This is a genomic window from Ectopseudomonas oleovorans, from assembly GCF_029845265.1.
Taxonomy (GTDB): Bacteria; Pseudomonadota; Gammaproteobacteria; order Pseudomonadales; family Pseudomonadaceae; genus Aquipseudomonas; species Aquipseudomonas oleovorans.
Window position 1 is genome coordinate 1 of the sequence record NZ_JAOCLK010000018.1, and the last position, 87580, is coordinate 87580.

General features: G+C 63.6%; 84 protein-coding genes and 2 pseudogenes. 54 read left to right on the forward strand and 32 right to left on the reverse strand.

The window, feature by feature from the left end:
- Nucleotides 1-59 precede the first annotated feature (59 nt).
- Entirely contained in the window at nt 60-1526 is a 1467-nt protein-coding gene (gene pdxR / locus N5J71_RS11265; protein ID WP_125873559.1) for a MocR-like pyridoxine biosynthesis transcription factor PdxR, read from the reverse strand.
- 98 nt (nt 1527-1624) lie between these two features.
- Here pdxR and N5J71_RS11270 point away from each other — a divergent pair, with 98 nt between their 5' ends.
- Both N5J71_RS11270 and N5J71_RS11275 read left to right on the forward strand, forming a co-directional pair.
- Nucleotides 1625-2257 carry an FMN-binding negative transcriptional regulator gene (locus tag N5J71_RS11270; protein WP_125873558.1) on the forward strand — a complete coding sequence of 211 codons (633 nt, stop codon included), beginning with the start codon at nt 1625-1627 and terminating at the stop codon, nt 2255-2257.
- A gap of 19 nt (nt 2258-2276) precedes the next feature.
- Nucleotides 2277-2716, forward strand: a pseudogene (locus N5J71_RS11275) (N-acetyltransferase family protein).
- Between the two features lie 8 nt (nt 2717-2724).
- Here N5J71_RS11275 and N5J71_RS11280 read toward each other — a convergent pair.
- On the reverse strand, nt 2725-3552 hold the full coding sequence (locus N5J71_RS11280) for a helix-turn-helix domain-containing protein (RefSeq protein WP_125873557.1): 828 nt from the start codon (nt 3550-3552) through the stop codon (nt 2725-2727).
- A 160-nt stretch (nt 3553-3712) separates the two neighbouring features.
- Here N5J71_RS11280 and N5J71_RS11285 point away from each other — a divergent pair, with 160 nt between their 5' ends.
- From N5J71_RS11285 to N5J71_RS11295, 3 genes are all read left to right on the forward strand, one after another.
- Nucleotides 3713-5152 carry an alanine/glycine:cation symporter family protein gene (locus tag N5J71_RS11285; RefSeq protein WP_125873556.1) on the forward strand — a complete coding sequence of 480 codons (1440 nt, stop codon included), beginning with the start codon at nt 3713-3715 and terminating at the stop codon, nt 5150-5152.
- Between the two features lie 233 nt (nt 5153-5385).
- Nucleotides 5386-6375 carry an asparaginase gene (locus N5J71_RS11290; protein ID WP_279916858.1) on the forward strand — a complete coding sequence of 330 codons (990 nt, stop codon included), beginning with the start codon at nt 5386-5388 and terminating at the stop codon, nt 6373-6375.
- 27 nt (nt 6376-6402) lie between these two features.
- Nucleotides 6403-6846 (forward strand): GNAT family N-acetyltransferase, encoded by a 444-nt coding sequence (locus tag N5J71_RS11295; protein ID WP_004422977.1) that lies wholly within the window; start codon nt 6403-6405, stop codon nt 6844-6846.
- 83 nt (nt 6847-6929) lie between these two features.
- Here N5J71_RS11295 and glsB read toward each other — a convergent pair whose 3' ends face one another.
- Nucleotides 6930-7838: a glutaminase B gene (gene glsB, locus N5J71_RS11300; RefSeq protein WP_039964220.1), complete on the reverse strand. Its 909-nt coding sequence runs from the start codon at nt 7836-7838 to the stop codon at nt 6930-6932.
- A gap of 140 nt (nt 7839-7978) precedes the next feature.
- On the opposite strand from glsB, the gene N5J71_RS11305 reads away from it, so the two are divergent.
- Nucleotides 7979-8908 (forward strand): AEC family transporter, encoded by a 930-nt coding sequence (locus N5J71_RS11305; protein WP_279916859.1) that lies wholly within the window; start codon nt 7979-7981, stop codon nt 8906-8908.
- Here N5J71_RS11305 and N5J71_RS11310 read toward each other — a convergent pair.
- Nucleotides 8898-9539, reverse strand: a complete 642-nt coding sequence (locus N5J71_RS11310) for a hypothetical protein (protein WP_075744743.1) — start codon at nt 9537-9539, stop codon at nt 8898-8900. The two genes, N5J71_RS11305 and N5J71_RS11310, sit on opposite strands and share 11 nt — an antisense overlap.
- A gap of 404 nt (nt 9540-9943) precedes the next feature.
- On the opposite strand from N5J71_RS11310, the gene coxB reads away from it, so the two are divergent.
- From coxB to N5J71_RS11330, 4 genes are read left to right on the forward strand one after another with little or no spacing between them, the layout of a single operon-like run.
- Entirely contained in the window at nt 9944-11068 is a 1125-nt protein-coding gene (gene coxB / locus N5J71_RS11315) for a cytochrome c oxidase subunit II (protein WP_257598280.1), read from the forward strand.
- A 4-nt stretch (nt 11069-11072) separates the two neighbouring features.
- Nucleotides 11073-12656 carry a cytochrome c oxidase subunit I gene (ctaD, locus tag N5J71_RS11320; protein WP_257598279.1) on the forward strand — a complete coding sequence of 528 codons (1584 nt, stop codon included), beginning with the start codon at nt 11073-11075 and terminating at the stop codon, nt 12654-12656.
- Between the two features lie 10 nt (nt 12657-12666).
- A complete protein-coding gene (locus tag N5J71_RS11325) occupies nt 12667-13215 on the forward strand; it encodes a cytochrome c oxidase assembly protein (RefSeq protein WP_084341729.1) in 549 nt (182 codons plus the stop codon).
- 11 nt (nt 13216-13226) lie between these two features.
- Nucleotides 13227-14123, forward strand: coding sequence for a cytochrome c oxidase subunit 3 (locus N5J71_RS11330; protein WP_257598278.1), 897 nt, complete (start codon nt 13227-13229; stop codon nt 14121-14123).
- A gap of 6 nt (nt 14124-14129) precedes the next feature.
- On the opposite strand, the gene N5J71_RS11335 is transcribed toward N5J71_RS11330, so the two are convergent.
- Nucleotides 14130-14333, reverse strand: a complete 204-nt coding sequence (locus N5J71_RS11335; protein WP_257598277.1) for a twin transmembrane helix small protein — start codon at nt 14331-14333, stop codon at nt 14130-14132.
- Between the two features lie 71 nt (nt 14334-14404).
- On the opposite strand from N5J71_RS11335, the gene N5J71_RS11340 reads away from it, so the two are divergent.
- The 5 genes from N5J71_RS11340 to N5J71_RS11360 are packed head-to-tail and all read left to right on the forward strand — an operon-like array spanning nt 14405 to nt 18362.
- A complete protein-coding gene (locus N5J71_RS11340; protein WP_257598276.1) occupies nt 14405-15136 on the forward strand; it encodes an SURF1 family protein in 732 nt (243 codons plus the stop codon).
- Nucleotides 15111-15689 carry a PA_0111/PP_0108 family redox-active disulfide protein gene (locus N5J71_RS11345; protein ID WP_279916860.1) on the forward strand — a complete coding sequence of 193 codons (579 nt, stop codon included), beginning with the start codon at nt 15111-15113 and terminating at the stop codon, nt 15687-15689. The genes N5J71_RS11340 and N5J71_RS11345 overlap by 26 nt, the downstream gene beginning before the upstream one ends.
- A 54-nt stretch (nt 15690-15743) precedes the next feature.
- Complete coding sequence (locus N5J71_RS11350) at nt 15744-16802, forward strand: COX15/CtaA family protein (RefSeq protein WP_257598274.1); 1059 nt, start codon at nt 15744-15746, stop codon at nt 16800-16802.
- Nucleotides 16803-16821: 19 nt separating this feature from the next.
- Nucleotides 16822-17721: a heme o synthase gene (cyoE, locus tag N5J71_RS11355; RefSeq protein ID WP_257598273.1), complete on the forward strand. Its 900-nt coding sequence runs from the start codon at nt 16822-16824 to the stop codon at nt 17719-17721.
- 8 nt (nt 17722-17729) lie between these two features.
- Nucleotides 17730-18362: an SCO family protein gene (locus N5J71_RS11360; protein WP_116617613.1), complete on the forward strand. Its 633-nt coding sequence runs from the start codon at nt 17730-17732 to the stop codon at nt 18360-18362.
- 269 nt (nt 18363-18631) lie between these two features.
- Here the strand turns inward: N5J71_RS11360 and N5J71_RS11365 are convergent, their stop codons facing one another.
- On the reverse strand, nt 18632-19582 hold the full coding sequence (locus N5J71_RS11365) for a homoserine kinase (protein ID WP_004423025.1): 951 nt from the start codon (nt 19580-19582) through the stop codon (nt 18632-18634).
- Between the two features lie 16 nt (nt 19583-19598).
- Nucleotides 19599-19883, reverse strand: a complete 285-nt coding sequence (locus tag N5J71_RS11370) for a DUF2782 domain-containing protein (protein WP_045733646.1) — start codon at nt 19881-19883, stop codon at nt 19599-19601.
- A gap of 75 nt (nt 19884-19958) precedes the next feature.
- On the opposite strand from N5J71_RS11370, the gene polA reads away from it, so the two are divergent.
- Nucleotides 19959-22754 carry a DNA polymerase I gene (gene polA, locus N5J71_RS11375; RefSeq protein ID WP_279916861.1) on the forward strand — a complete coding sequence of 932 codons (2796 nt, stop codon included), beginning with the start codon at nt 19959-19961 and terminating at the stop codon, nt 22752-22754.
- Between the two features lie 446 nt (nt 22755-23200).
- Here the strand turns inward: polA and yihA are convergent, their stop codons facing one another.
- Entirely contained in the window at nt 23201-23842 is a 642-nt protein-coding gene (gene yihA, locus N5J71_RS11380) for a ribosome biogenesis GTP-binding protein YihA/YsxC (protein WP_074857132.1), read from the reverse strand.
- Between the two features lie 243 nt (nt 23843-24085).
- On the opposite strand from yihA, the gene N5J71_RS11385 reads away from it, so the two are divergent.
- From N5J71_RS11385 to N5J71_RS11415, 7 genes are all read left to right on the forward strand, one after another.
- The gene (locus tag N5J71_RS11385; protein WP_279916862.1) at nt 24086-24376 is read left to right on the forward strand and encodes a c-type cytochrome; all 291 of its coding nucleotides are present in this window, start codon (nt 24086-24088) and stop codon (nt 24374-24376) included.
- A 50-nt stretch (nt 24377-24426) separates the two neighbouring features.
- A complete protein-coding gene (locus N5J71_RS11390) occupies nt 24427-25032 on the forward strand; it encodes a c-type cytochrome (protein WP_074857130.1) in 606 nt (201 codons plus the stop codon).
- 520 nt (nt 25033-25552) lie between these two features.
- Nucleotides 25553-26179, forward strand: a complete 627-nt coding sequence (locus N5J71_RS11395; RefSeq protein WP_279916863.1) for a thiol:disulfide interchange protein DsbA/DsbL — start codon at nt 25553-25555, stop codon at nt 26177-26179.
- 19 nt (nt 26180-26198) lie between these two features.
- Complete coding sequence (locus N5J71_RS11400; protein WP_108233496.1) at nt 26199-27071, forward strand: endonuclease/exonuclease/phosphatase family protein; 873 nt, start codon at nt 26199-26201, stop codon at nt 27069-27071.
- A 5-nt stretch (nt 27072-27076) separates the two neighbouring features.
- A complete protein-coding gene (locus N5J71_RS11405; RefSeq protein ID WP_279916864.1) occupies nt 27077-28906 on the forward strand; it encodes a GGDEF domain-containing protein in 1830 nt (609 codons plus the stop codon).
- A gap of 180 nt (nt 28907-29086) precedes the next feature.
- Complete coding sequence (locus tag N5J71_RS11410; protein ID WP_279916865.1) at nt 29087-29677, forward strand: MarC family protein; 591 nt, start codon at nt 29087-29089, stop codon at nt 29675-29677.
- Entirely contained in the window at nt 29674-30456 is a 783-nt protein-coding gene (locus N5J71_RS11415; RefSeq protein ID WP_279916866.1) for an N-acetylmuramoyl-L-alanine amidase, read from the forward strand. The genes N5J71_RS11410 and N5J71_RS11415 overlap by 4 nt, the downstream gene beginning before the upstream one ends.
- Before the next feature lie 3 nt (nt 30457-30459).
- On the opposite strand, the gene N5J71_RS11420 is transcribed toward N5J71_RS11415, so the two are convergent.
- Nucleotides 30460-30864, reverse strand: a complete 405-nt coding sequence (locus tag N5J71_RS11420) for a DUF1330 domain-containing protein (RefSeq protein ID WP_279871093.1) — start codon at nt 30862-30864, stop codon at nt 30460-30462.
- Between the two features lie 200 nt (nt 30865-31064).
- Here N5J71_RS11420 and N5J71_RS11425 point away from each other — a divergent pair.
- The 8 genes and pseudogenes from N5J71_RS11425 to N5J71_RS11460 form a co-directional block, all read left to right on the forward strand.
- A pseudogene (locus N5J71_RS11425) lies at nt 31065-31241 on the forward strand (transposase); the annotation flags it as partial.
- A gap of 215 nt (nt 31242-31456) precedes the next feature.
- Nucleotides 31457-32425, forward strand: coding sequence for a PstS family phosphate ABC transporter substrate-binding protein (locus N5J71_RS11430; protein WP_279916867.1), 969 nt, complete (start codon nt 31457-31459; stop codon nt 32423-32425).
- 183 nt (nt 32426-32608) lie between these two features.
- Nucleotides 32609-34894 (forward strand): ABC transporter permease subunit, encoded by a 2286-nt coding sequence (locus N5J71_RS11435; protein WP_279916868.1) that lies wholly within the window; start codon nt 32609-32611, stop codon nt 34892-34894.
- Nucleotides 34895-35110: 216 nt separating this feature from the next.
- On the forward strand, nt 35111-36781 hold the full coding sequence (gene pstA / locus N5J71_RS11440; protein WP_424960565.1) for a phosphate ABC transporter permease PstA: 1671 nt from the start codon (nt 35111-35113) through the stop codon (nt 36779-36781).
- A gap of 66 nt (nt 36782-36847) precedes the next feature.
- Complete coding sequence (gene pstB / locus N5J71_RS11445; protein WP_147811445.1) at nt 36848-37681, forward strand: phosphate ABC transporter ATP-binding protein PstB; 834 nt, start codon at nt 36848-36850, stop codon at nt 37679-37681.
- A 90-nt stretch (nt 37682-37771) separates the two neighbouring features.
- The gene (gene phoU, locus N5J71_RS11450) at nt 37772-38500 is read left to right on the forward strand and encodes a phosphate signaling complex protein PhoU (protein WP_279531759.1); all 729 of its coding nucleotides are present in this window, start codon (nt 37772-37774) and stop codon (nt 38498-38500) included.
- A 135-nt stretch (nt 38501-38635) separates the two neighbouring features.
- Nucleotides 38636-39532, forward strand: a complete 897-nt coding sequence (locus tag N5J71_RS11455; protein ID WP_279916869.1) for a response regulator — start codon at nt 38636-38638, stop codon at nt 39530-39532.
- Nucleotides 39533-39674: 142 nt separating this feature from the next.
- The gene (locus N5J71_RS11460; protein WP_279916870.1) at nt 39675-40571 is read left to right on the forward strand and encodes a peptidoglycan DD-metalloendopeptidase family protein; all 897 of its coding nucleotides are present in this window, start codon (nt 39675-39677) and stop codon (nt 40569-40571) included.
- A gap of 235 nt (nt 40572-40806) precedes the next feature.
- Here the strand turns inward: N5J71_RS11460 and N5J71_RS11465 are convergent, their stop codons facing one another.
- From N5J71_RS11465 to glcD, 7 genes are all read right to left on the reverse strand, one after another.
- Nucleotides 40807-40974 (reverse strand): rubredoxin, encoded by a 168-nt coding sequence (locus N5J71_RS11465; RefSeq protein ID WP_003242223.1) that lies wholly within the window; start codon nt 40972-40974, stop codon nt 40807-40809.
- A gap of 139 nt (nt 40975-41113) precedes the next feature.
- Nucleotides 41114-42814, reverse strand: a complete 1701-nt coding sequence (locus N5J71_RS11470) for an L-lactate permease (protein WP_279916871.1) — start codon at nt 42812-42814, stop codon at nt 41114-41116.
- Between the two features lie 302 nt (nt 42815-43116).
- Entirely contained in the window at nt 43117-45294 is a 2178-nt protein-coding gene (locus N5J71_RS11475; protein WP_279916872.1) for a malate synthase G, read from the reverse strand.
- 298 nt (nt 45295-45592) lie between these two features.
- Nucleotides 45593-45991, reverse strand: a complete 399-nt coding sequence (locus N5J71_RS11480; RefSeq protein WP_279531763.1) for a heme-binding protein — start codon at nt 45989-45991, stop codon at nt 45593-45595.
- Nucleotides 45992-46066: 75 nt separating this feature from the next.
- A complete protein-coding gene (glcF, locus tag N5J71_RS11485; RefSeq protein WP_279916873.1) occupies nt 46067-47284 on the reverse strand; it encodes a glycolate oxidase subunit GlcF in 1218 nt (405 codons plus the stop codon).
- 3 nt (nt 47285-47287) lie between these two features.
- The gene (gene glcE / locus N5J71_RS11490) at nt 47288-48343 is read right to left on the reverse strand and encodes a glycolate oxidase subunit GlcE (protein WP_279916874.1); all 1056 of its coding nucleotides are present in this window, start codon (nt 48341-48343) and stop codon (nt 47288-47290) included.
- Nucleotides 48343-49842 (reverse strand): glycolate oxidase subunit GlcD, encoded by a 1500-nt coding sequence (gene glcD / locus N5J71_RS11495; RefSeq protein ID WP_279916875.1) that lies wholly within the window; start codon nt 49840-49842, stop codon nt 48343-48345. The genes glcE and glcD overlap by 1 nt, the downstream gene beginning before the upstream one ends.
- 238 nt (nt 49843-50080) lie before the next feature.
- Between glcD and glcC the strand changes: the two genes are divergently transcribed.
- From glcC to N5J71_RS11560, 13 genes are all read left to right on the forward strand, one after another.
- Nucleotides 50081-50854: a transcriptional regulator GlcC gene (gene glcC / locus N5J71_RS11500; RefSeq protein ID WP_279916876.1), complete on the forward strand. Its 774-nt coding sequence runs from the start codon at nt 50081-50083 to the stop codon at nt 50852-50854.
- A gap of 234 nt (nt 50855-51088) precedes the next feature.
- Complete coding sequence (locus tag N5J71_RS11505) at nt 51089-51487, forward strand: type IV pili methyl-accepting chemotaxis transducer N-terminal domain-containing protein (RefSeq protein WP_279916877.1); 399 nt, start codon at nt 51089-51091, stop codon at nt 51485-51487.
- The gene (locus tag N5J71_RS11510; RefSeq protein ID WP_187272827.1) at nt 51484-51720 is read left to right on the forward strand and encodes a hypothetical protein; all 237 of its coding nucleotides are present in this window, start codon (nt 51484-51486) and stop codon (nt 51718-51720) included. The genes N5J71_RS11505 and N5J71_RS11510 overlap by 4 nt, the downstream gene beginning before the upstream one ends.
- Nucleotides 51721-51798: 78 nt before the next feature.
- The gene (locus N5J71_RS11515) at nt 51799-52770 is read left to right on the forward strand and encodes a GGDEF domain-containing protein (protein WP_279916878.1); all 972 of its coding nucleotides are present in this window, start codon (nt 51799-51801) and stop codon (nt 52768-52770) included.
- Between the two features lie 216 nt (nt 52771-52986).
- Nucleotides 52987-53538, forward strand: coding sequence for a chorismate--pyruvate lyase family protein (locus tag N5J71_RS11520; RefSeq protein WP_279916879.1), 552 nt, complete (start codon nt 52987-52989; stop codon nt 53536-53538).
- Between the two features lie 380 nt (nt 53539-53918).
- A complete protein-coding gene (gene ubiA, locus N5J71_RS11525) occupies nt 53919-54809 on the forward strand; it encodes a 4-hydroxybenzoate octaprenyltransferase (RefSeq protein WP_279916880.1) in 891 nt (296 codons plus the stop codon).
- An 85-nt stretch (nt 54810-54894) separates the two neighbouring features.
- Nucleotides 54895-55584, forward strand: a complete 690-nt coding sequence (gene phoB, locus N5J71_RS11530) for a phosphate regulon transcriptional regulator PhoB (RefSeq protein ID WP_147811432.1) — start codon at nt 54895-54897, stop codon at nt 55582-55584.
- A 42-nt stretch (nt 55585-55626) separates the two neighbouring features.
- Entirely contained in the window at nt 55627-56946 is a 1320-nt protein-coding gene (phoR, locus tag N5J71_RS11535) for a phosphate regulon sensor histidine kinase PhoR (RefSeq protein ID WP_279916881.1), read from the forward strand.
- Nucleotides 56947-57008: 62 nt separating this feature from the next.
- Complete coding sequence (locus N5J71_RS11540; protein ID WP_279531773.1) at nt 57009-58349, forward strand: hemolysin family protein; 1341 nt, start codon at nt 57009-57011, stop codon at nt 58347-58349.
- A gap of 182 nt (nt 58350-58531) precedes the next feature.
- The gene (locus N5J71_RS11545) at nt 58532-59680 is read left to right on the forward strand and encodes an FAD-dependent oxidoreductase (protein ID WP_279916882.1); all 1149 of its coding nucleotides are present in this window, start codon (nt 58532-58534) and stop codon (nt 59678-59680) included.
- Nucleotides 59681-59868: 188 nt separating this feature from the next.
- A complete protein-coding gene (locus tag N5J71_RS11550) occupies nt 59869-60141 on the forward strand; it encodes an HU family DNA-binding protein (protein WP_003242571.1) in 273 nt (90 codons plus the stop codon).
- Between the two features lie 150 nt (nt 60142-60291).
- Nucleotides 60292-60687 carry a helicase gene (locus tag N5J71_RS11555; RefSeq protein ID WP_074860503.1) on the forward strand — a complete coding sequence of 132 codons (396 nt, stop codon included), beginning with the start codon at nt 60292-60294 and terminating at the stop codon, nt 60685-60687.
- A 225-nt stretch (nt 60688-60912) separates the two neighbouring features.
- Nucleotides 60913-61665: a hypothetical protein gene (locus N5J71_RS11560; RefSeq protein ID WP_177431921.1), complete on the forward strand. Its 753-nt coding sequence runs from the start codon at nt 60913-60915 to the stop codon at nt 61663-61665.
- Between the two features lie 65 nt (nt 61666-61730).
- Here N5J71_RS11560 and N5J71_RS11565 read toward each other — a convergent pair whose 3' ends face one another.
- The 3 genes from N5J71_RS11565 to N5J71_RS11575 form a co-directional block, all read right to left on the reverse strand.
- On the reverse strand, nt 61731-63137 hold the full coding sequence (locus N5J71_RS11565; RefSeq protein WP_084341710.1) for an aminoacyl-tRNA deacylase and HDOD domain-containing protein: 1407 nt from the start codon (nt 63135-63137) through the stop codon (nt 61731-61733).
- 91 nt (nt 63138-63228) lie between these two features.
- Complete coding sequence (recG, locus tag N5J71_RS11570) at nt 63229-65304, reverse strand: ATP-dependent DNA helicase RecG (RefSeq protein ID WP_279871237.1); 2076 nt, start codon at nt 65302-65304, stop codon at nt 63229-63231.
- An 8-nt stretch (nt 65305-65312) separates the two neighbouring features.
- On the reverse strand, nt 65313-66242 hold the full coding sequence (locus N5J71_RS11575; protein WP_084341711.1) for a hydrogen peroxide-inducible genes activator: 930 nt from the start codon (nt 66240-66242) through the stop codon (nt 65313-65315).
- A 190-nt stretch (nt 66243-66432) separates the two neighbouring features.
- Between N5J71_RS11575 and N5J71_RS11580 the strand changes: the two genes are divergently transcribed.
- From N5J71_RS11580 to N5J71_RS11590, 3 genes are all read left to right on the forward strand, one after another.
- On the forward strand, nt 66433-67290 hold the full coding sequence (locus N5J71_RS11580) for an NAD-dependent epimerase/dehydratase family protein (RefSeq protein WP_279916883.1): 858 nt from the start codon (nt 66433-66435) through the stop codon (nt 67288-67290).
- Between the two features lie 12 nt (nt 67291-67302).
- A complete protein-coding gene (locus N5J71_RS11585) occupies nt 67303-68103 on the forward strand; it encodes a helix-turn-helix transcriptional regulator (protein WP_084341713.1) in 801 nt (266 codons plus the stop codon).
- A 137-nt stretch (nt 68104-68240) separates the two neighbouring features.
- Nucleotides 68241-68858, forward strand: coding sequence for a LysE family translocator (locus N5J71_RS11590; RefSeq protein WP_003464612.1), 618 nt, complete (start codon nt 68241-68243; stop codon nt 68856-68858).
- Nucleotides 68859-68895: 37 nt separating this feature from the next.
- Here the strand turns inward: N5J71_RS11590 and N5J71_RS11595 are convergent, their stop codons facing one another.
- From N5J71_RS11595 to N5J71_RS11620, 6 genes are all read right to left on the reverse strand, one after another.
- A complete protein-coding gene (locus tag N5J71_RS11595; RefSeq protein ID WP_279916884.1) occupies nt 68896-69621 on the reverse strand; it encodes a hypothetical protein in 726 nt (241 codons plus the stop codon).
- A 214-nt stretch (nt 69622-69835) separates the two neighbouring features.
- Nucleotides 69836-70216 carry a RidA family protein gene (locus N5J71_RS11600; RefSeq protein WP_003464610.1) on the reverse strand — a complete coding sequence of 127 codons (381 nt, stop codon included), beginning with the start codon at nt 70214-70216 and terminating at the stop codon, nt 69836-69838.
- Nucleotides 70217-70284: 68 nt separating this feature from the next.
- Complete coding sequence (gene spoT, locus N5J71_RS11605; protein WP_003464609.1) at nt 70285-72396, reverse strand: bifunctional GTP diphosphokinase/guanosine-3',5'-bis pyrophosphate 3'-pyrophosphohydrolase; 2112 nt, start codon at nt 72394-72396, stop codon at nt 70285-70287.
- A 63-nt stretch (nt 72397-72459) separates the two neighbouring features.
- Nucleotides 72460-72723 carry a DNA-directed RNA polymerase subunit omega gene (gene rpoZ / locus N5J71_RS11610; protein WP_003464606.1) on the reverse strand — a complete coding sequence of 88 codons (264 nt, stop codon included), beginning with the start codon at nt 72721-72723 and terminating at the stop codon, nt 72460-72462.
- 149 nt (nt 72724-72872) lie between these two features.
- Nucleotides 72873-73493 (reverse strand): guanylate kinase, encoded by a 621-nt coding sequence (gene gmk / locus N5J71_RS11615; protein WP_003464604.1) that lies wholly within the window; start codon nt 73491-73493, stop codon nt 72873-72875.
- Nucleotides 73494-73546: 53 nt separating this feature from the next.
- Nucleotides 73547-74410 carry a YicC/YloC family endoribonuclease gene (locus tag N5J71_RS11620; protein ID WP_169968782.1) on the reverse strand — a complete coding sequence of 288 codons (864 nt, stop codon included), beginning with the start codon at nt 74408-74410 and terminating at the stop codon, nt 73547-73549.
- Between the two features lie 174 nt (nt 74411-74584).
- Between N5J71_RS11620 and rph the strand changes: the two genes are divergently transcribed.
- Nucleotides 74585-75304 (forward strand): ribonuclease PH, encoded by a 720-nt coding sequence (gene rph, locus N5J71_RS11625; protein ID WP_045735823.1) that lies wholly within the window; start codon nt 74585-74587, stop codon nt 75302-75304.
- Nucleotides 75305-75332: 28 nt separating this feature from the next.
- A complete protein-coding gene (locus tag N5J71_RS11630; protein WP_279534010.1) occupies nt 75333-75704 on the forward strand; it encodes a DUF4870 domain-containing protein in 372 nt (123 codons plus the stop codon).
- Between the two features lie 203 nt (nt 75705-75907).
- On the opposite strand, the gene N5J71_RS11635 is transcribed toward N5J71_RS11630, so the two are convergent.
- A complete protein-coding gene (locus N5J71_RS11635; RefSeq protein WP_039965397.1) occupies nt 75908-76687 on the reverse strand; it encodes a catabolite repression control protein Crc in 780 nt (259 codons plus the stop codon).
- Between the two features lie 80 nt (nt 76688-76767).
- On the opposite strand from N5J71_RS11635, the gene pyrE reads away from it, so the two are divergent.
- Nucleotides 76768-77409 (forward strand): orotate phosphoribosyltransferase, encoded by a 642-nt coding sequence (pyrE, locus tag N5J71_RS11640; RefSeq protein ID WP_003464595.1) that lies wholly within the window; start codon nt 76768-76770, stop codon nt 77407-77409.
- Between the two features lie 20 nt (nt 77410-77429).
- Nucleotides 77430-78032 carry a DUF4124 domain-containing protein gene (locus tag N5J71_RS11645; protein WP_279916886.1) on the forward strand — a complete coding sequence of 201 codons (603 nt, stop codon included), beginning with the start codon at nt 77430-77432 and terminating at the stop codon, nt 78030-78032.
- A gap of 11 nt (nt 78033-78043) precedes the next feature.
- Here the strand turns inward: N5J71_RS11645 and N5J71_RS11650 are convergent, their stop codons facing one another.
- The 5 genes from N5J71_RS11650 to coaBC all read right to left on the reverse strand — a co-directional run bounded on the left by N5J71_RS11650 (nt 78044) and on the right by coaBC (nt 84002).
- On the reverse strand, nt 78044-78490 hold the full coding sequence (locus N5J71_RS11650) for an acyl-CoA thioesterase (protein WP_075750724.1): 447 nt from the start codon (nt 78488-78490) through the stop codon (nt 78044-78046).
- A gap of 285 nt (nt 78491-78775) precedes the next feature.
- On the reverse strand, nt 78776-79681 hold the full coding sequence (gene argB / locus N5J71_RS11655) for an acetylglutamate kinase (protein WP_075750722.1): 906 nt from the start codon (nt 79679-79681) through the stop codon (nt 78776-78778).
- Between the two features lie 24 nt (nt 79682-79705).
- Nucleotides 79706-81100 (reverse strand): phosphomannomutase/phosphoglucomutase, encoded by a 1395-nt coding sequence (gene algC / locus N5J71_RS11660; RefSeq protein ID WP_208614024.1) that lies wholly within the window; start codon nt 81098-81100, stop codon nt 79706-79708.
- A gap of 1235 nt (nt 81101-82335) precedes the next feature.
- A complete protein-coding gene (gene dut, locus N5J71_RS11665) occupies nt 82336-82791 on the reverse strand; it encodes a dUTP diphosphatase (RefSeq protein ID WP_003464588.1) in 456 nt (151 codons plus the stop codon).
- 2 nt (nt 82792-82793) lie between these two features.
- Nucleotides 82794-84002, reverse strand: a complete 1209-nt coding sequence (gene coaBC, locus N5J71_RS11670; protein WP_206407559.1) for a bifunctional phosphopantothenoylcysteine decarboxylase/phosphopantothenate--cysteine ligase CoaBC — start codon at nt 84000-84002, stop codon at nt 82794-82796.
- A 395-nt stretch (nt 84003-84397) separates the two neighbouring features.
- Here coaBC and radC point away from each other — a divergent pair, with 395 nt between their 5' ends.
- Nucleotides 84398-85072, forward strand: a complete 675-nt coding sequence (gene radC, locus N5J71_RS11675) for a RadC family protein (RefSeq protein ID WP_003464579.1) — start codon at nt 84398-84400, stop codon at nt 85070-85072.
- Between the two features lie 133 nt (nt 85073-85205).
- Here radC and N5J71_RS11680 read toward each other — a convergent pair whose 3' ends face one another.
- A complete protein-coding gene (locus N5J71_RS11680; protein ID WP_279916887.1) occupies nt 85206-86783 on the reverse strand; it encodes an ABC transporter substrate-binding protein in 1578 nt (525 codons plus the stop codon).
- Nucleotides 86784-87128: 345 nt separating this feature from the next.
- Between N5J71_RS11680 and rpmB the strand changes: the two genes are divergently transcribed.
- On the forward strand, nt 87129-87365 hold the full coding sequence (gene rpmB, locus N5J71_RS11685; protein ID WP_003242523.1) for a 50S ribosomal protein L28: 237 nt from the start codon (nt 87129-87131) through the stop codon (nt 87363-87365).
- Between the two features lie 10 nt (nt 87366-87375).
- Complete coding sequence (gene rpmG, locus N5J71_RS11690) at nt 87376-87531, forward strand: 50S ribosomal protein L33 (RefSeq protein ID WP_003464575.1); 156 nt, start codon at nt 87376-87378, stop codon at nt 87529-87531.
- The last annotated feature ends 49 nt before the right edge of the window (nt 87532-87580 follow it).

Sequence of the window (87580 nt, forward strand, 5' to 3'; positions counted from 1 at the left end):
CCTGCCATTCAAGGATGACTGCCGTAGGGTGCGTCGCGCGCGCCGCCGGTTGGTCTGCGTTACAGCTTCCACGCCCGGCGTAGCGTCTGCACCGCCTCGATGATTTGCGCCTCGGGCACCGCGGCAAAGCCCAGCACCAGTCCAGCGCGGGCCTCCTCGGCCGTTTCGCTGTCGGGCAGCCAGTAGTCGCTCAAGGGGGTCATCTCGATACCGGCTGCGCGGGCGGCGCCGATCAGCTCGCGTTCACGGGCCAGGCTCTCGACCCTGATGCTTAGATGCAGGCCGGCTTCCACGGCCGGCAACGGTGAGCATCCGGGAATCGCCTGCGGCCAGGCCTCGATCAGAGCGTCGCGGCGGCTGCGCGCCGCCTGGCGCATGCGCCGCACATGACGCTGGAAGTGTCCGGCAGCGACAAATTCGGCCATCACCGCCTGGGTGCCGACCTCCGAGTGGCGTATCTCCAGCGCCTGGCGCCTGGCGAAGGGCTCGGCCAGCGCGGGCGGCAGCACCAGATAGCCCAGGCGCAGCGCCGGGAAGGCGAGCTTGCCGAAGGTGCCGATGTAGATCACCCGCTGCTGCCCATCCAGCGCTGCCAGTGGCGCGAGCGGGGTGCCGCTGTAGCGGTACTCGCCGTCGTAGTCGTCCTCGATGATCCAGCCGTTGACGCGCTTGGCCCACGCCAGCAAGGCCAGGCGCCTGGGCAGCGACAGGGTGACGCCGGTGGGGTACTGGTGCGCGGGTGTGACATAGGCCAGCCGGCAGTCGTGCAGACGCTGCAGGGCGTCGACGTCCAGGCCGTCATGGTCCACCGCCACGCCGCACAGCTGCGCGCCGGCCACGGCGAAGGCATGGCCCGCCGCGCGGTAGCCGGGGTTTTCGATGGCCACGCGCTCGCCCGGTTGAATCAGCAACTGCGCGCAGAGGCTGATGGCCTGCTGCGAGCCGCAGGTGATCAATATCTGCTGCGTCTCGCAGGTCAGGCCGCGGCTGCTGCGCAGATAGGCGGCGATCAGCTCGCGTAGCTGCAGGTCACCGGCCGGGTCGACATAGCCCAGCCGTGCCAGCGCGGGTTTGCGCCAGAAGCGCGCCTGCAGGCGTGCCCAGGTCTCGAAGGGGAACAGATCGAAAGCCGGTACACCGATGCGAAAGGCGCGCGGCGCGCCGCTCGGCGGCAGCGGCAGGTGGTGCGTGTGCAGGCGCTGCAGTGCCGGGCTGGATGCCGCTGGCGTAACGGCTGGAGAGGGCGTGGGGCGACTGCGCGCCAGTTCGGCGACATAGGTGCCATCGCCGACCCGCCCGGCCACGTAGCCCTCGGCATACAGCTGGTCCAGCGCGCGGGTCACGGTGTTGCGCGAGATGCCCAGTAGCGCGGCCAGCTCACGGCTGGCCGGCAGGCGCGTGCCACTGGCCAGGCGGCCATCGAGGATGCGCACGCGCAAGGCCTGGTACAGCTGACGTGCCAAGCCCTGGCCGGGTTGCAGGCGAATACCGGAAAGGTCGAACGGCAATGAGGGCGAGCGGCTCATGAGGATTGCGATTGGCTCTATGAAAGTCATCCAAAATGGATCTTACATCAGGCCAATAGCCTGCCTAGCATGGCTTCATCACATCAGGAGATGCCGCCATGTACTGCCCCGCCGCCTTTCGTCAGGACGACCTGCCCAGCCTGCACGCGCAGATACAGTCCAGTGGACTGGCCATCGTGACCAGCACTGGCGCACAGGGCCTTCAAGCCAGCCATCTGCCGCTGTTGCTTGAACCTGGCGAAGGCGAGTTCGGCACCCTGTACGGCCACTTCGCCAGCGCCAATGGGCACTGGCGCGATCTGGCCGCTGGCGCCGAGGCACTGGTGGTATTCAGCGGTGCGGACGCCTACGTGCATCCCGGCTGGTACCCGGCCAAGGCCGAGCACGGCAAGGTGGTGCCGACCTGGAATTACATCGCCGTGCATGCCTGGGGCCAGGCCGAAGTGTTCGACGAGCCCGAGCGCCTGCTCGAGCTGGTCAGCCGCCTCAGCGACCGCCACGAACAAGGCCGCGCGCAGCCCTGGGCGGTCAGCGATGCGCCGCGCGAGTACATCGACGCCATGCTGCGCGCCATCGTCGGTTTCGCCCTGCCGATCCGCCGACTCGAAGGCAAATGGAAGCTCAGCCAGAACCGCTCGGCCAACGACCAGACCGGTGTGCGTGTCGGCCTGGCAACGTCCAACAACCCGCGTGACCACGAACTGGCGGCGCGAATGAACCCCACCGAATGATCACCACAGGAAGGCCATCATGCTCGACATCCGCCCCATCACCGCCTCCGATCACGCCGCCTGGCTGCCGCTCTGGCAGACATACCAGCGTTTCTACCAGGCCGAGATCCCGGCAGAAACCAGCGCCCTCACCTGGCAGCGCTTTATCGACTCGGCTGAGCCGATGCACGCCGCCCTGGCCTGGCAGGACGGCGAGGCGGTCGGTCTGGTGCACTTCACTATCACCGCAGTTGCTGGACGAGTGGTGACTACTGCTACCTGCAGGATCTGCTCGTCGCCGAGCACATTCGCGGTGGCGGCATCGGCCGCGCGCTGATCGAGCACGTTTACGCCGCAGCCCGCGCTGCTGGCGCCAGCCGTGTGCATTGGCTGACCCAGGAAAGCAACTACCAGGGGCGTATGCTCTACGAGCGCATCGGTGACCGCTCCGGTTTCATCCAGTACAGAGAACTGCTCTGAGGCAGGCCTCACTCCATCTCGAACAACCCACCCCGCAGCTGCGCGCTGCCCAGGCGCTGGCGGATGTCGTCGTCGATGCGTGCGTCGTCCGGTGCGTAGAGCATCAGCTGGCGATAGGCGTTGACCCGGTTGATCTCGTTACCCAGGTACTGCCAGACCACGCGGGTACAGGCCGGCGTGCGCCGGTCACCGCTGGAGACGCCGGTCTTGATGCCATTGAGGCGGATGATGCGGCTCTTGAAGCTGGGGATGAGGATGGTCTGGCTCATCTCGTTGCCGGTGAGCGACTCGTAGTCGACCAGAAACAGGCGGTCCTGCAGGAAGAACGCCGTGCCCAGGTAGCGACAGCGCACCCAGTCCTCACTGCCGCCGCGTGTAGGTTCCTGGCGCTCCTGGCGTTCCTGGCGTTCCTGGCGCTCGAACAGGTAGTTGCCGCGCTCTTCGCGCAGGTGCACCAGTGACAGCAACACATGCCCCGGTACCGACATGCAGTTGGAGTACTCGAAGTAGTAGCCGCAGTAGCGCTCCATCGGGCTGGCCTGACGGCGCAACGGGGCGAACAGCTCCAGCAACGGGTCGCTGCCGCCGTGCGGTTGCGCGGCGCCGCTGCGTGCACCGATCAGGCGGGTGAACTGCTCGGCCGGCATGGCCAGCTCGAAGGGCTCGACGCCGAAGAAATCGCAGATGCGCTTGAGGTTGTGCGTGGTCGGCCGACTCTGCCCGGCCAGGTAGCGATTGAACTGCGCGCGGTTGATCGACAGCTTGCGACACACCTCGGCGATCGAACGGTAATGGCTGCAGAGCAGTTTCAGATTGCTGCCGAGGGAATCGGACATATGACCGCTCCAGATGATGCGAATGACGCGATTCTAGCATCAACTCGCATCAGCTTGCCGCGACCTGCGAAATTGCCCGGCGAGGCCTCTATCACGAACTATTCCGCAATCCGCCCACAGCGGCGTATTCCCATTCAGAACAACAAGAGAGAAAGCCTCCATGCTCGATCTTCTCAATGACCTCATCTGGAGCAAGCTGCTGATCGTGATGCTGATCGGCCTTGGTCTGTACTTCACCGTCGCCTCGCGTTTCGTCCAGTTTCGCTACTTCAGCAGCATGTTCCGCATCTTCGGTGAGGCGTTCAAACGCCAGCCGGGTCAGCTCAGCTCGTTCCAGGCACTGATGCTGTCGGTGGCAGGCCGCGTCGGCGCCGGCAACATCGCCGGTGTATCCGTGGCAATCATGCTCGGTGGCCCGGGCGCCATCTTCTGGATGTGGGTCGTGGCGCTGGTCGGCATGGCCACCAGCTACTTCGAGTGCTCCCTGGCGCAGCTGTACAAGCGTCGTGAACCGGATGGCACCTACCGTGGTGGTCCGGCGTTCTACATCCAGCACGGCCTCGGCCAGCGCTGGCTGGGTGTCGTCGTGTCGATCCTGCTGCTGGTGACCTTCGGCTTCGGCTTCAACGCCGTGCAGTCCTTCACCGTGGCCAGCTCGCTGCATGACACCTTCGGCCTGCCGACCATCGTCAGCGGCCTGATCCTGACCGGGGTGATCGGCGTGATCATCTTCGGCGGCATCAAGCGCATCGCCAGCATGGCCGACGTGCTGGTACCGATCATGGCGTTCTCCTACATCGGCATGGCGCTGGTGGTGATCGGCATGAACCTCAGTGAGGTGCCGGCTACCTTCGCCATGATCTTCAAAGCGGCCTTCGGCCTGGAGCCGGCCTTCGCTGGCGGTATCGGCGCGGCCATCATGATGGGCGTCAAGCGCGGCCTGTTCTCCAACGAAGCAGGCCTGGGCAGCGCGCCTAACGTGGCGGCGGTGGCCGAGGTCAAGCACCCGGCGGCGCAGGGCATCGTGCAGTCGCTGAGCGTGTTCATCGACACCCTGCTGGTGTGCACCAGCACCGCGCTGATCATCCTGCTCTCCGGCGTTTACCAGCCGGGCAGTGAAATGGCCGGTGTCGTCCTGACCCAGACTGCCCTGGCGGCCGAAGTCGGTGAGTGGGGCCGGGTGTTCGTCAGCATCGCCCTGCTGCTGTTCGTCTTCACCACCCTGATCTACAACTACTACCTGGGTGAAAACGCCCTGGGCTTCTTCAGCCAGAAGCGTGGCCCGGTGATGATCTACCGCGTGCTGGTGGTGGCCCTGGTGCTGTGGGGCTCGGTGCAGGATCTGGGCACCGTGTTCGCCTTCGCCGATGTGACCATGGGCCTGCTGGCGATCTGCAACCTGATTGCCCTGGCACTGCTGTTCAAGGTGGGCCTGCGCCTGATGCGCGACTACGATGCTCAGATCAAGGCCGGGGTCGAGTCGCCGGTGTTCGATCCGCAGAAGTTCGCCGACCTGGATCTCGATCCCAAGGTCTGGCAGGCTCCGGCAGATGCTCCGGTAACCCACGCCGAACTGGGTGATCGCGTTTACCAGCGCTGATAGCCCCTGCTCGAAGAAGGGGGCGCTGCCTAATGCTGATCAGATAAGTTCGTCACCACCCCTCCTACTTGCAGTAGAGGGGGCGCTTTTCGTAGGAGCCAGCTTGCTGGCGATGCTTTTTATGGCGGATCGCCGGCAAGCCGGCTCCTACAAAGATCGAGTGCAACGGCTTAACTGACTGACATTAGGGCGCTGCCCCCTTTTTTATCGCCCGCATTTCCCGAGGAGAGCCCATGGCGACCCCAGAAAAACTCCTGGTGCTGTACACCGGCGGCACCATCGGCATGCAGATGAGTGCAGACGGCCTGGCGCCGGCTTCGGGTTTCGAGGCGCGCATGCGCACCCAACAAGCCAGCGAGAACGCCAGCGAACTGCCGCAATGGACCTTCCGCGAGCTGCTGCCGCTGATCGACAGCGCCAACATGAACACCGGCCACTGGCTGGCGCTGCGTGACGAGATCGTCACCGCCGTGCAGACCGATGGCCACGACGCCGTGCTGGTACTGCATGGCACCGATACCCTGGCCTACAGCGCCGCCGCGCTGAGTTTTTTGCTCCTCGGTCTCGACGTGCCGGTGGTGCTGACCGGCGCCATGCAGCCAGCCGGTGTCGATGGCGGCGATGCTTGGCCCAATCTGTTCGGCGCCATGCGTGCGCTGTACCGCGGCGTGAAGCCGGGCGTGCACCTGTACTTCAACGGGCAGCTACTGCATGGCGCACGTTGCTCGAAGTTGCGCAGCGATGCCTTCGACGCCTTCCAGGTGCTGCCGCGTCAGCGTCAGGCCGAGCGGGCAGAGGTCTCTGCACGGATCGACTATCGCCAGGCACGCAAGGCCGTGAACCTTGCCGTGTTGCCGCTGCATCCGGCCATGCAGGCCGGGCATCTGCACGCCCTGCTGGCCAGCGGCGTGCAGGGGCTGTTGCTGGAGTGCTACGGCAGCGGCACCGGCCCGGCCGGCGACGCGCAATTGATGAGCGTGCTGCGTGAAGCGCATCAGCGCGGCGTGGTATTGGCGGCGATCAGTCAGTGCCCGCAAGGCCATGTGCAGTTCGGCGTGTACGCGGCCGGCAGTCGTCTGGCCGAGGTCGGCCTGGTGTCCTGTGGCGGCATGACCCGCGAAGCCGCACTGGGCAAGCTGTTCGCCCTGCTCGGCGCCGGTTTGCCGCAAACGGAGGTCGAGTACTGGCTGGCGCGCGATCTCTGTGGTGAGATGAGCGACTGATCCACCTGCCCAAACAGAGGAAGGACGATGAGCATCGAAATTCGCCCTGTAGTCGCTGCCGATCACCAAGCCTGGTTGCCCTTGTGGCAGGGCTACCAGCGCTTCTACATGACCGAGATTCCAGCCGAGACCAGCGCCGCTACCTGGCAGCGCTTTCTCGACCCCGCCGAGCCCATGGGCGCCGCCCTGGCCTGGCAGGGTGACCAGGCCATTGGCCTGGTGCACTGGGTCATCCACCGCTCGACCTGGACCACCGGCGACTATTGCTACCTGCAGGACCTGTTCGTCGCCAAGGGCCAGCGCAGTGGCGGCGTTGGTCGTCAGCTGATCCAGCATGTCTATGAGCAGGCGCGTGCTGCCGGCTGCTCGCGGGTGCACTGGCTGACTCACGAGAGCAACAGCCAGGCCAAGCTGCTGTACGAGCGCATCGGTGAGCGCTCGGGATTCGTGCAGTATCGCAAGCTGTTGTAAGGCCCCGCATCACGTGCGGGCGGCGATTGGCCGCGCTGGCCGCCCGACAGGACGCGCCATGCGCAGCAGCACTTATGCGCGGCTCAAAACACCGACCAGCCGATGCGCTCGCTGAGCAGCTCCAGCGCCTTGATCCCGGCCAGGGAGTTACCCGCAGCGTTCAACTCCGGTGACCACACGCACACACTGAACTGCCCGGGGACGACCGCGACGATGCCGCCGCCCACACCGCTCTTGCCCGGCAGGCCAACGCGGTAGGCGAAGTTGCCCGCTTCGTCATACAGGCCGCTGGTGGCCATGATGGCGTTGATCTGCTTGGTCTGGCGGGGCGACAGCACCTGCTCGCCGCTGTGCTGGCAGAAGCCTTCATTGGCCAGGAAGCCAAAGGCGCGCGCCAGGTCGACGCAGCTCATGCGCAGCGCGCAGCAGCTGAAGTAGCTGCGCAGCACGGCCTCGACTTCGTTATGAAAATTACCGAACGACTGCATCAGGTAGGCTGCTGCGGCGTTGCGCGCGCGGTGCTGGTACTCGGACTCGGCGACATGATTGTCCACCGTGACCTCGGGGTTGCCCGACAGGCGCCGGACGAAGTCGCGCATCGACAGCGCCGGTGCGGCGTAGCGCGACTGGTTGATGTCGCAGATCACCAGGGCGCCGGCATTGATGAACGGATTGCGCGGCTTGCCACGCTCGAACTCCAGCTGCACCAGCGAGTTGAACGGCTGCCCGGACGGCTCGTGGCCGAGGCGCTGCCAGATGCTTTCGCCGCTGTGGCCGATGGCCTGGACCAGGCTGAACACCTTGGAAATGCTCTGGATCGAGAAGGGCGTACGGGCATCGCCGGCGACATGCACCTGGCCGTCGTTGCCATACACGGCGATGCCCAGTTGAGCGGGCACCACGCTGGCCAGTGCGGGAATGTAATTAGCCACCTTGCCCTGGCCGATCAGTGGGCGAACTTCATCGAGAATTTCGTTCAACAGCGCTTGCATGCTCAGGCTCGCGAGGGCGCCGGGCTTGCCCGGCAGGTCTGAGCTAGACGCCCATTGACGGACACGAATCACAGCGCGCGGCTTGCTCTGCACGGTTCTGCGCCCTAGTCTCGGCCTCTTCCTGTCGACGGCGTAGCCTGATGTCCACCGTTCTCAACGTCCTGCTGCCGATCTTCGGCCTGATCCTGGTCGGATTCATCTGTCGGCGAACCAATCGCCTGGGGCCGACTGCGGCATCGGAGATGAATCGCTTCGTGGTCTGGCTCGGCCTGCCGGCCCTGCTCTTCAGCCTCACGGCCAAGGCCGACTGGGCGCAGATCTGGCAGCCGGGGTTCCTGCTCGCCTTCACCGGCGGCATGCTCGCGGTGTTTCTGGTCACGCTGGTGTATCGCTGGAAAACCACCGGCAGCCTGGTCGACGCCAGTATCGACGGGCTTAGCGCCGGTTACGCCAACACCGGCTATATCGGCATTCCGCTGTGCGTGCTGGTACTGGGTGAGGACGGCATGGCGCCCGCGCTGATCGCCTCGCTGCTGGTGGTCTGCGTGCTGTTCGGCCTGGCGGTGGTGTGCATCGAGGTGGGTCTGCAGAGCAAGAAGGGGCTGGGCGGCGCCATCGTTCAGGTGGTCACCGCGCTGTTGAAGAACCCGCTGGTGATCGCACCACTGCTCGGTGCTGCCTGGGCCTTTGGTGGCGTGCAGATGCCCGCAGCACTGGACGAGTTTCTCCGCTTGCTCGGCGCGGCCACCGTACCCTGTGCGCTGGTGTCGCTGGGCTTGTTCCTGGCGCAGCGGCAGAGCGGGCCGAGCGAAGGCGCCTGGCCGCTGGTGGCGCTGAAGCTGGTGCTGCAACCGCTGGTGACCTGGTTCATCGCTTTCGTGCTGCTCGACCTGCCAGCCTTCTGGGCGCATGCCGCGTTGCTGCTCAGCGCACTGCCAACGGGCACCGGGCCGTTCATGCTCGCCGAGTACTACCAGCGCCAGGCGGCGCTGGTGTCGCGGGCGATCCTGTTTTCCACCCTCGGTTCGCTGCTGACCCTGTCGCTGATCCTGCTGGCGATCAGCCCTTGAGCTGCAGCTCCACACCCAGTTGCTGTGACAGGCAGGGCCAGCGCTGCCAGGCCGATGCGGTATCCGGTGCCGCCAGGCGCTCGCGGTAGGCCTGCACCGAGGGTTGGTCGAAGCTGGCGTCGTCGAGCATGCCGGTCAGGGCATGATGCACGGCTTCGTCGAGCTGGTTGGCGAAGGGTTCGCCAATCAGCTGGTGGGCGATCAGGTTGGCGCGTGTGGTATCCAGCGGGATCAGCGGCTGGCCGAGGTGAGCGATATAGCGATCGTTGACCTCTTCCACCAGGCGATGGGCCAGATAGGCCTCGTCGAGCAGGCCTTCGAGTCCTTCGTGCCCTTCCATCAGCGCCGGTGGCTGCAGGAAGAAATGCTCGGCGATCTTCAGCACCGGTTTCACAGCGGCCTCGATTCCCGCTTCGCGCGCGACCTCGGCAGCGGCATCGAGCACATCCGGCACCTCCTCGATATAAGCGATGACGAATGCGCTCAGTGCCCCTGGCGCATCCTCCTCCGGCAGGCGGATGGACGGGTGCAGGCGCTCCAGCTGAGTCTGCAGGAAGCGCGAGAGAGCCTGGCTGCCGCTTTCCTGCTGGCGAGCCTGAGCGATCAATTGACGAAGGGCAGCGGTGTTCATGACGGCTCCTACATTTCAGGACATGGGCGTGAACATTAGCCGGCCGTTGTGGCGGGCTAAGACGCGATTGTCATAATTTTTTCATACTTATGAGAGTTCGCTATATCCAACTGTTTCAGAATAGCTACACCCCGCATCAGACGAGGGGTTTAGGACAAAGCTTGCGCGTCTTCAGCCATTTTTGTCTGAACGTTGCGAGGTGAACCTCGCTGTCTATACTCGATTTCGAAAGGCAGTACCTGATGGAACCGGACGGGCTTTGGCACGGAGAGGTTTCGGCAGTAGTCGCCAGCAGTTGAGCGCTGTGCGCGGACAGTGAGTCCGCCTTGTCGCTCCATGGCAGTCGATCCCTTAGCCGCAGGCTCAGCCGGCGGGATAACAAGAACAATCAAGGGGAACCCGCAATGATGCGACATCCACGAGTCTGGATGGGCCTCCTGCTGTGGCTGGCATTAGGCTCGGCGCACGCGCAGTGGACGGTCAATATGGCGCCCGGTGTAACCGACGTCAGCCGCTCCGTGTTCGATCTGCACATGACCATTTTCTGGATCTGCGTTGTGATCGGTGTGATCGTCTTCGGCGCCATGTTCTGGTCGATGATCATGCACCGCCGCTCCACCGGCCAGAAACCCGCGCATTTTCACGAAAGCACCACCGTCGAGATTCTCTGGACCGTGGTGCCGCTGGCCATTCTGGTGATGATGGCGATCCCGGCGACTAAGACGCTGATCGAGATCTACGACACTTCGGAGTCCGAGCTGGATATCCAGGTCACTGGCTACCAATGGAAGTGGCACTACAAATACCTGGGTCAGGACGTCGAGTTCTTCAGCAACCTGACCACGCCGCGCTCGCAGATCAACAACCGCGAAGCCAAGGGCGAGCACTACCTGCTGGAAGTCGATGAGCCACTGGTGGTGCCGGTGGGCACCAAGGTGCGCTTCCTGATCACCGCCGCCGACGTCATTCACTCCTGGTGGGTACCGGCACTGGCGGTGAAGAAGGACGCCATCCCCGGCTTCATCAACGAATCCTGGACACGCATCGAGGAGCCCGGCATCTACCGTGGCCAGTGCACCGAGCTGTGCGGCAAGGATCACGGCTTTATGCCGGTGGTGGTCGAGGCCAAGTCCAAGGAAGACTTCGCCGTCTGGCTGGCCGAACGCAAGGAGGCCGCTGCCGCCGAGCGCGAGCTGACCAGCAAGGAGTGGACCATGGACGAGCTGATGGCACGTGGCGAGAAGGCCTACACCACCGCCTGCGCGGCCTGCCACCAGCCCAATGGTGAAGGCTTGCCGCCGATGTTCCCGGCGCTCAAGGGCTCGGCCATCGCCAAGGGGCCTGCCGAGGGCCATATCGACATCGTCTACAACGGCAAGCCGGGCACTTCCATGGCCGCTTTCGGCAAGCAGCTGTCGCCGGTCGACATGGCCGCCATCATCACCTACGAGCGCAACGCCTGGGGCAACAATGTCGGTGACATGGTCACGCCCAAGGACATCCTCGATTTCTCCAAGGCGCAGGAGTAAGGACATGAGTGCAGTGATCGACCACGGTCATACTGACCACCACCATGGCCCGGCCAAGGGTCTGATGCGCTGGGTGCTGACCACCAACCACAAGGACATCGGCACGATGTACCTGTGGTTCAGCTTCGCCATGTTCCTGCTCGGCGGCTCGATGGCGATGGTGATTCGTGCCGAGCTGTTCCAACCGGGCCTGCAGATCGTGCAGCCGGAATTCTTCAACCAGATGACCACCATGCACGGCCTGATCATGGTCTTCGGCGCGGTGATGCCGGCCTTCGTTGGCCTGGCCAACTGGATGATCCCGCTGATGATCGGCGCGCCGGACATGGCCCTGCCACGGATGAACAACTTCAGCTTCTGGCTGCTGCCAGCGGCCTTTGGCTTGTTGATCAGCACGCTGTTCATGGAGGGCGGAGGGCCGAACTTCGGCTGGACGTTTTATGCGCCGCTGTCGACGACCTACGGGCCGGAGAGCACGACCTTCTTCATTTTTGCCGTGCACCTGATGGGCATCAGTTCGATCATGGGGGCGATCAACGTGGTCGCCACCATCCTCAACCTGCGCGCCCCCGGCATGACCCTGATGAAGATGCCGCTGTTCGTCTGGACCTGGCTGATCACCGCCTTCCTGCTGATTGCGGTGATGCCGGTACTGGCGGGCTGCGTGACCATGATGCTGATGGACATCCACTTCGGTACCAGCTTCTTCAACGCTGCCGGCGGTGGTGATCCGGTGCTGTTCCAGCACGTGTTCTGGTTCTTCGGCCACCCCGAGGTGTACATCATGATCCTGCCCGCCTTCGGTGCGGTCAGCTTGATCATCCCGGCCTTCGCGCGCAAGCCGCTGTTCGGCTACACCTCGATGGTCTATGCAACCGGCGCCATCGCCTTCCTCTCGTTCATCGTCTGGGCGCACCACATGTTCACCGTCGGCATCCCGCTGACCGGCGAACTGTTTTTCATGTACGCCACCATGCTGATCGCCGTGCCCACCGGGGTGAAGGTGTTCAACTGGGCCAGCACCATGTGGCAGGGCTCGATGACCTTCGAGGCGCCGATGCTGTTCTCGGTGGCCTTCGTCATCCTCTTCACCATCGGCGGTTTCTCCGGGCTGATGCTGGCCATCGCCCCGGCTGACTTCCAGTACCACGACACCTATTTCGTGGTGGCGCACTTCCACTACGTGCTGGTACCCGGTGCGATCTTCGGCATCTTCGCCTCGACCTATTACTGGCTGCCCAAGTGGACCGGCCACATGTATGACGAAACCCTGGCCAAGCTGCATTTCTGGATGAGTTTCATCGGCATGAACCTGGCGTTCTTCCCGATGCACTTCGTCGGCCTGGCCGGCATGCCACGGCGCATCCCCGACTACAACATGATGTTCGCCAACTTCAACATGGTCTCCAGCATCGGCGCCTTCATGTTCGGCGCCACCCAGTTGCTGTTCCTGTTCATCGTCATCAAGTGCATCCGTGGTGGCAAGCCGGCCCCGGCCAAACCCTGGGACGGTGCCGAAGGCCTGGAGTGGACGGTGCCGTCACCGGCGCCCTACCACACCTTCAGTACACCGCCGGAAGTGAAGTAGGAGGTCTGCCGTGAGCGAGGTCATTGCGACTCGTCGTCTGGTTAGCCGTCTGCTGGTCGTGGTGGTGGTGATGTTCTGCTTCGGCATCTTCGTCCTGCCGCCTTTCTACGACGCCATGTGCCGGGTGTTCGGCATCAACGGCAAGACGGCAGGGGCCTACCAGGGTGAGCAGATGATCGACGTGGCTCGAGAGGTGCGCGTGCAGTTTCTCGCCACCAATTCGGCCGGGATGATCTGGGAGTTCGGCCCGCAAGCGGACGAAATAGTGGTTCACCCGGGCGAAGTACGCGACATGTTGTTCGTCGCCTACAACCCCAGCGACCAGCCGATGATGGCGCAGGCCGTCCCCAGCGTATCGCCATCGCGGGCGGCGGCCTTCTTTCACAAGACCGAGTGCTTCTGTTTCACCCAGCAGGTGCTGCAGCCGGGCGAACGCATCGAAATGCCAGTGCGCTTCATCGTCGACCGTGACCTGCCACAGGACGTGAAGCACCTGACGCTGGGCTACACGCTGTTCGATATCACGGCGAGCAAACCGCCAGTGGCACAGGCTCCATAAGGAGAACAACAATGTCGAGTCATGAAAGTCACGAGAATTATTACGTACCGGCGCAGAGCAAATGGCCCATCGTTGCCAGCATCGGTCTGTTGGTCAGCTTCTACGGTGTCGGCACCTGGTTCAACGATCTCTCGGCAGAGCGCGAAGGCTCCAACGGCCCACTGATCTTCTTCGTCGGCGGGCTGATTCTGGCCTGGATGCTGTTCGGCTGGTTCGGCAACGTCATCAAGGAAAGCCGCGCCGGCCTCTACAGTGCGCAGATGGATCGCTCGTTCCGCTGGGGCATGAGCTGGTTCATCTTCTCCGAGGTGATGTTCTTCGCCGCCTTCTTCGGCGCCCTGTTCTACATCCGCACCTTTGCCGGCCCCTGGCTCGGCGGCGAAGGTGACAAGGGCGTCACCAACATGCTCTGGGAAGGTTTCGAATACAGCTGGCCGCTGCTGCAAAACCCTGATTCCAAGCTGTTTCCGCCACCCAGTGGGGTGATCGATCCGTGGCACCTGCCACTGCTCAATACCATCCTGCTGGTGTCATCGAGCGTCACCATCACCTTCGCCCACCATGCCCTGAAGAAGAACCACCGTGGCCCGCTCAAGGCCTGGCTGGCCGCGACCATCGTGCTGGCCCTGGCGTTCCTGTTCTTTCAGGTCGAGGAATACATCGAGGCCTACACCGAGCTTGGGCTGACCCTGGGCTCGGGCATCTACGGTGCGACCTTCTTCATGCTCACCGGCTTCCACGGTGCGCATGTGACCTTGGGCACCATCATCCTGATCGTGATGCTGATACGCATCATGCGCGGGCATTTCGCCCCTGATCAGCACTTCGGTTTCGAAGCCGCCGCCTGGTACTGGCACTTCGTCGACGTGGTCTGGCTGGGGCTGTTCATCTTCGTCTACGTCCTGTAGCGGGGGCTACCAGGTAACGTGGGACACCAGTAGCTCTGAGTAGAAGCCCCAGGCGATCAGGACAACGGTGATGGCGGTCAGGCCGACACGGACAGTCAGGGCGCCGACCACGCGGGAACCATGGCCTTCATCCCTGACCAGGAAGAACAGGCCGCTGAACAGGCTGACGAGAGTGGCCAACAGCATGAGGACGATCGCGGCCTTGAGCATGCGAGACTCCGGGGGATTGACGTGATGCACTGCAGTATAGCCAGCAATCCCAACCACAACGGCAGGCAGCCATGAACGCCTTCCGCCCCGGTTGGCTGCCCAGCCTGCTGGTCGCCCTGTTGCTGCCGGGCCTGCTCTGGCTGGGTTTCTGGCAATTGCAGCGCGGCGAGGAGAAGCGCCAACTACTGGCCAGCTTCGAGGCTCGGCGGCAGGCCGAGCCGATCAGCCTCGAGCAGCTCGAACCCCTGCGTGACCCCGCCTATCGCCGCGTCCAGCTGCGTGGTTTCTTCGACAGCGAGCACAGCCTGCTGCTCGATAGCCGTATCCGTGATGGCCATGCCGGTGTCGAGTTGCTGCAGCCTTTCTACGATCAGTCCAGCGGTCTCTGGGTGTTGCTCAATCGCGGCTGGCTGCCTTGGCCGGATCGGCGCACAGCGCCGCCTTTCGATAGTCCTGACGGCGTGCTGCAACTCACTGCCTGGGTCTATGTCGCGCCTTCTGGCGGTTTGAATCTACGCTCCGGTGCGGCGACCGAAGGCTGGCCGCGACTGATCACGCAGGTCGAGGCCGCCAGTCTCTGGCGCCAGCTGGGTCGTGGTGGTCTGCCTTTCGAGGTGCGTCTGGAGCCCGGGCCTGCCAGTTATCGCGTCGATTGGCCAATCGTGGCGATGAGCCCCAGCAAACATCTTGGCTATGCGGTGCAATGGTTCTCTCTGGCTGCGGCACTGCTTGGTCTGTTCATTTATCTCGGAATTCACAATGCACGGGAGCGTCGTCATGAACCCAGCCATCGCCATGCCTGAAACGCCGCGCAAGGGGCGCGGTCGCCTGCAGCTTCTGCTGATTCTGGCCATTGCCATCGGCCCGATGTTCCTGGCCAGCGCCATGTACCAGTGGCGCTTCTGGGTGCCGGAGACGCGCAGCTACCACGGTGTGCTGATCGGCGATGGGCGCACCCTTGCCGACCTGGGCGTGCAGGGGGTGGTCGAGCCGCGCTGGCAGATCCTGGTGACGGCGCCGGGGACGTGCGGGGCCGACTGCCAGCAACTGGTTTACCTGGCCCGGCAGATCCAGATCGGTCTAAACCGCGAGACCTCGCGCGCCGGTCATGGCCTGGCGCTGGCCGAGCCGCTGCCAGCCGACTATGACGCCACACTCAAGCGCGAGTACCCGCAACTCGGTCGTTATCAGCTGGATCTGCAAGCCTATGCCAGGGCCGCCGAGGCCGCGCCGGGCGCACAACTGTGGCTGGTCGACCCGCACGGCAACCTGGTGCTGCGCTACCCGGCCGGCAGCAGGGGCAAGGCCATTCTCGATGATCTGCGCTACCTGCTGAAAATTTCCCTGATCGGTTGACGGCGCACGCTGCCCCGAGAGGCAGAGCACCGGCCCAGAGCCCAAGGAGTCGACATGCACAAGCCCGGTTACCGTCTAGCGTTGTTCGCCACCCTCCTGACCGTGGTGGTGGTGCTGCTAGGTGCCTACACCCGCCTGACCCATGCCGGCCTGGGCTGCCCGGACTGGCCCGGCTGTTATGGCTTTCTCGGCGTGCCGATGAGCGAGCACAAGCAGGCCATCGCCGAGGCACGCTTCCCCGATGCCCCGGTGGAAGTCGCCAAGGGCTGGTACGAGATGATCCATCGCTACTTCGCCGGCGCCCTGGGCCTGGTGATTCTCGTCATCGCGGCCCAGGCCGTGCGCCGCCGCGCCGAGCCAGCCCAGCCGCTCAAGCTGCCGCTGGCGATTCTGGCGCTGGTGATCCTGCAGGGCGCATTCGGCATGTGGACCGTCACCCTGCAACTGTGGCCGCAGGTGGTCACCGCGCACCTGCTCGGCGGTTTCGCCACGCTCAGCCTGCTGACCTTGCTCACGCTGCGCCTGTCCGGACGCTTCGCCCCGCTGCAGTTGCCGGCACGCCTGCGCACATTGGCGGCAGCGTGTCTGCTATTGGTTATCGGGCAGATCGCCCTCGGCGGCTGGGTCAGCTCCAACTATGCGGCCGTGGCCTGCGTCGACCTGCCCACCTGTCACGGTGAGTGGTGGCCGGCGATGGATTTTGGCAAGGGCTTTCACCTGACCCAGCACATCGGCCCCAACTACCTGGGCGGGCAGCTCGACAGTGACGCGCGCACCGCCATTCACATGAGCCACCGCATCGGCGCGCTGCTGGTCACGCTGGCGCTGCTGGTGCTGGCCTGGCGGCTGCATGTGGCCGGGCTGTCGCGCCTGGCTGGCCTGCTGCTGCTGGCGCTGGCCGTGCAGGTGGGCCTGGGTATCAGCAACGTGATCTTCCACCTGCCGCTGCTGGTGGCGGTGGCGCACAACGCCGGCGGCGCGGCCCTGCTGCTGAGCATGGTGCTGATCAACTATCGCCTGCGCACGGCAGGTGAGCGCAGGCATGCCGTGCACACGCTCACCGATGCCCACGCGGCTCTGTCTTCCAACGGCCTGCTGCAGGCCGGTAAATAACGAATCAGGGAGAAATGCCATGGCGACCATCCTGCAAGCCCATGCCGAACCTGCCACCTGGCGCGATTATCTGGAGCTGACCAAACCTCGGGTGGTGCTGCTGATGCTGATCACCTCGCTGGTCGGCATGTTTCTCGCTACCCGTGCCGGGGTGCCCTGGACGGTGCTGCTGTTCGGCAACCTCGGCATCGGTCTGTGCGCCGGCGCGGCGGCGGCGGTCAACCATGTGGTGGATCGACGGATCGACTCGATCATGGCGCGCACGCACAAACGTCCGGTCACCGCCGGGCGTGTCTCGCCGGTGGCGGCGTTGACCTTCGCGCTGCTGCTGGCCATCGCCGGCATGAGCCTGCTGCTGCTGTTCACCAATGAGTTGGCTGCCTGGCTGACCCTGGCCTCATTGCTCGGCTATGCGGTGATCTACACCGGCTTTCTCAAGCGTGCCACGCCGCAGAACATCGTTATCGGTGGCCTGGCTGGCGCCGCGCCGCCGCTGCTGGGCTGGGTCGCCGTCACCGGACACCTGAGTGCCGAGCCGCTGCTGCTGGTGCTGATCATCTTCGCCTGGACGCCGCCGCACTTCTGGGCCCTGGCCATCCACCGCAAGGCCGAATACGCCAAGGCCGACATCCCCATGCTGCCGGTGACCCACGGCGAGCACTACACCAAGGTGCACATCCTGCTCTACACCCTGGTGATGTTCGCGGTAACCCTGCTGCCCTACGCCATCCACATGAGCGGGCCGCTGTACCTGGCCTGCGCCGTGCTGCTGGGCGGGCGCTTCCTGCATTGGGCCTGGGTGCTGTACCGTGACAGCAAACCGCACGCGGCGATCAACACCTTCAAGTACAGTATCTGGTATCTGTTCCTGCTGTTTATCGCGCTGCTGGCGGACCATTACCTGCTGCTGAATATCTAAGGTTTTTCATGACGCGTACCCATACCACCGTTTTCGTTCTTGTCGCCATCGTCGCCCTGGTGCTGGGGCTGACCGTCAACAAGGTACTGAGCAGCAAGGGCCAGGGCGACCCGGCCGCGCTGCTCGACGCCGGCATCGTCCTGCTGCCGCAGAACCGCAGCCTGCCAGCTCTGAAGTTGGTCGATCAGGATGGCAAGGAAGTCGCGGTTGATCAGCTCAAGGGCGACTGGAAGCTGTTGTTCTTCGGCTACACCTTCTGCCCGGATATCTGCCCGGCCACCCTCGCCCAACTGCGCCAGTTGCAGACCCAACTGCCGGAAGAAACCCGCGCGCGACTCGAGGTGGTGATGGTCAGCGTCGATCCGCATCGCGATACGCCGGAGCAGCTGAGCAAGTACCTGGGCTTCTTCAATGCCGGCTTCAAGGGGCTGACCGGCGAAGAGGAAACCCTGCAGAAGTTCGCCAACTCGGTGAGCATTCCCTACATTCCGGCGGATACCAGCAAGGAAAACTACACCGTCGACCACAGCGGCAACCTGGTGATCATCGGCCCGGATGGTACCCAGCGCGGTTTCATCCGCGCGCCGATCAACAACACCAAGCTGGCTGAGCAACTTCCCGGACTGGTTTCGGGTAGCTGATCCGCTGGGGGGCGCCTACGCACCACCATCACCCAGGTTGCATGGCACAGCATTTCCCGGATTTCATCCTGGCTACGGACGCCGGCGCGTAGGGTGGGTTAGCGGCGCAATGCCTCGGACGCGTATACGCAGCTGTACTTGGCGCGCCGCGTAACCCACCAGGCGATGGATGGCGTTGCGCCGACGGTGGGTGACGCCGCTGCAGGCACAGCGGGCGTCTCAAACGGCGTGACAGGTGGTCAACCCGCCCACGAAACGCGTCGATCCCGCTACAGCGCGAACGGCAGTGGCAGGTTGATCTGCTGACGTTGTGCCAGGCGCCGCTGGAATTCGCCCGGATCATGAATCAGCACTTCCTGCCCGGCGAACGACTCGGCGGCGATCAGGCGCGACAGCCAGAAACGCACGCAAGCCACGCGCAGCATGGTCGGCCACAGCTGGGCCTCGGCAGCGCTGAAGGGCCGCAGCGCCGCATAAGCGCCGAGCAGCGCGCGGGCACGAGCGCCATCGAGGCTGCCGTCTTCGTGCGAGCACCAGTCATTGAGGGTGATGGCCAGGTCGTAGAGCATCGGCCCGGAGCAGGCGTTGTAGAAGTCGATCACCCCGGCCAGGTGGTTGCCGTCGAACAGCACGTTGTCGCGGAACAGGTCGGCATGCAGGTTGGCACGCGGCAGGGCGAGGATGCGCGGTTTCAGCTCGGCGATCTCGGCCAGCGCATCACGCAGTAGCGGTAACGCCTGTTCATCAAGCTTCAGCGCCTGACTCGGGCCTTCGGCGAGCATCCAGTCCAGGCCGCGGTCGCTGCGACGCTCCACCGGCTGTTCGCGAGTCGCCAGGTGGATGCGGGCCAGCAGGCTACCCACTTCCTGACAGTGATGCGCGTTGGCCTCGCGCACATGCTTGCCGGACAGCCGGGGCTGCAGCAGCGCCGGTTTCTCCGCCAGGCGGCGCAGCGCCTCGCCATCCTGCGTGCGCAGGGCATAGGGCACCGGCAGGCCGGCATCGTGCAGTACGTCGAGCAGCTCGATGAAGAACGGCAGGTCGGCCACCGGCCCGCGTTCGACCAGGGTCAGAACGTACTCACCCTGCTCCAGGCTGACGAAGAAGTTGCTGTTTTCGCTGCCCGCAGCAATGCCCTGGAAATCGCGCAACCGACCAAGCCCATAGGGCGCCAGGAAGACTTCGAGCTCATGACGCTCCAGGGGGGTGAATACCGACATATCAGACCTTAATGACTTACCAGCTAAAGATTTCCCAGGACGGGATCAGCATGTCCGGATCGTCCGAACGTACGAAGTTGCCGTCGCTGCCATCGGCGCGAACGAGAAAGTAGGGTTTACCGTTCTTCGGGATCACCTTGATGGCGTAGAGGAAGCCATTGACCCGGTATTCCTGAATGGTGCGGTCGCCATCCTGGCGAATGGTCACGTCGGGATCGGCGGAAACCGGATCCTCGGCTTGAGCGGCAAGCGGAAGACAGGCCATAAGGCCGACCAGCAACAGGCGATTAAGCGTACCCATGATAATCTTGCTCCTTTGTTTTTCACCGATGCAGCCATTCTACCGCTGCGCCCGCCGAAAAGGTTGATCCCGCGCATGAGCCAAGCCCCCCTCGTTCTGGTCGACGGTTCCTCGTACCTGTACCGCGCCTTCCACGCCCTGCCGCCGCTGACCACTTCCAAGGGCATGCCCACCGGAGCGGTAAAAGGCGTGCTGAACATGCTCAGGAGCCTGCGCAAACAGTACCCGAACAGCCCCTTCGCCGTGGTCTTCGACGCCAAGGGCGGCACCTTTCGCGACGAGCTGTTCGCCGAGTACAAGGCCAATCGCCCGTCCATGCCGGACGAGTTGCGCGTCCAGGTTGAGCCGCTGCATGCCAGCGTGCGCGCCCTGGGGTTGCCGCTGCTGTGCGTCGAAGGCGTTGAAGCTGACGACGTGATCGGCACCCTGGCGCGCCAGGCGGCGGGGGAAAAGCGCGACGTGGTGATCTCCACCGGCGACAAGGACATGGCGCAGCTGGTCTGCCCGCACGTTACGCTGGTCAACACCATGACCGGAAGCGTCTATGACGAAGGTGGCGTGAAAGAGAAATTCGGTGTCGGCCCTGAGCTGATCATCGACTATCTGGCCCTGATGGGCGACAAGGTCGACAACATCCCCGGCGTGCCCGGCGTCGGCGAGAAGACCGCCCTCGGTCTGCTGGTCGGCATTGGCGGCGGTCTCGATATGCTCTACGCCAACCTCGACAAGGTCCCTGAGCTGCCGATCCGCGGCGCTAAGAACCTGCCGGCCAAGCTCGAAGAACACCGCGAGATGGCCTACCTGTCGTATCAACTGGCGACCATCAAGACCGACGTGCCGCTGAATATCGAGATCGAGTCGCTACATCCCGGCGAACCGGATCAGGCCGCGCTGGTGGAGCTTTACGGCGAACTGGAATTCAAGAACTGGCTGGACGACCTGCTGCGGCAGAACAAGTCACTGGCGGCCAAGACTGCTGCGCCGGCTGAAGATCTGTTCGCCGAACCGACTGACGCAGCCGCCGAAGATGCCGCTGAACCCGCACCGGCAAGCACCGGTGATTACCAGCTTGTGCTGGAACAGGCGCAGTTCGATGCCTGGCTGAAGAAACTGGAGCAGGCAGAGCTGATCGCCTTCGACAGTGAGACCACCAGCATCGACGCCCAGCAGGCGCAACTGGTCGGCCTGTCCTTCGCGGTCAAGGCCGGTGAAGCGGCCTATATCCCGCTGGCGCACTCCTACATGGGCGTGCCGCAGCAGCTCGACCGCGATGCGGTGCTCAAGGCGCTTAAGCCGATTCTCGAGGATCCGGCCAAGGCCAAGGTCGGCCAGCACGCCAAGTACGACATCAACGTCCTGGCCAATGCCAGCACACCGATCATGGTGCAGGGTGTGGCCTTTGACACCATGCTCGAATCCTATGTGCTGGACTCCACCGCCACCCGCCACGACATGGACAGCCTGGCGCTGAAGTACCTGAACCACAGCACCATTCGTTTCGAGGACATCGCCGGCAAGGGCGCCAAGCAACTGACCTTCGACCAGATCGCTCTGGAGCAGGCCGGCCCCTACGCCGCCGAAGATGCCGACGTGACCTTGCGTCTGCATCAGGAGCTTTGGGGACGCCTCGAAGCCGTGCCCTCCTTGGCCAAGGTGCTGCGCGAAATCGAGATCCCGCTGGTGCCGGTGCTGGCGCGTATCGAGCGCAACGGCGCACTGGTCGACGCCAAGCTGCTTGGCGAGCAAAGTGTCGAGCTGGGCGAAAAACTGGTGGAGCTGGAGCGCAAGGCGTTCGAGATCGCCGGTGAGGAATTCAATCTGGCCTCACCCAAGCAACTCGGCGTGATCCTCTACGAAAAACTCGGCTACCCGGTGATCAGCAAGACTGCCAAGGGCCAGCCCTCCACCGCCGAAGCGGTACTGGCGGAACTGGCCGAGCAAGATTTCGAGCTGCCCAAGGTGCTGATGCAGTACCGCAGCTTGAGCAAGCTCAAGAGCACCTACACCGACAAGTTGCCGGAGCAGATCAACCCGCGCACGGGGCGTATCCATACCAGCTATCACCAGGCGGTCGCCGCTACTGGCCGCCTGTCGTCGAGCGACCCGAACCTGCAGAACATCCCGATCCGCACCGCCGAAGGCCGGCGCATCCGCCAGGCTTTCGTGGCGCCCAAGGGCTACAAGCTGATGGCGGCGGACTACTCGCAGATCGAGCTGCGCATCATGGCTCATCTGGCCAAGGACAAAGGTCTGCTCGATGCCTTCCACCATGACCTGGACGTGCACAGGGCCACTGCTGCCGAGGTGTTTGGTGTGGCACTGGAAGAGGTGACCAGCGACCAGCGGCGCAAGGCCAAGGCCATCAACTTCGGCCTGATCTACGGCATGAGCGCCTTCGGCCTGGCCAAGCAGATCGATGTCGAACGCAAGGAGGCGCAGGCCTACATCGACCGCTACTTCGCCCGTTACCCGGGGGTGCTGACCTACATGGAAAGCACCCGCGCGCAGGCCGCCGAGCAGGGTTATGTGGAGACGGTCTACGGCCGGCGCCTGTACCTGCCGGAAATCCACGCGCAGAACCAGGCCATGCGCAAGGGCGCCGAGCGCGCGGCGATCAACGCACCGATGCAGGGCACGGCGGCGGACATCATCAAGCGCGCCATGATCGCCGTGGATGGTTGGCTGCAGGACAGCGGCATCGACGCCCGCATCATCCTGCAGGTGCACGACGAACTGGTACTGGAAGTGCGTGAGGAACTGATCGACGAGGTCAGCGCCAAACTCAAGAGCCTGATGAGTGGTGCCGCCGACTTGGACGTACCGCTGTTGGTGGAAGTCGGTGTCGGCGCCAACTGGGACGAAGCGCATTAAGCCCCGTCGCCGCGGCGTAAAGCCGCGGCCGCTCTAGATTTTGGGTTTCAGGGAATCAAAAGGCGCTTTCTTATTGCAAATGGTTTTTAAGGCGGCGATGAACTTTCTGTAAACCCACCCGGTCAGAGTTCATGAATGGCCGTTAAGCCCTTCAATGCTCCTTTGTTGTGTTAAGTGTTGGCAGACATCTGAACCCCGCCCTAGCGGTTCAGACCTTGAACCCCGAACTTCTCCCTCCCCATACGAAGCTCGGGGTTTTTTTTGCCCAAAAAAAGCTGCCGCTAGCGGCATTCTGATGACCCTCTCCCATTTATGGGAGAGGGTGCCCGAAGGGCGGGAGAGGGTTTATCCGGCGATGCCGAGCGTCGCCTGAACCACCCTCTCCCCAGCCCTCTCCCATAAATGGGAGAGGGAGCAGACCGTGCATGCCGGGTGTGCGTCGCACCCTACTCCTGTTCCTCATCCTCTTGCGGCAATAGATCCAACCAACCGGCCAGTACCATCTGCGCTTCTTCCACGCCCATACGCTTAGGCGCCGAGAACAACTGGATGCTGATGCCCTCGCCCCACTGCTTGTGAATTTCCTGGCGCACCTTAAGCAAAGTGGTCTTCGCTGCGCCGAAAGCCAGTTTGTCGGCCTTGGTCAGCAGGATATGCAGCGGCATGCCACTGGCTACCGACCAGTCCAGCATCATACAGTCGAACTCGGTCAGCGGATGGCGGATATCCATCATCAACACCAGACCGCTCAAACTCTCGCGGCTGCCCAGATACGCTTCCAGATGTTTCTGCCAGTGCTGTTTGAGCGGGATCGGTACCTTGGCATAACCGTAACCGGGCAGGTCGACCAGGCGACGCTCGTCGTCCAGGCGGAAGAAGTTGAGCAACTGCGTACGTCCCGGTGTTTTCGAGGTGCGCGCCAGGCTGGCGTGGGTAAGGGTGTTGAGCGCGCTCGACTTGCCAGCGTTGGAGCGGCCGGCGAATGCCACCTCCAGGCCGCTGTCCTCGGGGCACTGGTCGACCTTGGCGGCACTGATGAGGAAGCTGGCCTGCTGGCACAGACCGATGATGGGATTTTTCGGGAGCATGGGGGTATCCGGTGGATGCCTCGATTCCTGTTCAGTGGTTCGAGGGCTTGCGACATTTCCGCGCACCTGCTGCACTCCAGAGGGAGCGGCAGGTGGCGTCGTTTCCGTTTCAGTGCTGCCAGTATATAATGCCGCAGATTTTGTGTGCGCTTTGTCCCACCCGCAGGAACCCAATTGCCGGGAGCGATTACATCTCTGCTCGATAGAAAGCAGGACGCTCCCAACCCTGATGAGGTTGATCTGATGAAGAAAATGCTGCTCGCCGCTACCCTCATGACCCTGTCCTTGAGTGGCCATGCTGCACAGGATGCGCAAGCTGTGTATGACCGTTCCTGTGGTGTATGCCACAACGGCCAGATTCCCACGGCGCCCAAGAAGGGCGACAAGGCCGCATGGGAGCCGCGTCTGGCCAAGGGCATGGATACACTGGTGCAGAGTGTCACCAATGGTTTGAATGCCATGCCGCCGCGCGGCCTGTGCATGGACTGCTCGGCCGAGGATTACCAGGCGGTCATCAAGCTGATGACCGAGTGAGTAAGCCCGCTCGATAACCCTTTCTCTCTTAGCCGTAATTGGATTAGCTGATGAACAAAGTACTCGTGAGTCTGCTGTTGACCTTGGGCCTCACTGGCGTGGCACAGGCTGCTGGCGATGCCGAAGCCGGTCAGGGCAAAGTCGCTGTCTGTGCTGCCTGCCATGGCGCCGATGGCAACAGCCCTGCACCAAACTTCCCCAAGCTGGCCGGTCAGGGCGAGCGTTACTTGCTCAAGCAGCTGCACGACATCAAGTCCGGTGCCCGTCCGGTGATCGAGATGACCGGCATGCTGGATAACCTCAGCGATCAGGACATGGCTGACATCGCCGCTTACTTCGCCAGTCAGAAGATGAGCGTTGGTGCTGCCGATCCCAAGCTGGTCGAGCGTGGTGAGGCGCTGTTCCGTGGCGGCAAACTGGAAGAAGGGATGCCGGCCTGCATTGGTTGCCATGCGCCTAACGGTGCCGGTCTTGCCGCCGCTGGTTACCCGCACCTGGGTGGTCAGCATGCGCAGTACACCGCCAAGCAACTGACCGATTTCCGTGAAGGCAACCGCACCAACGATGGCGACGCGATGATCATGCGGTCCATTGCGGCCAAGCTGAGCAACAAGGATATTGAAGCCGTGTCCAGCTTCATCCAGGGTCTGCACTGATAATTTGCTGCGCGTCGGCCCTGCGGCGTCAGAAACAGGATCGGAAGCCGCTTGCGGCTAAACCCCTTCAGGGCGGATCCGGAGGGGCGAACGGAGCGAGTCATGCGGATGTACAAAAGTACAGTCGCCCGCGACTCCGACCGTTCCTCTCCTGTTTCTTCCTTGCCGGGCTCTAGCTCGCGAAATTCTCAAAAGACCAAGGGCTTGTTGCTTTTGGCAAGACAAAGGGTGGCTGCGGCCTAATGCTGATCAGATAAGTTCGTCACCATCCCCTCCTACTTGCAGTAGAGGGGGCGCTTTTCGTAGGAGCCAGCTTGCTGGCGATGCTTTTTATGGCGGATCGCCGGCAAGCCGGCTCCTACAAAAATCGAGTGCAACGGCTTAACTGACTGGCATTAGGCTGCGGCCGCCCTTTTTCGTATGTGCCATGGCTACAATGGGCGGAACCGGCCCAGCGGTAGCGAGTCATAGTCTCAAATCGCCACTTAGGGCGACGCTTATCCAGTTGAGGAGTACCCCCATGCGTAACCTGATTTTTGGCGCCGCTCTGGCGATCAGCGGCCTGTTCGGCCTTAGTGCCCATGCCGAACCGGTAGCCGGCCAGCAGTATGTCGAGCTGAAGAGCCCGGTGCCGGTGTCCAAGCCTGGCAAGGTCGAAGTGGTGGCGCTGTTCTGGTACGGCTGCCCGCACTGCTATCAGTTCGAAGCGACTCTCAACCCCTGGGTCGAGAAGCTGCCGGACGACGTCAATTTCGTCCGCGTGCCGGCGCTGTTCGGTGGCATCTGGAACGTGCATGGCCAGGCGTTCATCACCCTGGAAAGCATGAAGGTCGAGCACAAGGTGCATGACGCCGTGTTTAACGCCATCCACCAGGAGAAGAAGAAGCTGGCCTCGGCTGAAGAGTTCGCTGACTTCGTCGCCACCCAGGGTGTCGATCGCGAAGCCTTCCTCAAGACCTTCAATTCCTTCGCCGTCAAAGGTCAGATGGAAAAGGCCAAGAAACTGGCCATGGCTTACCAGATCACTGGCGTACCGGTGATGGTCGTCGGCGGCAAGTATCGCTTCGACCTGGGCTCTGCCGGTGGCCCGCAGCAGACGCTGGAAGTCGCCGATCACCTGATCGCCAAGGAGCGTGCCGCGCTTTAAGCGGCCGCAGGCGCGAAGTATGTTGCGCCGCTGGCGAAAGACACGCGCGGTTGGTCTGTGCGACCCACAGATCAACCCGCACTGCTCGCCCCATGCCGACTGGCCAGCTGACGGCCTGCTGCGCTTGCTCAGCTTCAATGTTCAGGTCGGCATCAATACCCAGCGTTATCACCACTACCTGACGCGCAGTTGGCAGCATCTGTTGCCTCATGCCGGGCGTGCCGGCAATCTTCAGCGCATCGGTGATCTGCTCGCCGATTTCGATCTGGTGGCGTTGCAGGAAGTCGATGGCGGCAGCCTGCGCTCGGGTTATATCAATCAGGTCGAGTACCTGGCCCAGCAGGGCGCCTTTCCCTTCTGGTACCAACAGCTCAATCGCAATCTCGGGCGCCTCGCCCAGCACAGCAACGGCGTACTCAGCCGCTTGCGTCCCACCTTGCTGGAGGATCATCCACTGCCTGGGCCGCCTGGGCGCGGTGCGATCTTTCTGCGGCTGGGAGAGGGCGAGCACGCACTGGGGGTGGTGATGATGCACCTGGCCCTGGGTGCTCGTACCCGCACCCGGCAACTGGCCTATATCCGTGAGCGGGTCAGCGAGTTTCGCCATCTGGTGCTGATGGGCGACATGAATACCCATGCCGTCGACCTGCTGGAAAATTCGCCGCTGCGCGATCTTGGCCTGCTCGCGCCGCAGGTTGAGGCGACTTTCCCCAGCTGGCGCCCGCAGCGCTGTCTCGACCATATCCTGCTCAGCTCGGAGCTTGAACTGGGGCGTGTCGACGTGCTCAGCCAGCCAATCTCCGATCACCTGCCGGTAGCCGTGGAAATTCGCCTGCCGGCAGCACAGAATGCTGCGCAACTGCCTATGCTGAAAACGCCATCTCCCGAGTAAGCCGTATGAGCGATGACGCGCAACGCTGGAAAGACAAGTACCTGAGCAGCCTTGAGCAGCAGGAAAAGCTCGAGCGCCGTTGGGAGCTGCGCCTGGATCTGCTGCGCCGTGGCCTGGTGCGCAGCAGTCTGGCGGCCGAGGGTGCGGACAAGGCGGTTGATCAGTGCATGCAGGAAATGCGCGAAATCCTGCGCCGCGATGATATGGACGCCGCGCTCGGCGGGCTGATCCCGCGTCTGGAAAAGGCCGTGGTGGATTCCGAGCAGCGCCGTCAGCAGCGTGCCGGTGAAGCGGCTATGGCCCTGGCCGGGCTGATCGAGCAACTGCAACGTCTGCAGCCGCCGCGTGAAGTACGCAAGGCGCTCAAGTCCCTCGGCAAGCAACTGCAGGATGCCACCAGTCATCAGTATCTGTTGCCGGCTCTGCTCAGCCAGCTTAGCAATCTGCAAAGACAGGCGCTGACCGTGCTGCAAAGCCCGGTTCAGGAACAGCCCGGGTTGTTGCAGCGGCTGTTCGGTACACGCACCGAGAGCAGCGACGACGAGCAGAGCAACGCGCAGGCGGCGGATGATGTCGCTGAGCCGGCTTCTACCCCGGAGACCTCGGCGCCCGCAGCGCTGGCGCCGGTCAGTCAGTCGCCTGCCAGTGCCGCTGTGCTGACTCGCGAGCCGGCTCTGCGCCCGTTACCTGACGCCCCTCCTGTGCTCGACAGTTTGCCGCTGCCGCCTGGTCTGTTGCCGCAGCAGGAGCCGGGTGACAGCCCGTTTTCCCTGCCAAGCAGTGAGCCTGGGTACAGTGCGGTCGCCCCGCACATCGCCGGCAGCTTGCGCAAGCTGCTGGATGAGCTCGAGCTGCCGGCGCGCCACCAGCCGCAAGGCGAAGCCCTGCGCCTGCGCCTGCAAGGCAACCTCAACTGGTATGAGCTGGTGCCGGTGCTCGATGACCTGGCCGTGCTGGTGTTGGCGGTCAGTGACAGCGGTCAGCGTGAGTTTGCCGGTTATCTCAAGCAGCTCAACGAGCGCCTGGCCGTCTTTATCGGCACACTCAATGCCGCCAGCGAGGGTTACAGCGCATCGCTGGAAAGTACGCGCAGCTTCAACCAGCAACTGCGTGATCAGGTCAGTGACCTGCAAAGCAGCGTGCAGGAAGCATCCGATCTGGAATCCCTCAAACAGGCGCTGGAGCAGCGTCTGGAAGGCCTGTTGCAGAGTGTCAGCAATCATCAGCGCCAGCGCGACAGCAGTGAAGCAGAGGTGGCCGAGCGTCTGCAGGGGCTGGTCAGGCGTGTCGCCGAGATGGCGCAGGAGGCGCAGCAGTTCCGCGAGCATATTGAGGAGCAGCGGCATAAATCCTTGCTCGACCCGCTTACCGGGCTGCCCAACCGTGCGGCCTGGATCGAGCGGCTGGAGCTGGAAGTTGCTCGGCGCCAGCGCTATGGCGGGCAGTTGCTGCTGGCGGCGCTGGATATCGATCACTTCAAGCGCATCAACGATGGCTATGGTCACCTGGCCGGTGATCGGGTGCTGAAGATCATCGCCGGCGAGCTCAGCAAGCGTTTGCGCAAGACCGACTTCATGGCCCGCTTCGGTGGCGAGGAGTTCGTTCTGCTGATTCCGGCAACGCCATTGGCGGGTGGCGTGCAACTGCTGGAAACCCTGCGCGCGGCAATCGAGGCCTGCCCGTTCCATTTCAAGGGCGAGCCGGTGACCATTACCCTTTCTGCCGGTATCGCCGAGTTTCGCGATGGCGAAACGCCCGAAGCGGCCTTCGAACGTGCCGATCAGGCGCTGTATCGCGCCAAGGGCGCTGGGCGTAACCGCATCGAACAGGCCTGAGCGCCCGGCTGCGGTTCGCCATCAACTCCCCTGCGCGCTCAGGTCGTTCCCATGACCGTCGCTGCGTTTTCGGTCATTAAGATTTCACGCCGGCTGAAAATGCCGAGTCCCATACGCGTGCGACTCGCGAGGTGACCCCCGCAGGCTCTAGACTATGTCCACCTGCCAGCGGAGATACCCATGGACATTTTCAGCATCGCCGTGCTGATCTTTTTGGTCACCGACCCATTTGGCAATATCGCCATCTACATCGCCGCGCTGAAGAACGTCGAGCCGCGTCGCCGCCTGTGGATCGCCGCGCGCGAGCTGCTGTTCGCCCTTGCCCTGCTGCTGCTGTTCCTCACCTTTGGTGACAAATTCCTCAGCAGCCTCGGGCTGTCACGCGAGGCAACGGCGATTGCCGGCGCTATCATCCTGTTCGTCATCGCCATGCGCCTGATTTTCCCCAGCCCGCAAGGCCTGCTCGGTGATGTACCGGACGGTGAGCCGATACTGGTGCCGCTGGCTACACCGGCGGTCGCCGGGCCTTCGGCCCTGGCGGTGCTGATGACCCTGCGCAACACCCACACCGGACCGCTCTGGGAACTTTACCTGGCGCTGATCCTGGCCTGGGCGGCGACGGCATTCATCCTGTTGCAGGCGTCATTCCTGCAGCGTTTTCTCGGTAACCGCGGGTTGATGGCGGTGGAACGATTGATGGGCATGCTGCTGATCATGCTCAGCGTCGACATGCTGCTGGATAACCTGAAGAGCGTATTCGGTCACGCATGAAATCTCTTTGCCTTGCCCTTGCCCTCGTTCTGCTTGCCGGTTGTAGCGCTGGCTTGCGTATCGATGACAGCCACACCGCGACGGGCCAGAACAGCCGCGTGCAGTACGTCGTGCTGCATTACACCTCCGCTGATCTGCAGCGTTCGCTCGAGCTGCTGACGCAGACCGAGGTGAGCAGCCACTACCTGATCGGCGATGCACCGCCGACCGTCTATCGTCTGGTCGATGAGAACCGTCGCGCCTGGCATGTCGGCGTCAGTGAGTGGAAGGGCCGCACCTGGCTCAATAGCACCACGATCGGCATCGAGCTGGTCAACCAGGGCTACTACCAGACGCCGGCCGGGCGTTACTGGCAGCCGTTCTCGCCGCAGCAGATCGATACCCTGATCGTGCTGCTCAAGGACATCGTCCAGCGCCACCAACTGCCGTTGGGTTCGATCATCGCGCACAGTGATGTGGCGCCGCAGCGCAAGGTCGATCCGGGCCCGCTGTTCCCCTGGAAGCGTCTGGCCGACGAAGGGCTGGTCCCCTGGCCGAACGAGGATGCCGTAGCGCGCCAACAGGCGTTGTTCAGCACCAGCCTGCCCAGCGTGCAGTGGTTCCAGGAGCAATTGGCGCAGCAGGGCTACACGGTGCCGCAGCATGGCGAGCTGGACGAAGCGACACGCAACGTCATCGCCGCCTTTCAGATGAAGTATCGCCCGGCCAACTACGACGGCCAGCCGGACGCCGAAACTGCAGCGCGGTTACTGGTGCTCAATCTGCAGGCGGCAGGATAGAGCTCAGCTAGGCGTCGTGCCGATCAGCCGAGAGTCGGCCAGCGCTGCGCTGCGATGAACGGTGGCGGCCTGGTATTCGGGGTCCGCGAGCATGCTCAAAAAGGCTGCTGACGAGGGATAGCGCACCAGCAGAAGCAGATCCCACTGCTCTTGCTTCGGTGCGATCAAAGCCAGGTGGACGTCTGCCATCACCTGCACCTCACCACCCACCCCACGGACCTTGCTCAGCGCGGTGCGGCTGTAGCGCGCATAGGCTTCGCGCCCGCTGCATGGCGCATGGAGGCTGCCTGTGTCGTACGCAGCTTGGCTGTTGAAGCGCAGCAGATTGAGCATCAGGATCGGTGTATCGCTGGGCATGCGCTCGGCGAACGCCAGCAGATCCTCGCGGTTGGGGTTGATGCTGGGCATGCACGTTCCTCGGCTGGTGTTTTCCCTGAGCCTCACGCCTGAAGCCGAGTGCGGCAAGTACTATCGGTCCGCCTGATAGCCGATCATCTGCTCAGCATGGTGCTGCGCTAGGGGCTGTTGCCGTTTCGCGCTAATCATTTGATATATAAGAGCAAACTCGTATCGTTGAAGCTCTGATTCAACATCGATACGAGTTTGCAATGCCCCGATTATTGCTCAGTGATGAGCATTGGTCGAAGCTGCGGAAAATTCTGCTGCACAAGGCCATCTACAACAAGCGTGATCTACGAATGACCGTGGAGGGCATGCTGTACCGCATGCGCACGGGATGTCCCTGGAGAGATCTACCCGAAGCGTTCGGGAACTGGAATAAGGTCGGATAGTGCTAAGTCTGTGAGCAATACGCACACAAACTTGCCAGTCCGGTATCACTCACACTTCTCCCAGACCATCCGAAGTGCTTTCTCTCTGCCGCCCTCGAACCTGTCGACGTTCATTTAACTGTCACATTCGTTTCATAGAGTGTTCACGTGGCCTGCAGATACTTGGGCCCGTTCCATCCAACACAACACCATCCTGCTAGGAGCAAGGCATGAAACTGAAGCGTTTGATGGCGGCCCTGACTTTCGCCGCCGCTGGCGTTAGCGCCGTATCTGCTGTAGCCGCCGTCGACCCGGCTCTGCCGACCTATGAAAAGACTTCCGGTGTATCGGGCAACCTGTCCAGCGTCGGTTCCGACTCGCTGGCCAACCTGATGACCCTGTGGGCAGAAGAGTTCAAGAAGAACTACCCCAACGTCAACATCCAGATCCAGGCCGCCGGTTCCTCCACTGCGCCACCCGCTCTGACCGAAGGCACCGCCAACATGGGGCCGATGAGCCGTCCGATGAAGGACAGCGAAATCCAGGCCTTCGAAGAGAAGTACGGCTACAAGCCGACCGCCGTTCCGGTTGCCATCGACGCCCTGGCCGTGTTCGTGCACAAGGACAACCCGATCAAGTCGCTGTCGATCGAGCAGGTCGATGCCATCTTCTCCAGCACCCGTCTGTGCGGTTACGACAAGGACATCAAGACCTGGGGTGACCTCGGTCTGACCGGCGAGTGGGCAAACAAGCCGCTGCAGCTGTTCGGTCGTAACTCGGTATCCGGCACCTACGGTTACTTCAAGGAAGAAGCCCTGTGCAAAGGCGACTTCAAAGCCAACGTCAACGAGCAGCCAGGTTCGGCTTCCGTGGTGCAATCGATTTCCAGCACCCTGAACGCCATCGGCTACTCGGGTATCGGCTACCGCACTTCCAGCGTGCGCGCCGTTCCGCTGTCGAAGAAGGGTGGTGAAGCCTTCGAAGCTTCGGAAGAGAACGCTCTGGCTGGCAAGTTCCCGCTGGCTCGCTTCTTCTACGTCTACGTCAACAAGGCGCCGAACCAGCCGCTGAGCCCGCTGGATGCCGAGTTCATCAAGCTGGTGCTGTCCAAGCAGGGCCAGGATGTCGTGATGAAGGATGGTTACATCCCGCTGCCGTCGAAAGTGGTCGAGAAGACCATGAAGGAACTGGGCCTGTAATTACAGCGCCTGACGATGTCGGCCGGCTGATTCGCATCTGACGGTCGATAGCGCCCACCACTCCAGAGAGTGGTGGGCTTCGTCATGTTAGGCGACTGTAACCTTTCCGTCATACAAGCTCGCTAGATTGACAAGCCTGGACAGCCCTATGCGCTGCCTTGAGCCCGCGCAGAGACTTCTCGCATGAACGACTTGGCAAAAGAATCCGTGAACCGATCACAGAATCCCCTGGGGATCGACTTCAATACGCCCGCCCTGCAACGCAAGCGCCGTATGCGTGCCCTGAAGGATCGTCTGGCACGCTGGTACGTCTCCATCGGTGGGCTGGCGGTGCTCGGTGCCATCACCCTGATCTTCTTCTACCTGGCCCATGTGGTGCTGCCGATGTTCCAGGGCGCCGAGTTGACGGCGCGCCAGGCGCAACAGCCGGCCTGGCTGGCCGAGGCGCAAGCGCCGCTGCTGCTGGCGATGGAAGAGCAGAACCAGGTCGCCATGCGTCTGGATGCTTCCGGTGCCGTGCAGTTCTTCGCACTCAAGAATGGCGAGGCCCTGCAGCGTCTGCAGTTGCCGCTGCCGCAAGGTGTGACCGTCGCCTCCGTCGGTCAGGACCAGCCGGGTACGCGCCGCGTGGTATTGGGGCTGTCCAACGGCCAGGCGCTGATCCTGCAGCACAACTACAAGATCACCTATCCGGACAACGTGCGTACCATCGCGCCGCAGATCGACTTCCCCTATGGCGAGGCGCCGATCGAACTGGACCCGCAGGGGCGTCCGCTGGAGCATGTGGCGCTCAATCTCAACAGCGGTACGCTGATGCTGGCCGGCTCCACCAACAACGAGCTGCATCTGATCAGCCTGAGCCGTGAGGAAAACCTGTTCACCGGCGAGGTGAGCGTCAGCGAGCAGCGCATCAACCTGCCGCAGATCGGCGAGCCGGTCAGCCAACTGCTTATCGACCCCCGGCAGATGTGGCTGTACGTGTTCAATGGCGACTCCAGTGCCGACGTCTTCGACCTGCGCAAGCGCAGCCTCAATGGTCGTTACGAGCTGCTCAAGGATGCGTCCAACCGTGTGACCAGCGCTACCAGCCTGCTCGGCGGCATCTCGATCATGATCGGTGACGCCAAGGGTGGTATCCAGCAGTGGTTCATGGTGCGCGATCAGGACGGCAAGTCCACCTTCCAGTCGATCCGCAGCTTCCAGCTGGGCGACAGCGCGATCACCCAGATCCTCCCCGAGGAGCGTCGCAAGGGCTTCATGGCCCTGGATGCCGACGGTCGCCTGGGCATTTTCCACAGCACGGCGCACCGCACTCTGCTCAAGGAGCAGGTCGCAGACGGCAGCGCCGTTGCCGCACTGTCGCCACGCGCCAGCCGGGTGCTGGTCGAGTCGGACGGCAAGCTGCAGCGCTTCGTGGTGGATAACCCACACCCGGAAATTTCCTGGAGTGCGCTGTGGGGCAAGGTCTGGTACGAAAGCTACCCGGAGCCTGACTACGTTTGGCAGTCGACCTCGGCCAACACCGATTTCGAGCCAAAGCTGAGCCTTTCGCCGCTGGCCTTCGGCACGCTCAAGGCGGCGTTCTACGCCATGCTTCTGGCTGCCCCGCTGGCCATTGCTGCCGCCATCTACACCGCGTACTTCATGGCGCCGCGCATGCGCACCAAGGTCAAGCCGGTGATCGAGCTGATGGAAGCATTGCCGACGGTGATTCTCGGTTTCTTCGCCGGCCTGTTCCTCGCGCCGTTTCTGGAAAACCACCTGCCCGGCATCTTCAGCCTGCTGCTGCTGACGCCGGTGGGCATCCTGCTGTTCGGTTATGTCTGGACCAGGCTGCCTGACGCCATCCGGCATCGTGTACCCGAAGGTTGGGAAGCGGCGCTGCTGATTCCGGTCGTGATTGCCGTGGGTTGGTTCTCCATCGCCGTCAGTGGTCATCTGGAAAACTGGCTGTTCGGCGGCAATATGCGCCTGTGGCTGACCAATGAGCTGGGGATTCCCTTCGATCAGCGCAACGCCCTGGTGGTGGGCCTGGCGATGGGCTTCGCGGTGATCCCGAACATCTACTCCATCGCCGAAGACGCCGTGTTCAGCGTGCCCAAGAGCCTGACTTTCGGCTCCCTGGCCCTCGGTGCGACGCCCTGGCAGACCCTGACCCGCGTGGTGATTCTCACCGCCAGCCCGGGCATCTTCTCGGCGCTGATGATCGGCATGGGCCGCGCGGTGGGCGAGACCATGATCGTACTGATGGCCACCGGCAACACGCCGATCATGGACATCAACATCTTCGAAGGCATGCGCACCCTGGCGGCCAACGTCGCCGTGGAAATGCCCGAGTCGGAAGTCGGCGGCACTCATTACCGCGTGCTGTTCCTGGCGGCGTTGGTACTGCTGCTGTTCACTTTCGTGATGAACACCCTGGCCGAACTGATCCGTCAGCGTCTGCGCACCCGATATTCGAGTCTGTAAAACATGCCTGCGCAGCAGGCCAACTGATGCCCCTCTCCCATTCATGGGAGACGACTGCAAGGATGCAGGAGTTAGAGCGACGCAGGATGCCCAAGCCGAGGGTGCCCGCAGGGCGGGTGAGGGAAGTGCGAACAACGCCGCAACCCTCTCCCCCGGCCCCTCTCCCGCAAGCGGGAAAGGGGAGGTAAAGAATGATTTCATTCAAGGTGTGATGCCGTGAAACAGAACAACCTGAAATCCTGGTACAAGAGCGGCGCCCCGGGCGTATGGATGAGCGGTGGCGCGGTGGCCATCGCCATCATCATGACCCTCGGTCTGCTGGCGGTGATCGCCACCCGCGGTCTGGGCCATTTCTGGCCGGCGGATATTCTCGAAGCCGACTACCAGGTGCCTGGTCAGGAAGCCCGGGTGATGCTGGGTGAGGTGGTGCAGGTCGAGGAAGTGCCGCGCGCCCGTCTCGCTGCAGCCGGCCTGCCGGTCGCTGCGGAAGGTGGCGAATTCATGACCCGCGAGCTGATGAAAGTGGGTAACCGCGAATTGTTCGGCGCCGACTTCACCTGGGTGGTCGGCGAATGGCTGAGCAACCCGCGCAAGCCGGCCGGCATCACCGTGCTGGAGCGCCGCGAGTGGGGCAACTTCTACGGCAACCTGGTCAACGTCAAGGAAAGCGGGCAGATCGTCGCCGAGGGCGACGCCGCCTGGCCGGCGCTGCAGGAGCGTCTGGATCGTGTCGAGGACCTGCATGCCCAGCTGGTGCGCCTGGAGAAGCGCGACATCGGCCGTATCAACCATGGCCTGGAGCGCATCCGCCTGGAAGGTCGCAAGCTGCAGCTGCAGGGCAAGCTGGACGCCGCCGCGCAGGCCGATATGGACGCGCGCCGCGATGCGCTGAACGCCGAGTACAAGGTGCTCGAAGAGCGCATGGTGGCGCTGACCCAGCAGATCAACCGCGACAGCGTGACCCTCAGCGCCAGCGATGGCCGGCAGACCGAGATCGCCCTGGGCAAGATCGTCCGCGCCTTCCGCCCGAACGCCATGAGCACCGTCGACAAGCTCGGCTTCTACGCCATGAAGCTGTGGGAGTTCGTCAGCGACGAGCCGCGTGAGGCCAACACCGAAGGCGGGATCTTCCCGGCCATCTTCGGCACCGTGCTGATGGTCATGCTGATGGCGGTGATCGTCACCCCGTTCGGCGTGATTGCGGCGGTCTACCTGCGTGAATACGCGCACCAGGGCGCTCTGACCCGGGTCATCCGCATTGCGGTGAACAATCTCGCCGGCGTACCGTCGATCGTCTACGGCGTGTTCGGCCTGGGCTTCTTCGTCTACGTGCTGGGCGGCTCGATCGACCAGCTGTTCTTCCCCGAGTCCGCACCGGCGCCGACCTTCGGTACGCCGGGTCTGATGTGGGCCTCGCTGACCCTGGCGATCCTGACCCTGCCGGTGGTCATCGTTGCCACCGAGGAAGGCCTGGCGCGGATTCCCCGTGCGGTGCGTGAAGGCTCGCTGGCGCTTGGCGCGACCAAGGCCGAGACGCTGTGGAAGGTAGTGATCCCGATGGCCAGCCCGGCGATGATGACCGGCCTGATCCTCGCCGTGGCGCGCGCCGCCGGCGAGGTGGCGCCGCTGATGCTGGTGGGTGTGGTGAAGCTGGCGCCGACCCTGCCGCTCAACGGCAACTACCCGTACCTGCACCTCGATCAGAAGATCATGCACCTGGGCTTCCACATCTACGACGTCGGCTTCCAGAGCCCCAACGTCGAGGCTGCGCGCCCGCTGGTGTACGCCACGGCGCTGCTGCTGGTGATCGTCATCGCCCTGCTCAACCTGACCGCGGTCTATATCCGTAACCACCTGCGCGAGAAGTACAAGGCGCTGGATCACTAACGCAGCTACGAGTCGCGCACCGCCGGTGCGCAGCTTGCAGCTTGTAGCTACGAACGGAGTGAGTTCATGCAACACGAAACCCATACCCACGGTATCGATCTGGCCGCCCTCGGCCGTGACAAGCAGAGCCTGAGCCTGGCCAACGAGACCACGGCCATCGCCGTACCGGGCCTGAACCTGTACTACGGCCAGAAGCAGGCGCTGTTCGACGTCAAGATGGATATCCCCAAGCAGCGTGTGACCGCCTTCATCGGGCCGTCCGGCTGCGGCAAGTCGACCCTGCTGCGTACCTTCAACCGCATGAATGACCTGGTCGACGGTTGCCGCGTGGAAGGCGAGATCAACATCGACGGGCGCAACATCTACCGCAAGGGCGAGGACGTGGCCGAGCTGCGTCGCCGCGTCGGCATGGTGTTCCAGAAGCCCAACCCCTTCCCCAAGAGCATCTACGAGAACGTGGTGTACGGCCTGCGCATCCAGGGCATCAACAGCAAGCGCGTGCTCGACGAGGCGGTGGAGTGGGCGCTGAAGAGCGCGGCACTGTGGGATGAGGTCAAGGACCGCCTGCATGACTCGGCACTCGGCCTGTCCGGCGGTCAGCAGCAGCGTCTGGTGATCGCCCGTACCGTCGCCGTGCAGCCGGAAGTGCTGCTGCTCGACGAACCCTGCTCGGCGCTCGACCCGATCTCCACGCTGAAGGTCGAAGAGCTGATCTACGAGCTCAAGAGCAAGTACACCATCGTCATCGTCACCCACAACATGCAGCAGGCGGCGCGCGTTTCCGACTACACCGCGTTCATGTACATGGGCAAGCTGATCGAGTTCGGCGACACCGACACGCTGTTCACCAACCCGGATAAGAAGCAGACCGAGGACTACATCACCGGTCGCTATGGTTGATTTGGCCCCGTAGGGTGCGCTGTGCGCACCGGTTGCAGCTGCCCTGTGGTGCGCACGGCGCACCCTACCCGGACTTTCGCGGAGCGAAACATGATGAACAAAGACAACCTTACCCAGCACATCTCCCAGCAGTTCAACGCCGAACTGGAGGAAGTGCGCAGCCACCTGCTGGCCATGGGCGGCCTGGTGGAAAAACAGGTCAACGACGCCGTTACCGCGCTGATCGAGGCCGACTCCGGCCTGGCCCAGCAGGTGCGTGAGATCGATGACCAGATCAACCAGATGGAGCGCAACATCGACGAGGAATGCGTGCGCATTCTCGCCCGTCGCCAGCCGGCGGCCTCCGACCTGCGCCTGATCATCAGCATCTCCAAGTCGGTGATCGACCTCGAGCGTATCGGCGACGAGTCGACCAAGATCGCCAAGCGCGCCATCCTCCTTACGGAAGAGGGTGAGTCGCCCAAGGGCTACGTCGAGGTTCGTCACATCGGCGATCAGGTACGCAAGATGGTGCAGGAGGCGCTGGACGCCTTCGCCCGTTTCGATGCCGACCTGGCGTTGTCGGTTGCGCAGTACGACAAAACCGTCGACCGCGAATACAAGACCGCACTGCGCGAGCTGGTCACCTACATGATGGAAGATCCACGCTCGATCTCCCGCGTGCTCAACGTGATCTGGGTGCTGCGCTCGCTTGAGCGTATCGGCGATCATGCGCGCAACATCGCCGAACTGGTGATCTATCTGGTGCGTGGCACCGATGTGCGCCACATCGGCCTGACTCGCATGCGTGAAGAGGTCGAGGGCAAGTCCAAGGACTGATGCCTGCTTGATGCCGACGGCCCGGGCTTTCCCGGGCCGTTTCGTTTGCGTGATTTGTTATCCGTCCGACGTTTTCCTTTGGCCTTAGGCCATTGGCCATGACTATGCTTGTACGTATTCGTACAGGAGTAACCGATGAGCAAAGTCAGTGTGCTGGTGGTGGATGACGCGACCTTCATTCGTGATCTGGTCAAGAAAGGGCTGCGTGATCACTTCCCCGGCGTACAGATCGAGGAAGCGGTCAACGGCCGCAAGGCGCAGCAGATGTTGAGCCGCCAGGCGGTCGACCTGATTCTTTGCGATTGGGAAATGCCGGAGCTGTCCGGCCTCGAGCTGCTGACCTGGTGCCGCGAGCAGGACAACCTGAAAACCACGCCCTTCATCATGGTCACCAGCCGCGGTGACAAGGAGAACGTGGTGCAGGCGATCCAGGCGGGTGTCTCCGACTACATCGGCAAGCCCTTCTCCAACGAGCAACTGGTGACCAAGGTCAAGAAGGCACTGCAGCGCGCCGGCAAGCTGCAGGCGCTGATGTCCAGTGCGCCGCCGAAGATGCTCAGCAGCGGTGGTTTTGCCAACGACTCGCTGGCCGCACTCACCGGTGGCAAGGCTGAAGTGGTCAAGCCTGTGGCAGCGCCTGTCGCGGCTGCGACGTTCGCCAAACCCGCCGCTGCACCTGCTAAAGCCCCGCCCAGCGGCCGTGGCCAGGGCCAGTTACGTCTGCCAGACGGCACCATGGCCTGCGCGATCAAGGCGCTGAGTCTCAAGGAAGCGTTGCTGGTGGTCAAGCGCACCGAACAGCTGCCGCAGGTGCTGGAGAGCGCCGTGCTCGATCTGGAGCAGGGTGAGGCGGCGGAAACCGCACGTCTCAATGGTTACCTGCATGCCGTGGCAGCGTTCGAACCCAAGCCCGACAGTGAATGGCTGCAACTGACCTTCCGCTTCGTCGACCGCGATCCACAGAAGCTCGACTACCTGTCGCGGCTGATCGCCCGTGGCACCGCGCAGAAGCATTTCAGCCCCGGCGCCTGAACGATGCCGCGCGCCGCTCAAGGCTGGCCGACCAGCGGCGGTGCGCCGCTTCACAGCCTGACGGTCAACGCCTCGCACCGTCTGGGTAGCGCTGCTAGTCTTGGCGACCTGGATATCCAATAGCCATAAGATCCGAATCGTTATGCTAGGGCGTCTGATCATTCTCTGCAGTTTGCTGGCCCTGTGCGGTCAGGCCACTGCACTGACCATCTACAAATATGTCGACCAGAACGGTGTCGTCACCTACAGCGACCAGGCTGCGCCTGGCGCGCAGGTGTTCGTGTTCAACGACCGCATGGTCGAGCGCCTGGACAACCAGGTGAAACTGGAAACCAGGAAGCACGAAGCCGGCGAGACCCTGCTGATTCGCAACGACCTTTATGCCCCGGTGGAAATCGAGCTGAAGCTCGAACAGGTGGAAAATGCCATCGGCGCGCCGGACAAGCCGATTCGCTGGGTGTTGCCGCCGCGCAGCAATATCCGCCTGGCTACCCTGACCGCGCAGGATGCCAGCAAACCACTGCGCTACACACCCAGGTTACGCTACGCCCTCGGTGATCCGCGCCTGCAGCCGAGCATTCACCGCTATCCACTGCCCTGGCGGGGTGGGCCGTTCCGCCAGACCCAGGGTGCCAACGGCACCTACAGCCATTTCACGCCCAAGGGACGCTATGCAGTGGACATCGCCATGCCCGAGGGCACGCCCATCGTCGCCGCGCGCGGTGGTGTGGTGGTCAAGACCGAGAACCAGCAGAGCGGTCGCGGCAACAACCCGGCCGGCAACTTCGTGCGCATCCTGCATGACGACGGCACCATGGGCGTTTACCTGCACCTGATGAAGGGCTCGGTCAGCGTGCGTGAAGGTCAGCGGGTGGAAACCGGCAGCCTGTTGGCGCGCTCCGGCAACACCGGCAACAGCACCGGCCCGCACCTGCATTTCGTGGTGCAGCGCAACGTCGGTCTGGCCGTCGAGTCCATTCCCTTCAACTTCCGTCAGCCGGTCAACAGCCTGCCGAACTTCGCCGTCGGCGGCGAATAGTCTGGCGGCAGAATATCAAGCAAAAAACGGCGACCCGAGGGTTAATGCTGATCAGATAAGTTAGTCACCACCCCCTCCTACTTGCAGTAGAAGGGCGCTTTTCGTAGGAGCCAGCTTGCTGGCGATGCTTTTTATGGCGGATCGCCGGCAAGCCGGCTCCTACAAAGATCGAGTGCAACGGCTTAACTGACTGGCATTAACCCGAGGGTCGCCGTTTTGTGAAAACCAGGCGTGATCAGCCGATTTCGATCATCTCGAAATCCATCTTGCCGACGCCGCAGTCAGGGCATAGCCAGTCTTCCGGCACGTCTTCCCAGCGGGTGCCGGGAGCGATGCCGTCATCCGGCCAGCCCTGGCTCTCGTCGTAAATCAGTCCACAGACCACGCATTGCCACTTTTTCATAAAAACCTCAGGCCAATCTCACGGCGTTGCGCGACGCAAGCTACCGCAATTGTACTGACGCGCCAAGTCGGCCGGTGGCATTCGCCACCAGCCAGGGACCAACCAAAGTCGGGCCGCGCAGTGCACGGCCCGTCATCAGTCAGCGAGCGGCCATCAGCGGGTCGGTCAGCGCCATGCCGTACATCGCCACCAGCGCGATCAGGCCGGCTGCAGTGAGGTAGTAGAGCGTCGGCAGGATGGTCTTGCGCAGGGTGATGCCTTCGCGTCCGAGCAGCCCAACGGTCGCTGAGGCCGCTACCACGTTGTGGATGGCGATCATATTGCCCGCCGCCGCACCGACCGACTGCACGGCCACCATCATCGCCCCGGACACGCCGATCAGCTCGGCAGCATTGAGCTGGAACTGCGACAGCATCAGGTTGGACACGGTGTTGGAGCCGGCGATGAAGGCGCCCAGGGCGCCGACCGCCGGGGCGAAGAACGGATACACGCCGCCGACGCTATCGGCCACCAGTTGCGCCATGGCCACCGGCATCGACACCAGGTCGGCGCCGTTGACCCCCGAGTTGATCAGGATGCGCACCATGGGAATGGTGAAGATCAGCACGAAGCCGGCGCCGAGCAGGGTCTTGCTCGACTCGCCCACTGCCGCCTTGAGCTCGGACAGGCGCATGCGATGCAGGAAGAAGGTCACCAGCACCACCATGCACAGGATGCCCCCCGGCAGGTACAGCGGCTCGATGGTGCCGGACACGCCGGTCTCGCCGAGGATGTCCTTCCAGCCGAAGCTCAGGCTCATCAGCGCCGCTTTCACTTGCGGGAAGGTCCGCGAGATGACCAGAAACACCGCCAGCAGCAGGTAGGGCGCCCACGCCATGGGCACCGAAATCGGTGCCTTGCCGGCCACCTCTTCCAGTTTCATTTCGATCATGCCCATCCACTCGGATGGCCAGTCCTTGGCATCGGCGAAGTCCCAGGTGTCCTTGGGCAGCAGGAAGCCGGCCTTGGCCGCCGGCACTACGATGGCCAGGCCGACCAGGGCGCCGATCATCGAAGGGAACTCCGGGCCGAGGAACACGCCGGCGGCCATGTACGGCAGGGAGAAGGCGAAGGCGGTGAAGATGGCGAACGGCGCCACTGCCAGGCCTTCCTTCCAGCTCTGATTGCGGCCGAAGAAGCGCGTCATGATCATCACCATGATCAGCGGCATCAGCAGGCCGATCAGGCCGTGGGTGATGGCCACCCGCGAATAGATCAGGTGGAAGAAGGTTTCCCAGGTGCTGCCGGTGGCCACCAGTTGCTCGGTAATGCCGGTTCTGTCCAGGCCGGCGCCGACGCCCACCAGGATCGGCGTACCCACCGCACCGAAGGACACCGGGGTGGACTGCACCATCATCCCCAGTACCACCGCGGCCAGGGCCGGGAAGCCCAGGGCTACCAGCAGCGGCGCGGCCACGGCGGCCGGGGTGCCGAAACCGGACGCGCCCTCGATGAAGCAGCCGAACAGCCAGGCGACGATCAGCGCCTGCACGCGGCGATCAGGGCTGATGTTGGAGAAGCCCCGGCGAATCGCCGCGATGCCACCGGAATGCTTGAGGGTGTTGAGCAGGAGGATGGCGCCGAAGATGATCCACAGGATCGAGGCGGTGAGGATCAGCCCCTGCAGACTGGAGGCGATGACCCGGTTGAGGGACATGTCCCAGGCCAATAGGCCGATCAGGGCGGTGAGGACGAACACCAGCGGCATCGCGTACTTGGCTGGCCAGCGAAAGCCGATCAGCAGTACCCCCGCCAGTATCAGTGGCACGAAGGCCAGGATGGACAGCAGCGTTTGACTCATGGGTTGGTTCCTTCTTTTTTTTGTGAACCACAGTTTTCCGGGGATACCCGGCGCCACGCATCTGGAAGAGTCGGGCACCACGGCGCCGGCCTTTCCGCGAGCCGCGACGGCGGGGATCACCCATCGCCGCGCTCATGCTCGAAAGCCCCGACGGTCAGAAACCGTCAGGGCTTGTTACTGCTCAGTGGAGGCGTCAAGAGCCATCCACGGTTGTTAACCCCCTGTGTAGGAGCCCCGCCCCGGGGCGAAGCTTTTCTCCAGCTCCGCGGCGGGGCGCCGCTTCTACATGATCGGTGGGCTGCTCAGACCTCTTCTTTGAAGCGCAAACGCCAGGCATGCAGCAGCGGCTCGGTATAGCCGGACGGCTGCTCGCGGCCCTTGAATACCAGGTCGCTGGCGGCGCGGAAGGCATGGGACTGCTCGAAGTTCGGTGCCATCGGGCGGTAGGCCGGATCGCCGGCATTCTGCCCGTCGACCACCTGCGCCATGCGCTGCAGGGTCTCGCGCACCTGAGCCTCGCTGACCACGCCGTGGTGCAGCCAGTTGGCGATGTGCTGGGCGGAGATGCGCAGGGTGGCGCGGTCTTCCATCAGGCCGACGTTGTGGATATCCGGCACCTTGGAACAGCCGACGCCCTGCTCGACCCAGCGCACCACGTAACCGAGGATGCCCTGGCAGTTGTTGTCCAGCTCCTGCTGGATGTCGCTGGCGCTCCATGGGCGGTCGGCACTGACCGGCACGCTGAGCAGATCGTTCAGCAGGCTGTCGCGCTGGCTGGCCAGGTCGATCAGTTCCAGCTCGCTCTGCACCGCCTGCACATCCACCTGGTGGTAGTGCAGGGCGTGCAGCACGGCCGCGGTCGGCGACGGTACCCAGGCGGTGTTGGCACCGGCTTTCGGGTGGCCGATCTTCTGCTCGAGCATGGCTGCCATCAGGTCCGGCATGGCCCACATGCCCTTGCCGATCTGCGCCTTGCCACGCAGGCCGCAGGCCAGGCCGACCAGCACGTTGTTGCGTTCGTAGGCCTGGATCCAGGCGCTGGATTTCATGTCGCCCTTGCGCAGCATCGCGCCGGCTTCCATGGCGCTGTGTATCTCGTCGCCGGTGCGGTCGAGGAAGCCAGTGTTGATGAAGGCCACGCGCGCGCTGGCCGCCTCGATGCACGCCTTGAGGTTGACGCTGGTGCGTCGCTCCTCGTCCATGATGCCCATCTTCAGGGTGTTGGCCGGCATGCCCAGCAGCTGTTCGACGCGACCGAACAGCTCGTTGGCGAAGGCCACTTCGAACGGGCCGTGCATCTTCGGCTTGACGATATAGACGCTGCCGGTACGCGAGTTGCCGCGACGCTGCAGGTCGTGCAGGGCGATTAGGCTGGTGACCACCGCATCGAGGATGCCCTCGGGAATCTCATGGCCTTCACCATCGAGGATCGCCGGGTTGCTCATCAGGTGGCCGACGTTGCGCACGAACAGCAGCGAGCGGCCATGCAGGGTCAGTTCGCTGCCATTGGCGGCGGTGTAGGTGCGATCCGGGTTGAGGCGGCGGGTGATGCGCTTGCCGCCTTTTTCCAGTTCCTCGACCAGATCGCCCTTCATCAGGCCCAGCCAGTTGCGGTAGACCACCACCTTGTCGGCGGCGTCGACGGCTGCCACGGAGTCCTCGCAGTCCATGATGGTCGACAGCGCCGCTTCCATCAGCACGTCTTTCACGCCGGCGGCGTCGGTGCTGCCAATGGGGCTGCTGGCGTCGATCTGAATCTCGAAGTGCAAACCGTTGTTTTTCAGCAGCACCGCGCTCGGCGTGGCGGCCTCACCTTGGTAGCCGACGAACTTCTCCGGTTGCGCCAGGGAGGTCTGCGCGCCGCTGCTCAGGGTCACCTGCAACTGGCCGGCGACCACGGCATAGGCACTGGCGTCGGCGTGCGAGCCCTTGGCCAGCGGCGCCGCCTGGTCGAGGAAGGCGCGGGCGAAGGCGATCACCTTGGCGCCGCGTACTTCGTTGTAGCCCGGGCCCTTGCTCGCACCACCCTCTTCGCTGATCGCGTCGGTGCCATACAGGGCGTCGTACAGCGAGCCCCAGCGGGCGTTGGCAGCGTTCAGTGCGTAGCGTGCGTTCATCACCGGCACTACCAGCTGTGGGCCAGCCTGGGTGGCGATTTCGCTGTCGACGTTGGCGGTGCTGGCCTTAACCTGCTCCGGCTGCGGCAGCAGGTAACCGATGGAGCCGAGGAAGGCGCGGTAGGCGGCCATGTCGGTGATCGGGCCGGGGTTGGCGCGATGCCAGTTATCCAGCTCGGTCTGCAGACGGTCACGCTCGGCCAGCAGGGCGCGGTTGCGCGGGGCCAGGTCGTGCACCAGCGCGTCGAAACCGCTCCAGAAGGCTGCCGCCTCGATCCCGCTGCCGGGCAGCACGTCGTTTTCGATGAACTGCTTGAGCTCGGCGGCTACCTGCAGGCGCTGACATTGCACGCGTTCGGTCATTTTTCTGTTCTCCTGTCTGCATCCGCCCATGGTGGAGCGGGTCAATCAATGTGTTGTTGGAGCCGCGCCCCGGGGCGAAAGATTGCGGCCTTACTGCGGTTACAGCTCACAATTCGCCGCGAGGCGCGGCTCCTACAGGCTTTGCGCCGCACTGCCCTCATCTGTCACTTCGTGCCACCTTCTCCCTGAGAGAGCAGGGCATCAGCTGGCGGCTGCGTCGCCAATGCCCCTCATCCGTCACTTCGTGACATCTTCTCCCGAAGGGAGAAGGGCATCAGTTGGCGGCTGCGCCGCATGTTTAAAGGGCCGCAATACCTGCTTTGGCCACCTGCGCATCCTGCTCGGCCTTGACCCCGGAGACGCCGACGGCACCCACCACCTGGCCGTCCACCAGCACGGGTACACCGCCCTCCAGCGAGGTGATCAGTGGCGCGCTGACGAAGGCGGTGCGACCGCCGTTGACCATATCCTCATAGCCCTTGGTTTCGCGGCGGCCGATGGCGGCGCTGCGTGCCTTCTCGGTGGCGATGTAGGCGCCGATGGGCGCGCAGCCGTCGAGGCGTTCCAGGGCCAGCGGGTGGCCGCCATCATCGACCACGGCGATGGCCACGGCCCAGCCCTGTTGCTGCGCTTCGTTGCGGGCCGCCTGGAGAATCTGGGCGACTTCGTTCTGGCTGAGTACGGCTTTATGTTGCATGGCATACCTCGTATTCGTAGCTTTTCTCCCCTCTCCCGCTTGCGGGAGAGGGGCCGGGGGAGAGGGTTCAGGCTTTCAGCCCATCGCTTCTTCGACGATCTCGATCCAGTGCCGCACCGGCGTACGCCCGGCGCCGTTCAGATGGGTCTGGCAACCGATATTGGCGGTGACGATGGCGTCCGGTTTGCCGCTTTCCAGGGCATTGAGCTTGTTGTCGCGCAGCTGGCGTGACAACACCGGCTGGGTCAGCGAATAGGTGCCGGCCGAGCCGCAGCACAGATGGCTGTCCGGCACGGCAGTGAGGCCGAAACCGAGGCGCGTCAGCACGCCTTCAACAGCGCCGCCGAGCTTCTGTGCATGCTGCAGGGTGCAGGGGCAATGGAAGGCCAGGCGCTGCTCGGCGCGTACCTGCAACTGCTCCAGTGGCTCGCTTTGCAGCACCTCGACCAAATCCTTGGCCAGGGCACTGACCCGCGCCGCCTTGCTCGCATAGGCTGGGTCGCTGGCGAGCAGATGGCCGTAGTCCTTGACGAAGGCGCCGCAGCCGCTGGCGGTCTGCACGATGGCTTCGGTGCCGGCCTCGATGGCCGGCCACCAGGCGTCGATGTTCTGCCGGGCGCGTTGCAGGCCGGCCTCCTGAGCGTTGAGGTGATAGTCGACGGCGCCGCAGCAGCCGGCCTCGCGGATTGGCGTGACACTGATGCCTAGACGATCGAGCACGCGCGCGGTGGCGGCGTTGGTGTTGGGCGACAGCCCCGGCTGCACGCAACCTTCGAGCATCAACACGCGGCGCGTGTGCTGCTGCGTCGGGCGTGGCTTGGCCGGGCGAATTTCGCGTGGCAGCTTGGCCTTGAGCGCGGCCGGCAGCAGCGGGCGCAGGGCCAGGCCAGTCTGGGTCAGCGTCTTGAACAGCGCCGGTCGTGGCACCACGGCGCGCAGGCCCTGACGCAGCAGGCGTTCGTTCAGTGGCCGCGGCACCGCCTGCTCGACCACTTCGCGGCCGATATCCAGCAGGTTGTGGTACTGCACGCCTGACGGGCAGGTGGTCTCGCAGTTGCGGCAGGTCAGACAGCGATCCAGGTGCTCCTGGGTCTTGGCCGTGACTTCGTTGCCTTCGAGCATCTGCTTGATCAGGTAGATACGCCCGCGCGGGCCGTCGAGCTCGTCGCCGAGCAACTGATAGGTCGGGCAGGTGGCATTACAGAAGCCACAGTGCACGCAGGAGCGCAAGATGCGTTCGGCTTCCTCGGCGCGCGGCAGGCGTTTGGCCTGTTCACTCAAATTGGTCTGCACGTCTTATACCTCGGCGTACATGCGGCCAGGGTTGAAAATACCCTGGGGGTCGAGCTGGTTCTTCAGCTGGCGCTGGTAGCGCAGCAGCGGTGCGGCCAGCGGCTGGAAAGGTTGCGCCTGGCCGGCAGCGAAGCAGGTGGCGTGGCCGCCGAGCTTGGCCGTCACGCGCTGGATCAGCTCGCCATCGGCGTCGGTTATCAGCCAGCGTTGCGCGCCGCCCCAGTCGATCATCTGGCGACCGGGCAGGTCGAGCAGACCACTGTTGGCCGGCAGCGACAGGCGCCACAGGGTGCCCTCGCCAGCGAAGAACGGTAGGCGCTGTTCGCGCAGTTCATGCCAGTAGCCGTTGTCGATCTCTTCGCCACCAAGGCGTTGGCGCGCGGCCTGAACCGAGCCTTCGCCACCCTCCAGGCGCAGGTGCAGCGCCGCGCCGTCGTGGCTGGCGGCGCTGATCGGCAGCGGCTGCTGACCCCATTCGGCGAGCTTGTTCAGGGCATACAGGGCGTCCATTTGCAGGCGCAGGCTGAGTACCTGGCGCGGTTTGGGCAGCACCTTGATCGACACCTCGGCGAGCAGGCCGAGGCAGCCGAAGCTGCCGGCCATCAGGCGCGACAGGTCGTAGCCGGCGACGTTCTTCATCACCTCGCCGCCGAAGCGCAGCAGCTTGCCCTGGCCAGTGATCACCCGGGTGCCGAGCACCTGGTCGCGTACCGAACCGGCCCAGGGCCGGCGCGGGCCGGACAGCCCGGCGGCGACCATGCCGCCCAGGGTGGCGCCGTCGCCCAGGTGCGGCGGCTCGCACGGCAACATCTGGTTGTTGGCCTCCAGCGCGGCCTCGATCTCGGCCAGCGGCGTGCCGGCGCGGGCAGTGAGTACCAGTTCGGTGGGGTCGTAGCTGACGATCCCGCGATGCTGGCGGGTATCCAGTACCTCACCGTTCGTGGCGCGGCCCAGATGAGCCTTGCTGCCGCTGCCCTGGATGCGCAGCGGGGTGGCGCTGTTCAGCGCGTGGTTGACCTGTTCCAGCAGCGCGGCGCTGGCGTCGAAATCATGCGACATCAGAAACGCTCCAGTTCCGGGAAGGGCAGTTGGCCGTGGTGCACGTGCATGGCGCCGAACTCGGCGCAGCGGTGCAGGGTGGGGATGTTCTTGCCCGGATTGAGCAGACCGCTGGGGTCGAACGCCGCCTTCACCGCGTGGAACAGGGTGATCTCGTCGCTGTTGAACTGTGCGCACATCTGGTTGATCTTCTCGCGGCCAACGCCGTGCTCGCCGGTGATGCTGCCGCCGACCTTGACGCAGAGTTCGAGGATCTTGCCGCCGATGGCCTCGGCGCGCTCCAGCTCGCCCGGCACGTTGGCATCGAACAGGATCAGCGGGTGCATGTTGCCGTCGCCGGCATGGAACACGTTGGCCACGCGCAGGCCGTACTCCTCGGACAGTTCGGCGATGCCGCGCAGCACGCCGGGCAGCTCGCGGCGCGGGATGGTGCCGTCCATGCAGTAGTAATCCGGCGAGATGCGCCCTACTGCGGGGAAGGCGTTCTTGCGCCCGGCCCAGAATTTCACCCGCTCGGCCTCGTCGCGCGCCTGGCGCACTTCGGTGGCACCGGCTTTCTCCAGCACCTCGCGCACGCGCTCGCAGTCATCGGCGACGTCGGCTTCGACGCCGTCCAGCTCGCAGAGCAGGATGGCTTCGGCCTCCACCGGGTAGCCGGCGTGAATGAAGTCTTCGGCGGCGCGAATGGCCAGGTTATCCATCATCTCCAGGCCACCGGGGATGATGCCGGCGGCGATGATGTCACCCACGGCGCGACCGGCCTTTTCCACCGAATCGAAGGCCGCCAGCAGCACCTTGGCCACCTGCGGCTTGGGCAGCAGCTTGACCGTCACCTCGGTGACGATGCCGAGCATGCCCTCGGAGCCGGTGAACAACGCCAGCAGGTCGAAGCCCGGGGCATCCAGGGCATCGCTGCCGAGGGTCATGAATTCGCCTTCGACGGTGAGGATGTCGACCTTGAGCAGGTTATGCACGGTCAGGCCGTACTTCAGGCAGTGCACGCCGCCAGCATTCTCGGCGACGTTGCCGCCGATGGAGCAGGCGATCTGCGAGGACGGGTCGGGGGCATAATACAGGTCGAAGGGCGCGGCGGCCTGGGAGATCGCCAGGTTGCGCACGCCGGGCTGTACCCGGGCGAAGCGACCTTCGCGGTTGATCTCGAGAATCTGGTTGAAGCGCGCCATCACCAGCAGGATGCCTTGCTCCAGCGGCAGTGCGCCGCCGGACAGGCCGGTACCGGCGCCGCGTGCGACCACCGGCACGCCACGGGCGTGGCAGAGCTTGAGCAACTGCTGCACCTGCTCGATGCGCTCGGGCAATACCACCAGCATGGGTGTGGTGCGATAGGCGGAGAGGCCATCGCACTCGTAAGGCTTGAGGTCTTCCTGGGTATGCAGGATGTCAAGGTCGGGCAGGCGCTGGCGCAGCTCGGCCAGCAAGGCGGCCTTGTCGACCTTGGGTAGCGCGCCGTCGACGCGCTCGTCGTACAGAATGCTCATGGCAGGCTCAATCGTGGACGATGTTGTTATTGGCGGTCATGCTGCGACCTTGGCCTGCATGTTTAGGCCGTTTGTATTTTTTCGTCCATCTTTGCTAATGCTGGTATGACCAGTTTCTTTCGTCAGTCTTTCACCACGATCCAGACAAAAGGCTTATGCTTTATGGCCTGGGCGCTGGCTGCGAACGCAAGAGAATGTGTCTGCGAAAACTGGTACGACCAGTTGTGGGGTGCTGAAAATGAAACCGAATCAGGGCGCTGCACGACGCCAGGTGAGTGACGTGGTGGCCGAGCGCATCGAGCGGCTGATCGTCGACGGCGTACTCAAGGTGGGCCAGCCACTGCCGTCGGAACGGCGCCTGTGCGAAAAACTGGGCATCTCCCGTTCTGCGCTGCGCGAAGGCCTCAAGGTGTTGCGCGGTCGCGGCATTATCGACACCGCCCAGGGCCGCGACTCACGGGTGGCGAAGCTCAGTGGCGAGCGTGATGCCAGCCCGCTGATGCACCTGTTCAACTCGCAGCCGCGTACTCTGTACGACCTGCTGGAAGTGCGCGGCCTGCTCGAGGGGGAGTCGGCGCGCCTGGCGGCCCTGCGTGGCACCGAAGCGGATTTCGTGCTGTTGACCCGGCGTTACGAAGAGATGCTGGCGGCCCATACGCAGGAGCAGCCGGTGGACCCACGCGAGCATGCGCGCCTCGACCACGCCTTCCACCTGGCCATCTGCGAGGCCTCGCACAATCCGGTGCTGGTGCACACCCTGCAGTCGCTGACCGACCTGATGCTCAGTACAGTGTTCGCCTCGGTGAACAACCTCTACCACCGCCCAGCGCAGAAACGGCAGATCGACCGCCAGCACTCGCGCCTCTACCACGCAGTGATCGAGCGCCTGCCGGAACAGGCCCAGCGCGCCGCACGCGACCACATCAATAGCATTCGCGACAACCTGCAGGAGATCGAGCAGGAAGAGCAGCGCCTGGTACGCGCGACCATGCGCCTTGAAGGTTGGGCCTGATAGGGTCGTGCACCGCCCTGACACAGCAATACGGTATGCGACGAGCATGACTGTCCGCACAGAATGATGGCGTTTTAATGGCTATCATCGCGCCCTTCCCGCAGCATCTGGGCCGTGCGCCCGTCGAAACTGCCCCCTCGCATTCCAATAAAAACCCCCGCATTCAAGGGTTCACCCATCACTGCCGGCGCTCGCCTGCGGTGCATTGCCTCGTCCTCGAATTGGAGTACCGACGTGTTGAAGAAGTACCTGTCTGTCATTCTGCTCGCCTGCACCGCGCTGGTAAGCATGCCTAGCCTGGCGCAGTTGAGCGATTCCGAAGCCATGAACATGGCCGGCCTGCAGCGCTCGCTGACCCAGCGCATGGCCAAGAACTACCTGATGCTCGGTGCCGACGTGCGTTTAGATGTGGCCCAGCGTCAGCTCAAGGAAACCATCGAACGTTTCGATGCCAGCCAGAAGGCCCTGGCCGGTTACGCACCCACTGCCGAGATCAAGGCTGCGCTGGCCAAGGTCGACGCCACCTGGGCTGTTCATCGCCTGCGGGTCGAAGCCAAGCCGGAATGCTCTACATGGCCAAGTCCTGGCGTGTGCCTGCGCCGGACCTGGACGCCAAGCTGGACAAAGCCGTGAGCGATTTCGAGACCATCCTCAAGGAGCTGGAGGCCCGCGGCACGCCGAACGAGGAAATCGCCAACACCCAGCGTCGCGCCCGCGCCCACTGGGGCTTCACCCTCAAGGGCATCGACCTGCACGCCTCGCAGGACTTCGTACCGACCGTGATCACCGTCAGCACCGACTCGCTGTTCCGCCAGCTCAACGAGCTGACCCGTCTGTACGCCGGCCTGCAGGCCAAAGAGGCCTGATAGCCGTTCGCCAGTCTGCCTCCTCGGCCGCCTGCTTTTGCGCTATAACCAAGCGCTAGTCGGGCAGAGGTAGTGGACATGAGCGCAGCAACTGATCAGGCGGTGTACAAGACTCTTCTGGAGTCGACCCGGGCGATTCCCTGGAAGATCGACTGGAAGACCATGACTTTCGCCTATATCGGCCCGCAGATCGAAACGCTGCTGGGCTGGTCGCAGGCCAGTTGGGTCAGTGCCGAAGACTGGGCGACGCGCATGCACCCGGACGACCGCGAGAAAGTGGTGCAATTCTGCATCGCGCAGTCGCAGAAAGGCGTCGATCATGAGGCCGACTACCGCGCACTGACCGCCGCCGGTGACTACGTATGGATTCGCGATGTGGTGCATGTGGTGCGCGACGACAACGGCGAGGTGGACTCGCTGATCGGCTTCATGTTCGACATCAGCGAGCGCAAGAAGACCGAGGAACAGCTGCTGACCCTGCAGAAGCAGTTGGAGGAGTACTCCTACAAGGACGGCCTTACCGGCGTGGCCAACCGGCGCATGTTCGACAGCGTGCTGGCCACCGAATGGGCCAATGCCCAGCGCACTCAGCAGCCGCTGTCGCTGATCCTGCTCGATATCGATCACTTCAAGCAGTACAACGATCATTACGGTCACATTCAGGGTGACGACTGCCTGAAGCACGTCGGTCAGGCCCTGAGCCGCGCGGCCAGCCGGCCACGGGATTTCGTCGGCCGCTTCGGTGGCGAGGAGTTCGTGCTGGTACTGCCGGAGACCGATGAGGCCGCCGCCCGGCATATTGCCGAGCGCTGCCGCCAGCAGGTGCGTCAGCAGCGCATTGCGCACGCGCGCTCCGCCGTGTCGTCGCTGCTCACCATCAGCCTCGGCGTGGGCACCATCGTGCCGGGCGCCCATGATCGCCCGCTGGATTTCCTCAATAGTGTCGACAAGCTGCTCTACCAGGCCAAGCAACGCGGTCGTGATCGTCTGGAGGTGGCCAGGGCGCCTGCTCGCCCGGGGCTGGACGATGCCGCAGATGTCCAGGCCTGAGCAATCGTTGACCCGTCTCGGCTGCTGATCGATAGCCCGAGGGTATGTGCTTGAGAGCCTCCGCGCCAGCAGAGCGCATGGCCGCGCAACCACAGTATCAATACCGGGCCGCACACCACCCAGCCCACGCAACGTCTTGAAGCGCATGCCCCGGTCTCTAAGCGTCTGCCGCGCCGTGTTAGACTCGCGCGCTTTCGAACTGTGGTGATTCTCTTCGTGCCTCACGCTGCTCTCGCTCATCCGCCGCGCTGGCTGACCAATGCCCAGTTGCATCCGCAGCCGGCTGCCGGCGTGCGCGACTGGCTATTCAACGAGGATTCGCTGACCCGTCGCCTCACTGCTCTGTCCAACGACGGTTTTTCGGTAACGCCGCTGCAGGAAGGCTGGCAGCGCATGCGCAGCGATGAGTGCGCGATGCTTGGTGTGGCCGACGGCAGCCAGGGCTGGGTACGCGAGGTGTACCTACGTGGGCACGGGCAGCCCTGGGTGTTCGCCCGCAGCGTTGCCGCGCGCAGCGTGCTGGAAGGCTCCGGGCTCAATCTGGCCGAGTTGGGCAGCCGCTCGCTGGGTGAACTGCTGTTCAGTGACCGGGCCTTTGACCGGGGCGAACTGCAGGCCTGCCGTTATCCGGCGGCCTGGCTGCCGCAAGACGTGCGCGCAGAGCGACTGTGGGCGCGGCGCTCGTGCTTCAGTCGGGGGGCATTGGGGGTGCTGGTAGCAGAGGTGTTCCTGCCGGGCTTCTGGCAGGCGGCGGGTATCGAGGCCTAGCCTTCGCAATAGCATTGCTTGCCCAGGCTATACCTGTTGTCTGTCGGGCCATTGCGTACTGCTTCGCAACGACTGCATGGATGCAGGAGGCCAAAGCCGAGTACGCCCTACGCGTTGAACCGTTAGTGGCAGTGAGCATCGCCGCTAACAGGCTGTTGAAAAACTATCTGCGTTGCCACTGCTGCGTTAAAAACAGGCTCGTGCGCGAGTCCGATCAAAATGCTCATTTACAGCTCGTAAAGTCGAGCGCGACTCCGACCGTTTTTCGCCTATTTTTGCCTTGCATTGGCTGCCTCGCCTACGTTTTTCAACGGCCTGCTAAAGCGCCTCCCACTCGCGCTTGTCCGTATAATCCGCGCAACCTGCACGGAGACGCTTCGATGTACACCCGCCTGCTGCAATCGACCACCCGCCTGCACCCGCGCGCCTGGGACTTCATTCAGCTGATGCGCCTGGAAAAGCCCATCGGCATCTATCTGCTGTTGTGGCCAACCTTGTGGGCGCTGTGGGTGGCGGCCGAAGGCGTGCCGAGCGTGAAGAATCTGTTCATCTTCGTCTTCGGCGTGATCCTGATGCGCGCCGCCGGCTGCGTGATCAACGACTACGCCGACCGCTACTTCGACGGCCACGTCAGCCGCACCAGGGCACGCCCGCTGGCCAGTGGCAAGATCCAGCCGCGCGAGGCGCTGGTGCTGTTCGCCGTGCTGGTGGCGATGAGCTTCGTGCTGGTGCTGTTCACCAATGCCACCACCATCTGGCTGTCCTTCGGTGGCCTGGCCCTGGCTGCCTGCTACCCCTTCATGAAGCGTTACACCTTCTACCCGCAGGTGGTGCTCGGTGCGGCCTTCTCCTGGGGTATGCCGATGGCATTCACCGCCGAGACCGGCAGCCTGCCGCCAGAGGCCTGGCTGCTGTATATCGCCAACCTGCTGTGGACGGTGGCCTACGACACCTACTACGCCATGGCTGACCGCGAGGATGACCTGAAGATCGGGGTTAAATCCACCGCCATCCTCTTCGGCGACGCCGACCGCCTGATCATCGCCAGCCTGCAGGGCCTGGCGCTGCTCTGCCTGCTGCTGGCCGGCGCGCGTTTCGAACTGGGTATTTGGTTTCACGCCGGTCTGCTGGTGGCCGCCGCCTGCTTTGCCTGGGAATATCACAAGACCCGCAACCGCAAGCCGATGGCCTGTTTCAACGCCTTCCTGCACAACCATTGGGCGGGGCTGGCGATCTTCGTTGGCATCGTGCTGGACTACGCCTTACGTTAAGGGTTGCCGCGCATCTGTCATATCGCTGCAATAATTCCGTTATCTAATGCGGCGCAGACAGAGAACGAATAGAGGCTAAGGCCCCATGGTTGGCAAGAACATCCTGATCGTCGATGACGAAGCACCGATCCGCGAGATGATCGCGGTGGCCCTGGAGATGGCCGGTTACGAGTGCCTGGAAGCGGAGAATACCCAGCAGGCCCATGCCGTTATCGTCGACCGCAAGCCCGATCTGATTCTGCTCGACTGGATGCTGCCCGGCACCAGCGGCATCGAGCTGGCGCGCAGGCTCAAGCGCGACGAACTGACCAGCGATATCCCGATCATCATGCTCACCGCCAAGGGCGAAGAGGACAACAAGATCCAGGGGCTGGAAGTCGGCGCCGACGACTACATCACCAAGCCGTTCTCGCCGCGTGAACTGGTCGCCCGTCTCAAGGCTGTGCTGCGCCGCGCCGGCCCCAGCGACAGCGAGGCGCCGATCGAAGTGGGTGGCCTGCTGCTCGACCCGGTCAGCCATCGCGTCACCATCGATGGCAAACCGGCCGAGATGGGCCCCACCGAATACCGTCTGCTGCAGTTCTTCATGACCCACCAGGAGCGCGCCTATACCCGTGGCCAGTTGCTCGATCAGGTCTGGGGTGGCAACGTCTATGTCGAGGAACGCACCGTCGATGTGCATATCCGCCGCCTGCGCAAGGCGCTCGGTACGGCCTACGAAAATCTGGTGCAAACCGTGCGTGGGACTGGGTATCGTTTCTCCACCAAAGGTTAAGCGCTGGCGCAGCGTTTCTGCGTACTCGCTCTGCTGACAAGGATGCGCTCCATCGTGAATCAAGACTGGCGCGGCGCCGTGGTGCGCCGCCTGTTGCTGCTGGTTGGTGCCTGCCTGCTGTTGGGTGCCCTCACCGGTGAGTACGCCTGGGTGCTGGCCTGTGGCCTGGCCATTCATCTCGCTTGGACCCTCAGCCAACTGCTGCGCCTGCACAAATGGCTGCGTGAGCACAAAACCGACGAGCCGCCCCCGGATGGCTACGGCCTGTGGGGCGAGGTGTTCGACAGCATCTACCACCTGCAACGGCGTAACCAGAAGGCGCGTGGGCGCCTGCAGGCAGTGATCGACCGTGTGCAGGAGTCGACGACGGCGCTCAAGGATGCGGTGGTGATGCTCGACAGCCAGGGTAATCTGGAGTGGTGGAACCGTGCTGCCGAAACCTTGCTGGGCCTGAAAACGCCGCAGGACAGTGGTCAACAGTTGGCCAACCTGGTGCGCGACCCGCGTTTCAAGGAGTACTTCGAACGCGGCAACTACGCCGATGCGCTGGAGATTCCTTCGCCGGTCAATGACCGCCGCCGCCTGCAGTTCCATATCACCCGCTACGGCAACCGCGAGCACCTGCTGCTGGTGCGCGACATTACCCGCCTGTATCAGCTGGAGCAGATGCGCAAGGATTTCGTCGCCAACGTCTCCCACGAGCTGCGCACGCCGCTGACGGTTATTGCCGGCTATCTGGAAACCCTGCTGGACAACGTCGAGGCGGTCAACCCGCGCTGGTTACGTGCCCTGCAGCAGATGCAGCAACAGGGTGCACGCATGCAGACCCTGCTCAACGACCTGTTGTTGCTGGCGAAGCTGGAGTCCACCGATTACCCCTCGGACAATCAGCCGTTGGCCATCGACCTGTTGCTGCTGTCGATCAAGAACGATGCTCAGGCGTTGTCCGGCGACCAGCAGCATCGCATCAGCCTCGAGGCCGACCCGCACCTCAAGCTCAAGGGCAGTGAGGCGGAGTTGCGCAGTGCTTTCTCCAATCTGGTGTTCAATGCGGTGAAGTACACGCCGGCCGGTGGCGATATTCGTATCCGCTGGTGGGGTGACGAGCAGGGCGCACACCTGGCGGTCAGTGATACCGGCATGGGCATCGAGACCAGGCATTTGCCCCGCCTGACCGAGCGCTTCTATCGGGTCGACTCCAGCCGCGCCAGCAACACCGGCGGTACCGGTCTGGGCCTGGCCATCGTCAAGCATGTGCTGCTGCGTCACCGTGGCAACCTGGAGATCAGCAGTGTGCCGGGCAAGGGCAGCACCTTCACCTGCCATTTCGCTGCCGCGCAGGTGGTGCAACGCGTACGCTGAATGCTTGCATTCAGCGTGGCGAAGCTCCAACCTCTAGCGATTCCTGGCCAATTCGAACCTTCATGGACCCCTCCACAAGTCTCCCTGCCCCCGATTACTTCGCCGATTTCGGCCTTATGCTGTTCGCCCTGTTTCTGGTGCTGCTCAACGGCTTCTTCGTTGCGGCGGAGTTCGCCATCGTGCGTCTGCGTGCGACCAAGGTCGATGCCCTGGCCGAGGCGCATGGCTGGCGCGGGCACATCCTGCGCACCGTGCACAACCAGATGGATGCCTACCTCTCGGCCTGCCAGCTGGGTATCACCCTGGCGTCACTGGGGCTTGGCTGGGTCGGTGAGCCGGCCTTTGCCGAGCTGTTGACGCCACTGTTGGTGGCGGTTGGTGTGGAGTCACCCAAGCTGATTCACGGCATCGCCTTCTTCACTGCGTTCTCGATCATTTCCTACCTGCACATCGTCATCGGCGAGCTGGCGCCCAAGTCCTGGGCGATCCGCAAACCGGAGCTGCTATCGCTGTGGACGGCCGCGCCGCTGTACGCCTTCTACTGGCTGATGTACCCGGCGATCTTCGTGCTCAACGCCAGTGCCAACGCCATTCTGCGCATCGCCGGGCAAGGCGAGCCGGGGCCGCACCATGAGCACCACTACAGCCGTGAGGAGCTGAAGCTGATCCTGCATTCCAGCCGCGCCACTGGCGATAACGATCAGGACCTGCGGGTGCTGGCGTCGGCGGTCGAGTTGGGTGAGCTGGAGGTGGTGGACTGGGCCAATTCGCGCGAGGATCTGGTCTTTCTCGAGCTCAAGGCCAGCCTGGATCAGGTGTTCAGCACCTTCCGCCGGCACAAGTACAGCCGCTACCCGATCTTCGACGAGAGCAAGGGCGAGTTCGTCGGCGTGTTGCATATCAAGGATCTGCTGCTGCACCTGTCGCTGCTGGAGATGCTGCCCTCGGCGCTGAAGCTGGGGGATCTGATGCATCCGTTGGAGCGGGTCAGCCGGCACATGCCGCTGTCGCAGTTGCTCGAGCAGTTCCGCCAGGGTGGCGCACACTTCGCCCTGGTCGAAGAGGCCGACGGCAAGGTCATTGGTTACCTGACCATGGAAGACGTGCTCGAAGCCCTAGTCGGTGACATCCAGGACGAACACCGCAAGGCCGAGCGCGGCATTCTCGCCTACCAGCCGGGCAAGCTGCTGGTGCGCGGCGACACGCCGCTGGCCAAGGTCGAACGCCTGCTGGGGATCGATCTTGATCACGTCGAGGCTGAAACCCTCGCCGGATTGATCTATGACACCCTCAAGCGCATGCCCGAAGAAGAGGAAGTGCTGGAAACCGATGGCCTGCGCATCATCGTCAAGAAGATGAAAGGGCCCAAGGTGGTTTTGGCCAAGGTGGTCAAGCTGGATTGATCATGCGTCTCCGTGGTCTTTTGATCCGCTCATGGCGCCGGTGGCCTGATTGACCGGGGCGCGAGACTCCGATTGCAGCCTCCGTGGTCACGGGGCCGCTTCTTCGGGGCCATTCTAATCTGCTGAATAATTACAGACGGCCGGCAGGCCATCGTGTCGTTCATCTTGCGAGGAATCACCTTATGAGTGCACCCGTCGTTATCATCGGTACCGGTCTGGCCGGCTACAACCTGGCCAAGGAGTGGCGCAAGCTCGACGCGCAGACGCCTCTGCTACTGATCACCGCTGACGATGGCCGCTCCTACTCCAAGCCGATGCTCTCCACCGGCTTCGGCAAGCACAAGGAGGCCGATGGCCTGGTCATGGCCGAGGCGGGCGCCATGGCTGAGCAGCTCAACGCGGAAATTCGCACCCATACCCGTATCACCGGAATCGACCCCGGCCACAAACGCTTGTGGATCGGTGAGGAAGCCGTGCCATACCGCGACCTGGTACTGGCCTGGGGCGCCGAGCCTATTCGCGTCCCGGTAGAGGGTGATGCCCAGGATGCACTGTTCCCGATCAATGACCTGGAAGACTACGCGCGCTTTCGCAGCGCCGTGGCCGGCAAGCGCCGCGTCCTGATTCTCGGCGCCGGTCTGATTGGCTGCGAGTTTGCCAACGACCTCAGTGCCGGCGGCTATGAAGTAGAGCTGCTGGCGCCCTGTGAGCAGGTGATGCCGGGCCTGCTGCATCCGGCAGCTGCCTCTGCCGTACAAGCCGGTCTGGAGGGGCTGGGCGTACGTTTCCATCTCGGCCCGGTGCTGGCGAGTCTTGACCGCCAGGGGGACGCGCTGCAGGCCTCGCTGTCCGACGGCAGCCTGATCCAGTGCGACGCGGTGGTCTCGGCTGTGGGTCTGCGTCCGCGCACCGCGCTCGCTGCGGCAGCCGGTCTCGACATCAACCGTGGCGTGATGGTCGACCGCCAGTTGCGCACCTCGCACGCCAATATCTACGCCCTGGGTGACTGCGCCGAGGTCGACGGCCTCAACCTGCTCTACGTCATGCCGCTGATGGCCTGTGCCCGGGCGCTGGCCAAGACCCTGGCTGGTGAGCCGACGGCGGTCAGCTATGGGCCGATGCCGGTGACGGTAAAGACGCCGGTATGCCCGCTGGTGGTCTCACCGCCACCGCGTGGCAGCCAGGGCGAATGGACGGTCGAAGGCAGCGGCAGCGACATCAAGGCGCTTTGCCGCGAGGCTTCCGGAGCACTGCTCGGTTATGCGCTGACCGGCGCCGCCGTGCAGGAGAAACTGGCACTGAACAAGGAGCTACCGGCACTGCTGGCGTGATTGCCTGTGGTTCTGTCGGATACGCCACGAAATTGCCTGGTTAAAGTGGCTGGCGAGGCTGGCGCAGTACGATGCGGCATGCCATTCTGCCAAGGGTCTGCCGCAGCGCAGAGCTGTTGCGGCGCCTTGGGCGCTGTTCTGGAAGGACAGCACGGACACAACAACAAAAAACCGTCAAAGAGGCATTTATGCGTAAACCGGAACTCGCCGCCGCCATCGCCGAAAAGGCTGATCTGACCAAGGATCAGGCCAATCGTGTACTCAACGCCGTACTGGAAGAAATCACCGGTGCACTGAACCGCAAGGACAGTGTGACCCTGGTTGGCTTCGGTACTTTCGTCCAACGCCACCGTGGCGCCCGTACTGGTAAGAACCCGCAAACCGGTCAGCCGGTGAAGATCAAGGCCAGCAATACCGTCGCCTTCAAACCGGGCAAGTCCCTGAAAGACGCGGTCAACTGAGCCCGTTACCTGGAGCCGCTCGGCTCCGGGTTCCCCCTGCGCAGCCACGCTGCGACAGTCGCTGATACAGCCATGCTTTAGATAGGCTGTAGTCCTGCAAGAAAACCACTACAATGCGCGGCCATCATCTTCGATCACGAGGCCCTGTGCATGAAATTCCGTTTTCTCCTGTGGATGCTGGGCCGCCTGATGGCCAAGGCCAGTCGTGAAAACCCGGCGTTCCGCCAGCAGCTCGAAGGTCGCGATATGGTGTTCCAGTTGCATACTCTCGACGGCAAGGTGGCCCGCCACTTCACCGTGGCCGGTCAGCGCGTGACCAGCAAGCGCGGCACCACCTCGGATCCGGCCTTCGCCATTGGCTTCAAGGATGCCGCCTACGGCTTTGAAACCATGACCGCGAAGAACAAGCAGCTGGCCTTCATGCAGGGCATCCAGAACAAGGACATCCAGATCCAGGGCAACCCGGCGCTGGTCATGTGGTTCCAGGGCCTGACCAAGTACCTAATGCCGAAGAAGAAGACCGAGGCGCCGAAAAAGGCCGCCTGAACGGCTGATGCCAGTCAGTTAGGCGTCGACGCATCGAAATTGTAGGAGCGGCGCCCCGCCGCGAATCAGGCGGTGTGCACTCGAAAAAGCTTCGCCCCGGGGCGGGGCTCCTACGGAAGACCACGTTGGCAACCTTATCTGGTTGGCTTCCGATAGGCGTCACGGCTGGCCGCGACGCCGCGCTTTGGTTAGGCTGCCAGGCACGTCCCTGTGGAAAGCCTGACCATGCGTCTTTTCCTGTTACCCCTGCTATTGCTGGCCGCCACCACTGCACGGGCCGAGCCAGCGTCTGCCAAGGCCTTGTTGCCGCTGTTCGAACTCGCCGGTATCCATCTGCTGTGCGAACAGAGCGCGCCGTTGGTGCAGCGTGGCCAGGATGAAACCGAACAGAAGCGCCTCGCCCAGCTCTTCGCTGGCGAGGCCTTTTGTCTGGACCTGGCCCAGCGCGTCGCTGCCCGCTTCGATGCGGCGCAGGGCGAGCAGGCCCGTAAGCGTCTCGACAGCCCGTTGGCGCAGCGTTTCACCGCTGCCGAGCGCGCCGTAGGTGAGCAACCCGAAGGCTTGGCTGAATACCGCCAGCGTCTGCAGGAGCAGCCGCCACGAGGTGCGCGTCTGGAGTTGGTCAAGCGTCTCGACGCTGCCGCGCGTACCACTGAACTGGCCAGCCTGCTACGTTACGAAGTCGGCAAGACCCAGGCATTGCTGGCGCTAAGGGCGCGGGGCGAGAACCTCAGCGAAGCCGAACTGCAGGCGCAGACGCAAAAGCAGGCGGATGCCATCCGCCAGTCCAGCGAGCAGGCGGTGAAAACCTTCATGTTCTATGCCTACCGGCAGATGCCCAGCGATCAACTCGCCGAGTATGCGGCGCTTTACGAGCATTCCAGTGTCAGCCAACTGCTCGCCATCAGCCTGGAAGTGGTGCCGCAACTGTTCGCCGAGCGTCGGGAGAAGCTGCGCAAGACGGCGGGCAAGTTGTAAGGGGCGTCGGCCGCTCGGTGCGAGGCGAGCAGCCCATCCTTGAGGGTTAGGGAGCTAGCAGCCGCTCATTGCGGCTGCTGATACTGCGCTGCCAGTTCACGCAAGGCGACCTCGGCGCTGAGTACCTTGCTCACTGCGTCCTCGGCTTTTTCCCGGCTCAGCCCTAGGGCGTCGAACAGCTCATCAGGAATCTCGCTCTGCGGCCCGGCACCGATACCCCGGTTGCGCAGCAGGCTGACAGCCAGGCACACCAGGTTGGGGAAGGCCGCGCTGTCGCCGGCATAAGATGGGTCGTGCTGAAAGCGCAGAGCGCTGGACAGCTCTTCCGGCATATCCCAATGGCGCATCAGCCAGGCACCGATCTGCTCGCGAGTGATGCCCAGCAGGTGCTGCTCGATGTACCCGGCAGACAGGTGCGGGTTGACCTCCAGGTGGCGGCAGATCAGCGAGAAGTGCGGCGGAAACACGTGCGCCAGAACCAGGTAGCCGAAATTGTGCAGTAAGCCGGCCAGGTAGGTCAGGCCGGCTTCAGGGCGCTGCGCGCGCGGCATGGCGCGGGTCAGGCCTTCGATCACTGCGGCGGTATAGATCGCTTGCTGCCAGTAGGGCGTGGCGTGCTGCGGCTGATCCTTGGGCAGGCTCAGGGTCTTGCCCAATGCCAGGCCGAGAGCCAGGTTGATCACCAGGTCGAAGCCCAGCACGCGGACGATGGCGTCTTCCACCGAGCGAATCTTGCCGGGCGCGGCGTAGTAGGGCGAGGCTGCCCAGCTGACCACCTGTGCCGCCAGCGCGGGATCGGTTTCGACCACGCCGGTGATGTCGTCCACCGTGGCATTGGGGTCAACGCGCAGCTTGATGATCTTCTGCGCGGTTTCCGGCAGCGGCGGAATCTCGATGGTTTCTTCCAGGCGCTGCTGGATGCGGCGTGCGGTAAAGGCCTGCACGGCCTGGGTGATTTCCGCGCGGTCATCATGGGGGCGATCGAGGTTCGGTCTGATCGCACTGACCGGCTCACCGAAACGCGCGGCGCTGGCCTTGCTCAGCAGCGCCTTGAAGGCTTCAGTGGGAATTTCCAGCAATACGCCAGGCTGGCCGGACTCGATCAGCAGACTGGGCACCTGCAGCAGGCGTTCTTCGTACAGGCAGGGCGAGCTGGTCAGGGGCGGCAAGCCGGGCAGGGCGGCCAGATTGTGCTTGCCGAGCATGCGCTCCAGGCGCTCCGGCTTGACCGCGGTGAGCTGGCGCCCAGTCAGTTCGGCCAGGCGCGACAGATCGAGCATGTGGCTACGCGGGTAGAGCACCAGCAGGGCGCCGATGGCGTCGTCCACCAGCACGGCCTGCAGGCGCGCCTCGCTTGGCTGACCCGGGCGCTCCGCGCGTACCTGATAGGGTACGGCGAGTTTCTCCAGCAGTTGCACGATCACGGCGGGGGCTTGCGCAGTGGCGTTGGCGGCGAGGGCGGCTTCAGTCATATCGATATCCAGCGTTGGCGCATGTGCCCCGAAGTATAACCAGCGAGGATTTGTGCAAAGGTTCGTGGCAACGGTTGTCCTGTGAACAGGTTCACACTTGACCGTATTGCTGGCCGTGACGCAACCAGCGCTCCAACAATGGAGCCACATGTTGTGGCCAATGTTCCAGCAGAGCGTGCGCGGCATCGCGTACGGCGGGCAGCAGATCGGCGTCGCGCATCAGATCCGCCACCTTGAACTGCAGCAGACCGGTCTGCCGGGTGCCGAGCATTTCCCCCGGTCCCCTGAGTTCGAGGTCCTTCTCGGCGATGACGAAACCGTCGGTGGTCTCGCGCATGATCGCCAGGCGCTCGCGCCCCAATTGCGACAGCGGCGCGTGGTAGAGCAGCACGCAATGGCTGGCCGCGCTGCCACGGCCGACCCGACCGCGTAGCTGGTGCAACTGCGCCAGGCCCAGGCGCTCGGGGTTCTCGATGATCATCAGGCTGGCGTTGGGGACGTCGACGCCGACTTCGATCACCGTGGTGGCCACCAGCAATTGCAGGTGGCCTTGCTTGAATTCGTCCATCACCGCGGCCTTTTCGGCCGGCTTCATGCGTCCGTGAATCAGGCCGACGCGCAGCTCGCCGAGGGCCGCCGAGAGCTCCTCGAAGCTGGTCTCTGCCGCCTGGCAGGTGAGCTCCTCGGATTCTTCGATCAACGTGCACACCCAGTAGGCCTGGCGGCCCTGCTGGCAGGCATTGCGCACGCGCTCGACCACCTCATCGCGGCGGCTGTCGGCGATCACCAGGGTATTCACTGGCGTGCGGCCGGGGGGCAGCTCGTCGAGGATCGAGGTATCCAGGTCGGCGTAGGCGCTCATCGCCAGGGTGCGCGGAATCGGCGTGGCGGTCATGATCAACTGGTGCGGGCAGAGGCGGCCGTCGATGCCCTTCTGGCGCAGGGCCAGGCGCTGCTGCACGCCGAAGCGGTGCTGCTCGTCGATGATCACCAGCGCCAGGCGCTTGAACTTCACCTCGTCCTGAAACAGCGCATGGGTGCCGACCACCATCGGGCAGCCGCCAGCGATCTGTTCCAGTGCCGCCGCGCGTGCTTTGCCCTTGAGCTTGCCGGCCAGCCAGGCGACGTCCAGGCCGAGCGGTGCCAGCCATTTGCTGAAGTTGAGCAAGTGCTGCTCGGCGAGGATTTCGGTGGGCGCCATCAGTGCCACCTGGTAGCCGGCCTCCAGCGCCTGCAATGCAGCCAGGGCGGCGACCACCGTCTTGCCGGCACCGACGTCGCCCTGCACCAGGCGCAGCATGGGTTCGCTCTGCGCCAGGTCATAGGCGATCTCGGCACCCACGCGCTGCTGCGCGCCGGTAGGGGCGAAGCCGAGGTTGGCGAGGTACTGCTGCGGCAGCTTCGTCGCCGGCGGCAGCGCCGGCGCCTGTTGCGCGCGCACCTGCTCACGCAGGCGCTGCAGGGACAACTGGTGCGTCAGCAGCTCTTCAAAGGCCAGGCGGTGTTGCGCCCAGTGACGGCCCTCGGCGAGCTCTTCGACATCGGCGTCCGGCGGCGGCCGGTGCAGGTAGCGGATGGCTTCGTCCAGCGGCGCCAGGCGATAGTCGCGGGCCAACTCCTCGGGCAGCCAGTCTGGCAGGCTGTGTGGCCCGAGGCGCGCCAGCGCCTGCTGGCTGAGTTGGCGCAGACGCTGCTGAGTCAGGCCTTCGGTGGTCGGGTAGATGGGCGTCAGGCTCTGCTCCACCGGTGCCGGTTCGTCGCCGCTCTGCGCGCGGTATTCCGGGTGGTAGATTTCCAGGCCGGTGGCGCCAGGGCGTATTTCGCCATAACAGCGCAGGGTGGTGCCACGTTTGAGACCTTCCTTCTGCGCCTGGCTGAAGTGGAAGAAACGCAGGCTCAGCGTGCCGCTGCCGTCCTGCAGACGCACCAGCAGGCTGCGCCGGCGGCCCATGACCACGTCGGCAGCGGCAACGATGCCCTCGACCACCGCATCCTGCCCGGGTCGCAGGGCGCCAATGGGGGTGATGCGGGTGCGATCCTGATAGCGCAGCGGCAGGTGGAACAGCACGTCCTGCAGGTTTTCCAGGCCGACCTTGGCCAGTTTTTCCGCCAGCGCGGCGCCTACGCCTTTCAGCGCGGTGACGGGAACCGCTGACAGCTCGCTCACGTCCGGCCTCAGGCGCTCTTGGGCTGCGGGCTGCGGGCGACCGAGCAGAGACGGATGGAGTCGGCCAGCACTTCGATGGCGTTGGGCCGCGGGAAGCTGGCGCGCCAGGCGATGGCCACGGTGCGGAAGGGGACTGGTGCGCTGAGCGGACGCACTTCGATCACGCCCGGCGCGTAGTGATGGCTGTCCACCGCCGAGAACGGCAGGATCGACACGCCCAGGCCGGAGGCGACCATATGGCGGATGGTTTCCAGCGAGCTGGATTCCACCGTGGTGTGCTTGCCGTGGTCGTCGCCGCCCTTGCGCAGGGTCGGACAGGCTTCCAGCACCTGATCGCGGAAGCAGTGGCCTTCACCGAGCAGCAGCAGGCTCTTGTCGTTGAGCAGCTTGGTGTCGATGGTGTCCATCGCCGCCCAGGGGTGGCCCGCCGGCAGCAGCGCGTAGAACGGCTCGTCGTACAGCGGCTTGGTCAGCACATCGGCTTCCTGGAAGGGCAGGGCGATGATGATGGCGTCGAGTTCACCGGTGCGCAGCTTGTCGCGCAGGATATGGGTGAAGTTTTCCTCGATGTACAGCGGCATGTCCGGGGCGACCCGGTGCAGCTGCGGAATCAGGTGCGGGAACAGATAGGGGCCGACGGTGTAGATGGCGCCGATCTTCAACGGTGCGGTCAGCTGGTTCTTGCCGGCCTGGGCCAGTTCGCGAATGCCCTGGGCCTGCTCTAGCACCTTCTGCGCCTGGGTGACGATGCCCTCACCGACCGGGGTCAGGCGCACGGCGCTCTTGCTGCGCTCGAAGATCAGTACGCCGAGCTCGTCCTCCAGCTTCTTCACGCCCACCGACAGGGTCGGCTGGCTGACATGGCAGCGCTCGGCGGCGCGGCCGAAGTGCTGTTCCTGGGCGAGGGTGACGATGTAGCGCAGTTCGGTGAGGGTCATAGTGTTTATCCATTAAGTTGCCGCCAAGCATAGCCTTTGCAAACAGATGAACCAACCGCGCTAATAGACTGTTGCAAAACTATCGCGAATTTGGCACCTGCATGGCGCTGCTCCGTGTCTCCATGCCGCCTCTGACGGCTCGGAGCGGCCTGTTACACTGCGCCGTCGCATAACAGTGATGGAGAAAAGCATGTCGGACTGCAACAGCCTGCTGATTGCCGGGTGTGGTGATGTCGGTACCCGCCTCGGCCTGCGGATGGCCGCACAAGGCTGGCGCGTGCTCGGTATGCGTCGCAACGTGGCCGCGCTACCTACCGCCATCGAGCCGCTGGCCGGCGATCTGCACGCCGATGCCTGTCCGGCGGATTGGCCGCAAGGGCAACTGGATTACCTGGTGTACTGCGCCGCCGCCACCGAGCATGACGAGGCGGGCTACCGCGCCGCCTATGTCGAGGGGCTGCGCCGCGTGTTGAGCTGGCTGGCGCAGCATGGCCAGCGACCACGGCGCATCCTGTTCGCCTCCAGCAGCGGCGTGTACGGGCAGCAGGAGGGCGAGTGGATCGACGAGGGTTCTGCGGCTGAAGCCCAGAGTTTTTCTGCGGTGATCATGCGCGAGGCCGAACGTGTAGCGCTCGACAGCGGGTTGCCGGCGACCACGGTGCGTCTGACCGGCCTTTACGGCCCTGGTCGCGAATGGTTGCTGAGCCAGGTGCGCGGCGGCTATCACGTCAGCGAGACGCCGCCGTTGTATGGCAATCGCATTCATGTCGAGGATGCTGCCGGCCTGTTCGCCACGCTGTTGCAGGCGGATGCCGCCGGTGTGCCCTTGGCCGATTGCTACCTGGGCGTCGACGACGAGCCGGCGCCGCTGCACGAAGTAGTAGGTTGGCTACGTGGGCAACTGGGCGTCAGCCATTGGAGCGACGAGCAGCGCGTGCGCCGCGCCGGCAGCAAGCGCTGTCGCAACGCCCGCGCCCGTGCGCTGGGCTGGGCGCCGCAGTATCCCAGTTACCGTGAAGGTTACGCGGCGATCCTGGCGGGTCGCTGAGCCGCTGCCGAGATGGATTCCAATCGCCTTCTGGCCAAGCCCTGGTTACCGGGAATCGAGCTGTTCCACGCCGACTTTTCCGGCCAGCCGTTCGGGCGCCACAGTCACGACGCGTTTGCCGTTGGGGCGATCGTACAGGGTGTGGGCGGCTACCAGTGCCGCGGTCAGCGCCACGCGCTGCCAGCGGGAACCCTGTCGCTGATGAATCCCGAAGAGCCGCACACCGGGCACGCCGAGTCGTCGCGCCTGATCTACCGCATGCTCTACATCGAGGAGTCGCGACTGCCGGCTCTGCTTGGGCGCAAGAGCCTGCCCAGTGGCTTTCGCGCGCTCAATCCCCACGATGACGGGCGCGTGGCGGCGGGATTGGCGCGTCTGGCCGGCCAGTTTGAAGGGGGCGATGCGCTGGCGCTGGAGAGCGAACTGCTGGCGTTGCTGGAGCTGGTCTTCGTGCGGCACGGCGGCTTGCGCGAGGCGCGCCCGGCATGTCGCGACAGTGGGGTGACGGCGTACCTGCGCGATTACCTGGAAGCGCACTACGCCGAGGCTGTCAGCCTCGAGCAATTGGCTGCCTTGGTGCAGCGTCATCCGCGCCACCTGATCGAGGCATTTCGCCGTGCCTATGGCGTGCCGCCACACACCTATCTACTGCAGCGCCGAGTACGTGAAGCCAAGCGCAGGTTGTTGCAAGGCCAGGCCCTGGCCGATGTCGCACTGGATCTGGGTTTTTATGACCAGGCGCATTTCAACGGCGTGTTTCGCCGTTTCACCGGGGTCACTCCGGGGCGTTTTCGCGCCGTGGCGCAGGCCTGATTCTGCAGGGCTTAGTGCGAACTTGCATCGGTGCGCGCCAAGTTGTTCGGCAGCGATTGCGTCGCTGTCGAGTCTGAGTTTTTTCCAATACATCGCACCGCTGGTTGTCGACACTGCCTCCGCCAAACGGAGGTGCCATGTTCGCGTTGTTTCTACTGGTTGCCGGTACTCATTTCGCGGCCTTGCTGTCGCCTGGGCCGGACTTCTTTCTATTGATTCGCACCGCGCTGGCCAAGGGCCGGCACCAGGCCGACGGTTGCGCCTGGGGCATTGCGCTGGCCAACCTGCTGAGCATGCTGCTGGTACTGTTCGTCATGGCGTTGTTACCCGCCGAGGGTAGTTGGCTGTGGCGCTGCTTGCAGGTCGTCGGTGGGCTGTATTTCGCCTGGATCGGCCTGCAGGCGCTGGCTTCGCGGCGAGATCTGGTCCTGCCACAGGGTGATCAGCTGAGGCAGGGCGGGGTGTGGAAGGGCATGCGTCAGGGTCTGCTGGCCAGCAGCCTCAACCCCAAATTGCCGCTGTTCTACGCCGGGCTATTCGGGGTCTTGCGCGAGTCGGCAATGCCGGCATGGGGGCTGGGCCTGGCGATGCTGTGGATGACCCTGGTGGTGCTGTTCTGGGATCTGGCGCTGGTGCGCCTGCTCGATCAGGCGCGCTGGCGCAACTGGTTGCAGCGGCGCGTGCGCTGGCTGGATCGCGGTTGCGGTGGCCTGTTGCTGGCGCTGGGAGGCTGGCTGTTGCTGGGGGCTCTATAGCGTGGCGCCGCTCCTGCCCGGAGGCGGCGCATCCTGATCAGCGGCGTTTGAGCAGCCAGCGCTGCGGGCCGGGCTGGTACTCGGGCATCTCGTCGTACTGGGCGCGGTTCTGCGCTTCAAAGATGCGCAGTTGATTGCCTTCATGCACGAACAACCAGGGGCTACCCTGATCACCGGCTTGCAGCCAAAGGCTGTCATGTTCGCCGCTTATGGCCGCGCAGTCGCCTGCCAGGCACAGGGCGAAGCGTTCGGCGCCGGGCAGGCCTTGTACCTGCCCGTCGCTGTTGAAACGCACCAGGCCGCCCTGGCCCAGACCTTCCTCGATCAGCCAGTCGCCGCCCAGGTAGTCGCGGTACAACGCCTGTTCAAAGCTGCTGCCCAGCGGCTTGGGTTCGCCGGAGACGCGGGCGAAGTGCTGCTCGGGCCAGTATTCGCTGGCGATCTGCACCAGTTCGCCATTCTGCATGGCGAGCTGCTCGTTGTAATCACCGTAGAAGGTCACCTGCCAGCGCCCCTCTCCAGCATTCTGCAGCCTGCCCTCGGCCAGCTCGAAGCCATTGCTGTAGCTGGCCTGCTGCCGCTCGGGGGCGATGTGCCATTCGAGGTTGGGGCCGTAGGCGAGCAGGGCTTCGCGCAGGCGACCGCTTTCGCGCGCGGCATCGATGGCTGCCTGGTTGATCCAGGTACCGCTCGGGTCGTTGTTAGGTGTGCTGGCGCAGCCGCTCAGCAGGGCGCCGCATAGCAGCAGAGGAAGCAGACGCATGGCGATCTCCATGCCGGGGAAGGGCGGGCGGGGCCTGCTGCCCCGCTCGAACGACTTAGAACCTGTTCACGATCTGCTGCGCGTCGGCCATGCTGCGTTGAAACCAGGCTCGTGCGCGAGTCCGATCAAAATGCTCATTTACAGCTCGTAAACTGCGCTTTTTCGCCTGATTTCGCCTTGCCTGGCTCTAGCTCGCGAGATCGTGAGCAGGCTCTTACTCGATGACCAGAATGGCGTCCATTTCCACCTGCGCACCGCGCGGCAGAGCGGCTACGCCGATAGCGGCGCGAGCTGGGTAGGGCTGTTCGAAATAGCGGCCCATGATCTCGTTGACCTTGGCGAAGTGCGACAGGTCGGTGAGGAAGATGTTCAGCTTGACGATGTCCTTGAACGAGCCACCGGCGGCTTCGGCCACCGCCTTGAGGTTCTCGAACACCTGCACGGTCTGCGCTTCGAAGCCTTCGACCAGCTCCATGCTCACCGGATCCAGCGGGATCTGGCCGGACATGTACACGGTATTGCCGGCCTTGATTGCCTGGGAGTAGGTGCCGATGGCGGCCGGGGCCTTGTCGCTGGTGATGACGGTCTTGCTCATGAATCGCTCCTTGTGAGAACTGGCTGGGTCGAGCACCCAGCCTACAGACTGGAAATAGGGGAATTGTGTCAGGCGCGTACTCGGGTGATACGCATCACGCCCTTGAGCGCACGCAGTTTCTTGATCACGCGGGCCAGGTGCACGCGGTCATGCACGCTGACCACCAACTGCACCACACTGATACGGCCGTCGCGTTCGTCCATGCTGATCTTCTCGATGTTGCCATCGGCAGCATTGACGCTGCTGGCCAGCAGGGCGATCAGGCCGCGCTGGTGCTCCAGCTCGACGCGCAATTCGACGTTGAATTCGCCGGTAACGTCCTTGGCCCAGTTGAGCTGGATGCATTTTTCCGGATTGTGGCGAATGTCGACGATGTTCCGGCAGCTCTCCATGTGCACCACCATGCCCTTGCCGGCAGACAGGTAACCGACGATGGGGTCGCCCGGGATCGGCGTGCAGCACTTGGCGTAACTCATCACCAGGCCTTCGGTGCCGCGGATCGCCAGGGGCCCTTCGCTGCTCGGTAGGGTTTCGTCGCCACTCTCGGCCAGCAGGCGGCGGGCCACGACGTAGGCCATGCGGTTGCCCAGGCCGATGTCTTCGAGCAGGTCCTCGATGACCTCCTGGCGGTATTCGCCGAGCACGGCCTGTACGCGCTCGGGCGCGATCTTTTCCAGGTGCGTGTCGAAGCTGGCCAGCACCTTGTTCAGCAGGCGTTCGCCGAGGCTGATCGATTCCGAGCGGCGCTGCTGCTTGAGGGCGTGGCGGATATGCGTGCGTGCCTTGCCGGTGACCACGAAGTTGAGCCAGGCCGGATTCGGCCGGGCGCCCGGCGCGGTGACGATTTCTACCGTCGAGCCACTTTCCAGTGCCTGCGACAGCGGCGCCAGGCGACGGTTGATGCGGCAGGCGATGCAGGTGTTGCCGACGTCGGTGTGTACCGCGTAGGCGAAGTCGACCGCGGTGGAGCCTTTTGGCAGCTCCATGATGCGACCCTTGGGCGTGAACACGTAGACCTCGTCGGGGAACAGGTCGATCTTCACGCTCTCGATGAATTCCAGCGAGTTGCCGGCGCGTTGCTGCAGCTCCAGTACGCCCTTGACCCACTGACGCGCGCGGGCGTGGTTGCCCTTGGGCGCGTCGTCCTCATTGGACTTGTACAGCCAGTGCGCGGCGATGCCGTTGTTGGCCATCTCTTCCATTTCGCGGGTGCGGATCTGGATCTCGATGGGCACGCCGTGCATGCCGAACAGCGTGGTGTGCAGCGACTGGTAGCCGTTGGCCTTGGGAATCGCGATGTAATCCTTGAAGCGCCCGGGCAAGGGTTTATACAAGTTGTGCACGGCGCCGAGCACGCGGTAGCAAGTGTCGACCTTGTCGACGATGATGCGGAAGGCGTAGACGTCCATGATCTCGTTGAACGCCTTACGCTTGCCGCGCATCTTCTGGTAGATGCTGTACAGGTGCTTCTCGCGGCCGATCACCTCGCCTTCCATGCCTTCGCGCTGCAGGCACATCTGGATCGATTCCTCGATCTTGGCCACGATTTCCTTGCGGTTGCCCCGAGCGCGGCGCACGGCGGCGCGGATGCGCTCCGAGCGCATCGGGTGCATGGCCTTGAAGCCCAGGTCTTCGAACTCCACGCGCATGTTGTGCATGCCCAGCCGGTTGGCGATGGGCGCGTAGATTTCCAGGGTTTCCTTGGCGATGCGCCGGCTCTTCTCGTGCGGCATGGCATCGAGGGTGCGCATGTTGTGCAGGCGGTCGGCAAGCTTGACCAGAATCACGCGGATGTCGCGGGCCATGGCCATGGCCATCTTCTGGAAGTTCTCGGCCTGCGCCTCGGCCTTGGTTTCGAAGTTCATCTGGGTCAGCTTGCTGACCCCGTCGACCAGTTCGGCCACGGTTTCGCCGAACTGCGCGTTGAGCGCTTCCTTGGCGATGCCGGTGTCTTCGATGACGTCGTGCAGCATGGCGGCCATCAGGCTCTGATGATCCATGTGCATGTCGGCGAGGATGCTGGCCACGGCCAGTGGATGGGTCACGTAGGCTTCGCCACTGCGGCGGCGTTGGCCATCGTGCGCCTGTTCGGCGTAGAAGTAGGCCCGGCGTACCAGGTTGACCTGGTCATGGCCGAGGTAGGCCGAAAGTCGGTCGGCGAGAGCGTCTATACCAGCCATGGGGTGTTCCCCTCATGACCGGTTTGGCGACCCGCCGCGCAACTTCGACCCGGCATCATCGACTTACAGAGGCTCGTTGGCCTCTTCCTCGAAGGCAGCGAACAGCGGTTCTTCTTCGACGATGTCGTCCTGGGCAATCACGTCGTAATCCACCAGGCCGGCGGCGATTTCACGCAGGGCCACGACGGTGGGCTTGTCGTTTTCCCACGCCACTTTCGGCTCTTTGCCGCCGGTGGCCAGCTGGCGCGAACGCTTGGTCGCGAGCATGACCAGTTCGAAGCGGTTATCAACGTTGTCCAGGCAATCTTCGACGGTAACGCGAGCCATGGTGTTCCTCGTAACGTGTGCGGATAAGCTTGGCCCGAGCGGGCGAGCGGACTGAATAGTGTAAAGCAGCTTCAAGCTGCAAGCTACAAGTAGGCGCCAAAACGGCCTTGCTTTTACCTGCAGCTTGTGGCTCGAAGCATGCGCGGCTTTTAGGCCAGCAACTCGCTGAGCAGGCCGGCATGGCGTTGCTGCTGTTGTGTTTGCGACAACTGGTTGCTGCGGAATATGGCTTTCAGGTCGCTCAGGGCGTGGTTGAAGTCATCGTTGATCACCAGGTAGTCGTATTCGACGTAGTGGCTCATTTCGCTGACTGCTTCGCGCATGCGTCGTTCGATGATCTCGCCGCTGTCCTGGCCACGGTTAGTCAGACGATGGCGCAGGGCTTCCTGGGTCGGCGGCAGAATGAAGATGGATTTGCTCTGCGGCATCAGCTTGCGCACCTGCTGCGCGCCCTGCCAGTCGATTTCCAGAATCAGGTCGAAGCCTTCGGCCAGCGTCTGCTCGACCCATTTCTGCGAAGTACCGTAAAGGTTATCGAATACCTGGGCATGTTCGAGGAACTCGCCGCGTTCGAGCATGGCGTTGAACTGTGCATGGTCGACGAAGTGGTAGTTCACCCCATCCACTTCGCCCGGGCGCATGGCGCGGGTGGTGTGCGAGACCGAAACGCGAATCTGCGCTTCGCTGTCGATCAGCGCCTTGACCAGGCTGGTCTTGCCGGCGCCGGAGGGGGCGGAAACGATGTAGAGGGTGCCGGTGGTCGTGGCCATGAAAACGATCCTGGGAAAACGTGGGACGAAAGATAGCAGCCGCTGGGCTGGCGTTACTCGATATTCTGAACCTGCTCGCGCATCTGTTCGATAAGCACCTTGAGGTTCACCGCAGCCTGCGTGCTGCGCGGGTCGAACGCCTTGGAGCCGAGGGTGTTGGCTTCGCGATTAAGCTCCTGCATCAGAAAGTCCAGACGCCTGCCGGCAGCGCCGCCGGCCTTGAGTACGCGACGCACTTCGCTGACGTGGGTGCTGAGGCGATCCAGCTCTTCGGCCACGTCGCTCTTCTGCGCCAGCAGCACCAGCTCCTGCTCCAGGCGTTGCGGGTCGAGCTCGGCCTGCATCTCGGCGAAGCGGGTTTCGATCTTGGCGCGCTGCCCGGCGAGCATCTGCGGTACCAGTTCGCGCAGGGCGGCGACTTCGTCGAGGATGCTGTCGAGGCGCTCGTTGAGCAGCTTGGCCAACTCGGCGCCTTCGCGGGCACGGCCGGCCTTGAGTTCACCCATTGCCTGGTCGAACAGCTTCAGAGCGGCAGCGTTCAGCGCCTGCGGGTCGGCCGAGTCGGCCACCAGCACGCCGGGCCAGGCCAGCACTTCCAGCGGGTTGAGCGGGGCTGGTTGCTGGATCAGCGCGGCGACCTGCTCGGCAGCGGCAATCAGTTGGCGGGCGCGGTCGGCGTCGACCTGCAGCGGCTTGCCGGCACTTTCTTCGGCGAAGCGCAGGGTGCACTCCACCTTGCCGCGCGACAGGCCCTGGCGCAGCGCTTCGCGCACCGCGCCTTCGAGGTCGCGGAAGGCTTCCGGCAGGCGCAGGTGCGGCTCGAGATAGCGGTGGTTGACCGAGCGCAGCTCCCAGCTCAGTGTGCCGTGAGCGGTTGCCTGCTCATTGCGGGCAAAGGCCGTCATGCTGTGAACCATGGGATACCTCGTGGAAGTCGGCTCGAAAAACGCAGGATTGTAGCTCACGGTACCTACCCATTTCATGTGCAGGCGATCGGGCCTGCCATCTGCTGGCGCCAATTCGGCGTGTCGCCTTGCTCGAGCGCCCCTATAATGCGCACTGTTTTCACTTAATGAAGTAGGTATCGCTCGATGAAACGTCCCAGTGGCCGCGCCGCCGATCAGTTGCGCTCGATTCGCATCACCCGCAACTACACCAAGCACGCCGAGGGTTCGGTGCTGGTGGAGTTTGGCGATACCAAGGTGATCTGCACCGTCAGCGTCGAATCCGGCGTGCCGCGCTTCCTCAAGGGCCAGGGCCAGGGCTGGCTGACTGCCGAATACGGCATGCTGCCGCGCGCCACCGGCGAGCGTAACCAGCGTGAAGCCAGCCGCGGCAAGCAGGGCGGGCGTACCCTGGAAATCCAGCGCCTGATCGGCCGTTCGCTGCGCGCAGCACTGGACATGACCAAGCTGGGCGAGAACACCCTGTACGTCGATTGCGACGTGATCCAGGCTGACGGTGGCACCCGCACTGCCTCCATCACCGGCGCCATGGTGGCGCTGGTCGATGCCCTGAAAGTGCTGAAGAAGCGTGGTTCGCTCAAGGGCGAGCCGCTCAAGCAGATGATCGCAGCGGTGTCGGTCGGCATCTACCAAGGCGAGCCGGTGCTGGATCTGGACTACCTGGAAGACTCCGCCGCCGAGACCGACCTCAACGTGGTGATGACCAATGCCGGTGGCTTTATCGAAGTGCAGGGCACTGCCGAAGGCGCGCCGTTCCAGCCTGACGAATTCAACGCCATGCTGGCACTGGCGCAGAAAGGCATGAACGAGATCTTTGAACTGCAGAAGGCCGCTCTGGTCGACTGAAATCTTTAGCCGAGCAAGGAGCACCCGTATGAACGACGATATGCAAAACCCGGTTCCGACGCCCAGTCAGGAAGCGCGTCAGTGGGCCATGTTCTGCCACTTTGCCGCGTTTCTCGGCCTGGTGTTCCCCTTCGGCAATCTGCTTGGCCCGCTGATCATCTGGCAGATCAAGAAAGATCTCGACCCCTTCGTCGATGCACAGGGCAAGGAAGCGCTGAACTTCCAGATCAGCGTAGCGCTGGCCGCAGTGGTCTGCTTCATTCTGATGGTGGTGGTGATCGGCTTCCCGCTGCTGATGCTGTTGGGCCTGGCGGCGCTGGTGTTGACCATCATCGCGGGTATCAAGGCCAATGAAGGGCAGAACTATCGCTACCCCTTCAGTTGGCGTTTGGTGAAGTGAGCCCGTGCGTACTTAATCGGCACTAAATCTAGTGCCGATCAGGCAAGTTCCCGCAGCCGCTTTTCGTAGGAGCCCCGCCCCGGGGCGAAGTCTTTCAAGTGCGCGCCGCCCTTGTTCGCGGCGGGGCGCCGCTCCTACAAATCCGCTGCGCCGACATGCTAATGACGGGCGTTAGGCGCTAAGCCTGCGCTCCTGCCTGTCGATCAGACGCTGAGAATCCAGTCGTAATCGACGATCAGCGGCGCATGCTGGGAGAAGCGCGGTTGGCGTGGCAGGCGCGCGCTGCGCACGCTGCGGCGCATGCCGGGGGTGAGCAACTGGTAGTCGAAGCGGTAACCCAGGTTGAGCATTTCCGCCTGCTCGTTATCCGGCCACCAGCTGAACTGGTCGCCTTCGCGGCTGACTTCGCGCAGGGCATCGACATAACCCATATTGCCAACCACCTCATCCATCCAGGCGCGCTCGGGCGCCAGGAAACCGGGAGATTGCTGGCAGTCGCGCCAGTTCTTCACATCCAGCTTCTGGTGCGCTACATGCAGCGAGCCGCAGTAGATGTACTCGCGACGCTTGCGGCGTTGCTTGTCCAGATAATGGGTGAAGTCGTCCATGAACTTGAATTTCTGATTCAAGCTCTCGTCACCGTCCCGCCCGCTTGGCAGCAGCAGGGTGGCGATACTTACCTTGTCGAAATCGGCCTGCAGGTAGCGCCCGTAGCGATCGGCCATCTCGAAGCCGAGGCCGCTGATCACCGCCTTGGGTTGCAATCGCGAGTAGAGCGCCACGCCACCTTGGCTGGGCACTTCACCGTCGCATGCATAGAGGAAATAACCATCCAGTTGGAAGGCTTGGTCGTCCATTTCAAAGGCGGAGGCACGGGTGTCTTGCAGGCAGATCACGTCGGCATTCTGGGCTTGCAGCCAGCTGAGCAGACCTCGCTCGGCCGCAGCCTGAATACCATTCACGTTCACACTGATGATCCGCATAAATGGCCCCCAAAAACACGTGCGTGTATGATACCCGAGCTCACCTCATTTAGCTAAATCCGTGCCGTCCGGGACTTTTCATGCAAGCGTACCAGCGCGATTTCATTCGCTTTGCCATCGAACGCGGTGTTCTGCGTTTCGGTCAGTTCACTCTCAAGTCCGGGCGTACCAGCCCCTACTTTTTCAACGCCGGCCTGTTCGACAGCGGTCTGGCGTTGGCGCAGCTGGGGCGTTTCTACGCCGCAGCCATCGTCGACAGTGGTATCGATTTCGATGTGTTGTTCGGCCCGGCTTACAAAGGTATTCCGTTGGCAGCAACCACTGCCGTGGCACTGGCCGAGCATCATCAGCGCGATCTGCCCTGGTGCTTCAACCGCAAGGAAGCCAAGGATCATGGCGAAGGCGGTACCCTGGTCGGTGCGCCACTCAAGGGCCGTGTGTTGATCGTCGATGACGTGATCACCGCCGGTACCGCGATCCGCGAAGTGATGCAGATCATCCAGGGCCAAGGCGCACAGGCTGCCGGCACCTTGATCGCGCTGAACCGCCAGGAGCGTGGTCAGAGCGAGCTTTCGGCGATTCAGGAGGTCGAGCGGGACTTCGGTATGCCCGTAGTGAGCATCGTGTCACTCGAACAGGTACTGGAATATCTGGCAGAGGATGCTGAACTGAAGCAATATCTGCCGGCCGTCGAAGCCTATCGCGCCGAATATGGAATCTAGCCCTAGTACAAGGTAGTCCTATGCCTGCACCGCGCCTGACTCGCTGTATGCTGCTCTTTAGCCTGCTGCTGCCATTGTCGGGGGGCGCGGCTGAACTCTATCGTTACGTCGATGACAAGGGCGTAACCGTGCTCAGCCGTCAGGGTGTGCCGCCGGAATTCATCGGCAAGGGCTATCAAGTGCTCAATGATCAGGGGCGTGTCGTGCGGGTGATCCCGCCGGCCCCGACGCCTGAGGAGTTCGCCCGCATGCAGGCGGACAAGGCACGCGCCAGCAGCGATGCTCAATTGCTGCGGCTGTACACCAATCTTGACGATGTCGACCGTGCCCGTGAGCGCAAGCTGGCCGAGCTCGACAGCGTCACCAGCGTCGCGCGTGGCAATCTGCAGTCGGTGCGTACTCAGCAGGCCAACCTGCAGAGCCAGGCCGCCGACCATGAGCGTGCCGGGCGCCAGGTACCGGAACATTTGCTGGCGCAGATCAACAACCTCAAGGAAGAGCAGCAGCGCCTGCAGCGTGATATTGCGCGTTACAAGGAAGCCCGCACTCAGGCCGAGGCCGGTTTTGCCGCTGATCGTGCGCGCCTGGCCGAGCTGTTCGGCGAGCCGCAGAAAAAGCCTTAGGGCTCAGGCATTCAGCCTTGCGGCTGAGTCTTCTCGAAATTCTCGATCTTTTCCCTGAGCCACTGCGGCAGCGGGGCGCTGCTGCGTGTCGCGCCGTCGGCGTGAACATAGACGATTTCGCCGCTGGTCAGTAGCTCGCCGTCGCGCCAGATGCCGAGCGCAAAGGTCAGGCTGGAACGACCCAGACGCGCGCTGCGCACGCCAATCTGCAGTTGATCGTCGAAGCGCGCCGGGGCGCGGTATTCGAGCAAGGTGCGGATGGCGAAGAAATCGCCGCCGTCCTGTGCCAGGTCACCCGGATAGGCGACGCCCAGCGTGCGAAAGTATTCGGTGATGGCAACGTCGGCGTAAGTCAGGTAGTGGCCGTTGAAGACGATGCTTTGCGGATCGACTTCGGCCCAACGCACGCGCAAGGCGTGGAAAAAACTGAACTGGCTGAGTTCGGGCAGGCTGCTCATGGGCGTTCCTTATCAGGGGTGCCTGGTGAGCGTGCATGTTGAGGAAGGTTGCGGCAAGTTCGAGTCGGTGTGCGGATGGCTTGCGATAAGGCTGCGCGATGGTTTGGGTAGGGTGCACTGTGCGCACCGCCGTGTTTGCCTAGTCTTCGCTCGCGTTGCGGGCATCTTCGGCCGCAAGTGGGGGAGGGGCATCAGAGGGATGCGTGGCGGCTTGCCCTCACCCGCCCTTCGGGCACCCTCTCCCAGGGGGAGAGGGTCATCAGAAGGCCGCGTGGCGGCCGCTGTTTAAGGGCGCTTGCGGTTGCTGATCATGGTGCCGTTGCCGATATCGGTGAAGATCTCCAGCAGCACTGCATTGGGTACACGGCCATCGATGATGTGCGAACTGGTCACGCCACCCTGCACCGCTTCCAGGGCGCATTTGATCTTCGGCAGCATGCCGCCGTAGATGGTGCCGTCGGCAATAAGATCGTTGACCTGCTCGGTGGTGAGGCCGGTGAGCACCTCACCCTGCTTGTTCATCAGGCCGGCGATGTTGGTCAGCAACATCAGTTTCTCGGCCTTCAGCGCCTCAGCCACCTTGCCAGCGACCAGGTCGGCATTGATGTTGTAGGACTCACCGCCCGGGCCGACGCCGATGGGTGCGATGACCGGGATGAAGTCGCCCTTGACCAGCATGTTGAGCAGGTCGGTATTAACCCCGGTAACCTCGCCGACATGGCCGATATCGATGATTTCCGGTTGAGTCATCTCAGGCGTCTGGCGGCTGACCGTGAGCTTCTTGGCGCGGATCAGGCCGGCATCCTTACCGGTCAGGCCGATGGCGCTGCCGCCGTGCTGGTTGATCAGGTTGACGATGCTCTTGTTGACCTGGCCGCCGAGCACCATTTCCACCACGTCCATGGTGGCGGTGTCGGTGACACGCATACCGTCGATGAAGTGGCTCTCGATGGACAGGCGCCCCAGCAGATCACCGATCTGCGGGCCACCGCCGTGCACCACCACCGGGTTGATGCCGACCGCCTTCATCAGCACGATGTCGCGGGCGAAGCCCTGCTTGAGCTCCTCGCTTTCCATGGCGTTGCCGCCGTACTTGATCACCAGGGTCTTGCCGACGAAGCGGCGAATGTAGGGCAGGGCTTCGGACAGTACCTTGGCAACCTGGGCAGCGGCGTCACGCTCGAGGGTCATGCAGGGGCTCCTGGAACAAATCGGTCAAAAGGGCAGTTGCAGGTCGGGGGCGACCTTGAGCAGTTGGGTGCGGAACACGTCCTGGATACGCTCCAGCTCTTCCTGGGTGTCGGCCTCGAAGCGCAGCACCAGCACCGGTGTGGTGTTGGACGCACGAATCAGGCCCCAGCCCTTGGGATAGTCGACGCGTACACCGTCGATGCTGGTGATGTTCGCCTCGCCCCACTGGCCTTCACGCTGTAGGCGTTCGATCATGCCGAACTTGGTCTGCTCGGTGACCTTGATGTTGATTTCCGGCGTGGAAATGTCGCTGGGGAAGGCGCTGAACACCTGCTCGGCGTTGCGTTTTTCCAGGCTGAGGATTTCCAGCAGACGGGCAGCGCTGTAGATGCCGTCGTCGAAACCGTACCAGCGCTCCTTGAAGAAGATGTGACCGCTCATCTCGCCGGCCAGCAGGGCACCGGTTTCCTTCATTTTCTTCTTGATCAGCGAATGGCCGGTCTTCCACATCACCGGGCGACCGCCGTAGCCGCTGATCAGCGGGGTCAGGCGACGGGTGCATTTGACGTCGAAGATGATGTCGGCGCCGGGGTTGCGCGAGACCACGTCCTTGGCGAACAGCATCAGCAGGCGGTCGGGGTAGACGATGTTGCCGGTGTTGGTCACCACGCCGACACGGTCACCGTCGCCGTCGAAGGCCAGGCCCAGGTCGGCGTTTTCCGCTTTGACGCGGGCGATCAGGTCGACCAGGTTTTCCGGTTTGCCCGGATCCGGGTGGTGATTGGGGAAGGTGCCATCCACTTCGCAGAACAGCGGAATCACGCTGCAGCCCAGGGCTTCGATCAGTTGTGGGGCGATCACGCCAGCGGCGCCATTGCCGCAGTCGACCACCACGCGCAGTGGCTTGGCCAGGGCGATGTCGTCGCGAATGGTCTTGAAGTAGCGTTGCAGCACGTCGACCTGCTGCACGCTGCCGACGCCTGTGGCCAGGTCGTTGTTGTCCAGGCGCGTCTTCAGCGCGAGGATCTGTTCGTTGGCCAGGGTGTCGCCAGCGATGATGATCTTGAAGCCGTTGTAGTCCGGCGGATTGTGGCTGCCGGTGAGCATCACGGCCGAGCGGCCTTCCAGCACGTTGGCAGCGAAGTACACCACCGGGGTCGGCACCATGCCGATATCGGTCACTTCGCAGCCGCAGTCGAGCAGGCCTTGTACCAGTTGCTGCAGCAGTTCCGGGCCGGAGAGGCGGCCGTCGCGGCCGACGATGACCTTGGGCTCGCCCTGGGCCAGGCTCTGCGAGCCGATGGCGCGGCCAATCCAGTAGGCATATTCGGCGGTCAGGGTGTCGCCCACCACGCCACGGATGTCGTAGGCGCGGAAAATGTCGGCGGGAAGTGTAGGGGCGCTTTGGCTAGTGCTCATTGCGGGGCTCTGCTCCAGTCCCAGGAGATCCTGGTCTTCATCGAGAATGTCGATATCGAGGATATCGGTGTCCTGAAACAGCGGGTCGACCAGCTCGGCTGGCTTGGCTGCCGGCTGAGCGGCGGCTGCCGCGGCTGTTCCTTTAACGGGGGTGCTGCTGCCTTCAGCGCTACTGCGGCGCGGCAATCGTGCCAGGCTTTGGGCCAGCGCATCGAGCACCGGCATGCTGAGGCTGAAGGCTTTGACGTTCTTACCGGCGGAGAGTTCTTTGAGCATTTGCCCGAGTTGCTGGGCGTCGAGATTGACGCGCCGCTGCAGCGCGCCCTGCACCAGGATCATGCCGATCAGGGCACCGCCCAGTGCAAGCAGGAACGCGAGGCCGAGCATCGCGGGAGAAATACTGCCTTGAGTCAGGCCGGGGCCGGGGGTGAAGCTGATCTTCCAGTAGGGGTTGCCGGTGGCGAAGGTCTGCGCAGCGGCTGCGTCGCCTGCCTGGCCGCGCTGTAGCAGCACCTGCGCCGGTGTGTTGGCGAACTGCTGCACCAACTGCACCTGGCCATACTCGGGTGGGAGCGCCGGCACAGCTGCGAGCAGTCGCTGCAGGTCGAAGGCCAGCAGCAGTGTACCCTGGGCTGGCTGATTCTCACTCAGGCGCAGGGCCACGGCGCTGTAGGCCAGCCAGCGCTCACCCACGCGATAGGCTTCGATAGCGGGTTGCTGACCGCTTTCGGTACGGCGCAGCATGTCCAGGCCGGCGAAGTTCATCGGCGCGGCACGGGAGGTGTTCTGTACCGCTTCGCCGCGGCGATTGAGGTGGGCATCGATCACGCCATCCCAGTAGCCCAGGCGCCGTTCGACTTCGCTGACCCGCAGGTTGTCGCCGCTTTGCAGTGCTTGCAACAGCTCCGGGTTGCGAGCAGCGGCGAGGCTGTCGGCCTGCAATTGCTTGAGCGCCTGCTGCACGGCAGCGGCCTGGTTGCTGCCAATGACCTGCACCAGCTCTGCCTGGCGTGCCTGGCTGCTGCTGTTATCGGCAAACCACAGCAGCGCGGCGCCTGCGGCCCCACCGATCACGGCAGCCAGCAGACCGGGTAACAATGCGCCCAGCGAGGTGTTCGCCGTCTTGCCCTCGGGCTTGCTCGGCACCAGGCTGGCAGCCGTGTTGGCTTCCTTGGCAGTACGCTTGAAGAGTTTCACGTGGGTGCTCCTCGGCGGGTCGTCCTGTGGGGTGTGAATCAGTGGCTACCGGAGTGGCCGAAGCCGCCAGCACCACGTTGGGTCTCGTCGAACTGCTCGACCAACTCGAAATGCGCCTGCACCACCGGTACCAGCACCAACTGCGCGATGCGCTCGCCGATGGCGATGGTGAAAGGCGTCTGGCCACGGTTCCAGCACGACACCATCAGCTCGCCCTGGTAGTCCGAGTCGATCAGGCCGACCAGATTACCGAGCACGATGCCGTGTTTGTGGCCGAGGCCCGAACGCGGCAGGATCATCGCGGCCAAGCCTGAGTCGCCGATGTAGATCGACAGGCCGGTGGGAATCAGCACGGTCTGGCCTGGCTCGAGGACGATCTCCTCCTTGAGCATGGCGCGCAGGTCGAGGCCGGCGGAGCCCGGCGTGGCGTATTGCGGCAGCGGGAATTCCTGGCCGAGGCGAGGGTCGAGGATCTTGGCTTGCAGAGCGTGCATGGTCAGTTCTTGTTCAGTCGTTCGGCGATAAGGGTGATCAACTGGCGGGCGATCTTGCCCTTGCTGGTCTGGGCGAAGCTGGTTTGTTGCAGTCCACGGTCGATCACGGTGATGGCGTTCTCTTCACTATTGAAGCCGATGCTGGGGTTGGCCACATCATTGGCGACGATCAGATCGAGATTCTTGTCGCGCAGCTTGCGCGAGGCGTACTCCAGCAGGTTCTCGGTCTCGGCGGCGAAGCCCACGCTGAACGGGCGATCCTCGCGGCCGGCGATGGTGGCGAGGATATCCGGGTTGCGCACCATTTGCAGGAGCATCCCTTCGCCACTGCTGGGGTCTTTCTTCAATTTGTGCTGGGCTACCACTTCCGGGCGGTAGTCGGCCACCGCGGCGGCGGCGATCAGCACGTCGCAGGGCATGGCGGCTTCGCAGGCGGCGAGCATGTCGCGGGCGCTGACCACGTCGATGCGGCTGACCCGGTCCGGCGTCGGCAGGTGCACCGGACCGCTGACCAGGGTCACGCGCGCGCCGGCTTCGGCGGCGGCCTCGGCCAGGGCGAAGCCCATCTTGCCGGAGCTGTGGTTGGTGATGTAGCGCACCGGGTCGATGTTTTCCTGGGTCGGGCCGGCGGTGATGAGGATGTGCAGGCCATCGAGCGCCTGGCGCTGGAAACAATCGGCGGCCAGTAGGGCGAGGTCGTTGGGTTCGAGCATGCGGCCGAGACCGACATCGCCGCAGGCCTGGCTACCCGAGGCTGGGCCGAACAGGCGCATGCCGCGACTTTGCAGCAGTTCGAGGTTGGCTTGGGTGGCTGCGTCGCGCCACATGGCCTGGTTCATCGCTGGAGCCAGGGCAATCGGCGCATCGGTAGCCAGCACCAGCGTGGTCAGCAGGTCGTTGGCCACGCCATGGGCCAGGCGCGCGATCAGGTCGGCGGTGGCTGGAGCGATGAGGATCAGATCGGCCCAGCGCGCCAGCTCGATATGGCCCATCGCGGCTTCGGCGGCCGGGTCGAGCAGGTCGAGGTGCACAGGGTGGCCGGACAGGGCCTGCAGGGTCAGCGGGGTGATGAACTCGCGCCCGCCCTGGGTCATCACCACGCGGACTTCGGCGCCTTGATCCTTGAGTCGGCGAACCAGTTCGGCGCTCTTGTAGGCAGCAATACCGCCCCCGACGCCGACGATGATGCGTTTGCGATACAGCCGCTGCATAGGCTTGCCTTTTATAAACCGGTGGATGTGCGCCACGTGACCAACGCCTCCCCAGGCCGGCCCCGTGTAAAAAGATGGGCTACGATAGCACAGCGCCCGCAGCGTAACAGCGGGTGCCTGGCTAGATGAGGCACCTCTAAAAAACGTAGGCGAGGCAGTCAGCACAAGGCAAAAACAAGCGAAACGACCAACGGGAGTAACAGCCGAAGGCTGGCCCGTAGGGCGAACGCAGTGAGTCAAAAGCGGAGTTTACGAGCTGTAAATGAGCATTTGATTCGCTTCGCTCACCCCTATGGGGCCGCGCGGAAGCGCGTTCAGTCTTCGACTGTGAGCTGTTTTTAACGCAGTGATGGCAACGCAGGTAGTTTTTAGAGGTGCCGTACAGGGAGGTGTGCATGAGCATTCGTGACTGGCCCGCGGCAGAGCGCCCGCGGGAGAAATTGCTGGAGCAGGGCGCGGCGTCGCTGACCGATGCCGAACTGTTGGCGATCTTTCTGCGTACCGGGGTGACCGGCAAGAGTGCGGTGGATCTGGCGCGCTATCTGCTCAGCGAATTCGGTAGCCTGAGGGCTCTGCTCGAAGCCGATCTGGCTGGCTTCAGCCAGCACCTCGGCCTGGGCCCGGCCAAGTACGCGCAACTGCAGGCGGTGCTGGAGATGTCGCGGCGCCATCTGGCCGAGCGCCTGCGCCGCGATTCAGCGCTGGAAAGCCCGCAGGCGGTGCGCGATTACCTCAAGGCGCAGCTGCGCCACGAGCCGCATGAGGTGTTCGGCTGTCTGTTTCTCGATGCCAAACATCGGGTGCTGTCCTTCGAGGTGCTGTTTCGCGGCAGCATCGACAGCGCCAGCGTTTATCCCAGGCAGGTGGTCAAGCGTGCGCTGGCCAACAATGCCGCCGCCGTCATCCTTACCCATAACCACCCATCGGGCGTGTCGGAGCCCAGCCAGGCCGACCGCGTACTGACCCAGCGGCTCAAGGATGCTCTGGCACTGGTCGAGGTGCGCGTGCTCGATCATTTCATCGTCGGCGATGGCGAGCCGCTGTCGATGGCCGAACTCGGCTGGATGTAGCTGCTACAGGCGTAGGGCAGGTGTAACTCGCCGTATCGATGGTGGCGGGTTGCACCCGCCCTACATGTCGGAACCCGCCCTCCCGGCGAGGATTCGGTGCGTAGGGTGGGCTTTGGCCCACCATGATGATGGATCAGGGTGCCATCTGCACCGAGGCAAAATTCTGCCGGCCAAACGGGCTGACCTGGTAGCCCTCGACCTTGCTATTGAGCAACGCGAAGGCGGTGGGGTGGGCCAACGGCAGCCACAGCGCCTGCTCCTGAATGATCTGCTGCGCCTTGTGATAAAGGCGGCTGCGCTGATCCTGGTCGCTGCTGGCCTTGCCGTCCGCGATCAGCTTGTCCAGCGTTGCGTCGCAGTAGCGGGCGAAGTTCAGCCCGGACTGCACCGAGGCGCAGGCGAACTGCGGGGTGAGGAAGTTGTCCGGATCGCCGTTGTCGCCAGCCCAGCCCATGAACAGCAGGTCGTGCTCGCCGGCCTTGGCGCGGCGGATTAGCTCGCCCCACTCGATCACGCGAATTTCGGCAGCGATGCCCACCTTGGCCAGATCCGCCTGCAGCAACTGCGCGCCGAGGCTCGGGTTGGGATTGAGCAGGCTGCCGCTGGGTCGGGTCCAGATGGTGGTCTTAAAGCCGTTCGTGAGGCCTGCTTCGGCCAGCAAGGCGCGGGCCTTGGCCGGATCATGTGCATAGCCGGGCAGTTCGCTGGCGTAGCTCCAGGTGTTCGGCGGGTAAGGACCATTGGCCGGCTCGGCGCTGCCTTCGAACACGGCCTTGACGTAGCTGGCCTTGTCGAAGGCCAGGTTGATCGCCTGGCGCACTTGCGGTTTGTCCAGTGGTGGATGCTGGCTGTTGATGCCGACGAAGGCGGTCATGAACGCGGCGGTCTGCGCGCTTTTCAGCTTGGCGTTGGTGGCGATGGCCTGCACGTCCTGCGGTTTCGGCGACAGGGCGATCTGGCATTCGCCACGGCGCAGCTTCTGCAGGCGCACGTTGCTATCCGGGGTGATGGCGAAGATCACTCGGTCCACGCCCGGCTTGCCAGCGAAGTAGTCCGGGTTGGCGCGGTAGCGCACCACGGCATCTTTCTGGAAACGCTCGAAGACAAACGGGCCGCTGCCCACCGGCGCGCTATTGAGCTTCTGCGGGGTGCCGGCGGCCATCAGCTTGTCGGCGTATTCGGCGGAATAGATCGAGGCGAAGCCCATGCTCAGGGTGGCGAGGAAGGTGGCGTCGCGGCGATTCAGGGTAATGCGCACGCTATGGGCATCCGGCGCCTCGACCTTGGCGATCAGGCTGGGCCACTGCATCGATTGGGCGTGTGGGTAACCGCTGGTGGCCACCGCATGCCAGGGGTGCTGCTCGTCGAGCATGCGCTGGAAGCTGAACAGCACGTCCTGAGAACCGAGGTGGCGACTGGGCGTGAAGTCGGCGCTGTGGTGAAATTGCACGTCGTCGCGCAGCGTGAAGTCGTAGACCAGCCCGTCGGCGGAGATCGACCAGCTGCGCGCCAGGCTCGGCAGTAGCTTGCCTTGCTCGGCGTCGAATTCCACCAGGCGGTTCATCAGCATGTCTGCCGAGGCATTGGTAGTGGTCAGCGAGTTGTACTGCACCACGTCGAAACCCTCCGGGCTGGCTTCGGTGCATACGCTGAGGGTGGCGGCCTGGGCCAGGATCGGGGTGCACAGTAGAGCAGCGAGCAACAGGCGCATGGTGAAGTCCTCATTCCTGGCGTGAACGGCAAGCTTGCAACCCTAATCGATTTGCCATGCGCTGAATACCCGATCGAGGCGACGAGCGGTCAAATCTTGATCAGGCCCCAACGGGCCGGCCCCCGGCGGGGCTGCTGGCTCGGGGTTGGGTTTTATCCTGCGTTTTTCCTTGTTGCTCCCAGGGCTTTCTGGTATAAAGCAGCGCTCTTTTCTAGGGGCCCGGTTCTTGCGCTATCCAGTGCGCCCGGTAAGACCCTCGAGAAACGCGGCGCCGAGCGCCAATGACATTGAGTTTAAGCGGCCAACCCATGCCGGGTTGGGCATGTGGTTTTAGAGGGCTGAGGCATGTCGAGAGTCTGTCAAGTTACCGGTAAGGGTCCGGTAACCGGGAACAACATTTCCCACGCAAACAACAAAACCCGTCGTCGTTTCCTGCCGAACCTGCAGCACCATCGCTTCTGGGTCGAGTCCGAGAAGCGCTTCGTGCGTCTGCGCGTATCTGCCAAGGGCATGCGCGTCATCGACAAGCGTGGCATCGACGTAGTGCTGGCTGAGCTGCGCGCTCGCGGCGAAAAGGTTTAAGGAGAGAGTCATGCGTGAACTGATCCGTTTGGTGTCCAGCGCCGGTACCGGCCACTTCTACACCACCGACAAGAACAAGCGCACCACCCCCGATAAGATCGAAATCAAGAAATTCGATCCGGTCGTACGCAAGCACGTGATGTACAAGGAAGCCAAGATCAAGTAATTGATCGGTTACCTGGCAAAGAAGCCCGCCCTAACCGGCGGGTTTTTTT

Excerpts from the sequence above, each read along its gene's own strand:
- pdxR (WP_125873559.1), bottom strand. The coding sequence starts at position 1,526 with ATGAGCCGCTCGCCCTCATTGCCGTTCGACCTTTCCGGTATTCGCCTG.
- N5J71_RS11270 (WP_125873558.1), top strand. The coding sequence starts at position 1,625 with ATGTACTGCCCCGCCGCCTTTCGTCAGGACGACCTGCCCAGCCTGCAC.
- N5J71_RS11280 (WP_125873557.1), bottom strand. The coding sequence starts at position 3,552 with ATGTCCGATTCCCTCGGCAGCAATCTGAAACTGCTCTGCAGCCATTAC.
- N5J71_RS11285 (WP_125873556.1), top strand. The coding sequence starts at position 3,713 with ATGCTCGATCTTCTCAATGACCTCATCTGGAGCAAGCTGCTGATCGTG.
- N5J71_RS11290 (WP_279916858.1), top strand. The coding sequence starts at position 5,386 with ATGGCGACCCCAGAAAAACTCCTGGTGCTGTACACCGGCGGCACCATC.
- N5J71_RS11295 (WP_004422977.1), top strand. The coding sequence starts at position 6,403 with ATGAGCATCGAAATTCGCCCTGTAGTCGCTGCCGATCACCAAGCCTGG.
- glsB (WP_039964220.1), bottom strand. The coding sequence starts at position 7,838 with ATGCAAGCGCTGTTGAACGAAATTCTCGATGAAGTTCGCCCACTGATC.
- N5J71_RS11305 (WP_279916859.1), top strand. The coding sequence starts at position 7,979 with ATGTCCACCGTTCTCAACGTCCTGCTGCCGATCTTCGGCCTGATCCTG.
- N5J71_RS11310 (WP_075744743.1), bottom strand. The coding sequence starts at position 9,539 with ATGAACACCGCTGCCCTTCGTCAATTGATCGCTCAGGCTCGCCAGCAG.
- coxB (WP_257598280.1), top strand. The coding sequence starts at position 9,944 with ATGATGCGACATCCACGAGTCTGGATGGGCCTCCTGCTGTGGCTGGCA.
- ctaD (WP_257598279.1), top strand. The coding sequence starts at position 11,073 with ATGAGTGCAGTGATCGACCACGGTCATACTGACCACCACCATGGCCCG.
- N5J71_RS11330 (WP_257598278.1), top strand. The coding sequence starts at position 13,227 with ATGTCGAGTCATGAAAGTCACGAGAATTATTACGTACCGGCGCAGAGC.
- N5J71_RS11335 (WP_257598277.1), bottom strand. The coding sequence starts at position 14,333 with ATGCTCAAGGCCGCGATCGTCCTCATGCTGTTGGCCACTCTCGTCAGC.
- N5J71_RS11340 (WP_257598276.1), top strand. The coding sequence starts at position 14,405 with ATGAACGCCTTCCGCCCCGGTTGGCTGCCCAGCCTGCTGGTCGCCCTG.
- N5J71_RS11345 (WP_279916860.1), top strand. The coding sequence starts at position 15,111 with ATGAACCCAGCCATCGCCATGCCTGAAACGCCGCGCAAGGGGCGCGGT.
- N5J71_RS11350 (WP_257598274.1), top strand. The coding sequence starts at position 15,744 with ATGCACAAGCCCGGTTACCGTCTAGCGTTGTTCGCCACCCTCCTGACC.
- cyoE (WP_257598273.1), top strand. The coding sequence starts at position 16,822 with ATGGCGACCATCCTGCAAGCCCATGCCGAACCTGCCACCTGGCGCGAT.
- N5J71_RS11360 (WP_116617613.1), top strand. The coding sequence starts at position 17,730 with ATGACGCGTACCCATACCACCGTTTTCGTTCTTGTCGCCATCGTCGCC.
- N5J71_RS11365 (WP_004423025.1), bottom strand. The coding sequence starts at position 19,582 with ATGTCGGTATTCACCCCCCTGGAGCGTCATGAGCTCGAAGTCTTCCTG.
- N5J71_RS11370 (WP_045733646.1), bottom strand. The coding sequence starts at position 19,883 with ATGGGTACGCTTAATCGCCTGTTGCTGGTCGGCCTTATGGCCTGTCTT.
- polA (WP_279916861.1), top strand. The coding sequence starts at position 19,959 with ATGAGCCAAGCCCCCCTCGTTCTGGTCGACGGTTCCTCGTACCTGTAC.
- yihA (WP_074857132.1), bottom strand. The coding sequence starts at position 23,842 with ATGCTCCCGAAAAATCCCATCATCGGTCTGTGCCAGCAGGCCAGCTTC.
- N5J71_RS11385 (WP_279916862.1), top strand. The coding sequence starts at position 24,086 with ATGAAGAAAATGCTGCTCGCCGCTACCCTCATGACCCTGTCCTTGAGT.
- N5J71_RS11390 (WP_074857130.1), top strand. The coding sequence starts at position 24,427 with ATGAACAAAGTACTCGTGAGTCTGCTGTTGACCTTGGGCCTCACTGGC.
- N5J71_RS11395 (WP_279916863.1), top strand. The coding sequence starts at position 25,553 with ATGCGTAACCTGATTTTTGGCGCCGCTCTGGCGATCAGCGGCCTGTTC.
- N5J71_RS11400 (WP_108233496.1), top strand. The coding sequence starts at position 26,199 with ATGTTGCGCCGCTGGCGAAAGACACGCGCGGTTGGTCTGTGCGACCCA.
- N5J71_RS11405 (WP_279916864.1), top strand. The coding sequence starts at position 27,077 with ATGAGCGATGACGCGCAACGCTGGAAAGACAAGTACCTGAGCAGCCTT.
- N5J71_RS11410 (WP_279916865.1), top strand. The coding sequence starts at position 29,087 with ATGGACATTTTCAGCATCGCCGTGCTGATCTTTTTGGTCACCGACCCA.
- N5J71_RS11415 (WP_279916866.1), top strand. The coding sequence starts at position 29,674 with ATGAAATCTCTTTGCCTTGCCCTTGCCCTCGTTCTGCTTGCCGGTTGT.
- N5J71_RS11420 (WP_279871093.1), bottom strand. The coding sequence starts at position 30,864 with ATGCCCAGCATCAACCCCAACCGCGAGGATCTGCTGGCGTTCGCCGAG.
- N5J71_RS11430 (WP_279916867.1), top strand. The coding sequence starts at position 31,457 with ATGAAACTGAAGCGTTTGATGGCGGCCCTGACTTTCGCCGCCGCTGGC.
- N5J71_RS11435 (WP_279916868.1), top strand. The coding sequence starts at position 32,609 with ATGAACGACTTGGCAAAAGAATCCGTGAACCGATCACAGAATCCCCTG.
- pstB (WP_147811445.1), top strand. The coding sequence starts at position 36,848 with ATGCAACACGAAACCCATACCCACGGTATCGATCTGGCCGCCCTCGGC.
- phoU (WP_279531759.1), top strand. The coding sequence starts at position 37,772 with ATGATGAACAAAGACAACCTTACCCAGCACATCTCCCAGCAGTTCAAC.
- N5J71_RS11455 (WP_279916869.1), top strand. The coding sequence starts at position 38,636 with ATGAGCAAAGTCAGTGTGCTGGTGGTGGATGACGCGACCTTCATTCGT.
- N5J71_RS11460 (WP_279916870.1), top strand. The coding sequence starts at position 39,675 with ATGCTAGGGCGTCTGATCATTCTCTGCAGTTTGCTGGCCCTGTGCGGT.
- N5J71_RS11465 (WP_003242223.1), bottom strand. The coding sequence starts at position 40,974 with ATGAAAAAGTGGCAATGCGTGGTCTGTGGACTGATTTACGACGAGAGC.
- N5J71_RS11470 (WP_279916871.1), bottom strand. The coding sequence starts at position 42,814 with ATGAGTCAAACGCTGCTGTCCATCCTGGCCTTCGTGCCACTGATACTG.
- N5J71_RS11475 (WP_279916872.1), bottom strand. The coding sequence starts at position 45,294 with ATGACCGAACGCGTGCAATGTCAGCGCCTGCAGGTAGCCGCCGAGCTC.
- N5J71_RS11480 (WP_279531763.1), bottom strand. The coding sequence starts at position 45,991 with ATGCAACATAAAGCCGTACTCAGCCAGAACGAAGTCGCCCAGATTCTC.
- glcE (WP_279916874.1), bottom strand. The coding sequence starts at position 48,343 with ATGTCGCATGATTTCGACGCCAGCGCCGCGCTGCTGGAACAGGTCAAC.
- glcD (WP_279916875.1), bottom strand. The coding sequence starts at position 49,842 with ATGAGCATTCTGTACGACGAGCGCGTCGACGGCGCGCTACCCAAGGTC.
- glcC (WP_279916876.1), top strand. The coding sequence starts at position 50,081 with ATGAAACCGAATCAGGGCGCTGCACGACGCCAGGTGAGTGACGTGGTG.
- N5J71_RS11515 (WP_279916878.1), top strand. The coding sequence starts at position 51,799 with ATGAGCGCAGCAACTGATCAGGCGGTGTACAAGACTCTTCTGGAGTCG.
- ubiA (WP_279916880.1), top strand. The coding sequence starts at position 53,919 with ATGTACACCCGCCTGCTGCAATCGACCACCCGCCTGCACCCGCGCGCC.
- phoB (WP_147811432.1), top strand. The coding sequence starts at position 54,895 with ATGGTTGGCAAGAACATCCTGATCGTCGATGACGAAGCACCGATCCGC.
- phoR (WP_279916881.1), top strand. The coding sequence starts at position 55,627 with ATGCGCTCCATCGTGAATCAAGACTGGCGCGGCGCCGTGGTGCGCCGC.
- N5J71_RS11540 (WP_279531773.1), top strand. The coding sequence starts at position 57,009 with ATGGACCCCTCCACAAGTCTCCCTGCCCCCGATTACTTCGCCGATTTC.
- N5J71_RS11545 (WP_279916882.1), top strand. The coding sequence starts at position 58,532 with ATGAGTGCACCCGTCGTTATCATCGGTACCGGTCTGGCCGGCTACAAC.
- N5J71_RS11550 (WP_003242571.1), top strand. The coding sequence starts at position 59,869 with ATGCGTAAACCGGAACTCGCCGCCGCCATCGCCGAAAAGGCTGATCTG.
- N5J71_RS11555 (WP_074860503.1), top strand. The coding sequence starts at position 60,292 with ATGAAATTCCGTTTTCTCCTGTGGATGCTGGGCCGCCTGATGGCCAAG.
- N5J71_RS11560 (WP_177431921.1), top strand. The coding sequence starts at position 60,913 with ATGCGTCTTTTCCTGTTACCCCTGCTATTGCTGGCCGCCACCACTGCA.
- N5J71_RS11565 (WP_084341710.1), bottom strand. The coding sequence starts at position 63,137 with ATGACTGAAGCCGCCCTCGCCGCCAACGCCACTGCGCAAGCCCCCGCC.
- N5J71_RS11575 (WP_084341711.1), bottom strand. The coding sequence starts at position 66,242 with ATGACCCTCACCGAACTGCGCTACATCGTCACCCTCGCCCAGGAACAG.
- N5J71_RS11580 (WP_279916883.1), top strand. The coding sequence starts at position 66,433 with ATGTCGGACTGCAACAGCCTGCTGATTGCCGGGTGTGGTGATGTCGGT.
- N5J71_RS11585 (WP_084341713.1), top strand. The coding sequence starts at position 67,303 with ATGGATTCCAATCGCCTTCTGGCCAAGCCCTGGTTACCGGGAATCGAG.
- N5J71_RS11590 (WP_003464612.1), top strand. The coding sequence starts at position 68,241 with ATGTTCGCGTTGTTTCTACTGGTTGCCGGTACTCATTTCGCGGCCTTG.
- N5J71_RS11595 (WP_279916884.1), bottom strand. The coding sequence starts at position 69,621 with ATGCGTCTGCTTCCTCTGCTGCTATGCGGCGCCCTGCTGAGCGGCTGC.
- N5J71_RS11600 (WP_003464610.1), bottom strand. The coding sequence starts at position 70,216 with ATGAGCAAGACCGTCATCACCAGCGACAAGGCCCCGGCCGCCATCGGC.
- spoT (WP_003464609.1), bottom strand. The coding sequence starts at position 72,396 with ATGGCTGGTATAGACGCTCTCGCCGACCGACTTTCGGCCTACCTCGGC.
- rpoZ (WP_003464606.1), bottom strand. The coding sequence starts at position 72,723 with ATGGCTCGCGTTACCGTCGAAGATTGCCTGGACAACGTTGATAACCGC.
- gmk (WP_003464604.1), bottom strand. The coding sequence starts at position 73,493 with ATGGCCACGACCACCGGCACCCTCTACATCGTTTCCGCCCCCTCCGGC.
- N5J71_RS11620 (WP_169968782.1), bottom strand. The coding sequence starts at position 74,410 with ATGGTTCACAGCATGACGGCCTTTGCCCGCAATGAGCAGGCAACCGCT.
- rph (WP_045735823.1), top strand. The coding sequence starts at position 74,585 with ATGAAACGTCCCAGTGGCCGCGCCGCCGATCAGTTGCGCTCGATTCGC.
- N5J71_RS11630 (WP_279534010.1), top strand. The coding sequence starts at position 75,333 with ATGAACGACGATATGCAAAACCCGGTTCCGACGCCCAGTCAGGAAGCG.
- N5J71_RS11635 (WP_039965397.1), bottom strand. The coding sequence starts at position 76,687 with ATGCGGATCATCAGTGTGAACGTGAATGGTATTCAGGCTGCGGCCGAG.
- pyrE (WP_003464595.1), top strand. The coding sequence starts at position 76,768 with ATGCAAGCGTACCAGCGCGATTTCATTCGCTTTGCCATCGAACGCGGT.
- N5J71_RS11645 (WP_279916886.1), top strand. The coding sequence starts at position 77,430 with ATGCCTGCACCGCGCCTGACTCGCTGTATGCTGCTCTTTAGCCTGCTG.
- N5J71_RS11650 (WP_075750724.1), bottom strand. The coding sequence starts at position 78,490 with ATGAGCAGCCTGCCCGAACTCAGCCAGTTCAGTTTTTTCCACGCCTTG.
- argB (WP_075750722.1), bottom strand. The coding sequence starts at position 79,681 with ATGACCCTCGAGCGTGACGCCGCTGCCCAGGTTGCCAAGGTACTGTCC.
- algC (WP_208614024.1), bottom strand. The coding sequence starts at position 81,100 with ATGAGCACTAGCCAAAGCGCCCCTACACTTCCCGCCGACATTTTCCGC.
- dut (WP_003464588.1), bottom strand. The coding sequence starts at position 82,791 with ATGCACGCTCTGCAAGCCAAGATCCTCGACCCTCGCCTCGGCCAGGAA.
- coaBC (WP_206407559.1), bottom strand. The coding sequence starts at position 84,002 with ATGCAGCGGCTGTATCGCAAACGCATCATCGTCGGCGTCGGGGGCGGT.
- radC (WP_003464579.1), top strand. The coding sequence starts at position 84,398 with ATGAGCATTCGTGACTGGCCCGCGGCAGAGCGCCCGCGGGAGAAATTG.
- N5J71_RS11680 (WP_279916887.1), bottom strand. The coding sequence starts at position 86,783 with ATGCGCCTGTTGCTCGCTGCTCTACTGTGCACCCCGATCCTGGCCCAG.
- rpmB (WP_003242523.1), top strand. The coding sequence starts at position 87,129 with ATGTCGAGAGTCTGTCAAGTTACCGGTAAGGGTCCGGTAACCGGGAAC.
- rpmG (WP_003464575.1), top strand. The coding sequence starts at position 87,376 with ATGCGTGAACTGATCCGTTTGGTGTCCAGCGCCGGTACCGGCCACTTC.